The following is a 112,265-nucleotide window of genomic DNA, read 5'->3' on the forward strand; positions in this document are numbered from 1 at the left end:
CTGGTGCACGCCCACCCCGACGACGAGTCGATCTGCAATGGCGTGACCATGGCCGCCTGCGTCGCCGCCGGTGCCGCGGTCACGCTCGTGACCTGCACGCTGGGCGAGGAGGGCGAGGTCATCCCCGCCCCGCTCGCCCACCTCACGGCGGACCGTGACGACGCGCTCGGCCCCCACCGGGCGGACGAACTGGCCGCCGCCATGCGCGCCCTCGGCGTCACCGACCACCGTTTCCTCGGCGGCCGGGGGCGCTGGCGCGACTCCGGCATGATGGGCCTGGCCACCAACGACCACCCGGCCGCCTTCTGGCGGGCCGGCCTCGACGAGGCCGGTGCGGCGCTCGCCGACGTCATCGCCGAGGTGCGCCCGCAGGTGCTCATCACCTATGACCCCGACGGCGGTTACGGTCACCCCGACCACATTCAGGCGCACCGCGTCGCGATGCGCGGCGCCGAACTCGCCGCCGGGCGGCACCGGATCGCCCGCGTCCTGTGGTCCTGCGTGCCGCGCTCCGCGGCCGAGGACCGGTTCGCCGCGCTGCGCGCCGCGGGCCCCGGCCGGTTCCCCGGCGTGGCGGGCCCGGCCGACGTGCCCGGCGTGACCGAGGACGGGAACGTGGCGCTCGCGGTCACCGGCACCGCGGCGCAGGTGGCCGCCAAGGCCGCCGCCATGGCGGCGCACGCCACGCAGATCGAGGTGGCGGGCGGGGTGTTCGCGCTGTCCAACGGTCTTGCGCAGCCGCTGTGGGAGACGGAGTACTACCGGCTGGCCGCCGGGGAGCCGGTGCCCGCGGGCGCGCGGGACGTCTTCGCCGGCCTGGGGCACGTGGAGGGTTCCTCATGAAGTGGGCCGCATACGCGGGACTCGGACTGCTCGGCGCGCTCGCCGGTCTGGCCGGGTCGCTGGTGCAGGGCGCGTGGTTCCCGCTGGGGCTGCTGCTCGCGCTCGGCGGCGCGGCGGCCCTGTTCTGGGGCGGCGCGCTGGTGACCCGTTCGCGGATCGGCGCGGGCGTTCCGGCGGGCGGCTGGTCCGTCGCCGTGCTGCTGCTGACCATCACGCGTCCGCAGGGCGATTTCATCTTCGCGGCGGGGGCGGGCAGTTACCTGTTCCTGCTGGGCGGCATGGCGCTCGCCGTGGTGTCCGCCACTCTCGCCCCCGCGGAACGCCCGCTGTTCGCCGTACCGGAAGCGCACTCACGTTCGTAGCGGTGTATGTGCCAATCCTGTGGTGGCGCCGTACCACACCGCCGTCCCCAGTATCGTGGGGCCAGCCGTCCGGTTCCGACCCAGTCCCGGGCCGGACGCCAACCGGGAGACCCAGCCTTGAGTCGTGAAACTGACAATCCGCCCCCCGGCCCGCTGGGGTGGGGTGAACCCCAGCGGGGCAACGGAGAGGGCGAAGCCCGCCCGGGAGCCCCGCGGCCGGATGAGAAGAAGACAGAAACCACGCTGACCACCCGCGCCCGCATCAACATCCCGGGCTCGCGGCCCATCCCGCCCATCGTGGTGCGGGAGACCGTGGACGAGCCGGCGGGGCGCGACGCATCCGCGCCCGCACCCGCACCCGCGCCCGCGCCGCCCGCCGCGGCGGCCGGGGACACGGCCGGCGGCGGCCCAGGCAAGAAGACCAGCTCCTGGTTCGAGCCGAAGAAGCCACCGGCGTCCCAGGGCGGCCCGGCTCCGCAAGCGCCCGCCGACACCCCGCCCGGGGGCCACCCGGCGGTGACCGAGACCCCGGCCGACGGCATCCCCGCGTCCTGGTTCAGACAGCACTCCGACACCCCGCCCGCCGGCACGCCCCTCGGCCTGCCGCCGCGGCCGGTCGGCCCCACCGCGGGCCCGGCCACCGGGGACATGCCGCTGCCGCCCGCCCCGCCCGCCGACCAGGCGCCGCCGCGCGCGCAGGCGCCCGCGCTGCCGGAGGAGGAGGACCCGGTCGGCACCACCATGGACCTCGGCGGTCCCTTCCCGCCGCCGCCCCCGGCCGACCTCACCGGCACCGGGCCCCTCCCCGTGGTGGACGGCCCCGGCGCCGGGCGGCCGGCCGCGCCGGAGCCGGGCCCCGCGGTGCCGCCGCCGGGCCCGCGTTCCCCGGCCGCCGTCCCCGAGCCCGCGGGCTCGGGCGACGAGGGCGGCGAGGCCGCCCCGCCGCCGAAGGCCGCGAAGCCCAAGCCGAAGGGCCGCTCCAAGCTGAAGCTGCTCGCCGTCGCCGCGATCGGCGCGGCCGTCGTCGCCTACGGGGCCGGCCTGTACCTGAGCCCCGAGGACGTGCCGAAGGGCACCACCGTCCTGGGCATCGACATCGGCGGCCTCAGCGCGCAGGAGGCCACCAGCCGTCTCGACTCCCAGCTGGAGGCCGCCAACAACGAGCCGGTGACGGTGCTGATCGGCGAGCAGGAGGCCGAGCTGAAGCCGAGCGTCGCCGGGCTCTCCGTGGACACGGAGGCCACCGTGCGCGCCTCGTCGGGCCAGGACTACGGCCCGGTCGCCGTCTACGGCTCGCTGCTGGGCGCCGAGCGCACCGCGGAGGCCGTCTTCTCCGTCGACCGCGAGAAGCTGACGGTCGCCCTCGACGACCTCGCCGAGGGGCAGGGCAGCGGGCCCGTGGAGGGCGGCATCGATTTCGAGAACGGCGAGGCGATCGGCAGGCTCGGCGAGCCGGGCACCGCCGTGGACCTCCAGGCCGCGGCCGACGCCGTCGAGTCCGCGTTCCGCGACCGGGCCGCCACCGGCAGGAATCCCGCCGTCGAGCTGCCGATGACCACCCAGGAGCCCGAGGTGGACGAGGCGGAAGTACAGCGCGCGATGGAGGAGTTCGCCGAGCCGGCGATGTCGGGTCTGGTGACCGTGCGGGCCGGGACCCAGGAGATCTCCTTCAGCCCGCAGGGCACCCTGCCGCAGTTCCTCTCCATGGAGGCGGTGGACGGGCGGCTCGTGGACACCTACGACCTGGAGGTGCTCGAGGGCCTGTACGGCGCCACGTTCGACGGCGTCCTGGTCACCCGCGGCGACGGGAGCCAGACTCCGGTCAGCCCGGAGGACGTCGTGGGCGCGCTGCGCGAGGCGCTGCTGCAGACCGACCCCGCGGAGCGGGTGGGCGTCATCGAGCTCGACCCGAGCTGAGGCGTCCGGCCGCGGGTCCTTCAGCGGCCGTCCGCCCCGGCCGGTGAACGGTAGTGATAGTGGTGGTGGTCGGCGAAGCCGAGGCTCCGGTAGAGGGTGCGGGCCGCCGCGTTGTCCGTCTCCACCTGAAGGTGGGCGGCGCTCGCGCCCGCGTCCAGCGCCGCGCGGGCCAGGGCGGCCATGACCTCCCTGGCCAGGCCCGTGCCACGGTGGGCCGGGTCCACGCGCACCGCGGTGAAGCCCGCCCACCGGCCGTCCACGACGCAGCGGCCGACCGCGGCGGGCCGCGCGCCCGCACCGGGTGCCAGCGCGAACAGGGTGGTCCGGCCGCCCGCGAGCACACGTTCCGCCGTGCCCGGCGCATCCGCGGCCCGGGGCCAGCCGCTCAGCCACGCGGCCGTCAACTCCCCCTCGACCCTCACCCGTTCGACGGGCTCCCGGTCCGCGAGCGGGGCGAGCGCCGCGATCTGCACTACCGCGTGTCCCGACGCGGCCCAGCCCCGCCGTTCGAGATCGGCCGCCAGCAGCTCCTGACCCGTGGCGAGCTGGAACGCGGGCGGCAGCCCGCGGGCGGCGTACCAGGCGGATACGCGGGCAAGGTCGGGGGGCGTGTCGCCCAGTGCGCACGCCGAGTTCGCGCGCCGTGTCCACCCACCGGCCGCCCGCACCAGCCAGTCGCCGATGCGTTCGGTCGCGGCGGCCGGCCAGGCCCTGGCCGCGACCGCGGTCAGCTCGGGCACGTCCGCGGCCGGCAGGCCCCGCCGCCTGGCCGGGGTATCCGGCACGACCTTGCCCGCCACCAGCGCGGACTCCCGCAGCCGCACGGCGCTCCCGTCACGCCGGGTGACCTCCAGCGCACCCTCCGTCCAGGCGGTGAGCACGCCGACGGTGTCGGTGAACCGTCCCGCGGGGTCGCCCGGCTCCGTCAGCGTGCGGAGCGAAACGCGTTTGCCCACGTCAGAAGGCCCTACCCGAACGGTAAGACCGCCCCTCATGGCGAACTCCACCGGCTTCCCAGCCCCCTCTTGTTCTTCCTACAGCCTCAACCGGCGATACTAGGGCTGAGCATCGACGACGCCGCGCTCCCGCGCGCATCACGGCGGACCCGCCGCCCCTACAAGGAGGACTGACAGCGTGACCTACGTCATCGCGGAGCCTTGTGTCGACCTGAAGGACAAGGCATGCATCGAGGAGTGCCCTGTCGACTGCATCTACGAGGGGCAGCGCGCCCTCTACATCCACCCCGACGAGTGCGTGGACTGCGGTGCTTGCGAGCCGGTGTGCCCGGTGGAGGCCATCTTCTACGAGGACGACACCCCGGAGGAGTGGAAGGACTACTACAAGGCCAATGTGGAGTTCTTCGACGACCTGGGCTCACCCGGCGGTGCGAGCAAGCTGGGCCTGATCGAGCGGGACCACCCGCTGATCGCCGCGCTGCCCCCGCAGAGCCACGACGAGTGACCTGCCGCCTTCAGCGTTCTGATCAGGCGTCTCACCCGGTCCCGCGCGGCACCCGCCGCGCGGGACCGACACGTTCCGAGCCGTGTGCCGTCCACGGAGGTCAGAACCGGTCGGGACAGGTCAGGATCTGGCGTGCGTAGTGCCGAGGAAGGGAGCCGTTCCGTGTCATCCGTGTCCGCCCGCCTGCCCGTCTTCCCCTGGGACCGGCTCGAACCGTACAAGGCGACCGCCGCGGCCCACGCGGACGGGATCGTGGACCTCTCGGTCGGCACCCCCGTCGATCCGGTGCCCGAGTCGGTCCGGCGCGCCCTGGCGGCGGCGGCCGACAGCCCTGGCTACCCGACGGTCTGGGGGACCCCGGCGCTGCGGGACGCCCTCGTCGGCTGGTGCGAGCGGCGCACGGGGGCCGCGGGCCTCGGGCACGGCAACGTGCTGCCCGTGATCGGCTCCAAGGAGCTGGTCGCCTCCCTCCCGGCGCAGCTGGGCCTGGGCGCGGGCGACCGGGTCGCGTTCCCCGAGCCGGCCTACCCGACGTACGAGGTCGGCGCGCGCCTGGCGGGCGCCGAGCCGGTGCCCTACCACGGCGCGCCGACCGCTCTCGACCCGGCGGGTCTGCGGCTGCTGTGGCTCAACTCCCCCTCCAACCCGACCGGTCGCGTGCTCGGCGCCGCCGAGCTGCGGGAGGTGGTGGTGTGGGCGAGGGCGCACGGGGTGCTCGTCGTCAGCGACGAGTGCTACCTGGAGCTGGGCTGGGAGGCCGAGCCGGTCTCCGTGCTGCACCCCGATGTGTGCGGCGGCAGTACCGAGGGCCTGGTCGCCGTGCACTCGCTGTCCAAGCGGTCCAACCTGGCCGGGTACCGGGCCGCCTTCCTCGCGGGGGACCCGGCGGTGCTGGGCGAGCTGCTCGCCGTCCGCAAGCACGCCGGGATGATGATGCCCGCGCCGGTGCAGGCGGCCATGGCCGCGGCGCTCGGCGACGACGCCCACGTGGCGGAGCAGCGCGAACGGTACGCCGCGCGGCGCGCGGGTCTGCGGGACGCGCTGGTGAGCCGCGGGTTCCGCATCGAGCACAGCGAGGCGTCGCTCTACCTGTGGGCGACGCGCGACGAGCCGTGCTGGGACACGGTGGCCGACCTCGGCAAGCAGGGCGTCCTCGTGGCGCCAGGGGACTTCTACGGCCCGGCGGGCGAGCGGTTCGTGCGGGTGGCGTTCACCGCCACCGACGAGCGGGTCGCCGCGGCGGTGCGGCGGCTGACGGTCTGAGCGGCGCTGAGCGGCGCTGAGCGGCGCGCACGAACGGCCCCGGGCGTCCGGGGCCGTTCGCGGGCGTGGGTGCGGGGCTGGTCAGAGGTAGAGAAGGTGCATGCTCGGGTTCTCCATCGAGGGCAGCATCCGCTGGAGCTCGTTCGGGGTGGGGCCGATCTGCGCGGCCTTGTACGCGAGGCTCTGCCCGAGCCCGGCCGTGGTCTGCGCGGTCCGCCGCCCGGCGTCGTGGACCACGGGGACGACGACCGGCACGACCTCACGGACGGTGGGGCCCGCGATCCGTTCGACGGCGCCGCTTACTTCGCCGGTGGTGGCGTCCAGCGTCTCGTTCACCAGGGCGCCGTCCGGCGCGACCAGCCCCGTCAGGTCCGGCGTCCCGGGCAGCGGCGCGGCGGCGGCCTGCCCGGCGGCCCCGACGACGGGCGCGGTGCCGGCGGCGAGCAGGAGGGCGGCCTTCGTCAGGCGGCGCGTGAGGGGGTGGGACATGATGCTCCTTTTGCCTTCAGGAAGCGATGCGGACGCCGTGCCTATCGCTCGGGGGCGGTGGGAGGTTGCGGGAGCCCTGGGTAAAGGATTCGCAATGCATCGCATTATTGCGTCCGATTAAATCGGGCAATCGGCTTGGAGGTTGATGTCTGAGGGAACGTCAGCGGTACGCTTCCCCCGGCCATTTAAGGAATCGGCTCGGCCGGCGCGAATACGGACAGCCGAAGTTCCGGGGCGCCGGCCATGCTTTCCGCCGCGGCCTCCTGCCAGCCGTCCCCGGAACGACGCGCCTCCCAGACGCGGTTTCCATAGGAGATCCGCTCGATTCCCAGCTCGGCCGAGTGGGCCACCGCCCAGTGCGCGAGTTCCCAGCCCCGCCTGGTCTCCTCCCCGCCCCGCAGCGGAACGGTCAGCCGCGCGCCCTCGCCGATCGGCTGCACCCCCTCACCGAACTCCCGCATCATCCGCTCGTGAACCTCCCGCGGCTGCCCCGCGGGCTGCTCCGCCACCGTCCACGAGCAGCTCAGCGCCGCCTCGGCCCGCCCGGTCAGCGCCCCCGCGAGCAGGGCCGCCTCCTCCTCGTGCCGGGCGTACGCGTCGGGGAACGCGCTGCGCTGCACCTCCTGCGCCGCCACGGTCAGCGGCAGCGTCAGGTAGCCGGGCACGTCGACCAGCCGGTCGTAGAACGCCCCCGCCGCGTACACCGGGTCCATCACCTCCGCCTCGCTGCCCCAGCCCATCGAGGGCCGCTGCTGGAAGAGGCCGAGCGAATCCCGGTCGCCGTAGTCGATGTTGCGCAGGCTCGACTCCTGCATGGCGGTGGCGATCGCTATGGTGACCGCCCGTTCGGGCAGCCCGCGGGCCGAGGCGACGGCCCCGATCGTGGCGGCACTCGCGGCCTGCTCCGGCCGGAGCGTGAAGGCGCGTTCACCGTCGGGTCCTGCCACTGAGCAGCGCGGCGGCCCGCGCCGGTCCCGGTCCTCGCCGGACTGCGTGACGGCGTACGCCGTCACGCCCAGCAGAACGAGCGCGGCGCACGCACCGCCGATCACGCGGTGGCTGCGTTTTCCGGTCGTCCGTTCGGGCACGTGGACGAGGGTAGCGGTTCCGCACGGGGGCCACCGGCCGCCCGGGTACGGTGGCCCCATGGAACGATCCGCGCCGCCCGCCCTCGACCTCGGCCGGGACGCGGCCGCCCTGACCGCCGAGCTGGTGGACATCCCGTCCGTGAGCGGCACGGAGCAGCCGCTGGCCGACGCCGTCGAGGCGGCCCTGCGCACCCTCCCGTGGCTGCGGGTCGACCGCCACGGCAACAACGTGGTGGCGCGCACGGACGCGGGCCACGGCGAACGGGTCGTGCTGGCCGGGCACATCGACACCGTGCCGATCGCGGACAACGTGCCCGCCCGCCTCGACGCCGACGGCGTGCTGTGGGGCTGCGGCACCTCGGACATGAAGTCGGGCGTCGCCGTCCAGCTGCGCATCGCGGCCACCGTGCCCGAGCCGAACCGCGACCTGACGTTCGTCTTCTACGACAACGAGGAGGTCGCGGCCGAGCTGAACGGTCTCGGGCACCTGGCCACCGACCGGCCCGACTGGCTGGCCGGGGACTTCGCCGTCCTGCTCGAACCGTCCGACGGCCAGGTCGAGGGCGGCTGCCAGGGCACGTTGCGGATGCTGCTGCGGCTGCCTGGGCAGCGCGCCCACTCGGCGCGCTCCTGGACCGGTGAGAACGCCATCCACGCCGCCGCGCCCGTGCTGGCCCGCCTGGCCGCCTACCGGCCGCGCCGCCCGGTCATCGACGGCCTCGAATACCGCGAGGGGCTGAACGCGGTCGGGATCGAGGGCGGGGTGGCGGGGAACGTCATCCCCGACGCGTGCGTTGTCACGGTGAACTACCGGTACGCGCCCGACCGTGACGAGGCGGCGGCCGTCGCCCACGTCCTGGAGGTCTTCGAGGGCTGCGGCGTCGCCGAGTTCACCGTCGAGGACCACTCGCCCGGGGCCCTGCCCGGCCTGTCGCACCCGGCCGCCCGCGCCTTCATCGAGGCGGTCGGCGGCGAGCCGCGGCCCAAGTACGGCTGGACGGACGTCTCCCGGTTCAGCGCGCTCGGCGTCCCCGCGGTCAACTACGGCCCCGGCGATCCGAACGTGGCGCACAAGCGTGACGAGCGCGTGGCGGTGGCGGCGATTCTCCACTGCGAGGAGCGCCTGCGGGCGTGGCTGACCGCGCCCGCGCGGTGAACGGCCGCGTGCGCGCGGCGATCGGCCGCGTTCGGCAAGGGCGTGGACGCGGACAGGACGGCGGATGAGGAGCACGGCATGAGCGGCAGCCAGGGACCGGACGAGCGGGGCGGACGGCGCGAGCAGCGCCTCGGCCCGGTGGTGCGCCGGCGGGGGCAGATGACGGCGGGCACCGCCGACCAGCGGCTGCTGGACACCAGGGGCCCTTCCGACTGGGTCCACGGCGACCCGTGGCGGGTGCTGCGCATCCAGTCGGAGTTCGTCGAGGGCTTCGGCGCCCTGGCCGAACTCGGCCCGGCCGTCAGCGTCTTCGGCTCCGCCCGCACCGCGCCCGGCTCTCCCGAGTACGAGCTGGGCCGGCGCATCGGGAGCGGCCTCGCCGAGGCGGGCATCGCCGTGATCACCGGCGGCGGCCCCGGCGCGATGGAGGCGGCGAACCGCGGCGCGAGCGAGGCGGGCGGCGTCTCGGTCGGCCTGGGCATCGAGCTGCCCTTCGAGCAGGGGCTGAACGAGTACGTCGACATCGGGGTCAACTTCCGGTACTTCTTCGTCCGCAAGACGATGTTCGTGAAGTACGCCCAGGGCTTCCTGGTGCTGCCGGGCGGGCTCGGCACGCTGGACGAGCTGTTCGAGGCGCTGACGCTGGTCCAGACGCAGAAGGTGACGCGTTTCCCCATCGTGCTGGTCGGCACCGAGTACTGGAGCGGCCTGGCCGCCTGGCTGCGCGACACGGTCGTGGCGCAGGGCAAGGCCTCGCCGAAGGACATGTCCCTCTTCCACCTCACCGACGACGTCGACGAGGCGATCGCCCTGGTCACCAAGCCCTGATCCGGGCGCCCATCAGGCCAGGCCGCGGCGCGCCACGGCGGGCGGCCGCCGCCCGGCGATGGCGGCGACCATGTCCAGCACCTGCCGGGTCTCGGCGACCTCGTGCACCCGGTAGACCCGGGCGCCGAGCCACGCCGAGACCGCGGTGGTGGCCAGCGTCCCCAGCAGCCGTTCCCGCACCGGCAGATCGAGCGTCTCGCCGACGAAGTCCTTGTTGGACAGCGACACGAGCACCGGCCACCCGGTGGCCGTCATCTCGTCGAGCCGCCGCGTCGCCTCCAGGGAGTGCCGGGTGGACTTCCCGAAGTCGTGCCCCGGGTCGATGAGCACCGCGTCGCGGCGCACGCCGAGCGCGACCGCCCGCTCGGCCAGGCCAGAGGTCACCTTCAGGATGTCCGCCATCACGTCCTCGTAGGCCACCCGGTGCGGGCGCGTCCGCGGCCGTGCGCCGCCCGCGTGGGTGCACACCAGACCCACGCCGTGCTCCGCCGCGACCTCGGCCAGGCGCGGGTCGACGCCGCCCCAGGCGTCGTTCAGCAGGTCGGCGCCCGCGGCGCAGACCGCCTCAGCGACCTCGTGCCGCCAGGTGTCCACGCTGATCACCACGTCCGGGTGGCGCCGCCGCACCTCGGCGACGAACCCCGCCGTGCGGCGGATCTCCTCGGCCGCGTCCACCTCGGCGCCGGGGCCCGCCTTGACCCCGCCGATGTCGATGATCGCCGCGCCCTCGGCCACCGCCCGCTCGACGCGCTCCAGCGCGGCGTCGTCGCGGAAGGTCGCGCCCTGGTCGTAGAAGGAGTCGGGTGTCCGGTTGACGATGGCCATGAGCACCTGCTCGTCCGGCCCGAACTCCCGTGTCCCGAGGCGCAGCATCAGCTCAGCTCTTTCGTTCTCGCCCGACCCGCGGCGGCGGCGTACGCTTCGAACCTACCCGCCCGCCGCTGTCGGCGGGGCGTGCGACGATCGGCACAGCGGCCGGACGCGCCGCGGACGCGGCGCCCACGACGAGGCGCCGACGACGAGGCACCAACGACGAGGCAAGGGGGAGCAGTTTTCGTGTTCTGGTTTCTGATGGCGGCGATGGTCGTGGTGATCGCCGCGGTCACGCTCGCGGTGCTGGGCAGCGGCGACGGGTCCGGCGGTCCTGCGGCCGGCGGGCTGGCCGACGCGGAGCCGGACCGGCTGGACGACCCGCTGCCGATGGACCGGCCGGTGGGCCCGGCGGACGTGGTGCGGGTGCGGCTGCCGGTGGCGCCGCGCGGCTACCGGATGGCCGAGGTGGACGACGTGCTCGACCGGCTCGCGGCCGAGCTGGCCGAGCGTGACGCGCGGATCACCGAGCTGGAGACGGCGCTGGCCGGCGCCGCGGCCCCGGCCGGGCCCGAGGACACCTCGCCGCCGAAGGACCCGGCCTGACGCGGCGATCAGGCACCGCGGAAGCGCGGCCGTTCCTTCTCGGCGAACGCGGCCACGGCCGCCCGGTGGTCGGCCGTGGCCCCCGCCTCGGACTGGAGCCCGGCCTCCACTTCCAGGGTCTCGGTCAGCGGATGTCCGGCCGCGAAGGCGAGCGACTCCTTGATCGCGGCGTAGGCGCGCGTGGGGCCCGCCGCCAGGGTTCGGGCGATCTCCCGTGCGGTTTCCGGCAGTTCGTCGTCCGGCACCACCCGCTGGGCGATGCCAAGACGTTCGGCCTCCGCGGCGTCGATCTTCCGCGGGAAGAGCAGCAGATCCGCCGCACGACCGGGACCCACGAACCGCTGGAGCGTCCAGGACAGTCCCGAGTCGGCCGTGAGCGCAATTCCCGCGAACGCGGTGCTGAATGAGGCGCTGCTGGCCACGACGCGGTAGTCCGCCGCCAGCGCGAAGCCGAATCCGGCCCCCGCCGCCACTCCGTTCACCGCGGCCACCACGGGTTTCCGCATTCCCGTGATGGCGCTGACGACCGGGTTGTAGTGCAGGGCGACGGTGCGCATCGCGTCGTCTTCTTCCGCCAATGCCGCGGTGTGTTCCTTGAGGTCCTGCCCGACGCAGAAGGCCCGTCCGCGGCCGGTGAGGAGAACGGCGCGCACCTGGGAATCCCCCGCCGCCCGCCGCAACGAGTCGCGCAGCGCTTCCTTCGCCGTCACATTCAGGGCATTCATCGCCTCGGGGCGATTCAGCGTGACAGTCGCGAGACCGTCGGTTACGTCGTAGAGCACGGTGTCGGTGTCGGCCATGCCGCACAGCATGGCGCAGTCATCCGCGCTATCGCGGGACAATCGGCGAATTGAGTGGTTTTGCGCGTGTGCGTTGCCGAAGGGATACCGCCCAATGTTGGTCATCGGCACGTTCCATGCGGGATAATGGCGGCAAGCAATGTGTTCGACGCCGGTGACCCTCGTGTTGTCGGCTTCGACGAGCTGGTTCAGGAAGGGGAACGAGCATGGCGGCCATGAAGCCGCGGACGGGCGATGGTCCGCTTGAGGTGACCAAGGAGGGGCGGGGCATCATCATGCGCGTTCCGCTCGAAGGCGGTGGCCGACTCGTCGTCGAGCTGACTCCTGACGAAGCAGTCGCGCTCGATGAGGAGCTGAAGAAGGTGACCGGCTGAGCCGCCGCGCTCCGAGCTGACTCGTCGGCGCTGCCCCGGAAGGTCGTCCGGGGCAGCGCCGTCTTGTCCGCCGCGCCGCCCGCGGCCGTCAGGCCCGCGCGGCGCACAGCAGCCCATCGCCGACCGGGAGCAGCGCGGGCACCAGCTCCTTGCTCTCGCGGACGGCGCGCAGCAGCTCGCGCAGCTTGCGCACCTCGGTGGGCTGCGCGGCCGAGTCCACCGTGCGGCCGCCGGCGAAGACCCCGGCGAAGCAGACGAGCCCGCCCGGCCGCAGCAGCCGCAACGATTCTGCGAGGTACTCCAGGCATTCGAGCCGGTCGCCGTCGCAGAACACCAGGTCATAGCCGCCGTCGGTCAGCCGCGGCAGCACGTCGAGGGCGTGGCCTGGGATGACCCGCGTGCGGTTGGCCGCGTGCCCCGCCATGCGGAACGCCTGCCGGGCGAACTGCTGCCGCTCCGGCTCGACGTCCACCGTCGTCAGCACCGCGTCCGGCCGCATGCCCGCCAGCAGGTGGATGCCGGACACCCCGGCGCCCGTGCCGATCTCGACCACCGCCCTGGCCGCCGTCGCGGCGGCGAGCAGCCGGAGGGCGTCCCCGGTACCGGGCGACACCGGGCGCACCCCGGCCTCCCCGGCCCGGGTGCGGGCCCATCGGAGCGCCGCACCCTCGGCGGTCTCGGCGTCCGGTGCGCCATACGCCTCGGCGAACGCCCAGCTCGTCAGCCGGTTGCCGGTAATGGCCCTCTCCTGTCCCCGTCTCTCACGCGCTTTGACTGTATCGACTCCGCGGGGGAACAGGGCGCCCGGACCGGACGTTGGATGGATCGGGGCCGCCCGCAGCGGCGCCGGCGGAAAGCCGTCAAGAAATGCTTATCCGGAGCTAACGGGCGAGGTGGCTATGGTAGGGACTCCACTGGACACCACCAGAGCCGACAGGGGAGGTGCGGCCACGTCCACCGGCCGGGGGGCGCTCAAACGCTTCCTGCGGTCTTCCGGCGGGCCGAATTCCGTGACAGAGAACGCTGACGCCGACCGGGCGCAGGCCACCGCCGACGCGGCCGACGGCACCACCACGACCGTCGCCACGTTCAACGAGGGCTCCGACAGCGCCACGTGGGCGCCGCCGAGCTGGGAAGAGATCGTCAGCACCCACAGCGCGCGCGTCTACCGGCTGGCGTACCGTCTCACGGGCAACCAGCACGATGCCGAGGACCTCACGCAGGAGGTCTTCGTCCGCGTCTTCCGTTCGCTGTCCACGTACACCCCCGGCACGTTCGAGGGCTGGCTGCACCGCATCACGACCAACCTGTTCCTGGACTCCGTGCGCCGCAAGCAGCGCATCCGGTTCGACGCCCTCGGCGAGGACGCCGCCGACCGGCTGCCCAGCCGCGAGCCCACGCCCCAGCAGCACTTCAACGACACCCACTTCGACGCCGACGTGCAGCAGGCGCTGGACACCCTCGCGCCCGACTTCCGCGCCGCCGTGGTGCTCTGCGACATCGAGGGCCTGAGCTACGAGGAGATCGCCACCACGCTCGGCGTGAAGCTCGGCACGGTGCGCAGCCGGATTCACCGCGGACGTTCGCACCTGCGCAAGGCGCTGCGCCACCGTTCGCCCCGCGTCCGCGCCGAGCGGGTGGAGCGGGAGGACTCCGTCCTCGCCGCCGTCCCGGCGGGGACGCGTGCGGAGGAAGGCGGGGCGGAGTGAGCGGTCCCGAGGGCACCGGCCGGTCCGACCACCACCTCGGGGAGAGCCTGGCGGCCCTTGTCGACGGTGAGCTGTCCCACGACAGCAGGGACCGCGTGCTGGCCCACCTCGCCACCTGCGCGCACTGCAAGGCGGAGGCGGACGCGCAGCGCGAGGTCAAGAGCGTGTTCGCGAGCAGCCCGCTGCCCGGCCCGTCCGACGGGCTGCTGGCCAGGCTCCAGGGACTGCCCGCGGCCGACACGGGTCCGGCCGCGCCCGCCGACGACGACGCGCCGGACGACCGCGACGAGCCGCCGGCCAAGCGATCATCGGCCCTGCGCCTCGACCTGCTGCCGGGCGGGCGCCAGCGCGACTCGCTGCTCGGCCCGCCCACCCTGGGCGGCGAGCGTGGCTTCCGGATACATGAGCCGGGGGCCGCGCGGGTGCCCCGCGGCCACCGGCTCGCCTTCGCCGCCGCGGGCGCGGTCTCGCTGGCGGCGTTCGCCATCGGCGGGGCGGTCAGCAGTGTCGGCACCGCGACGACCACGGCCGGTTCCGCCCCGCCCAGCGCGGTGTCCGCCGGCAGCGGCGCCAGCACGGTGAACGTGGCCCGCCCACCGGCCGCGCGTTCGGAGGATGAAAACCGGCTGCCCGCGGTGCTGACCGCCCAGGCCGCAGGACTTGCGCTGCTCAGCGCCCCGGCCGGGCCGATCGGGACCAGCGGGCAGCTGTTCCCGCTGCTCGGCACGGGCCTGGGCCTCGGCGCGGACGCCGATCCCTCGGCCGCACCGAGCATTCTGAATGCGCTGAGTCCTCGCTGATTTCGGGCGACTGACCTGGTTCAATTCTCAGCCGGGATTAGGGACGCCGCGGAGACGATGGGGAAAGCCGCCATGGACAAGGGCAACAGCCTTCCCGGCCACCAGGCCGCCTCGCAGCCCGCCTGGGGATCGGGCGCGGGCGATGACGCGGAGTCGGCGGGCCAGGACCCGTACGGCACACCGCCGTACGGCCAGCCGGGCCCCTGGGCGCCCGCGCCCCCCGTGCAGCGGCCCGACCCGACCCCGCCCGCGGGCACCCAACTGCCCCCGCCCGCGCAGGGCCCCGCCCCGCGGGCGCGCTCCGAGGGGCCGCGTTACGACCCGTGGGCCACGCCGCACGGGGGCACGCCGGTGCCGCAGGCCCACCCCGCCCCGCAGCAGCCGCCGCCGGGCGGCCGCGGGCGGGCCGGGCGGCTGGTCGCGGGGGCGGCGGTGATCGCCCTGGTGGCCGGCGTCCTCGGCGGCGGGATCGGGGTGTACCTGGAGCGGGAGGGCCTGTTCAGCGAGGTGAGGCTGCCGCAGGCCACGGCCGGAGAGTCGCCACCCCCCGAGGGCAGCATCGCCGGTATCGCCGCGGAGGTGCTGCCCGGCGTGGTCACCCTGGGCGGCGGCACCGGCTTCGTGCTGGACGACGAGGGGCACATCCTCACGAACGCGCACGTGGTGCGCCCGGCCGCGGAAAGCGGCGTGATAGACGTCACGTTCAGCAGCGGGGACAGGGCGCAGGCCGAGGTCATCGGCCAGGACAGCGGCTACGACCTGGCCGTGGTCAAGGTGACCGGGGTCTCGGGGCTGAGCCCGCTGCCGCTCGGCGACTCCGACGCGGTGCGCGTCGGCGACCCGGTGGTGGCGATCGGCGCCCCGTTCGACCTGGCGGGCACCGTCACCTCCGGCATCATCAGCGCCACCGAGCGGCCGATCACGGCGGGCGGTGCGGAGGCGGACGGCTCGGACATCAGCTACGTCAACGCGCTCCAGACCGACGCCCCGATCAACCCGGGGAACTCCGGCGGCCCCCTGGTCGACGGCAGCGGCCGGGTCATCGGCGTCAACAGCGCGATCCGCACCGCGGACAGCGGCGGATTGGACCCGGGGCAGTCGGGCAGCGTGGGCCTCGGCTTCGCCATCCCGGTCAACCAGGCCAAGGACGTGGCCGAGCAGCTGATCAACACCGGGCGGGCCAGCCATCCGGTCATCGGCGTCACGCTGGACACCGGCTACCCGGGCGACGGCGCCCGCATCGGCAGTGCCTCGGGCGGCCGGGCGGTGGAGCCCGGCAGTCCGGCCGACGAGGCGGGCGTGGCGGAGGGCGACGTCATCACCGCGGTCGACGGGGAGCCGGTGCGCGGCAGCGACGAGCTGATCGTCAAGATCCGCAGCCACCGGCCCGGTGACGAGCTGGAGCTGACCATCGAACGGGACGGTGACGAGATCTCACTGCCCGTCACCCTGGGGGAGGCCTACAGTGACTGAGGCGGGGCGCTCGGCGTGCTCTTGGCCCGTCGTTCACCGCATCGTTGAGGTACGCCGTCTCCCGTCCGCGGCCGTTGCCGGGTACCGTGGCCATCTACCGTATGCGTGAGGGAGCTGTCAGGTGTTCTTCGATATAGGGTCACTGGAGTTCATCACGCTGATCATCCTCGCCATCCTGGTTTTCGGCCCGGAGAAGCTGCCGAAGATGATCCAGGACGCGGCCAATTTCATCAGGAAGATCCGCGAGTTCTCCGACAGCGCCAAGCAGGACATCCGCAGCGAGCTGGGGCCCGAGTTCAAGGACTTCGAGTTCGAGGACCTCAATCCCCGCCGCTTCGCGAAGAAGCACCTGCTGGACAACGACGATCTCGGTCTCAAGGAGCTCACCAGCAGCCTCGACATGCGCAAAGAGCTGACCGAGGTGACCGACGCGGTCAACGGCCGCACCCCGGGGAGCCGCCTGGCGAAGAAGTCCCCCGGTGGCACCGGTGCCACGACCGCCGCGGCGGGCGCCGCCGCGGGCACGGCGGCAGCGGCCGGTTCCGTGTCGCTGAGCAAGAAGGACGATGCCGCCCCGCAGGCCGCGGCCCCCAAGGACCCCCCGCCGTTCGACGCCGACGCCACCTGAGTGGATGCGCCGCCCTTCGGGGCATATGACACCACTTGATCTCCAGGCATGCCCGACACCCCGGACCTGTATGGCTATCCTCCCTATGTCCGGGGTGAGCCCAGGACGAGGGCAACGAGGAGGCGTCGCGTTACATGGAGACGACGAGTCGGGCAGAGCCGCAGGACTCCGCAGGCGGCCCAGGCGCGTCCGGGGGCGGGGGCGCGCCGCAGGGGGTCCCGGGGGCGCGCCGCGCGGTGGAAGGCTATCTAATGGCCGGCTTCCCCTGGTACGGACTGGACGAGGCGTTCACGGGCCCCCGCTGGCTGATGCAGGTCGGGGTCTCCGCGGACGGGGCCGTGGAGCACGGCTCCACGGGCCACGGCGACGAGCCGTCGCTGCGGGGGGAGCTCGAGGACGAGGAGCAGCGGTTCGCGGTCGTGGTGACCGTTGCCAGCCGCCCGGTGCGGCGCAGCCCGGACGGCACGGGACTCCTGGAGGCCACGACGGTGTCCTCCGCCGCGTGGCTGGCCGGCTCCGGCCTGCTGTCGTGCACCTGGCCCTCGCAGCTGGAACGGGCGCTGCGGCAGGACTGGCTCGAACAGCAGACCGCCATCGCCTGGGAGCTGGCCGACGACCTGCACGGCGGCACCTGGACGGTGCTGTCCCTGCCGGTGGACGGCATCCCCACCGACTTCCACTACCGGGAGTCGGAGTACGGCTGGGTGCTGGCGGGGGCCGCGCAGCACGACGTGCACATCGGCGCCTACGGGCGCGGAATGAGCGCGTACGGCCTCGGCTTCGCCGTGGTCAAGGACATCGAGAGCTACGCCTAGGTCCTGTCCTGTCTGGGGGAGTCGTGGGCCCGGCAAGATAGGCAGGACAGGGCCCCGTAGCGTCCGCGGTCCCGGCGGGCGGCCAGGCCGCCCGCCGCGGCCCTTCAGAACTTGTTGCGCGGGGTGATGCCGAGCGACATCCCGGCGAGTCCCCGCTGCCGCACGCCGAGCGCGGCGGCCACCTCGCGGAGCGCGGCGCCGGCCGGCGAGTCCGGGTCGGACAGCACGACGGGCTTGCCCTCGTCGCCGCCCTCCCGCAGCCGCACGTCGATCGGAATGGAGCCGAGCACCGGCACCTCCGCCCCCGTCGTCCGCGTCAGGCCCTCCGCGACCCGCCGACCGCCGCCCGTGCCGAACACGTCGACCATCTCGCCGCAGTGCGGGCAGGGCAGGCCCGCCATGTTCTCCACGACGCCGACGATCTTCTGGTGCGTCTGCACGGCGATCGAGCCGGCCCGCTCCGCGACCTCGGCGGCAGCCTGCTGCGGCGTGGTCACCACCAGGATCTCCGCGCCGGGAACGAGCTGCGCGACGGAGATCGCGATGTCGCCCGTGCCGGGCGGCAGGTCGAGGAGCAGCACGTCGAGGTCGCCCCAGTAGACGTCCGCGAGGAACTGCTGGAGCGCACGGTGCAGCATCGGGCCCCGCCACACCACGGGCGCGTTGCCCGGCGTGAACATCCCGATGGAGATCACCTTCACGCCGTGCGCCGACGGCGGCATGATCATGTCCTCCACCTGGGTCGGCCTGGCGTCCGTGCCCAGCATGCGGGGCACCGAGTGGCCGTAGATGTCGGCGTCCACCACGCCGACCTTCAGCCCGTCCGCCGCCAGGGCCGCGGCCAGGTTGACGGTGACGGAGGACTTGCCGACGCCGCCCTTGCCCGAGGCGACCGCGTAGACGCGGGTCAGCGAGCCGGGCTGGGCGAACGGGATCTCCCGCTCGGCCTTGCCGCCGCGCAGCGAGGCCGCGAGGTCCTTGCGCTGCTCGTCGCTCATCACGTCGAGATCGACGCGCACCCCGGAGACGCCGTCGACCGCGCGGACCGCCGCCGTCACGTCGGCCGTGATCGAGTCGCGCATCGGGCAGCCCGCGATCGTCAGATACACCCCGACGGTGACCGTACCGTCGGCGCCGATGTCCACAGACTTGACCATGCCGAGGTCGGTGATGGGCCGGTGGATCTCCGGATCGTTCACCCGCGTCAGGGCGGCCCGCACCGCGTCTTCCGTGGGGAGCGTGCCCGTCGCGCCCCGGGCCTGGGGGGTATCGGTAGCCATGACCCCGATGGTACGGCGCCGGGACGCGGGGGCAGGACACGACCTACAGGCCGCGGCGGGCTTGCCGGTACGCTGCGCCCCGTGACCCCAACTGCCCCCACAGAACAGCTCAGGTGGCGCAGGGCCGTGGCGGGCGCGGTGTGCGCCGGCGCGCTGGCCGTGACGTTGTCGGCGTGCGGCGGCTCCGAGGAGCCCGAGGTGGAGACCAACGGCGTCGACGAGCTCGCGCCGGAGGAGATGGAGCGGCGCGCCAGAGAGGCCGCGGCCGAGGCGGCCACCGTCCGGCTGTCCGGCACGGTCATCACCGGCGACAGCTCCTACCGGCTCGACGTGCGGCTCGGCAACGACGGCGGGGTGGGCGAGGTCTCGGCCGGAGGCGCCACGTTCGAGGTGCTGCGCGTCGGCGAGGACCTGTACATCAAGGCGGACGCGGCGTTCTGGGAGAGCGGGGGCATCCCGGAGGAGCTGGAGTCCGATCCGGCGGAGAAGCTGGACGGCCGGTACGTCAGGGTCGCGCCCGAGGACCCCGCGTACGCGGAGCTGAGCGGCTTCACCGACAAGAACACGCTGCTCGACGGGCTGCTGACGCTGGAAGGCGACCGGGCCGTCGACGAGGAGCACGGCGAGATCGACGGGGTGGAGACGGTCCGCGTCGAGGGCGACGGCGGCGCGGGCGGCGCGATGGAGGTCTCCCTGGTCGGCACCCCCTACCCGCTGCGGATCGAGCGCGGCGGCGAGGCAGGGGAGCTGACGATGGACGACTGGGGCGAGGAGTTCTCGCTGAACGCGCCGCCGGAGGACGACGTCGTCGACTACGGCGACGAGATGATCACCGAGGAGGAGTAGCGGCGCCGCCCCGCCGGCCGCCGCCACGGCGGGCCGGCAGACCGCTCGGCACGGGCACGCGGGTGCTCGCGGGCGTCGGCAGGGGCGCGGCGGCCTGGGAGGCGTCGGGCAGCCGGCCGGGGCGCTGGATGGGCTCCCCGGCCGGTGCCAGGCACAGCACCCGGCAGGTCGCGGCCCAGCGGCCGGGCAGCGTCTCGGCGTCCGGCGCGTTCAGCCGCTTGCCCTTCAGCTCGGCGACCGCGGCGGCCCATTCGGGCCCGTCCGGCGGCGGCTCCGCGACGCGCGCGGGCCACACCACGAGCCGGCCGCCCTTGTCCTTGCTGCGGCAGCTGACCGTGGCCGTGCCCCCGTCGGCCAGGCCGAGCCCGTCGAGCGGCTGCTCGCCGGGGCCGCCGACGAGCCACACCGCGCCGTCGTGCCAGACGTGCCACAGGGCGCGGGCCGGACCTTCCTGGCCCCGCACCCACACCAGGGCGGACTTCTTGGCGGCTTCCTCGATCAGGGCCCGGTCGAACGCGGCGGCGGTCGTCATGCCCGGAGCGTAGCCCCGCGAGGCCTCAGGCGGACAGGCCGAGGGCGGCCATCCGCTTGGTGTGCGCCTCGGTGATACGGGAGAACATCCGGCCGATCTCGGCCAGGTCGAAGCCGTCCGCGACGCCGCCCACGAGCATGGTGGACAGCGCGTCCCGGTCGGCGACCACGCGCTGGGCCTGCGACAGGGCCTCGCCCATCAGGCGGCGGGCCCACAGCGCGAGCCGGCCGCCGACGCGCGGATCGGCCTCGATGGCGGAGCGGACCTTCTCCACGGCGAACGAGGCGTGCCCCGTGTCGTCCAGCACGGCCAGCACCAGGGACCTGGTGTCGGTGTCGAGGCGGACGGCGACCTCGCGGTAGAAGTCGGCGGCGATGGCGTCCCCGACATACGCCTTGACCAGGCCCTCGATCCAGTCGGACGGCGCCGTGAGCCGGTGGAACTCGTCCAGCGCGGACGCGAACGGCTCCATCGCCCGCGCCGGGTCCTCGTCGATGTGCCGCAGGCGGCCCGTGAGCTGCTCGAAGTGGTGGAACTCGGCCGCCGCCATCCGGGCCAGGGCCGCCTTGTCGGGCAGGGTGGGCGCCAGCTTCGCGTCCTCGGCGAGGCGCTCGAACGCCGCCAGCTCGCCGTAGGCCAGCGCGCCCAGGAGATCGACCACGGCCGCCCGGTACCGCGGGTCGGCGGACGCCTCCGGCCAGTCCGCCGCGGCGACGCCGGTGACCTCCGTGGTCCCGGCCGGGTCGGCCGCATCGGGAGTCGGGGTCTTCGGCGTCTCCATCAGGTCTCCTCCGCAGGCGGATCGGCGTCGCGCCCGGCAACGTTCACGCGAGTGCACAATAGTCGCTGGAACCGGGTGGGCGGGCCCGGCCGCGTTCCCCGGGAACGCGGCCTGACACATGTGCGCCGTTCCGAGGTACAGTGGTATAGCGGCTCACGCGTATGCGGTGGGCCCATCCCCATGCTGGCGACCTGGGCCCGGAAAGCGCGGATTGTCCAGGAAACCCGAGGATGCCCGGTCGGTGGCCCGATCGGCTCCGACCTGACCAGCCCTCCGCGCGGTGCGGTGAGGGTCCCCCCGGACGGTTCCGGGGAGCCCCGCACCATCCGCGGCATGAGGGACCCCGCTCGCGCGGTGCGTGCGCTTGAGCGAGACGACCGGGTCCCGCGCCGGACGACCGGCCCCCCACCGGGGCCGCCACTCGACGGCACGGTGCAATCGACCCGCCTCGCCGCCGGGTGCCGCGTCACACAGAAGAGGCAACGACCCTGTCCGCTACCACCACCACATTCCGAGATCTCGGAATTCTGGCCGAGACAGCCGAGGCCCTGGAGGCCGTCGGCATCACCACCCCGTTCCCCATCCAGGAAATGACCCTCCCCGTCGCCCTCGCCGGCACCGACGTGATCGGGCAGGCGAAGACCGGCACCGGCAAGACGCTCGGCTTCGGGCTGCCGCTGCTGGAGAGCGTCACCGTCCAGGCGGACGTCGAGTCCGGCCGTGCCGCGCCCGCCCAGCTCACCGACGGGCCGCAGGCCCTCGTCGTCGTCCCCACGCGCGAGCTGTGCCAGCAGGTGACCAACGACCTGCTCACCGCGGGCAAGGTGCGGAACGTCCGGGTCGTGTCGATCTATGGCGGCCGGGCCTACGAGCCGCAGGTCGAGGCCCTCGCCAAGGGCGTCGACGTCGTCGTCGGCACCCCGGGCCGCCTGCTCGACCTCGCCGCCCAGCGCAAGCTGAACCTGTCGCGGGTCCGCTGCCTCGTCCTGGACGAGGCGGACGAGATGCTCGACCTCGGCTTCCTCCCGGACGTGGAGAAGATCATCCAGCTGCTGCCCGCCAAGCGGCAGACGATGCTGTTCTCCGCGACGATGCCGGGCCAGGTCATCGGCCTCGCCCGCCGCTACATGAGCCAGCCCACGCACATCCGCGCCACCGAGCCCGATGACGAGGGCGCGACTGTGGCCAACATCACGCAGCACGTCTTCCGGGCGCACTCGCTGGACAAGCCGGAGATGGTCGCGCGCATGCTCCAGGCCGAGGGCCGCGGACTGGTGATGGTCTTCTGCCGCACCAAGCGGACCGCGGCCGATGTCGCCGAGCAGCTCGGCAGGCGCGGCTTCGCCGCCGCCGCCGTGCACGGCGACCTCGGGCAGGGCGCCCGCGAGCAGGCGCTGCGCGCGTTCCGCAACGGCAAGGTCGACGTGCTCGTCTGCACCGATGTCGCCGCCCGCGGCATCGACGTGGACGGCGTCACCCACGTGATCAACTACCAGACGCCGGAGGACGAGAAGACCTACCTGCACCGCGTCGGCCGCACCGGCCGCGCGGGCGCGACCGGCATCGCCGTCACCCTGGTCGACTGGGACGACATCCCGCGCTGGCAGCTGATCAACAAGGCGCTGGGGCTGGCGTTCCCCGACCCGCCGGAGACCTACTCGACCTCCCCGCACCTCTTCCAGTCGCTGCGCATTCCCGACGGCACCAAGGGCACGCTGCCGCGCGCGGAGCGGACCAGGGCCGGGCTCGACGCGGAAGAGGTCGAGGACCTCGGCGGCACGGGCGCGAAGCGCCGCGGGCGCGAGAGCCGCCCGGCGGCCGTCCGCACGCGGGCACCGCGGCAGCGGCGCCGCACACGCGGCGGAGCCCCGGTGGCTCCCGGGGAGACGGGGGAGACCGGGGAGAGCGTGGGCGTCGTCGCGGAGACGGCGCCGCGGCAGGCCGAGCCGCAGGCCGCGCCCGCCGAGGGGCACGACGAGGCGGCGTCCGCCGCACCGCGCACCCCGCGCCGCCGGCGTCGCAGGACCCGCGCGGGCCGGACGGACCGGCCCACCGAGGAGTCCTGAGGGGACAAGACGCGCACCGCGTCCGGGCCGGAGCACCAACGGCGGCCCGGGGCGCTGCGCGGGCCGTGCGCGGCCGGTCACCGGCTTGCCCGTCCGGGTTACTGTCGAAGCTGTGAGCAGACCGCCGTTCTGTGTGCCCCCGACCGGAGTGCGGGCCCACCGCCTCGCCACCCGGCGCGGCGAGTTCGCCGTGCTCGACGCCGTCCCCGCCGGGGAGCCGGCCGGAACGGTTCTGCTGGTGCCCGGGTACACCGGCAGCAAGGAAGACTTCATCGCGCTGCTGGAGCCGCTGGCCGCCGCCGGGTACCGCGCGGTCGCCGTGGACGGGCGCGGGCAGTACGAGACGGCGGGCACGCCGGGGCGCACGGCCTACGGGCTCGGGGCGCTCGCGGAGGACGTGCTCGCGCAGGCCGACGCGCTGGGCGCCGGTCCCGTGCACCTGGTCGGGCACTCGCTGGGCGGGCTGATCTCGCGCGGCGCGGTACTGCGCGCCCTGGCCGCGGGGCGGCCCTCGCCGTTCGCCTCCCTGACCCTCATCGCCTCGGGCCCCGGCCGCGTCGCCCGCCGCCAGCGGTGGCGGGCGCGGGCGCTGCGCCTGGGCCTGCCCGTGCTGGGCGCGGGCCGCGTGTGGCAGGTGTGCTACCGCGGGGTGGAGCCGGGCGACGTCGGCGCGTTCCTGCACCGCCGCTGGCTGGCCAACGTGCCCGACCAGCTGCTCGCCACCGGCCGCACGCTGCGGTACGAGCCGGACCGCGTGGCGCGGCTCGCCGCGGCCGGGCTGCCCGTTCACGTGCTCTCGGGCGAGCGGGACGGCGCGTGGCCGGTGCCGCTGCTCGACCGGATGGCGCACCGGCTGAGCGCGCGCCGCACGGTGATCCGCGGCGCGGAGCACTCGCCGAACGCGGAACGTCCCGTCGAGACCGCCACGGCCCTGCTCGACTTCTGGACGCACACCTCCCCGCCCGCGACCGACCGGCCCGCCGCCGCCCCGCGGCCGCCGGCGGACGGGTGTGCTTCGCCCGCCCGGTGAGGTCCGCGGCGCGGCACCGGTGGGGCGTGATCAGCGCGCGGCCGTCAGGGGGCGGGCGCCCTTTGCCCGTTCGGTGATCTCCGCGTAGGCCTCGGGCGACGTCGTGTGCTCGCCGAGGCGGCAGCTTTTGCGGGTGCCGTGGTAGTCGCTGGACCCGGTGGTCAGCAGGCCCAGGTCGGCGGCCATGCCGCGCAGCCGGTCGCGGGTGGCGGCGTCGTGGTCGATGTGGTCGACCTCCACACCGTCGAGGCCCGCCGCGGCGAGCTGCGCGATGGCGGCGTCCGGGACGACGCGTCCGCGCCGCCAGGCCAGCGGGTGCGCGAAGACGGCGACGCCGCCCGCGTCGTGGATGAGGCCGATCGCGGCGGTGGCGTCCAGCTCGTGCTTGGCGACGTGGGCCCGGCCGCCGTCGCCGATCCACTCGGCGGTGAACGCGGCGGACACGTCCTCGATGATCCCGGCCTCGACCATGGCCGCGGCGATGTGCGGCCGGCCGATCGAGCCCTGGGCGAGCTCGCGGACGCGCTCCCAGGCCACGGGCGCCCCCAGCTCGTTCAGCCGGGCGACGATCGCGCGGGCCCGCGGGACGCGGTCGTCGCGCAACAGGTCGCGTTCCCTGGCCAGTTCGGGCTCGGTGGGGTCGAACAGGTAGGCCAGCATGTGCAGGCTCACCCCGTCGAGGCGGCAGGAGATCTCCGCGCCGGTGACCAGGGTCAGCCCGGGCGGCAGCGCCTCCGCCGCCGCGGCGTGGCCAGCGACCGTGTCGTGGTCGGTGAGGGCGACGACATCGAGTCCCGCGGCGCGCGCCGCGGTGACCAGCTCGGCGGGGGAGTCGGTGCCGTCGGAGGCCGTGGAATGGGTGTGCAGGTCGATGAGCACCCCGCCAGGATAGCCACGAACGGCGGAAGGCCCTCAAGGGCGCCTCAGCCGAGCAGCCGGGGGGAGAGCGCGCCACAGGGGACGAGGTCCACCTCGGAGCCCGCGTCGCGCAGATCGGTGAGCACCAGCTCGTCGTACAGCAGCAGTCCCGACTCCTGGGGCCAGGTGACGGCCCACAGCCACCGCCCCATCGCCTCCCCCGCGAAGACGGCGCGGTCCTCGGGGGCGCCGTCGACGAGCCACAGCGGCGTCGGCCGCCCGGCCGCGAGGACCTTGGCCTGCGGCGGCCCCGCCACGCGCAGCCGCGGCCCCGGATCGGGGCCCGGTATCCCGGCGTACCTGGCGCCGAGCCCGACGCCCAGCTCCTCGGCGATCAGCAGCAGTTCGCCCGGGCCGCCCAGCGGTCCCGGGCCCGAGCAGGCGACGGCGGTGGCCCGCCCCCCTCCGCTGTCGTCACCGGCGGAGGCCACGCCGGTGAACAGCCAGCCGACCGGAAGCGGCCAGGGCATCCACACCGGGACCTCGGCCTGGCCGACGACGACGGTGAGGGCGTTCACGCTGGGGGGGATGATGGGCTGCAACGGGTGCACCGGGCCGTGTGCGGCGCACCGCCACGAGTCGGCGAAGAGGCCGGGCGCTCGCACCCGCCCACCGCATTTCGGGCAACTGGGTTCGCCCCTCATGGGGAACAACAGTCCCTCCGCGCCGCCCGTCCGTCAAGCGCCGTCACTCGCCCAAGGGCACCGCCGCGCGGGCCGGATCGCGTAGGTCCGTGCCGTGGTGCAGCCACCGTTCCTCCAGGGCAGCGGCGCCGTGGACGCGTTTCCAGGCGGCCTCGTTCGGAGTCATCGGCAGGAGTGGGAAAAAACGGACCGGATCGCGCGGCGGGGGCAGCGGCAGCTCGGGCACCACCGCGCCCGGCTCGCCCGCCAGGACGGAGGTGAACGGGGCGCCGGGCCACAGCGGTTCGCCGAGGTCGAGCGAGCCGCCCGCGGCCAGCACCACGCCCTCCACCTGCGGCGAGGCGGCGAACACGGCGAGCGCCCGGTGCACGGCGTCGGTCCGCGCGTGCCCCGCGCGCAGGGTCAGCAGCAGCTCCGCGCGCGGGCCGCGGTCGGGATCGGCGACGGCGGCGGTGGGATCGGTCATCGGCAGCGCCGACATGCCGGAGGTGGCGTACCGCACCAGCCCCTGCCCGGCGTCGGGGATGCGCAGCACCTCGATGCGCCCGGTGCCGATGAACGTGACCGCGGCGCGCGCGTCCGGTGGGCCGACCGCTTCGCGCAGCCGCCGTTCGACGCGCTCCCGCACCTCGTCCGCACTCATGTGCGCTCCGCGCGGATCACCAGGGCGAGGCCGAGCACGATCAGGCCGAGGGCCGGATACGCGGCGGCCGGCGGCAGCTGGCCGAGCCACACGGCCGCGATGAGGGCGGCGCCCGGCGTCTCCAGCAGCAGCGCGATGGAGGTGACCGACGGGCCCAGGCCGCGCACCACGCGGTTGATCAGGGAATGGCCGAGCAACTGGGAGGCGAGGGTGAGGGCGAGCAGCTTCAGCCACGTCTCCCCGGAGTAGCCGCCGAGCGGGCTGCCCGCGAGGAGACAGACCAGGAGCAGCAGCAGGGCGGTGGTGGAGTAGCACAGGAACGTGTAGCCGGTGGTGCTGGTGGTGCGCTGCACCTCGGCGCCGATCAGCACGTACACGGCGGCGGCCATGCCGCCGCCGAGCGCGAGCGCGTCCCCGGCCAGGGCCTCGGGCGACACGGCCAGGTCGACGCCGGTGAGGACGACGACGCCGGCGACGGCCACGGCGGAGCCGGCCCAGACCGCGGCCGGCGGCCGCCGGCCGGTGAGGCGCAGCAGCAGGGTGGTCCAGATGGGGGTGGTGGTGACCAGGGCGACGGACGAGGCCACGGAGGTGAGGTGGAGGCTGGGCAGCCAGAGCCCGAAGTGCGCGGCGAGCGCGGCGCCCGCGGCCAGCGACAGCAGCAGCGTGCGGCGGTCGAGGCGGGACAGCTCGGCGCGCAGCCGCCCGCGCAGCAGCACGACGGGCGTGAGCGCGGCTGCGGCCATGGCGTTGCGCCAGAAGGCGATGGCGAGGGCGGGGGCGGCGGTCGCCGCGATGAGCGGCCCGGAGAGCGAGACGCCGGTGACGGCGATGGTCAGCAGCAGGGCGTCGAGCCGCTGCTGGGGGAGGCCGGCGAGCGGGGGCAGCCGGGGCAGCGGGGGAACGGCGCGGCGCGCGCGGCCCCGGCCGCTGCGCGGTATGCCGGTGACGGGCACGGCGGCTGCCCTCCTCCCTCCTCGGCGGCCTTCCACACTAGGTCCTGTCCTGTCGATCTTGTCGGATCAGCCCGCGGCGTCAGATGCGGTGGATCGCCAGGCGCCGGATCGCAGCTCATACCTGTCCGTATTCGCGCGATTCGGTAACGCAGCGAGGTGCCGTAGCTGGCGTCGCGGGCCCGGCAAGATCGGCAGGACAGGGCCTAGTGCGCCGCGCCGGCCGCGGGACAGCGCGTGAGCGGCGGCCGGTGTACCCGGCCGCCGCTCACACACGCTGCGGGCACTGCGCCGTCGGAGCGCCGTCAGAGCGTTCCGAAGCCCACCCGGCGCGGCGTGGGCTGGCCGATCTCCACGTAGGCCACCCGGTCGGCCGGGACCAGAACCTTGCGGCCGTGCTCGTCGACCAGGCTGAGCAGTTGGCCGGAACCGGACAGCGCCGTGCTGACCGCGCTCTCGACCTCTTCGGCGGACTGCCCGCTCTCGAGAATGATCTCCCGCGGTGTGTGCTGAACGCCGATCTTGATTTCCACGGCTTGTCCCTCCGCTGGTCCCAAACGTGCGCGACGGTCCGCGCCGTACTGACCACAGGTTATCCGCGCCGTTCGCCGGGCCTGTCCCGGGCGGCCACGCCCAGAGCGAACAGGCCGGGTCAGTGCCCGTCTCAGTGCTGGATGGGGAAGCCTGCGATCCCGCGCCAGGCGAGGCCGGCGGTCAGCGTCCGCGCGACGTCGCCGGGGATCTGCTGGCCGGAGCTGAGCCAGTGCCGGGCGGTGATCTGGGCCATGCCGCACAGGCTGACGGCCAGCAGCATCGCCTGCTCCTCGGACAGGTCGGTGTCCTCGACGATGAGCGGGCAGACGAGCTTGGCGCAGTCGAGCGCCACCTGGTCGACGCGCTCGCGCACCGACGGCTCGTTCGTCAGGTCGGACTCGAAGACCAGCCGGAACGCGCCGCCCTCGTGCTCCACGTAGGAGAAGTAGGCGTCCATCGTGGCGGCGATCCGCTGCTTGTTGTCGCTGGTGGCGGCCAGTGCCTTGCGGATGGACTGCACCAGCGCCTCGCAGTGCTGGTCGAGCAGCGCGAGGTACAGCTCCAGCTTGCCGGGGAAGTGCTGGTAGAGCACCGGCTTGCTGACACCCGCGCGGTCCGCGATGTCGTCCATGGCCGCCGCGTGGTAACCCTGCGCGACGAACACCTCCTGGGCCGCGCCCAGCAGCTGGTTGCGCCGGGCCCGGCGCGGCAGGCGGGTACCTCGCGGACGCGCCTCGGTCTGCTCAGTGGCGCTCACGCCGCCTCCCGGTGATCGTTCCCTGCGATGCGCATTCCTGGCCGCGCGCCGTGTCGTCATCGTACGTTCGAGTAGTCGCGGAGCGTGCATCGTGAGGGCAGGATTTCACTCTGCGGACATTCCTGCTCGCCGGACATTTCCGCTCAGCGGTACTCGTCGTCGCCCGGGTCGACGGCCCTGGCCTGCTCCGCGGCGTCCGCCGGGTCCACTCCCTCCGCGGCGCGCCCGGTCAGCGGGGTGTCGCGGAGCCGCAGCAGCTCAAGACGCTGCTCGGCGGCGTCGGCCTCGGGCACCTCGTCCTCCAGGTCCTCCTCGAAGAGGCCCTCCTCCTGCTCCTCGTCGAGGAATTCGTCGAACGTCTCCGGGTCCCTCGGGTCCTGGGACATGTCGCCACCTCCTCGTGGTCGGCAAGGTGGTCCTGCGGGTCATTCCAGCCTAGGGGCGACTTCGCGGGAGGGCGAACCCACGAATCGCGCGGGCCCCCGGAGGGGCGTGTGCCACGCGGCGCGGCGGGCTCCTACTATGGCGCCCATGCCAACCACCGAGGAGCTGCGCGCCCAGGCGGCACTTGCCGCGACGGAGGGCTGGCCAGGGGTCAGGGACGGGGAGACGCTGCGAACGGTGTCGCTGCCCGGGATGACGCTCGCGGTCCGCCGCCGGGCCGCCACGCGCGACGGCCTTGAGTCCGCGCTGCTGGTGCACGGTCTCGGCGGCTCGTCCCGCAACTGGTCCTCGCTGATGGAGCTGCTGGCCGGCGAGGTCGAGTGCGAAGCCGTCGACCTGCCGGGCTTCGGCGCCTCCCCGCCGCCCGACAGCGGCGACTACTCCGTGTACGGGCACGCCAGGGCCGTGATCCGGCTGCTCGACTCGGCCGATCGCGGGGGCCGGGGGCCGGTGCACCTCTTCGGCAATTCGCTCGGCGGTGCCGTGGCCACGCGCGTCGCGGCGCTGCGCCCCGACCTGGTCCGCACGCTCACCCTCGTCTCGCCCGCGCTGCCCGAGCTGACGCCGCAGCGCACCGCGTGGCCGACGGGGCTGCTCGGACTGCCGGGGATGCCGCGGCTGATGCCCCGCATGACCCGGGAGATGACGGCGGGCCAGCGCGCCCGCCAGGTGCTGCGGCTGTGCTACGGGAACCCGGCGCGGATCACGCCGGAGGACTTCGCCGCCGCGGAGGCCGAGCTGGAACGGCGGCAGTCGCTGCCGTACTTCTGGGACTCGCTGACCCGTTCGGCGCGCGGCCTGGTCAACGCCTACACGCTGGGCGGCCAGCATTCGCTGTGGCGGCAGGCCGAGCGCGTGCTGGCGCCGACGCTGCTGGTCTACGGTGTGCGGGACCGGCTGGTGTCCTTCCGGATGGCCCGGCGGGCGGGACGGGCGTTCGGCTTTTCCCGGCTGGTGGTGCTCCCGGAGGCCGGGCACATGGCCATGATGGAGTACCCGGATGAAGTGGCCGTGGCCTTCCGGGACTTCTTCGCCGAGACCGCCGGGCCCCCCGTCGGCTAGGGAGCTGCATGGACCACCGCGACCCCGCCGCAGTACCTCACAACGCCGGACCGCGCCAGGAGTATCTCGATGCCTTCGACGAGGGTTCCTTCAAACACCGCGTCCCCGAACAGCGGAGCGCGGAGCCGGAGGGCGCGCCGCCGCACCGGCGCCACGGCAGGCCGGCGAGGCGCGGGTCCGTGCGCGGGGATAGCCCGGGGCACCGGCGCGCGAAGGGCGGCTGGGGGCGCACGCTGGCGGGCATCGGCGCCGCCGCGGTGGTGACGGCGCTCGGCGTGGTGGTGGCCGTGCGCATGGTCGACCCCGACGCGGGCGTGAGCGACGTGTCCGACGCGGCGCAGCCCGCGCCCGGCGGGAACGAGGAGCTGCGCGACGGCGGGGCTCCGACGCCGCCCGAGGCGGCGGAGCAGACGCCCGCGGAGCCGAGCACGCCGCCGGAGCCGACGTACGACGAGCTGCTGAGCACCATGTTCGAGCTGGACCCGGAGATGACCGGCTCGGGCGAGCTGGTGCCCGTCGAGGGCACGGCCGAGGCGGTGGAGCCGGAGGCGGCGACGCAGCTGCGGTACCGCGTCGACGTCGAGGACCGGCTCGGCCTCGACCCCGAGCTGTTCGCCGAGGCGGTCCACCGCACACTGAACGACGACCGCGGCTGGACCAACGACGGCGAGCGTTCCTTCTCGCGGGTCTCCGCGGGCGATTACGACTTCATCGTGACCCTGGCCAGCCCGGGCACGACGGCGGACTGGTGTGCCCGCTCAGGTCTGGACGTCACCGAGGACAACGTCTCCTGCAACTCCTCGAACACCGAGCGCGTGATGATCAACGCCTGGCGCTGGGCGCAGGGTTCCGAGACCTACGGCGACGACATCGCCGGGTACCGCCAGATGCTGATCAACCACGAGGTGGGGCACCGGCTCGGTTACGGGCACCTGACGTGCCCGGCCGAGGGGGCGCTCGCGCCGGTGATGATGCAGCAGACCAAGTTCCTGGAGATGAACGGCGTGACCTGTCGGCCCAATCCGTGGCCGCACCCGGACAACTGACCGGCCCGGCACGCCGTAACGACGCCGCTCGGCACAAAGTCACGAATATTCACCCCTTCTGATGGTGTGGCGGACAACCGTCCGCCGCATCAGGCACATGTAGACATACCGTCTTTCCGACACGGAGATGTCAGACAGGGGGTGCGCCGGTGCGCGTCGCTTTGCTCACAGAGGGTGGGTACCCGTATGCACAGGGCGAGTCGGTCGCCTGGTGCGACCGGCTGCTGCACGGCCTGCCGGAGCACGACTTCGAGGTTCTGGCGCTGAGTCGCGGCAGGCAGCAGGAGCTCGGCCCGCGGCGCCCGCTCCCGGCCAACGTGCGCGGCGTGCACACCGCCCCGCTGTGGGGGCCGCCGCAGGGCATCGCCGCCCGGCCCGGCGCCCCGCGCGCGTGGGCGCGCGTGGCCCGGGCGCCGGCCCGCCGGTTCGCCGAGTGCTTCGCCGAGCTGGTCGCGGCGCTCTGCCCCGGGTACCAGCCGCTCGGCGAGGCCCAGCCCGCGCGGCAGGCGGACCGCTTCGCCGACGGGCTTTACGGGCTCGCCGACCTCGCCGCCCACCACGGCGGGCTCAGCACGTGGCTCTACTCGGAGCACGCCGTCCGCGCGCTGGAGGCGGCCTGCCGCGCCCCCGGCGCGCCGCGGGCCGTGCACGGCGCGCGGGTGGCCGATCTGCTCGCCGTCGCCGAGCGGCTGGAGCGGGCCCTGCGCCCGCTGTCGCTCGGCTGGTACGAGGCGGAAGGGCCCGGCGCGGGCGAGCTGTGCCACGCGGTCGGCGCCGGGCCCGCCGCGCTGGCCGGCCTGATCGCCCGGCACAGGTACGGCACTCCGCTGCTGATCACCGAGTACGGCGTGCGGCTGCGCGAGCACTACCTGGCGAGTGCGGCCGCGCACACGGTGCCGCGTTCCGCCGCGGGCGCCCCCGTTCGCGCCCTGCTGGCCGCCTTCCAGGTGCGGCTCGCCCGCGAGGCGTACCGCAGGGCCGCGCTGATCACGCCGGGCGACACCACCGCGCGCCGGTGGCAGGAGCGGTGCGGGGCCGAGCCGGCGCGGCTGCGCACGGTGTACCCCGGGCTGGACGCGCGCCCGTTCCGCGCCGCGGCCGAGGCCGGGTCCGGGCGTGGGGCCGCGTTCCCCGCTCTGGTGTGGGTCGGCAGGGCGGAGCCCGGCAAGGGCCTCGCCGGTCTGCTGCACGCGTTCCACGCGGTGCGCGCCGCGGAGCCTGCCGCGCGGCTGCGCATCGTCGGCACCCCGGCCCGCGGCCGGCCGGACGCCGGCTACCTCGCCCGCTGCCGCGCGCTCGCCGCGCGCCTCTTCCCCGGCCCCGCCGGGCCCGTCACGTTCACGGAGGTGGGCGGCGCCGATGTGCCCACGCTCGCCGATGCCTACGCCGCGGGCGGCGTGGTGGTGTTCCCCGGCGCGGACAGCGGGTTCCCGCTACCGCTGATCGAGGCCATGTTCTGCGCCCGCGCCACCGTCGCCACGGACGCGGGGGCGGTGGCCGAGGTCGTCGGTGGTGCCGGCCTCGTGGTGCCGCCCGGCGACCGGCGGGCGCTGGCGGACGCCTGTCTCGCGCTGCTGCGTGACCCCGCGCGGCGTGCGCGCCTCGGCGCGGCGGCGCGGGCCCGCGCCCTCGACCTGTTCACCGTCGAGCGGAATGTCGCCGCGTTCGACGCCATCTACCGCGAGCTGGGCCGCACCGCGCGGAGCGCGGCGGGCCTGGCGACGGAGCCGATACCCGCCGCCGGCCGGCCGGGGGAGCGGGTGTGATGGCCTCCGCCGATCCTCTCCCCGCCCTCCTGCGCGATCACCGCACGCTGTGCGAACGGGCCGTGGACCCGCTGGAGATCGCGGCCGGACTCGAAGCCAGGGGCGTCACCGACAGGACCGCCGCGCGCTTCCGCCACCGCGACGTCTTCTCGCTGGCCGAGGAGCTGTACGCGCGCGCGACGCCCCGCCCCGGCCGCCCGCTCGCCCAGGCGCCCGGACCCTGCACCGGCCGCCTGCGCCGCGTCGCCGACCTGCTGCTCGCGCTGCTGCCCGCCGCGCTGTGCGCGACGGGGCTGCGGGCCGGCGCGGGCCGGACGGCCCTCGCCGCCGCGACGCTGGCCGCCCTGTGGCTCGTGCTGTTCCGGCGGTCACCGCTCGGCATCGCGGGCCCGTTCGCGCTGCCGCCGCTCGCGCACGCCCTGGCCGGGGACGGCCTGCTGGCCGAGCTGCTGCCCGGCGGGCAGCAGCCGCAGGAGAACGCGGCGGCAGCGGCCACCCTCACCCTCGCGCTCGCCGCGGCGCCCGCGCTGTGGTGCCGCGTCTGGTTCGCCGCGCGCTGCCGGCGGCGGCTCGCCGTCAGCCGCGGCGTCCGCGGCTTCGCGGCCGGGGCCAGGGCGCTCCTCGCCGCCGCGCTCGGCCTCTACCTGGTCGGCCTGCTGGCCGCGCTCGGCCTGGTGCGGCTGCTGCTCGGCCCCTTCCCCTTCGGCGCCGCCGCGGCGCTCGGGCTGCTGCTCGGAGCCGTCGTGCTGCTGGTCGGGCACGGCTTCCGGCGCGCCGCCGCGGTGGGCCTCGCCGCCGCGGGGGCGGTGGAGGGGCTGGCACTCGCCCTGGTCAGCGCGTCGTGGCTGCCCGGCTGCGACGCGCTCGCCCGTCCCGTCGCGGCGCTGGCCGACGCGCACGGGGTGGCCGCCGTTCCCGCGCTGGCCTGCGGCGCGGCGGCCACCGGGCTGCTCGTTCATGCGGCGCACGCGCTGACCGGCCCGGCCGCGCACCGCTGAGGCGGCCCCGGCCGCCCCACCGCCCTTCCCTCCCCCGAGAAACCGATCACACGCAGAACACGCAAGAACAAGGAGCAACAACCGATGACCCGACAGTTGCACGGCAACGCCGCCGCATCCACCGGGGAGGCCGTCCGATGAGGGTGCTGCTGCTCGGCGCCGGCGGGTACCTGGGCCGGTTCGTGGCGGACCGGCTGCTCGCCGACCCCGCGGTCCAGCTCACCGCGCTGGGCCGCGGCGACGACGCGGACGTCCGTTTCGATCTCTCCACCGGCAGCCCGGGGGCGCTGACGCGTTTCCTCGATGCCGTGCACCCGGGCGTCGTGGTCAACTGCGCCGGGGCGATCCGCGGCACGGCCAGCGAGCTGACCAGGCACAACACTGTCGCCACGGCGACCCTGTGCGAGTCGCTGCGGCGCAGCGGCTGCCGCGCGAGGCTGGTGCACCTCGGCTGCGCCGCCGAGTACGGCCCCTCGCAGAACGGCTCCTCGATCGCCGAGGACGCCATCGCCCGGCCGGGCGGCCCGTACGGCGTGAGCAAGCTGGCGGCGACCGAGCTGGTGCTCGGCTCCGGCCTGGACGCCATCGTGCTGCGCGTCTTCTCGCCGACGGGGCCGGGCACCCCGGCCGGTTCGCCGCTCGGCCGGCTGGCCGATTCGCTGCGGCGGGCGATGCAGCACGGCGACAGCGAGCTGAAGCTCGGCGGCCTCGCCGTGCAACGCGACTTCGTCGACGTGCGCGACGTGGCCAGGGCGGTGCACGCGGCGACGCTCTCGGCGGCGCAGGGCGTGGTCAACATCGGCACCGGGCACGCGGTGCGGCTGCGCGAGGCGGCGTCCGCGCTGGCGCGGATCTCCGGATACAGCGGCACGCTGCACGAGCTGGAGGGCCCGCCCATTCCGCGGCAGCACGCCGAGGGCCCGCCGGTCCTGCCCTATCCGGACGGCTGCGGCGCCTGGCAGCAGGCCGATGTGCGCACGGCGCGGGACCGGCTCGGCTGGCGGGCCAGGATCGGTCTTGAGGAGTCGCTCGCCGATATCTGGATGGAGGCCGCCTGCCGGATGTGACCTCGCGGAAGGCGCGTCGGCCGGGGATGCTCGGAGTGTGGAACAGGTGTCTCGGAATGGGACCGTTCGTGGCAGTGTTGAAGCGAGAACGACTGTCCCTATGACCCTACGGAGTCACCGTGTCGCTGCCACCCCTGGTAGAGCCGGCCGCCGAGCTCACCGTCGACGAGGTCCGCAGGTATTCGCGTCACCTGATCATCCCGGACGTCGGGATGGCCGGGCAGAAGCGGCTGAAGAACGCCAAGGTGCTGTGCGTGGGCGCGGGCGGCCTGGGGTCGCCCGCGCTCATGTACCTCGCCGCGGCCGGGGTGGGCACCCTGGGCATCGTGGAGTTCGACGAGGTCGACGAGTCCAACCTCCAGCGGCAGATCATCCACAGCCAGGCCGACATCGGGAAGTCCAAGGCGCTCTCCGCCAAGGAGACGGTCCAGGGCATCAACCCGTACGTCGAGGTGATCCTGCACGAGGAGCGGCTCGACTCCGGCAACGTGATGGAGATGTTCGCGCGGTACGACCTGATCGTCGACGGCACGGACAACTTCGCGACGCGCTACCTGGTCAACGACGCGTGCGTGCTGCTCGGCAAGCCGTACGTGTGGGGTTCCATCTACCGTTTCGACGGCCAGGCTTCGGTCTTCTGGTCAGAGCACGGACCGTGCTACCGCTGCCTGTACCCGGAGCCGCCGCCGCCCGGCATGGTGCCGTCCTGCGCCGAGGGCGGCGTGCTCGGCGTGCTGTGCGCGTCCATCGGGTCCATCCAGGTCACCGAGGCGATCAAGGTGCTGACCGGCACCGGCGACCCGCTGGTCGGCCGGCTGATGATCTATGACGCCCTGGAGATGACCTACCGGCAGGTCAAGGTCCGCAAGGACCCGGACTGCGCGATCTGCGGGGACAACCCGACCGTCACCGAGCTGATCGACTACGAGGCGTTCTGCGGCGTCGTCTCGGACGAGGCGCAGGCGGCGGCGAAGGAGGCGACGATCACTCCGGCGCAGCTGAAGGAGTGGATCGACGGCGAGGAGAAGATCGACATCATCGACGTCAGGGAGCCGAACGAGTACGAGATCGTCTCGATCCCCGGCGCGCGGCTGATCCCGAAGAACGAGTTCCTGATGGGCAGCGCGCTGAGCGAGCTGCCGCAGGACCGGCGGATCGTCCTGCATTGCAAGACGGGTGTCCGCTCCGCGGAAGTGCTGGCCGTGCTGAAGAACGCCGGGTTCGCCGACGCCGTGCACGTCGGCGGCGGGGTCATCGGCTGGGTCAACCAGATCGAGCCGGACAAGCCCGTGTACTGACGCACGGAGAACCGGCCTTCACGGCGGCGGCAGGTCGTGCCGTCCCCGGGCACGGTGCCCGCGAGCAGGTAGCGTTCGACGGCTTCGGTGACGCAGGTGTTGCCGCTGGAGTGGGCGCCGTGGCCCTCGCCGTCGTAGGTGAGCAGCACCGCGGTGTCCTCGCCGAGGGCCTGCCGCATGCGTTCGGCGCCGACGTAGGGCGTGGCGGGGTCGCCGGTCGTGCCGAGCAGCAGGATGGGGCCCGCGCCGGGGGCCGAGACCTCGGGCCGGTCCTGGGCACCCGTCACCGGCCAGTCGGCGCAGGCCATCAGCGACCAGACCAGCGTCTCGCCGAAGACGGGCGAGGCGGCGGCGAACTCCGCTTGGTGCGCGTGCACGTCCTCAAGGGTGGGGCGGGAGGCGAAGTCCGCGCAGTTGATGGCGTTGTTCGCGGCGTGGATGTTGCGGTAACGGCCTTGGGAGTCGCGGCCGTTGTACTGTTCGGCCGCGGCGAGGAGCAGATCCCCGCGGTCCTCGTCGAGCGCCTGGCGCAGGGCGTCGGTGAGGTAGGGCCAGGAGCCCTGCGAGTAGAGCGCGGACAACAGGGCGGTCGTCGCGAGACCGACGGTGAGGTCGCGTCCCGTGGCGGTCGGCAGCGGGCGTTCGCGCAGGCCGTCGAGGAGGCCGGTCAGGATGTCGTGGCCGAAGGACCCGCCGACGCCGGTCGGGCAGCGCGGCTTCTCGGCGCAGTCGGCGAGGTAGTTGTCCAGGGCCAGTTGGAAGCCCTCGGCCTGGAGCAGGGCCCGTTCGGTGAGGTCCCGCGTCGGGTCGACGACGGCGTCGAGGACGGTGCGGCCGACGCGGTCGGGGAAGAGGTGGGCGTGCACGGCGCCGAGCTTGGTGCCGTAGGAGATGCCGACGTAGTGCAGGCGGCTGTCGCCGAGGGTGTGCCGCAGGAGGTCGAGGTCGCGGGCGGCGTCCACCGTGGTGACGTGCGGCAGCAGCGCGCCCGCGTTGGCCTCGCAGTCCTGCGCGTACTCCCGGCTGTCCGCGAGGAACCGCTGCTCCTCGGCCGCCGTCCGCGGCGGCCCGTGATCCGTTTGCGCGGCGGCGTCCAGCTCCGCGCCGGACCGGCACACCACGCCGTCGCTCTCGCCGGTGCCGCGCGGGTCGAAGCTGACGAGGTCGTAGCCGGCGCGCAGCGCCTCGTAGCGGTCGGCGGCGTGGGGGAGTGCGGCGACCCCGGAGCCGCCGGGCCCGCCGAAGTTGAACACGAGTGATCCGATCCGGTCCGCCGACGCCAGGGAACGGGCACGCACCAGGGCGATCTCGATCGTTTCGCCGTTGTCCGGGGCGGTGTAGTCGAGGGGGACGAGGAGGTCGGCGCACTCCCAGGCGTCGCCCGGCGGGTCGCCCCCGCCCTGGAGCGCGCTCGGCGCGGGGCATGCGGACCAGTCGAGCGTCTGCTCGGTGAACGTGGCGGGCAGCTCCGGCAGTTCGTCCGGGGAGGCGTCGGCGGGCGAGGGAACGTTCGGCTCCGGCGCGCTGGTTTCCGCGTCCGCGCCGCCGCTCGCGCCGTCCGCACCGGCCGTGTCCTCCGCGCCGCCGCTGCACGCCGCGACGGCCGTCGCCAGGACCACGGCGGCGGACACGGACACGGCAACGGCCCGTATGCCCCCTGCCTTACGCATCGAAGTGCCCCTCCACGCCGCGCCCGCTTTCCCCTGGCAGGCTACCCTCGCCTTCGCGCCCGGCCCACACGGTGCCCACACGGTGCCTGCCGCGCCATGGCGGCGGGGCCGGGCGGACGGCCGGGGCGGACGGGGAGGGCAAGGAACATGCCGGACGTGAACGTGAACGTGAGCGCGAACGCGGACGTGGACGCGGGCGAGCGGATCGTCGCGGTGGACGGAGCGGAGCTGTGCGTCCAGGCGTTCGGCGCCCCCGGCGATCCGCCGCTGCTGCTGATCGCCGGGGCGAGCGAGTCCATGGACTGGTGGGACGACGAGCTGTGCGCGCTGCTCGCGGCCGGGGGCCGCCGGGTGATCCGTTACGACAACAGGGACACGGGCCGTTCGGTGTTCTCGCCGATGGGCGCGCCGGGCTACGACCTCGACGACCTGGTCGCCGACGCGGTCGGCGTGCTCGACGCGTTCGGGGTGCCGCGGGCGCACGTGATGGGTTTCTCGCTGGGCGGGCTGCTGGCGCAGCGGCTGGCCGTCCACCACGCGGCGCGGGTGGGGTCGGTGACGCTGGTCGGCACCACTCCCGACGGCCCCGGTCTGTCCGGCCCGCCGTCCATGGACGGGCGGCAGGCCGCCGCGGGGCAGCCGCGCCCGCTGCCGGACTGGTCGGACCCGGTGGCGGTCACGGAGTATCTGGTGACCGGCAGGCAGCCGTTCGCGGGGACGCGCGGGTACGACGAGGAGCGGTTGCGGGCGGTCGTCGGGCGGGCCGTCGCCAGGACGCGGAGCATGCCGACCTCTCTGGTCAACCACTGGCTGGTGGACAACGGCACGCCGGTCCGCCCGCGGCTCGGCGGGGTGGCGGCGCCGGCGCTGGTGGTGCACGGGACGGAGGACCCGCTGTTCCCGTTCGGGGATGCCGAGGCGCTGGCGGCCGCGATCCCGGGCGCCGCGCTGCTGCCGGTGGAGGGCGCGGGCCACCAGGTGCCGCCGCGGTGGGCGTGGGACTGGTTCGTGCCCGCGGTGCTGCGGCACACCGCCTCCGGGACGGGAACGAACGTGACGGTTGGCGGATAATCCGCCACGGTCTGATTGTTACGCTGGCGGCATGACCGCGATGGCGCCCCGACGCGAAGAAGCCGACCTCTCGTTCCTGCTCGACCACACCGGTCACGTGCTGCGGACCCGCATGGCCGCCGCGCTCGCCGCTATCGGGCTGACCGCGCGGATGCACTGCGTGCTGGTGCACGCGCTCCAGGAGGAGCGGACGCAGATCCAGCTCGCCGAGATCGGCGATATGGACAAGACCACGATGGTCGCCACGGTGGACGCACTGGAGGAGGCGGGCCTGGCCGAGCGGCGCCCGTCGAGCCGGGACCGGCGGGCGCGGGTCGTCTCCGTGACCGAGGAGGGGGCGCGGGTCGCCGAGCGGAGTCAGCGGATCGTCGACGGGGTGCACGCCGAGGTGCTGTCCGTGCTGCCGGCCGGCGAGCGGGAGGTTTTCCTCAGCGTCATGAACCGGCTGGTCAGCGGCCCGTTGGCGACGCAGGCCGAGTCCGGGGCGCCGGTGCGGAGGGCGCGGCAGCGGACGAAGTAGCGCGCGGGGCAGCAGGTGGGTCCGAAAGGTATCGTCTGTAACGAAACCATCTGCTACGGTCTCTCTCGTGGTTCCCCGTGACCAGGAGAGCCCCGTGCCCGCCGCGGGCGACGGCCCCGCCACCCCGCCGCCTGAGCACCTCCAGCACAGCAAGGAAAGGCACGCCCATGAACGCCACCCCCCGCACCGCCGCGACCGGAACGCCGTCCGCCGGAACGCCGTCCGCCGGAAAGCCCGCGGCCGGGCCGCCGCCCCGCCCGCTCGCCGACGCGGCCCTGTCGGGGCTGCTGGCCGGGCAGCGGTTCGGCGTGCTGGCGAGCGTCTCGCGCGACGGCCACCCGCACCTCACCACCGTCGCCTACGCCTGGGACCCCGCCACGCGCACGCTCCGCATCTCCAGCACGGCGGACCGCGTCAAGGCCAGGCAGCTGCGCCACGACCCGCGCGCCGCGCTCCACGTGCGCGGCCCCGACGTCTGGTCCTTCGCCGTCGCCGAGGGCGAGGCGGAGGTCTCCGAGGCCACCGCCGCACCGGGCGACGCGGTCGGCCGCGAACTGCTCGGCGTCCTCCCCGCACCGGAGGGCCAGGCCGCGGAGGCCGCGTTCCTCGCACAGCTCGTGGCCGAACGGCGCGTGGTCATCAGGCTCCGCGTCACGCGCCTGTACGGCGCGGCCCTCGACGTGCCGGGCGCCGTCCCGCCCGCCGCGGAGGACCCGGCTCAGGGATCGACCAGCGCGAGGGTGAACCCGTCGTAGCCCTTGCTGCCGACGGTCTGGATCGCGGTGGCGGTCAGCCGGGGGTCAGCGGCGAGCAGCTCGGTGAAGCGCCGGGTGCCGCGGACGCTCGGGTCGGCGCTGTCCGCGTGCACGACGTTCCCGGCGCGCACCACATTGTCGAAGACGAGCACGCTGCCGGGACGGGAAAGCTCCACCGCCCAGGCCAGATAGTCCGGGTTGCTCGGCTTGTCGGCGTCCACGAAGATCAGGTCGAACGGGCCCTCCGTGGTCAGCGCGGGCAGCGTGTCGAGGGCGCGGCCGACCCGGATGTCCACGACGTCGGAGAGCCCGGCGCGTGCGACGTTCACCCGGGCGACCTCCGCGTGCAGCTGCTCGGCCTCCAGCGTGATCAGCCGCCCGCCGGGCGGCAGCGCGCGGGCCAGCCAGATGGCGCTGTAGCCGCCGAGGGTGCCGATCTCCAGAATGGTGCGGGCGCCGTGGATGCGGGCCAGCAGGTGCAGCAGCTTGCCCTGGCCCGGCGTCACGTTGATGGCCGGCAGGCCGGCGGAGTCACTCGCCGCGAGGGCGGCCTCCAGGACGGGGTCTGCCGGAATGAGCAGGCCCGAGAAATAGTCGTCGACCTCGGTCCACAGGTGGCTTTCGGACATGCGGTGTACCTACCCCGAACGATCTCAGCCGCACGTCGTCCCATCATCGGGCACATCGCCCCGCAGCAGATAGCCGTCGACGGCCGAACGGACGCACTCGTTCCCGCTGTTGTAGGCGCCGTGCCCCTCGCCCTCGTAGGTCAGCTCCACCCCCACGCCGTCGCCGAGCGCCTCCTTCATGTTGCGCGTTCCCTCGTACGGCGTGGCCGGGTCGCCGGTGGTGCCGACGAGGAGGATCGGCCCCGCGCCCTCGGCTGCCACGTCCGGGTGCTTCCGCCGGCCGTCGACGGGCCAGTGCGCGCAGGTCAGCAGGCCCCAGGCCATCGGCGGGCCGAAGATCTCCGAGGTGTCCTCGAACTCGCCGAGCACCTCCCGCACGTCCCGCACGGAATACCGTTCGCTGGAGTCGGCGCAGCTGATCGCGGTGAGTGAGGACTGGAGCGTGCTGTACGTGCCGTCCGGGTTGCGGCCGTTCATCGAGTCGCCGAGGGCGAGCAGCACGGTGCCGTCCGGGTGCTCCCGGTCCAGGGCGTCGTCGAGGCCCTGGCTGAGGTACGGCCAGAAGTCTTCCGAGTAAAGCGCCTGGGCGACCCCGCCCCAGGCCAGCGACTGGGTCAGCCGGCGCCCGTCGGGGTCCTGGGTGCGCAGCGGGCGTTCCGCCAGCCGGTCGAGGAGGCGGGCCAGGCGGTCCTCCGCCTCGTCGCGGTCCTCGCCCAGCGGGCAGTCCTCGCCCTCGGTGCAGTGGTCCAGGTAGTTGCCGAGGGCCAGTTGGAAGCCCTCGGTCTGGCCGGTGGCGCCGTCCCTCGTGGTGCCAGAGGGGTCGACGACGGCGTCGAAGACGGCGCGGCCCACGCGCCGCGGGAAGAGGTGCGCGTAGACGCCGCCCAGTTCGGTGCCGTAGGAGATGCCGAAGTAGTACAGCTTGTCGTCGCCGAGCACGTGCCGCATCAGGTCGAGGTCGCGCGCGGTCGCCGTGGTGGTGAGGTGCGGGAGGAGATCGCCCGCCGCCTCCTCGCAGCCGTCGGCGAATTCCTTGAGCCGCTCGTTGAACTGCCGCCGCTCGCCCGCGTCGTCGGGCACCGGGTCGGCCGCGAAGTAGGCGTCGAGCCCGGCGGAGTCGAGGCAGGACACGCCCTCGGACTCGCCGACTCCGCGCGGGTCGAAGCTGACGAGGTCGAACCGCTTGTGCAGGTCCGCGTAGTCCTGCCCGAACGCGGGGAGCGTGACGACGCCGGAGCCGCCGGGACCGCCGAAGTTGAAGATCAGCGAGCCGACGCGGTCGTCGCCGCGGGCCCGCGTCCTGGCCCGGATGAGGGAGATGCCGAGGGTCTCCCCTTCCGGATCGGCGTAGTCGAGCGGCGCGGTCATCGTGGCGCACTCCCACTCGGCGCCGTCCGGCAGCGGACTGGGGGACATCTGGTCGTCGCCCTGGGCCGGTTCCGGCTCGGCGCAGGCCGCCCAGTCGAGGGACTGCCCGGTGAGCGCGTCCGGCAGGTCGTCCGTGTCCCGGGCGTCGCTCACCGCCGCGGCGGCCGTGCGCCGCGCGGTCTCCGCGGCGCTTCCCGGCGTGGCCGCGCAGCCGGTGGCGGCCAGGGCCGCGGCGAGCAGCGCGGCGGCCAGGGCGCGGGAACGGGACGCGGTGCGGGACGCGGTGGGGGACGCGGTGGGGGACGCGGTGCGGGCGGACCGCCGCCTGGCTCGGGTCATGTGCGGGGGCCTCCATCGGTCGCTCCGACAGGCTCATCGTGGACCCGTCCGGCGGAGCGCCGCACCCCCGGCGGGGTCATCCGGGTGACGTGTGCCCCGGCCTGAGCCACCGGCCGCGCAGCGCGATCAGCACCGCGGCGGCGATGGCGAGCAGCAGCAGAGACACGGCGGTGGCGCCCGCCGGGTCCTCCTGGAGCAGCAGGTAGACCTTCAGCGGCAGCGTCTGGGTGACCCCGGGCAGGTTGCCCGCGAACGTGATGGTCGCGCCGAACTCGCCGAGCGCCCGCGCCCAGGTCAGCGCGGCGCCCGCGGCCAGGGCCGGCCCCACCATCGGCAGCGTGACCAGGTGCAGGGTGCGCAGCGGCCCGGCGCCCATCGTGGCGGCGGCCTCCTCGAAGTGCGGGTCGAGGCCGGTCAGCGCGCCCTCCAGGCTGACGACGAGGAAGGGCATCGACACGAAGACGGCCGCGACGACCGCGCCCGCGGTCGTGAACGGCCAGGTGACGCCCACCGATTCGAGGGGCCCGCCGAGCAGGCCGCGGCGGCCGAACCCCTGGAAGAGGGCCACGCCTGCGACGGTGGGCGGCAGCACCATGGGCAGGATCACCAGGCTGCGCACGAGCGTCCGGCCGCGGAAGTCGGTGCGCGCCAGCAGCCAGGCCAGCGGCACGCCGAGGACGAGCGAGACCAGCAGGGCCCACCCCGAGACCGTCAGCGACAGCCGCAGCGCCTCGGTGACCGCGGGTGAGGTGAGCCGCGCGCCCAGGTCCGACCAGGGCGCGTCGGCGACGATCCCGAGCAGCGGAACGGCGAGGAACGCGACGCCTCCCGCGGCCGGCAGGACCAGGACGAGCGGTGGGCGGCCCGACCGGGCGCCGCGGCCGGTCATGCCAGGTCGACGTGGACGCTGGTGGCCTTCACCCGCGCCACGGCCTCCATGCCGACGGCGAGGCCGAGTTCCTCCACGGCTTCCCGGGTCAGCAGCGACACCAGCCGGTGCGGGCCGGCCTGGATCTCCACCTGCGCGGCGACGTCGCCGAGCCGAACGGCCGTGATGATGCCGGGGAAGGCGTTGCGGGCGCTGGTGTACGGCTCGCCCTGCTCGCCCGTGCCCGGCGCCGCCCCGGCGGCGAGCGCCACCGCGAACGCCGCGAGGTCGGCGCCGCCGATCTGCCGCTTGCCGGCCTCGTCCCGCCGCGTCGGCAGCCGCCCGGCGTCCGCCCACCGGCGTACGGTGTCGGCGCTGACGCCGAGCAGCCGGGCCGCCCGGCCGATGCTGTACTCCTGCATGTGCGGGACACTACGGCCGCCGGACCCGCAGCAGCAAGGTGGATCGCCTCTTCCGGCTCGTAGGCGCGAGCACGTCCGGCGTTCACGTCAGGCGTCGTGCTCGCAGAACGGTGTCGTGGGTGTGGTGCGTGCCGGCGGGGGCCTGGGCGGTGCGGGGGCGGCTCTCGTTGATCAGGACCTGCCAGGCGGGGCCGAGGAGTGGGGCGATGTCGTCGGGCTGGTAGTAGTCGGCGGGGTCGAAGCCCTCCTCCTGGTGCTGGGCCAGGTCCGCGGGGGAGTGGGTGGCGAAGAGCAGCGTGCCGCCGGGGGCGACCGCGGCCAGCAGGCCGCGCAGCGCCGCGTGGTCCGGCCGGCGGCGGAGCGGGAAGTACTGGCTGGACACCAGGTCGAAGGCGCCCGCCGGGGGCGGCGTGGCGGTGAGGTCGGCCCGCGTCCAGGTCACACGTTCCCCGATGCCGGCGGTGGCCGTGGCGGCGGCGCGTCGCAGGGCGACCTCGGAGACGTCGACCGCGGTGACCTGCCAGCCACGCCGGGCCAGCCAGCGCGCGTCGGCGCCTTCGCCGCATCCGACGTCGAGCGCTCGCCCCGGCGGCAGGCCGTCGGCCTCGGCGACGAGCACTCCGTTGGGGTTGCCGCTGAATACCTGGTCGCGGCTGCGGTACATGTCGTCCCAGCGCTGGACATCCATGGCGCTCAGTCCTCTCGTCCCGTCGGTTCCCGGTTCCCGGTTCCCGGTTCCCGGTCACCGGCGATCACCGGCGATCACCGGCGATCACCGGCATCACGCCAAGGTGCGCCCATATCGGCAGGCGGGCAAAGTCTGTTGCGGAAAGCGCAAAGCGCGGCACGCGCCGCGGACGCGACAGGGCCCCAGCTAGATCGCTTCCTTGCGGGTCAGTTGCGTGAACGCCAGCCAGCCCGGCAGTACCGGGAGCCAGAAGGTCATCAGCCGGAACAGCAGCACAGCGCCGAGCGCCGCGTCCGAGGGCACGTTGAACGCGCTCACCAGCAGGCCCGTCAGCGTGAACTCGATCGCGCCGACGCCGCCCGGTGTCGGGGCCGCGGAGCCCAGCGCGTTCCCCGCGAGATAGACCACGGCGATGACGGGCAGGCTCAGCTCCTCGCCGAACGCCCGCAGCGACGCGTCCAGGCACAGCACGAACGCCAGCGACATCAGCATCATCCCGCCGATGCCGCTGAGCAGCTTCTTCGGTCGCTGCACCACGTCCAGCATCCGCGGCAGCACCCCGGCGAACAGGCTGCGGACCCGCTCCGAGATGGTCTTGCGCAGCCGCGGCACGGCCGTGACGACCAGGATGGCGACCGCGACCGTCAGCAGCCCGGCGATCACCGTGCGGGAGGGCGAGAGCGGTGGCGCGTGCTCGGTGCCGGTCAGGTAGCCGAACGCCAGCAGCAGCACGACGTGGCTGGCGAGCCCGAACAGCTGCGCGGCGCCGACGCTCGCGACCGCGTGCCCCGGCCGCAGGCCCTGCCGTTGCAGGAAGCGGGCGTTCAGCGCGGCCCCGCCGATCGCGGCCGGCGCGACCAGCTTCACGAACGAGCCCGCGACCTGCGCCAGCACGGTTCTGCGGTAGGCGACCTTCTCCGGCACGAAGCCGAGCAGGCTCAGCGCCGCGGCGAAGTACGTCAGTGCGGAGAAGCCCGCCGCGACCAGCACCCAGCCCCAGTTGGCGTTCTCCCAGACCCGCTGGAACTCCGGGTTGATCAGCTGCGAGATCAGGAAGTAGGCCGCGAACACCGCCGCGATGATGCTGATGAGGGTGCGCGGCCTGATCCGTTCGATGCGGGCCGGCTCTATCGGCGCCTGCGGCCGGATCAGCAGCACCTGCTGGCGGATCAGCGACAGCAGGTCCTCCTCCCGCGCGTTCTCCAGCGCCGCGTCCATCACCTGCTTCTCGGCCTGCTTGGCCGCCTTCACCGCCTTGCGGTCGGCGTCGTCCGGCAGGCCGCCGCGCGCCTCGCGGTAGGTGCGGGTGGCGTCGAGCACCGCCTGCCGCTCCCGCTGCGCCCGCTCCCTCGCCAGCTGGCGCAGCGCGGCGCGCGTCGTGCGGCTGAGCGCGATCGGCTGGAGCAGCGGCAGGCTGTCCGCCACCGCGTCCGGGCCGAGCACGGCCACCGCGGCGGCCACCGCCCGTTCCGCGCCGACCCGCAGGCCGAACGTGATCAGCAGCTGGGCCACGTCCATGCGCAGCAGCAGGTCGCCCGCCGCGATCTCGCCGCCGCGCAGGTGCGTCAGGTAGACCGTGCCCTCCCGGTCCACCAGCAGTGAACGGCCGTCCAGTCTGCGGTGCGCGATCCGGCGCGACTGGAGCGCGGTCACCTGCCCCCAGGCGCGCTCCATCAGCTCGTCGGTGATCTCGTCGTCCGGCAGCGAGTCCAGGTCCCGGCCGCCGATGTGCTCGTAGACGAGCATCACCGCGTCGGGCCCCAGCTCCGAGGTCGCGATCAGCTTCGGCGCGTTCGCCCCGGCGGCGATGGCCGCGTAGGCCAGCAGCGCCTCCTGCTCCAGCGCCTGCCGCAGCGAGGGCAGGCTGTGGCGCTGGGTGATGCCGCGCAGCGCGAGCCGCCGCCACATGCGGTAGAAGAAGCCCTGCGCCTGCTGGGCCCGGTCCACCACCGTCACGTCCAGCGGGGGCCCGGACTCCAGCGTGACGAGGTAGCGGCGCGTGGCCTCGGCCTGCTCGCCGCGCTCCTGCCCGTCCCGTTCGCCAGGGGCCTCCGCGCGCAGCGCGCTGATCGGCCGGAAGCCGACGTTCCGCAGGCCGGCGAGGAGTTGCTGCCCGGTGGGCCGCACATTGGGCGAACCCACCGCGTACAGCGTGCCGTAGGCGATGGTCCAGCCGATGAGGACGGTCACGATGATGGAGAACGGTGTGGTGTAGCCGGCCACCAGCACGGCGGTGGCGTCCAGCACCAGCACCGACCACATGGCCAGCCGCCACTTGGGCCGGTGCGTCATCCCGACGGCCGTGGCGTAGGCGATGACCGGCGCGAGGTAGTCGTGCACCGGCTCCGTCAGCCCGCCGCCGGGCGCGTCCCTGGTCAGCGCGTTCTGCACGGATTCGGGGGAGACCCGCACGACCCAGAGGCTGAACGTGAGGGTGACGCCGTGCGCGAGCACCGCGGCGAGCACGCCGTCGGCGATGCGCAGGCCGTCCCGTTTCATCAGGCGTTCGATCGCGAACGCGACGGGCACGATGAGCACGGCGACGCTCGACGCGAAACCGGCGAAGTTGATCAGCAGCGAGGGCGCCTGCTCCGCGCCCTTGTCGACGTCCTGCTCGATGCCCTCGGTGGTGCCGATGGCGAACGTGGCGAGCGCGAGGACGAGGCCGATGCCCAGCAGCCCCAGCAGGACCCGCAGCAGGTCACCCGGCCGGTGGACGCGTGCCGCGAGGATCGGCTCGTCGACCTCCAGCTGGCCGGAACGGGTCGGGTCGGCGCGCAGCAGCGCGTCGAGCGGCGGCTCGGGCGCCGGCTCCTCGTGCCGCTCACCCGGCCGTTCGCCCGGCCGCTGTGCCCGTTCTTCTTCGCCCCGTATCACTGGTCGCTTCCCCGGGATTCTCCTCGTGCTGGAACTGCGAACCAGCTCACCCCCGTGCTGGGACGATAGTGGCACGAGTGACGGCCGCGGGAGTGCGGTCCGTGAGATACGGCACGATGGTCACCATGGCCGGCTCCCCTTCCACCCCTGCTCACCGGATTCCGGAATACGCCGACCGCGTCCTCGCCGCCACCGAACGCATTCCCGCCGGGCGTGTCATGACCTACGGGGACATCGCGGCGCAGCTCGGCGAGGGCGGCCCCCGCCAAGTGGGCCGCGTCATGGCCCTGTGGGGCGGAGCGGTGCCGTGGTGGCGCGTGATCCGCGCCGACGGCCGGCTGCTGCCGGGCCACGAGCACCGCGCGCTCGCGCACTACCGGGCCGAGGGCACCCCGCTGCGCGACGCCGCCGCGCAGGGCGATCCGCCGCGCGTCGACCTGCGGCGCGCCAGGTGGGAAGGCCCCGTCACGGACTGACCGCCCACCGCGGCGGCTCACGGGCGCCGGCTTCCGCCGGCCTGCCGCCTGGGCGGCGGCGCGCCGCCCGTTCGGGTGACGGGCGCGAAACGGTGCGCCCCGGGAGCCGACTGGCGTACCGTCTCCTCCAACGTCCCCGAGAATGCGCGATGCACGTGAGTCTCTCCGTCCCGTCCACTGACCGGCCGCCACCCGCCCCGGGAGCGTACCGACTGGTGCGCGCCCCGGTCGCCGACGCGCGCGCCGTTGCTGTGGACGCAAGCCAGCGCGCCGTGGTTGACCACCCGGGCGGACCGCTGCTCGTGCTCGCCGGCCCGGGCACCGGCAAGACGACCACGCTCGTGGCGGCCGTGGCCCGCCGGGTGGCGCGCGGCACGGACCCGGAGCGCATCCTCGTCCTCACCTTCAGCCGCAAGGCGGCGGCCGAGCTCCGGGACCGCCTGACGGCCCGTCTGGGAACAGCATCCCCGCAGGCGACCACGTTCCACTCCTTCGCCTACGCGTTCGTGCGCGCGCACCAGGACCGCGCGCTGTTCGCCGAGCCGGTGCGCCTGCTGTCCGGGCCCGAGCAGGATCTGTACCTGCGGGAGCTGCTGGCCGGGCACCGCGATCTGGAACGGTCGGGACGCGGCCTGGACTGGCCCGAGGAGCTGCGCGCCTGCCTGACGACGCGCGGTTTCGCCGACGAGCTGCGGGCCGTGCTGGCCCGCAGCAGGGAGATCGGCCTCGACCCCGGCACGCTGGCCGGCTTCGCCCGCCGCACCGGGCGCCGGGACTGGGAGGCCGCCGCGCACTTCCTCGCCGAATACCTGGACGTGACCCAGGCGCAGGGCGTGCTCGACTACACGGAACTGGTGCGCGGCGCGGTGGAGCTGGCCCATGAGCCGGGACCCGCGGCGGCGGTGCGGGACCGCTACGACGCCGTGTTCGTCGACGAGTACCAGGACACCGACCCGGCGCAGGCCGCCCTGCTGCGTGCCCTGGCGGGCGACGGCCGCGACCTGACCGTGTTCGGCGACCCCGACCAGTCGATCTACGCGTTCCGCGGTGCCGACGTGGGCGGCATCCTCGGCTTCCCCGACGCCTTCCGCACCGCCGGGGGCGCCCCCGCGCCGGTGGCGGTGCTCGCCACCGGGCGCCGCAGCGGCGCCGCGCTGCTCGCGGCCACCCGGCTCGTCGCGCAGCGCATGCCGCTGACGCGGCTGCCCGCCGAGGCGGTGCGCCGCCACCGCGCGCTGACCGCCGTCCGGGAGGGCGGCCGGGTGGAGGCGTTCGTCTACCCGACCCCTGGCGCGGAACTGGACAACATCGCCGACCTGCTGCGCCGCGCCCATCTGGAGGACGGCCTGCCCTGGGGCGAGATGGCCGTGCTGGTGCGCGCGGGCACGCGGTCCCTCCCCGGCGTGCGCCGGGCGCTGACCGCCGCGGGCGTGCCGCTGGAAGTCGACGGCGCGGATCTGCCGCTGCGCCAGGAGCCCGCCGTCGCCCCGCTGCTCACGGCGCTGCGCGCCGTCGCGGAGCCCGAGGGCCCGCGGGACCCGGAGACCGCGGCCCGGCTGCTGACCTCGCCCCTGGGCGGCCTCGACGCGGCCGACCTGCGCCGCCTCGGCCGGGCGCTGCGCAACGAGGAGCGCGACGCGGGCATCGCCGCGCCCGCCTCCTCCGAGCGGCTGGTGGCGCGCGCGCTGGCCGAGCCGGAGCGGCTCCTCACCCACGACCCGGCGTACGCCGGCGGCGCGCAGCGGCTCGGCCTGCTGCTGCGCAAGACCCGCGAACTGCTGTCCGGCGGCGGCAGCGCGGAGGAGGCGCTGTGGCAGCTGTGGGACGGCACGCCCTGGCCGCAGCGCCTGGAGCGCGCCGCCCGGCGCGGCGGCGCCGCGGGGCGGAACGCGGACCGTGATCTCGACGCCGTCTGCGCGCTGTTCGACGCGGCGGCGCGCGCCGAGGAGCGCACCGGCGGCCGGGGGGCGCTCAACTTCCTGGCCGAGCTGGAGGCGCACGACATCGCCGCGGACACGCTCGCCGCACGCCCCGTGCGCCGGGAGGCGGTGCGGCTGATGACGGCGCATCGCGCCAAGGGTCTTGAGTGGTCACTCGTCGTCGTGGCGGGCGTTCAGGAGGGCCTGTGGCCGGACCTGCGGCGCCGCGGTTCGCTGCTGGAGGCCGACCGCATCGGGCGCGACGGGCTCGCCGAGCCGCTCGGCCCCGGCGCGCTGCTCGCCGAGGAGCGCCGCCTGTTCTACGTGGCCGCCACCCGGGCCAGAGACCGCCTGGTGGTGACCGCGGTCGGCGGCGCCGACGACGGCGACCAGCCCTCCCGTTTCCTGCGCGAGCTCGGCGTCGAGCCCGAGGACGTCGGCGGCCGGCCGCGCAGGCCGCTCTCCCTCGCCGCCCTCGTCGCCGAACTGCGCGCCACCACCGTCGACCCGGACGCCTCGCCCGCCCTGCGCCGCGCCGCGGCCGACCGGCTCGCGGGCCTCGCCGCGCTCCGCGACGACGAGGGGCACGCCCTGGCGCCCGCCGCGCATCCCGAACGCTGGTGGGGCCTGCGCGAGCAGACGCACTCCGCCGCGCCGCTGCGCGACCGGGACGCGCCGGTCGCGCTCTCCGGCAGCGCGCTCGACCAGCTGGTCAACACCTGTTCCCTCCAGTGGTTCCTGGGCCGCGAGGTGCACGCCGAAGCCCCCGCGACCACCGCACAGGGCTTCGGGAACGTCCTGCACGTCCTGGCCGACGAAGTCGCCTCCGGCAGCACGCCGGCCGACCTGTCCGTGCTGATGGCCCGGCTCGAAACCGTCTGGGACTCGCTCGCCTTCGAGGCGCCCTGGCAGTCCCGCACGGAGCAGGCCGAGGCCCGCGCCGCGCTGGAACGCTTCCTGCGCTGGCACGTACTGCAACGGGACGCGGGCCGCGAGCCCCTCGCCACCGAGCAGGACTTCGACGTCACACTGGCCGCGGGGGAGCACCGGGTCCGCATCCGCGGGGTGCTCGACCGCGTCGAGCACGACGCGCAGGGCCGTGCCTACGTCGTCGACTTCAAGACCGGGCGCACCCGGCCCACCCGCGCCGAGGTCGAACGCCACCCGCAACTCGCCGTCTACCAGCTCGCGCTGCGCGAGGGCGAGGCCGCCGCCGACGTGGCCGGAGCCGAGCTGGTGCACCTGCGGCAGGGCGCCGCGGCCCGCGACGGCGGTGACGCCCTGCCGGCCGTGCAGCGCCAGGAACCGCTGACACGCACGTCCGATACCGCGGGCGGCGACTGGGTCGGCGACCTGCTGGCCGCCGCGGCGGGCCGCGTCCTCGACGAGCGCTTCACCCCCAACACCGGCCGCCAGTGCGGCGCGTGCACCTTCCGCGGCGCGTGCAGCGCGCGCCCCGAGGGGCGCCACGTCGTCGACTGAGCCCGGCCGCGGCGCCCGGCGCTGTCGCAGGCGGCGGTTAGGCTCGGCTCCGTGCCCGCCCCACTCAGCCGTCCCGATCAGCTCAGGGAGCTGCTGGGGATTCCGTTCACCGCCGAGCAGCTGGCGTGCATCACCGCGCCGCCCGCGCCGCAGGCGATCGTGGCGGGCGCCGGCTCCGGCAAGACCACCGTGATGGCCGCCCGCGTCGTCTGGCTCACCGCCACGGGACAGGTCGAGCCGGGCCGGGTCCTCGGCCTCACGTTCACCAACAAGGCGGCAGGCGAGCTGGCGGAGCGCGTCCGCACCGCCCTGGTCCGCGCGGGCGTGACCGGCCGGGACGCCGAGGCGGGCGGCACGGGCGACGGCGGGGCGGGCGACGGCGGGGCGGGCGAGCCGCAGATCTCCACCTACCACGCCTTCGCCGGGCGGCTGCTGAGCGAGCACGGGCTGCGCCTCGGCGTCGAGCCCGCCTCCCGGCTCCTCGCGGACGCCGGCCGTTTCCAGCTCGCCGCCGAGGTGCTGCGCGCCGCGCCCGCCGACTTCGAGCCGCCGAGCCCGAGCTTCACCACCCTCGTCACCGATCTCGTCGCGCTGGACGGCGAGCTGTCCGAGCACCTGGTGACGCCCGCGGCGCTCCGCGCGTTCGACCAGGGGCTGCTGGCCGAGCTGGCCGGTGCCCGGCTGAGCAACGCCGACCTGCGGCAGATCCCGCGCGCCGCCGAGGGCCGCGGCCGGCTGCTCGGCCTGGTCGAGGAGTACCGCGCCCGCAAACGCGCCCGCGACCTGCTGGACTTCGGCGACCAGATCTCCCTGGCGGCCACCCTCGCGCGGGACGTCCCCGAGGTGGGGCGGATCGTGCGCGAGGAGTTCGCCGTCGTGCTCCTCGACGAGTACCAGGACACCTCCGTCGCGCAACGCGTCCTGCTGGCGGGCCTGTTCGGCGGCGGCACGGGGCACGCCGTCACCGCGGTCGGCGACCCCTGCCAGGCCATCTACGGCTGGCGCGGCGCGTCGGTCGCCAACCTCGACGACTTCCCCGAGCACTTCCCCCACCGCGACGGCCGCCCCGCGCGCCACGACAGCCTCGGCGAGAACCGGCGGAGCGGCGGGCGGCTGCTCGCCCTGGCCAACCGGCTGGCCCGGCCGCTGCGCGCCCGCCACCCCGCCGTCGTTCCGCTGCGGCCCCCGGACGGCGCGGCGGCGGCCGGGCTGGTGCGCTGCGCCCTGCTGCCAGGCCACGCCGAGGAGCTGGCGTGGCTGGCCGACTCCGTCGCCCACCAGGTGCGCACCGGCACGCCGCCGGGCGAGATCGCCGTGCTGTGCCGCACCGCGGCCGACTTCGGCGAGATCCAGCGCGCGCTGGTGGCCCGCGAGGTGCCGGTCGAGGTGGTCGGGCTCTCCGGGCTGCTGCACCTGCCCGAGGTCGCCGACCTCGTCGCCGTGCTGCACGTACTGGCCGACCCCACGGCGAACGCCGCCCTGGTGCGGCTGCTCACCGGCCCCCGGTGGCGGATCGGGCCGCGCGACCTGGCGCTGCTCGGCCGCCGTGCCCGGCTGCTGGTGCGGCGCGGGGGGGACCAGGACCCGGACGGGCGGCTCGCCGCGGCCGTGGAGGGCACCGACCCGGCCGAACGGACCTCGCTCGCCGACGCCCTGGACACGTTCGTGGACCAGGGCGGCGGTGCGGCCGAGCCACAGGACGGGCTGCCGTTCTCCGCCGCCGCCCGGGTCCGGTTCGCGCACCTGGCCGCCGAGATCCGCGAGCTGCGCCGTTCCCTGGCCGACCCGCTCATGGACGTGCTGCACCGGGTGCTGGCCGCCACCGGCCTCGAAGTGGAGCTGTCCGCCTCGCCGCAGGCCCTGGCCGCCAGGCGCCGCGAGACGCTGGGCGCGTTCCTCGACCTGGCCGCCGGTTTCGCGGCGGGCCGTGCGGGCACCGCCGTGGACGGCGAGGCCACGCTCCCGGCGTTCCTCGCGTTCCTGCGCGCCGCCGACCAGTACGACCGCGGCCTCGACGGCTCGCTCCCCGGCAGCGGCGACACGGTGAAGGTGCTGACCGCGCACAAGGCCAAGGGCCTGGAGTGGGACGTGGTCGCCGTGCCAGGGCTGTGCGCCGACGCCTTCCCCGCCAAGTCCTCGCGCGACTCATGGCTCCGGCAGGCCAGGGCGCTGCCGCACCCGCTGCGCGGCGACGCGGGAACGCTGCCCGGGATCGAGGAGTGGACGGCGGCGGCCTACAAGGAGTACGGGGCGGCGGTCGCCGAGCACCTCGGCCTTGAGGAGCTGCGCCTCGGCTACGTCGCCTTCACCCGTCCGCGGTCCCTGCTGCTCGGCTCAGGACACTGGTGGGGCCCGAGCCAGAAGCGGCGGCGGGGGCCGTCCCCGTTCCTCGACGCCCTGCGGGAGCACTGCGAGGCCGACCCGGCGCACGGCGAGGTCGAGGCGTGGGCCGACCCGCCGGGCGAGGACGAGGAGAATCCGGCGCTCGCCGCCGACGCGGCCGAGCGGGCGTGGCCGCTGCCGCTGGACCCGGCCGCGTTCGCCCGGCGCAGGGCCGCGGCGGACGCCGTGCTGGCGCGGCTGCGCGAGGGGGAACGCGAGGGGCCAGGGGTGCCCGCGCCGCGTGCGGAAGACGAGGCGGTGGAGGACGGGCTCACCCCGGAGGAGCAGCGCGCCGTGGCGTCCTGGGACCGGGACCTGACGGTGCTCGCGCGGGAGCTGCGGCAGGCCAGGGCCGCGGTGCGGGACGTGCCCCTGCCCGCGTCGCTGTCCGCGTCGCAGGTGCAGCGCCTGGCCTCCGACCCGGAGGGGTTCGCCCGCGACCTCGCGCGTCCGATGCCGCGCCCGCCGCAGCCCGCGGCCCGGCGCGGGACGCGGTTCCACGCCTGGGTCGAGGCCCGGTTCGAGGAGCTGGCCCTGCCGATGCTCGGGCCGGACGAGCTGCCGGGCGGCGACCCGGACGAGGTGGCGGAGATCCGGGACGAACGGGACCTGGCCGCGCTGAAGGAGGCGTTCGCCCGTACCCCGTACGCCGCCCGCCGGCCCTACCGGATCGAGGCGCCGTTCCAGCTGGAGCTGGCCGGGCGCGTGATCCGCGGCCGGATCGACGCCGTGTACCGCACGGACAGCGGTGGCTTCGACATCATCGACTGGAAGACGGCCAGGCGGCAGGACGCGGACCCGCTCCAGCTGGCGATCTACCGGGTCGCGTGGGCCGAGCGCCACGGGCTGCCGCTGTCCGCGGTGTCCGCCGCGTTCCTGTACGTGCGCAGCGGCGAGCTGGTGCGGCCGACCGTGCTGCCCGGCCGCCGCGGTCTTGAGCGGCTGCTGACGGGAGAGGACTCCTGGGAGCCGAACGACCCCGGGTAGGGGCCGGCGCCCACCCGGGACCGCCGGGGCGGTCGGCGACGGATTAGGCTTTTGGGCATGAGCACCACCCCGGACAACGCTGTCCAGCCGATCACCCTCACCGGTACCGGCGGCATCGACCGCGGTGCCCACCACCGACTCGACGAGGCGTGGCTGGGGGCGGCGTGGAGCCATCCGTCGACGCGGGTGTTCGTCGTATCCGGCGGCCAGGCGCTGGTCGAGGAGCGCGCTGACGGTCGGACCGAGCTGGTGCTGATGCCGTCGTTCGACGCGCCGCTGACCGAGGCCCACCGCTACTTCCTCGGCTCCGATGCCGAAGGGGTGCGCTACTTCGCGCTCCAGAAGGACGCGCTGCCCGGCCGCATGGACGACGCGGCCAGGCCCGCGGGACTGCGGGAAGCGGCCGCGCTGCTCTCCGAGCGCGACAACGAGCTGCTGGTCCACGCGGTCGCCCTGGAGAACTGGCAGCGGCTCCACCGTTTCTGCTCGCGCTGCGGCGCGCGGACGGTGATCGCGGCGGCGGGGCACGTGCGGCGCTGCCAGGCCTGCGGCGCCGAGCACTACCCCAGGACGGACCCCGCGGTCATCATGCTGGTGCTCGACGAGGACGACCGGGCGCTGCTCGGGCGGCAGGTGCACTGGCCGAAGGGCCGCTTCTCGACGCTCGCCGGCTTCGTCGAGCCGGGGGAGTCGATAGAGCAGGCCGTGGTGCGGGAGGTGGCGGAGGAGGCCGGTATCGCGGTCGGGCAGGTGGAGTACGTGGCGAGCCAGCCGTGGCCGTTCCCCTCCAGCCTGATGCTGGGCTTCGTGGCGCGTGCCACGTCCTTCGAGGTGCGGGCCGACGGCGAGGAGATCGAGGAGGCCCGCTGGTTCTCCAGGGATGACCTGCGGGCGGCGATGGAGTCCGGCGAGGTGCTGCCCCCTTCGAGTGTCTCCATCGCCTCCCGGCTGATCGAGCAGTGGTACGGAAAGCCGCTGGTGACGGCGCCCTGGTAGCCGGGCGTACGGCCGGCCGGGCGCGTCACCCGGCGGGTCGCCGGGCCCGGTGCGTCAGGCGGCCAGGGCCTTTTTGACGTCCGCGAGCGAGGGGTTGGTCATGGTGACCTGGCCGGCGCCGCTGTCCGGCTCCACCACGACCGTGGGCACCGTTTGGTTGCCGTCGTTCGCCTTCTCGACGATGGCGACGGCGGACGGCTCCTCCTCGATATTGATCTCGGTATACGCGATGCCCTCGCGCTCCAGCTGGCTCTTGAGCCGGCGGCAGTAGCCGCACCAGGAGGTGCTGTACATCGTCACGGTCCCCGGCATCGTCTCGCGCTCCTTCGTCTCGTCGGTCCCCGCCCGCTCCGGCGGGGCCTCACGCAAGCACAACACACGGCGCGGTATGAGTAATCCCCCCGCCCTGTGGACAACTCGCCCCACGCTTCCCGCGGGACCTGGCAGCATGGCGGGGTGACATCAGCAACGCAGGCCACCTCGTTCCCTCACGTGCCCTCGTCGGCCGATGCCGTGCTCGAGGGCCTCGATCCCGAGCAGCGTGCCGTGGCGACGACGCTCCAAGGCCCGGTCTGTGTGCTGGCCGGGGCGGGGACGGGCAAGACGCGGGCGATCACCCACCGCATCGCGTACGGGGTGCGCGCCGGGATCTTCCAGCCGGCCACGGTGCTCGCCGTCACGTTCACGCAGCGGGCGGCGGGGGAGATGCGCGGGCGGCTGCGGCAGCTCGGCGCGGGCGGCGTGCAGACGCGCACGTTCCACTCGGCGGCGCTGCGGCAGTTGCAGTACTTCTGGCCCAAGGCGGTGGGCGGGGAGCCGCCGCGTCTGCTGGAGCGCAAATTCTCGCTGGTCGCGGAGGCCGCGTCGCGCGGCAGGCTGCGTCTTGAGCGTCTTGAGCTGCGGGACGTCACCGGCGAGATCGAGTGGGCGAAGGTGACGCAGACCACCCCGGAGGACTATCCCGCCGCGATGGCCAAGAGCGGGCGCGAGGCGCCGCGAGACCCGGCGGAGATCGCGCGGGTGTACGCGACGTACGAGCAGCTGAAGCGGGACCGCGGCACGATCGACTTCGAGGACGTGCTGCTGCTGACGGTCGGCATCCTCAGCGACCGGCCGGACATCGCCGAGGTGGTGCGCGGCCAGTACCACCACTTCACGGTCGACGAGTACCAGGACGTCAGCCCGCTCCAGCAGCGGCTGCTGACCCTGTGGCTGGGGGAGCGGGACAGCCTGTGCGTCGTCGGCGACGCGAGCCAGACGATCTACTCGTTCACCGGCGCCACTCCCGACCACCTGCTGGACTTCCGCACCAGGCATCCCCGCGCCACGCTGGTGAAGCTGGTGCGGGACTACCGGTCCACGCCGCAGGTGGTGCACCTGGCCAACGGGCTGCTGAGCCAGGCGAAGGGCCGGGCCGCCGAGCACCGCCTGGAGCTGATCTCGCAGCGGCCCACGGGTCCTGAGCCGGAGTTCTCCGAGCACGCGGACGAGCCGGCGGAGGCGGAGGCGGCGGCCCGGCGGATCAGGGAGCTGCTGACGCCCGTCGCGGAGGGCGGGGCCGGTCTCACCGCGAGCGAGATCGCCGTGCTCTACCGGGCCAACTCGCAGTCGGAGATCTACGAGCAGGCCCTGGCCGACGCCGGGGTGCCCTACCAGCTCCGGGGCGCCGAGCGGTTCTTCGAGCGGCCCGAGGTCAGGCAGGCGGGCCTGGCCCTGCGCGGTGCCGCGCGGGCCGGTGGCAACGACAGCGCGGTCGCCGACGCCGACGGCCTGGCCGGGCAGGTCGGCGCGGTCCTCGCCGGGGCGGGGTGGACGCCGGAGCCGCCGGCCGGCTCCGGCGCGGTGCGCGACCGGTGGGAGTCGCTGCGTTCGCTGGTGCGGCTCGCGGAGGACTTCGCGCGGGCGCGGGAGGACGCGACGCTGGCCGACTTCGTCGCGGAGGTGGAGGAGCGGGCCGCGGCGCAGCACGCCCCGACCGTGGAGGGGGTGACGCTGGCCTCGCTGCACACGGCCAAGGGCCTGGAGTGGGACGCGGTGTTCCTGGTCGGCCTCACGGACGGGATGCTGCCCATCACCTACGCCAAGACGCCCGAGCAGGTCGAGGAGGAGCGGCGGCTGCTGTATGTCGGGGTGACGCGGGCGCGGCTGCACCTGTCGCTGTCGTGGGCGCTGGCGCGTTCGCCCGGGGGCCGCGCGGGGCGGCGGCCCAGCCGGTTCCTGGACGGGCTGCGGCCCGGCTCGGCCGCGGACCAGGGGCGCGGCGGCGGGCGCGGTGGCGGGGAGCGGGGCGGTGGGGTCCGGGCCCGCAAGCCGCGGGGACCGGTCAAGTGCCGGGTGTGCGAGCGGACGCTGACGGAGGCGGCCGAGGTGAAGCTGCGGCGCTGCGAGGACTGCCCCTCCACGATGGACGAGCAGCTGTACGAGCGGCTGCGGGAGTGGCGGCTGGAGCGGGCGCGGGACCTGGGGCGGCCGGCGTATGCCGTCTTCACCGACGTGACCCTCATGGCCATCGCGGAGGACGTGCCGGGCAGCGAGGCCGAGCTGTCCAGGATCTCCGGGGTGGGGGCCCACAAGCTGCGGCAATTCGGCGCCGATGTGCTGGCGCTGTGCGCCGGTGAGCCGGTGCAGGCGCCCCCCGAGGAAACTTCTCAGGAAACCCCCGAAAAATAGTTTGCGCCCGCGCGAGGCATCCGCATAGCGTGCTCCACGTGGCACCGGAGGAGGGTTCCGATTCCCCCGAAGCCATGCTGTACTGAAGTGACCGTATGGGACAGGAGCTCCTTTCCCACCGAGACGCCGTAGAGGAGGCGATCCCCGTGGTTAGCAAGACCTTCACCAAAGTGACCGGCCGCGAGGTCGTCCGTCTCTGCGTGCCCGGCGGTTCTCGCCTGTCCGGCACCGGTATGTCCGGTGCCGTGGTCGCACACTCGGCAGCCGTCGCCCTGCGGGCGGCAGCAGGCGAGCGACCGATCCTGGCGCCTGCGGCTACCGATGCCTACGCCACGACTGTGAATGTCGCGGGCGCCGGACACCAGATCTTTGGACACCAGAAGACTCAGCTTCACACGATGTGGGCCCTCCGCGGGCTCAATCCCTGGAGTGATCCAGCCTGATCGGCGAGATCAGGTCGGCACCTTCCAGGGCCGCGGAACCCACACCGGGATCCGCGGCCCTTTTGTTTTCCGCGCTCCCGGCCACCAGCCGGTGCAGACCGATAACCGAACGACACGAGGACAAGACAGTGCCACTCGCGCCGTACGCCCGACCCGACCTGAACTCACCACCCGACCCGGAGACTTCTGTGACCCCGCTGTACACGCTGAACGAGCTCGACGAGGCGATCGAGCGACTCGACGACGGCGTGCCCTGTCGCTCCTACGACCCCGAGGTCTTCTTCGCCGAGACCCCCGAGGACGTGGAGTACGCCAAGTCCCTCTGCGGTGCCTGCCCGCTCCGCGATGCGTGCCTCGCCGGCGCCAAGGACCGCCGTGAGCCCTGGGGCGTCTGGGGCGGCGAGCTGTTCGTCTCGGGCGTCGTGGTGCCCCGGAAGCGGCCGCGCGGCCGTCCCCGCAAGAACCCGGTCACGGCATGAGCATCCCCGGCACCATCGGACGGCCGGCGCAGCACGGCCCGGAGAGAAACCCCGGCTTGACAGTGACGACGAACGATCTGGCGGCGGCCCGACGGCCCCGCCAGGAACAGAACAGGACCAGGCAGTTGCACCTCATCCCAGAAGCCATGGCGCGCTCCCATATGGCGGAACGCATCTACGAGGCCGAATCTCAACGCGCGGCCGGGCGCTTCTTCAGGGCGCAGCGGATGGAGCGCAAGTCCCGCCGGCTGCACCGCCGCGCGGAGCGTGCCTCGCAGCGCGCCCGCCGCGCGCTGGCACAGGCGGTCATGCAGTAGTACGGCGCCGGAGAGCTTCCGGACAGTCGTGCGCACCTCACCTCAGGTGCCCCGGGCCCCGGCCCGGGGCACCTGCCCGCTTCAGACGGGCTCGCGGGTGTCCTCCTCCCACGCCTCCTCGAATCCCGGCAGCCCCGCGGCCAGCTCCTCCCGCATCCGCACGCGCGCCCCGAGCTGGCACAGCACCCCGATCGTGCTGAGCGTGACGCGGTGGATCAGCAGGTAGGAGGGCGGCAGGTTGAGCTGCCGGCCCAACTGGTGGGCGGCGGACCGCGGATCGGCTATGCGCCCCGCCTGCTCGCGCAGCCACTCCCGGCTGAACGTGAACTCCTCGACCCGCGCCGGCTCGATGATCGGCAGGAGATAGTCGAGTACGTCCTGCGGGTCCAGCTCGATGTCGGGCTTGACGAACCCCTCGGTGACCAGCTGGGCGTACACCTCGTCCGCCCGGCCGTCGAGCGTCATGCGCAGCGCGGGACCGATGGCGGGCGGCAGGCCCTCGGGCAGCCGGTTGACCGCGCCGAAGTCCATCACGCCCAGGCGCCAGGCGGAGACCGGCTGGTCCTCCTCGGGCACCAGCCGGAAGTTCCCCGGGTGGGCGTCGGCGTGCAGCAGTCCGGTCCTGGCGGTGCCGGAGAACAGGAACCTGGCGAGCAGCTGTCCCGCCCGGTCCCGCTCCTCCTGAGCGCCCTCGCCGATCACCCGCGACAGCGGTATCCCCGCCAGCCACTCGGTGATCAGCACTTCGTCCCGCTGGCACACCACGTCCGGCACCAGCACGTCCGGATCGTCGCGGAACTCCGCTGCGTAGGCGCGCTGGGCCTCCGCTTCCAGGGCGTAGTCCAGCTCCTCCACGACCCGGTCCCGCAGCTCCTCTATGAGCGGCTTGACGTCCATGCCGGGTATGAAGGGGCCCAGGATTCTGGCGAATCTGCCGAGCTGCGTCAGGTCGGACAGCAGCGCCTCCCCCGCCCCCGGGTACTGGATCTTCACGGCGACCTCCCGGCCGTCGTGCCACACCGCGCGGTGCACCTGCCCGATCGAGGCCGCCGCCGCCGGCTTCTCGTCGAACTCCTCGAACAGCTCCTGCCAGTCCTCGCCGAGCCGCTCCGCCAGCGCGGCCCGCACCGACCCGGCAGGCAGCGGCGGCGCCGCGTCCTGGAGCTTGGTCAGGGCGGCGCGGTAGGGGCCGGCGACGCTCTCCGGCAGCGCCGACTCGAAGACCGACAGGGCCTGGCCGAACTTCATCGCCCCGCCCTTCAACTCGCCCAGGACGGAGAACAGCTGCTGCGCGGTGCGCTGTTGCAGCTCGCTGCCCACCAGCTCGGCGGAGCGCCCGCCGATGCGCTTGCCCAGGCTCCAGGTCGCCCGGCCGGCGAATCCGAGCGGTAGTGTGGCGAGCTTCGCGGTCCTGGTCACCGCCTTGCGGGGTAGATCAGACATGTCGTCCCCTCCAACTCCCAGAAATGCGCCCCCGAGTCACCTGGTGCACCGAGGCGTGACGAGATGCACGGCTCCAGCTGTCCCTACCCGTTCATTGTGGACCCGTCCTACGGCGCTCGGGGGGCGCGGGCGGCACCGCAGGGACATTCCTCGTGGGGCTCGACGGTACGGCTCGTCACCGACAGGTGGGGCAGCACCACCTCCGTGACCGTGCCGGGCGCCTGCGGCGCCGTCCCGTCGAGGAAGCCAAGGGCCGTGCACGCGGCCAGACCGGCGACGGCGGTGGCGAGCGCGCCGTCGCAGGCGGGCACGCCGGTCCGCCGTGCGTTCCGCCACTGGGCGACCAGCAGCGGCCAGCAGGGCTCGCGGACGGCCCGGGCGCGCAGCAGGCAGCCGGCGCACCCCGTCGCCCCCGGCAGCACCAGCGGGCCGACGAACCCGGTCGCCTCCACCACCCCGGCGTACAGGTGCGGGGTGCCCGCGGCGAGCACCTCCTCGGCCGCCGCCGGGTCGGGGGCGTAGGCGGCGACCCCGTCGCGCGGCGTGAAGATCACCAGCAGGCTGCCGTCCGGCTCCGCCTCCGCCCCGCGACCGCCGCCGCCGCGCCAGGGCGTGGCGGCCCCGACCACGCCGGCCGCGGCCTCGGCCCTGCGCCGCCCGGTGTGCTCGGCGCGCAGCCCGCCGGGTGCCGTGTCCGCGGGCTCGACCCGGCCGCCGTCCACCACCGCGACCTCGCCGACACCGGCCTGCGCGAGGGAGGCCGCGAGCGTCGCCCCGACCCGCCCCGCGCCCCGCACCTGGACCCGGGCCTTCCGGCGGCCGACGAGCCGCCGCAGTCCGCCACCCGGCTCGGGGTGCAGCAGGGAGAGCGAGGCCAGGTCGGGGCGGAGCTGGTCGGTGACCTGCGCCGCCGCCTCGCGGTCCGCCGAGGCGTCGTCCAGCACGCCGGCGGCGGCGAGCTGCGCGGCCAGCCGGTCGGCCGCACCCCGGCGCAGGCCGAGGGCGGCCGCGGCGTCGCGGAGGGCGGCGAGCGAGCGGGTGCCGTCGAGCAGGGTCAGGAAGCTCTCCGTAGCCGTGTCCAGCGGGCCGAAGAGAACGGAGTGGGCGGGGGTGACGCCGTAACGGACGGTGTGTTTGTCCCGCCATCCGCGGCGGAGCGAGGGCTTGATCATGGGATGCATGCCCCCATGATGCGCGGGACAGAGCAGACGCGTGTGATGTTTTCCACAGGAAGCAGAGATAATCCTATAAATAGGGCGGAAGGGTGGGGTGTTGGCGGCCGGGCCAGGGCATCCGGTGGCAGGCGGGCGGGACATATCAGGCTCACAACGGGTAACGTCGAGGTGTGCCCGCCGACCCGCTGAACAGCGCCGGCCCGCCGCAGCGCAGTCACCCGGCGGGCCGGGCGGTGCTGGACGGAAGCCACCGTGAGCACGTCGAGGTGCGGCGCAGCGCCCGCCGCAGGCGCACCGTCTCCGCCTACCGCGAGGGCGACCGCACGATCGTGCTGATCCCGGCGCGGATGACCGCGGACGAGGAGCGGCGCTGGGTCTCCGTGATGCTCGACAAGCTCGCCGCCCAGGAGGAGCGGCGTCTCATCGGCGACGACGCACTCGCGCACCGGGCCGCCGAGCTGTCCGAGCGCTACCTCCAGGGGCGCGCGCGACCGGACAGCGTGCGCTGGGTGACGAATCAGAACGCCCGCTGGGGCTCCTGCACGCCGGCCCTGGGCAGCATTCGCCTCTCCCACCGCCTCCAGGGCATGCCGGAGTACGTCATCGACTACGTGCTGCTCCACGAGCTGGCCCACCTGCTCGTTCCCGGTCACGGCCCGCGCTTCTGGGCACTGCTCGACGGCTATCCGCGCACCGAGCGCGCCCGCGGTTTCCTGGAGGGCGTCGTGGCGGCCGAGCGGCTGCCGTACGTGCCCTGGCTCCGCAGGGACTGACCGGCCCGCGGTGACTGTCCGCAGTAGGAGCTAGTCTGGCCCCGCCGAATGTTTGTCTTATCGGACGGGGGACGGTCGTTACGTATGGTGACCCACTTCCAGCGCGGCCGGAAGGCCAGGCTCAGCGACCTCACACTGGGCACCGACCTGTACGTGGGCGTGCAGATCACGGGGCCCGGAATGGTCTTCGACATCAGCTGTTTCGGCCTTGACGCGGACGAACGGCTGTCGGACGACCGTTACTTCATCTTCTTCAACCAGCCGAAGTCTCCCGAGGAGGCTCTGCAGCAGCTCGGCGCCCAGGCCGGGGACACGGACTCGTTCCGCGTCACCCTCGACCGGGTGCCTGCGTCGATCGATCGGCTCGCCTTCACCGCGACTGTCGACGGCGAGGGCACGATGTCCGGGATCACCTCCGGCTACCTGCGCATCGTCGCCGGTGGCGAGGAAGTCGCGCGCTACTCCTTCGACCACTCCGAGTTCAGCACCGAACGTGCCGTCATGCTCGGCGACTTCTACCGCAAGGACGGCTGGCGCTTCGCCGCGGTCGGTCAGGGTTTCGACGGCGGTCTGGACGCCCTGCTGAGGCACTTCGGCGGCGAGGTCGCCGAGGAGGAGCCGCCGCCCTCGGCGCCCGCCGCGGCGCCCGGATTCGCGCCGCCGGGCGGCGGGCCCGCGCCGGTCCCCGGGTTCGCACCGCCGCCAGGCGGGGCCTCGCCCCCGCCCCAGGCCGCCGCCCCGCCGCCCGCGCCCGCACCTGCCCCCGCACCGGCGGCTCCCGCGCCTGCCCCGGTGCCCCCGGCCCCCGCGCCCACGCAACCCATCCCGGTGCCCGGCGCCTTCGCGCCGCCGCCCGGCGGCGGGTACGCGCCCCCGCCGGGCCCGGGCTCGGCCCCGCCCCCGCCGCCCGGCGGCTTCGGGGCCCCGCCCGTGCCGCCGCCCGGCGGCTACGCCGCGCCGCCCGGCGCGCCGCCGGCCGCCCCTTACGGCGCGCCGCCGCAGCCGTACCAGCAGATGCCCCCGCAGCCGGTGCCCGGCGCCCAGCACGTACCCGGTGCGCCGCAGCCGGTGCCCGGCGCGCCGCTGCCCGTGCCCGGGGTCCAGCCCGTGCCCGGGGCCGCGCAAGTGCCCGGCGGCATGCTCGCGGTGCTCGAGCAGTACCGCGGGGCGACCGAGCGGCGCCGCTGGAGCCAGCGGAATCCGCAGCTCATGCGCGCCGACCTCGGCATCGACGGCCAGCCGCTCATGGCGCTCCAGGGCAGCATGGTGCTGTACCAGGGGGACGTCGACTTCGGCTTCAAGGGCGGCGGGCTCAAGCGCCGCGCGACCACCTGGGCCACCGGGCAGGGCTTCCCCTCGATGATGCGGTGCACCGGCAGCGGGCAGGTCTACCTCGCCGAGGGGGCCACCCGCCTGCACCCGGTGGAGCTCCAGGGCGACGCGATATGCGTCGCCTCGCAGCACGTTCTCGCCTTCGACGAGTCGCTGGAGTACGAGGTACGCCGTATCGACGGCCACGGGCTGCCCGGCGGTTCGCTGTTCGCCCTCCAGTTCCAGGGCCACGGCACCCTGGTGGTCAAGACCCACGGCGAGCCGCTGGTGCTGCCGGTCACGCCGATGACGTTCGCCGACGCCAATGCGGTGATCGCCTGGTCGGCCGGGGCGCAGGTGCTCGTCGCCAATCAGGTGCGGCTGCGCAGGCAGGCGTACCCGGGGCACTCCGGTGAGACGACGCAGCTCCAGTTCCGCGGCGCACCGGGAAACTTCGCCATCGTCCAGCCCTACGAGATCTGACGGGAGCCCGTGATGGATCAACGGATGGTTGCGGGCTTCGCCCCCGCCCCGCCCGCCGCGCGTATGGAGAACCACGGCCCCACCATGGCCAGGGTCGCCATGCAGTCCGGCAACGACCTGTTCGCCAGGATCGGTTCGATGGTCGCCTACGAGGGCTTCATCCAGTACGAGTCCAATCCGACGGCCATGCGCCAGGCCGTTGCCGGGCGGCTCTCCGGCGAGAGCGTGCCGCTGATGAAGTGCCAGGGCGACGGTTTGCTCTACCTCGCCGACTACGGCGCCGACATCGTCTGCCTCCCCCTGCAGAACGACAGCCTCTCGGTGAACGCCACGAATGTGCTCGCCTTCGACGCGCAGCTCGAATGGGGCGTCCAACGGGTCAAGGGTGTCGCCAAGTTCGCCGGTCAGGGCCTGTTCAACCTGGGGATCTCCGGCACCGGCTGGGTCGCCGTCACCAGCCGCGGCATACCGGTCGTCGTGGACTGCGGCCAGTCCGGCGAGACGTGCGTCGACCCCGACGCGCTGGTGGCCTGGTCCACCGGCCTTGAGGTGAAGGGCAAGCGCAGCTTCAAGGCCAGTTCCCTCGTCGGCCGCGGCAGCGGAGAGGCGTTCCAGCTGGCCTTCTCCGGCCAGGGGTTCGTCATCGTGCAGCCCAACGAGGACAGTACCGACCGGCTCAACGCGCAGCCGCAGAACTGACGGGGGAGTGCCGCGATGCAGAGCCCGATTTTTCATCACACCGTGACCCAGTCGGAGGACAAGTTCGCCCTCCAGGGGTCGCACATGCTCCGCGTCGGCCTCGGACAGGGCGACGACGTGGTGGCCAGGGCCGGGAGCATGGTCGCCTTCGAGGGCATGGTCGAGTTCGACGGCGAGTACCAGCCGCCCGGCCAGCACAGCCGCCAGCAGTACGCGGGCGAATCACTGCCGCTGATGCGCTGCTACGGCCAGGGCTCCGTCTGGCTCGCCAACCTGGCGCAGCATGTCCACATCCTGGAGGTCGACCACGAGGGCCTGACCGTGGACAGCTCCTACGTTCTGGCGCTCGACGCGCATCTGCACTGGGACGTCGTATCCGTGGAGAGCCAGTACGGCATTCCCGGCGTCGGCGCGTACAACCTGGTCATCAGCGGGCAGGGGAAGGTGGCCATCACCACCTCGGGACGGCCGCTGGCCATGCGGGTCACGCCCGAGCGCTACTGCAGTGCCGATGCCGACGCCGTGGTGGCCTGGTCCACCTCGCTCCGCGTGCAGATGCAGGCGCAGACCAGCAGCCGGCCGATCTGGCGGCGGCGGGGCAGCACCGGGGAGGGCTGGGAGCTGAGCTTCATGGGCGACGGCCACGTCGTGGTCCAGCCCAGCGAGATGCTGCCGCCCCAGCAGACGTCCCATGGCGAGCCGCTCCCGTTCCGCCAGGGGGCGGGGCCTGGGCTCAACCAGGGAGGCGCCTGGGGCACCCGATGACGTGAACGTGACGGGGCCGTCCCCGCCGCGGCGCGGACGGTCCAGGCGTCACAGCAGCGCGCGCGTGCGGTCGAGCAGCCGCACGACCGACATGTCCGCGACGTCGGCCACCTCGTCGAACGGGAACCAGCGCAGGTCGCGCGACTCCTCGCTCATCACCGCTCGGGCACCGGGCGGCGCCACCGCCGCGTACTGCACGTCCAGGTGCACCGCGCAGGGCGTGTGGTGCCGGTCGAGCCCGGCCGGGGCGGGCAGCAGGCGCAGCCCTTCGATGCCGGACTCCTCGGTCGCCTCGCGCAGCGCCGCACCGGCCAGCGTCGCGTCCGCGGGCTCGCAGTGCCCGCCGGTCTGGAGCCACAGGCCCAGCTTCCCGTGCAGCGTCAGGAGCGCCCGCTCCCGCACCGGGTCCACGACCAGCGCCGACGCCGTGACGTGCCCGGCCCGGCACGCCTTCCACATGCCGTCGGGATGGGCCGCGAGGTGCGCCGCGTACGCCTCCCGCAGTCCGTCCTGCGCCGCGTCGGGCGCGGCCCACTCGCGCAGCACGCGGACCGCGTCGCCGTGCAGACTCAACGGTCGCCTTCGCCCTTCTCGTCCGGCCCGCCCGCCGCGTCGTCCCCGCCGGGCGCGTCGTCCTGTCCTCGCGTCCCGTCCTTGTCCAGGCGCGGTCCTGAGCCGCCCGCACCGGGGGCACCCGAGCCGCCCGCCGCGTCCCCGAGCATGCGGTCGAGCTCGGAGAAGTCCGGCTGGTCGCGGTGCACGAAGCCGTCCGGGTCGTCCAGGTCCTCGGCCGTCGGCAGCATGTCGGGGTGCGACCACAGCCCGTCCCGCGCCTGCGCACCGCGGGCGTCGGTCAGCGAGGCCCACAGCCGCGCCGCGTCCCGCAGCCGCCGTGGGCGCAGCTCCAGGCCGATCAGCGTGGCGAACGTCTGCTCCGCGGGCCCGCCGGAGGCCCGCCGCCGCCGCAGCGTCTCCCGCAGTGCGCCGGCCGACGGCAGGTGCGGCTGCGCCGCGGCGTGCACAACCGCGTCCACCCAGCCCTCCACGAGGGCCAGCGCCGTCTCCAGGCGGGCGAGCGCCGCCTTCTGCTGCGGCGTGTCCTCCGGCTGGAACAGGCCCTGCTGAAGCTTCTCCTGCAACTCCTCGGGGCGCGTCGGGTCCAGCTGGCCGACCATGTCCTCCAGCTTCGCGGTGTCCACCTGGATGCCCCGCGCATAGCCGTCTACCGCGCCGAACAGGTGCGAACGCAGCCACGGCACGTGCGCGAACAGCCGCTGGTGGGCGGCCTCGCGCAGCGCCAGGTACAGCCTGACCTCCTCCTGCGGCACGCCGAGGCCCTCGCCGAACGCCGTGACGTTCTGCGGGAGGAGAGCCGCCTTGCCCGCCGGGCCGAGCGGCAGCCCGACGTCGGTCGAGCCCACGACCTCTCCGGCCAGCACGCCCACGGCCTGCCCGATCTGGGTGCCGAACATGGCACCGCCCATCGAGCGCATCATGCCGAGCAGCGGGCCGGCCATGGCCTGCATCTCCTGCGGCAGCACATTGCCCATCGCGGCACCCACGCGCTCGGCCACCGGGTCGACCAGCTCACGCCACACCGGCAGCGTCGCCTCGACCCATTCGGCACGGCTCCATGCCACCGCCGAGCCCGAGCCCGAGGGCAGCGAGGTCACGCCGTCCAGCCACAGATCGGCCAGCCGCACGGCCTCCTCGACCTGCGCACGGTCGCGCGCGCCCACGCTCGCGTCGCGCGAGCCGTCCGGCGCGCCCTGTGCGACCGACTGTCTCGCCATGCTGCGGGCCAGCTCCCAGTTCACCGGGCCGCCCTCGTACGACAGCATCTGCCCCAGCTGCTGGAACGCGGCGCCCAGATCCTGCGGATTCATCCCGCCGGGGCCACCCGCGCCGAAGCCGAACATGGCAGCCAGCGGATTGTCGGCCGGTCCCGGCCCGCCGCCGCCCTTCTTCTCGCCGGATTCGCCGTCCTCCGGCTCCTCGGGGAGGCCGAATCCGAATGGATTGTTACTCACGGGAATCCTCGGGTCTGTGTCGTCGAACGGAACCAACGTGCCTGTGATTCGCTGGTCTGTGCCCCCAGCCTAGACACCTCTCAGGCAGGATGGGCCTGCGCACGTCGTACCGAAACAACCGCTGGAGAGGTCCTGTGAGTTCCCCGGAGTCAGCCGTTCGCGCAGCGCGAAACGGCCCCGCCGCCCCGTTGACCATCGCGGTCACGGGCGCTGCCACAGGGGTCGGCGCACTGCTCACCGAGCGGTTGCTGGCCGCAGATGACGTCAAGCGGGTCCTCGCCCTCGACGAGCGCGTCGGCGAGGCCAAGGGCGCGGAGTGGCACACCCTCGACATCAGGGACCCGGCCATCGCCGACCTGCTGCGCACCTCGGGCGCCGCCCGCGACGCGGACGCCGGTGACGCGCGGGAGCGGGCGAACGAGGACGCCGCCCCCGTCGACGTCGTCGTGCACCTCGCGCTCGACCTCGACCTGGAGGCCGACCCGGCGGCCCGCACGGCGTTCAATGTGCGCGGTGCCCAGACCGTCCTCACCGCCGCCGCGGCGGCCGGGGTGCGCCGGGTGGTGCTGTGCACCTCCGCCATGGTGTATGGCGCGCTCCCGGACAACGACGTGCCCCTGGCCGAGGACGCGGAACTGCGCGCCACCGCGGACGCGACGTGCGTCGGCGACCTGCTTGAGATCGAGCGGCTGGCCCAGCGCGCCCCGCGCGCCCACCCCGGGCTGAACGTCACGGTGCTGCGCCCGGCCATCCTCGTCGGCGGCACGGACACCGCGCTCACCCGCTACTTCGAGTCCCCGCGGCTCCTTGTCGTCGCGGGCTCGCGGCCCCGCTGGCAGTTCTGCCATGTCGAGGACCTGGTCAGCGCCCTGGAGTTCGCGGCCCGCGAGCAGGTGGAGGGCGAGCTGGCGGTCGGCTGCGACGGCTGGCTGGAGCAGGAGGAGGTCGAGGAGCTGACCGGCATCAGGCGCATGGAGCTGCCGCCCCCGGTGGCCCTGGGCGCCGCGGCCCGGCTGCACCGCCTCGGCCTCACGCCGTCCCCCGCCGGCGACCTCGCCTACACGATGCACCCGTGGGTGGTCAGCGGCAGCAAGCTGTACGAGGCGGGCTGGCGGCCGGGCTGGAGCAACGAGGAGGTGCTGGCCGAGCTGCTGGACGAGGTGGCGGGCCGGCATACCGTGGCCGGTCGCAGGCTCGGCCGCAAGGACGCGGCGACGACGCTCGGCGCGGCCGGTGCGACCGTGGCGCTGGTCGGCACCGCGGCGCTGGTCCGACGCGCGCGCCGGGCCAGGCGCCGCTGATGTGAGGATGAGCGTATGAGTGCGATGACGGAGAAGGACCCCATCCGGCTGCTTGACATCAGGGACGCACCGCTGTCGGTGGACGAGGTGTACGGCGCGGTGGGGGACCGTTCCGCGGGCGGGACCGCGCTGTTCGTCGGCACGGTGCGCGACCACGACGGGCACGCGGAGGGAGTGGCCGTCACCTCATTGGGCTATTCGGCCCATCCTTCCGCCGCGGACGAGCTGCGCCGGGTCGCGGAGGGCGTGACCGCGGACTTCCCCGTGCGGGCACTCGCGGCCGTGCACCGCGTCGGCGAACTGGCCATCGGCGAGCCCGCGGTGGTCGTCGCGGTCGCCTGCGACCACCGCGGCGAGGCGTTCGCGGCGGCCCGCCGGCTGATCGACGACCTGAAGCGTCAGGTCCCCATCTGGAAGCATCAGACCTTCGCCGACGGCACCCAGGAGTGGGTGGGCGTCCGCGCGTGAACGCCCCCTCGGGGGCCCGCCGAACGAGTCCGGTTCGTTACCGTTCGGCGGGCACTACTCCGGTTGCGTAACCCGTTCCCACATCGGAGCGTTGGTGATACGTCGCCGAGGTGGGAGGTAGGTCATGGCGGTCCTCGTATGGCTGCTGATTCCCGTCGCCGGGGCCGTGGTGGCGGGGCTGTGGAGCGCGTGGGCCACGCGCCGCAGCACGGGTGCGGGCGGCGTGTGCGACGCCGCAGGCGTGCGCGGGTACGAGGCGTTCCGGGCCGCCATGGAGCGGGCCCCGGCAGACGGCTGACAGTGCCGTCACGTAGTGTCAAGACATGCCACGCCGCACCGCGACGCTGCTGACGTCGACCCTGCTGCTCATAGGGCTCCTCTGCGCCGGAGTGCTCATCAAGGTGCCCTACGCGGAGATGTCCCCCGGGCCGACGGTCAACACGCTGGGCGAGCACGACGGTGAGCCCGTTCTCCACATCGAGGGCGAGGAGACCTTCGAGGCGGCCGGCCATCTGAACATGACGACGGTGCGCGTCACCGGCGTGGACTACCGGATGAATCTGCTGGAGGCCGTGGGCAGCTGGCTCTCCGACGATGCCGCGGTCGTGCCCTACGAGACGCTGTATCCGGAGGACGTGTCGGCCGATCAGGTCGAGGAGCAGAACGCGGAGGAGTTCACGGCCTCGCAGGAGACCGCCAAGGTCGCCGCCCTTGAGGAGCTGGGTTTCGAGGTCGGCTCGCAGACGATCGTCGGCGCGGTCGTCGAGGACAGCCCGGCCCAGGGGGAGCTGCACGCGGGCGACGCGATCGTGGCGGTGGACGGCACGGAGGTGACCGAGCCGGAGCAGGTGGCGGAGCTGGTGACGGAGCACCGTGCGGGCGAGGACGTCGTCTTCACCATCGTGCCCGCCGACGCGGTGGAGGCCGCGCGGGAGTCCGGTGGCGAACTGCCGGACGAGACCACGGACGTCACCATCACCACCGGTGAGGCGCCGGACGACGGGCGTGCCATCGTGGGCATCCAGGCGGGCACGAGCCACACCTTCCCGTTCGAGATAGACATCGAGCTGGCGGATGTCGGCGGGCCGAGCGCGGGCCTGATGTTCGCGCTCGGGCTGATCGACCGGCTGAGCCCAGGCGACCTGACCGGCGGCGCCTTCGTGGCCGGGACGGGCACCATCGACGAGGACGGCCGGGTCGGGCCGATCGGCGGAGTCTCGATGAAGACGATCGCCGCGAGGGGCGCGGGCGCCGAGTTCTTCCTGACGCCCGAGGACAACTGCGAGGTGGCCGCCGAGGACGTGCCGGACGGGCTGACCCTCGTCGAGGTCGGCACGCTGGAGGACGCCCTCGCCGCCCTGACCGACATACGCGAGGGGACCACTGAGAACCTGAGCCGGTGTCCGGCCGGCTGACGGGGCTCGGGCCGCCGGGCCGGCGCGGGACCGCGGCGGCAGCCGGGCCCCGCGCCGTCGGCCGCCCGCCTCACTCCTCGAACGTCGCGGCCAGCGCGTCGGCGAGGCCGGGCACGAGGTCGGGCCCGGTGAGCACCTCCGTCGCCGTGTCCTTCTCGCGCAGCCGCACCGCCGACTCGCGCCGCCCGTCCCGCAGTACGGCCACCGTCATCCGCACCTCCTGGCGTTCCGGGTGCTCCGCGACCCACCGCGTCAGCTCGGGACCTGGCACCCCGTCCGGCAGCGTCGCCTCGGCGGCGGGCGGGAGCATCAGCCGTTCGACGGTCATCGCGCAGCCGGCGACCGCGTCCGGCCAGGCGATCGTCGCGAGGAATTCGTCGAGCGGCGCTCCCGCGGGCAACTCGTCCTGCTCGACCGGCGTCAGGCTGCTGCTGCCGCTGCCGCCGAGCTCCAGCTGCTCGGCGAGTCCGGGCTCCTCGGTCCGCAGCCGGTCCGTGTCCACCAGCGCGAACAGCTGGGCGGGCCGGTCCCAGCCCAGTCCAGCGGCGTATTCGTCGATTTCGAGCACGGCCCTTGTCAGTGCGGTCGCGGCGGACGGAGTCTCAGGTACGTCGGGAGGAGTGTTGTCCATGGGCATATCGTGCCGTCTCGCACCCCGAAAACGGGAACCGAGTAAAGCTTGAGTAAGTTAGTGCAGTGGGCCGCTCTCTAGGTCGGCCTGGCCGAAGACCCTGCGAATCGTTGAGGTGCGCGCGTTGGCTTTCCAGATGCCGGACCGGGGCTCGGGACGTGGCCCCAATGGTCCGAACGGGCCGAGAGGCCCCAGAGGTCCCGGCGGACCGCGGTTCAACGTAGGCCGCCCGTCGAGAGGTGCCAAGTCGCTGCTGATCACGGCGGCGATCCTGGCCGGACTGGCCATCCTCTTCGCCATGTTCGCCGGGTTCTGGACCGACTGGCTGTGGTACCGCTCGGTGGACTACACGAGCGTGTACCGCACCGAGTTGCTCACCCGGGTGACCATGTTCGCGGTCTTCGGCGTGTTGATGGCGCTCGCCGTCGGGTTCAACATCTGGCTGGCCCACCGGCTGCGCCCGCCGCTGAGCGCGATGTCGATGGAGCAGCAGAACCTGGACCGCTACCGCATGAGCATCGCGCCGTACAAGCGCTGGGTGCTCCTTGCGGTCGCGGTGGTGATCGGTCTGATCGCGGGCGGTTCGGCCTCCAGCCAGTGGCGCACCTGGCTCCAGTGGGTCAACGGCACGTCGTTCGGGACGACCGACCCGCAGTTCGGCATGGACGTGTCGTTCTTCGCGTTCGACTATCCGTTCTACCGTTTCCTGCTGGGCTTCGGCTTCGCGGTCGTGGTGCTCTCCACGCTGGCTGCCGCGCTGACGCACTATCTGTACGGCGGGGTGCGGCTGACCACGCCCGGCAGCCGGATCACCCCGGCGGCCACCGGCCACCTGTCGGTGCTGCTCGGCATCTTCGTGGCGCTGAAGGCGGTGGCGTACTGGCTGGACCGGTACGGACTCGCGCTCAAGAGCGGCGACCTCAGGAACGCGGAGGGCTGGACGGGCCTGCGCTACGTCGACGCGAACGCGTATCTGCCCGCGAAGACGATCCTGACGATCATCGCCGCCATCTGTGCGCTGCTGTTCTTCGCCACCCTGTGGCGGCGCGGCTGGCAGCTGCCGGTGATCGGACTCGGCCTCATGGTGCTGTCCGCGGTGCTGATCGGCGGGGTCTACCCGGCGCTGGTGCAGCAGTTCCAGGTCCGGCCGAACGAGCAGGCCAAGGAGACCGAGTACATCGACAAGCATATGGAGTCCACCAAGGACGCGTATGACATTGCCGATGCCCAGATCGAGGATTATTCGGGCACGAGCGAGGCCGAGCCGGAGACGCTGCGCAACGCGGTGAACACCACGGCCAGCATCCGGCTGCTCGACCCGAGCGTCGTCTCCCCGGCGTTCCAGCAGATCCAGCAGGTCCGCGGCTACTACCAGTTCCCCGCCACGCTGGACGTCGACCGCTACCCGACGGAGAACGGCGACCAGGACACCGTGGTCGGCCTCCGCGAGATGAATGTGAACCAGCTTCCCGAGCGGAACTGGATCAATGAGCACTTCCGCTACACGCACGGCTTCGGCATGGTCGCCGCGAGCGGCACCGAGGTCCAGGACAACGGCCAGCCGTCGTTCACCGAGCAGGACCTGCCGCCGCGGGGCGAGCTGCCCGACTACGAGCCGCGGATCTACTTCGGTGAGTACACCACCCAGTACTCGATCGTCGGCGGCCCGCAGCGGGAGATCGACTACGCCGGCGAGGACGGCGAGGTCGAGTACAGCTACTCGGGCGACGCGGGTGTCTCGCTGGGCAACTGGTTCAACCGCGCCGCGTACGCGCTGACGATGGGCGAGCCGCAGATCCTGTACTCCGGTGCGATCGGGCAGGGTTCGCAGATCCTGTACAACCGCACGCCCAAGGAGCGCGTCGAGGCGGTGGCCCCGTGGCTGACGATCGACGGCGACCCGTATCCGGCGGTCGTGGACGGCAGGATTCAGTGGATCGTGGACGCCTACACCACGACCAGCGGCTATCCGTATTCGGCGCGGACGACGCTGGGCGACGCCACGGAGACCTCCCTCACGGAGAACCAGGGCGAGGTCATCGCCCAGGAGAACCAGGTCAACTACATCCGCAACTCGGTGAAGGCCACGGTCGACGCCTACAGCGGCGAGGTGTCCCTCTACGAGTGGGACGAGCAGGACCCGGTGCTCCAGACCTGGCGCAAGGCGTTCCCCGGCGTGGTGCAGGACCGGGACGCCATCAGTGACGAGCTGATGGACCACCTGCGCTACCCGCAGGACCTGTTCAACGTGCAGCGCGACCTGCTCCAGCGGTACCACGTGGACAACCCGGCGCAGTTCTACAGTGGTTCCGAGCGCTGGGAGGTGCCGGACGACCCGACCCACCAGGGCCAGTCCGTGCCGCCGTACTACCTCAGCATGAAGATGCCGGACCAGGACGAGCAGGTCTTCTCGCTGACCACGTCGTTCACTCCGCTCAACAGAGATACGCTCGCCGCCTATATGGCGGTCGAGGCGGATGCCAGATCCGAGGACTACGGCACCATGAGAGTGCTGACCCTGCCATCGACGACGACGGTCTGGGGTCCACAACAGGTCCAGAGCAGATTCAACTCCGATCCGGAGATCGCCGAGAGCATCAACCTGCTGAGACGTGGTGACTCCGAGGTCGAGTACGGCAACCTGCTGACCGTGCCACTCGAAGGCGGCCTGCTGTACGTGGAGCCGGTGTACGTCCGCGGCGCCGGGCAGAATTACCCGCTGCTGCAACGGGTGCTGGTCGCGTACGGCGAGGAGATCGTCTTCGAGGAATCCCTCGACAGAGCCCTGGACGTCGTGTTCGGTGTCACCGAGGAGGGTGAAGACCCCGGCGAGGAGGAGCCACCGCCACCGGACGAGGGCGAGGAGCCACCGACGGAGGAGGCCACCCTCCAGGAGGCGATCGCCGAGGCCGAGGACGCGTGGCAGGAGGGCCAGGACGCGCTCGCCGAGGGCGACTGGGAGGCGTACGGCGCGGCCCAGGGCCGCCTGGAGGAGGCACTCGCCCGGCTGTCCGAGCTGGAGAGCGCGCGCAACGAGCAGGAGGAGACGCCTCCTGCGGAAGAGGGCAACAACGAGGGTGACGGGGGCGGTGAAGGCGCCTAGCGCCGTCGAGCCGCCGCAGGCCGCCTGAGGCGAAGGGTCCGCGTGTCCTCGTGACCGCGGGCCCTTTCGTCTGTTCCCGTCTCCCGCCGCCGTCCTGACGGCGTCTCCGCGCCGGAGCCGGCGTCAACCTTGAGCAGACGTTCGGCGTTTGCTGCCGCCGGGCGCTGACCTGCCATGACTGTTTTCGCGTCATACTGCGTGTCGAATCCTGGACAACTCCCTGCGGCTCAACGTGTTTGGGTGTATCCATATCGGGAAGTCGACAAACCGCTGAAGTGACTTCACTGGCCGCGGTATACCAGGTGTACGCAGGTTTCAGGTGGTGCGACTATGGACCTTATGGGGGACAGTGCGAGGTTCGAGGGGAGCCGTGCGGCCGCGCACGAGGGCGCGCGGCTGCTGCGCCTTGGCGACCTGGACCGCGCCGAGGCGCCGCTGCGCGCGGCGGCGTCGGACGGGGAGCGGTCCGCGGCCAACAATCTGGGGGTGCTGCTGCACCAGTCGGGCCGCGGCCACGAGGCCGCCGAGTGGTGGCGCATCGCCGCCGTCGCGGGCTCGGCGCCGGCGGCGCACGCCCTGGGCCGCCATCACCGCGAGCGCGGCGACGAGACGGCCGCCGAGTACTGGCTGAGGCAGGCCGCGGAGTGCGGGCACGCCTCCGGCGCCTACGCGTTGGGGGACCTGCTCGACCACCGTGGCGCGCCGGAGGCCGGGCAGTGGTTCCGCACGGCGGCCGAGAGCGGCCACCGCGAGGCGGCATACCGGTACGCGTGCCTGCTGGCGGAGCGCGGGGACGAGACGGCAGAGCCCTGGTTCCGGCAGTCGGCGGCCCGCGGCCACCGGCGTGCCGCGCTGCGCCTCGGCGCGCTGCTCGAGGCGCGGGGCGAGGCGGAGGAGGCGGGCCGCTGGTACCTGGCGGCGGCCGAGGACGGCGAGGCACGGGCCGCGAGCGCGCTCGGCTTCCTGCTGCGGGACGCGGGTGACGCGGCGGGCGCCGAGGGCTGGTGGCGGCGCGCGGCGCGCGAGGGCGACGGCCCGGCGGCCAACGCGCTGGGCGCGCTGCACGCGGAGCGCGGCGAGCGGCAGGAGGCGCAGCGGTGGTACGCCGCGGCGCTTGAGGCGGGCGACATCAACGGCGCGTTCAACCTCGCGCTGCTGTGCTCCGCGCAGGGCCGCACGGCGCAGGCCGAGCAGTGGTACCGCCGCGCGGCGTACGCCGGGCACCGGGAGGCGTCCAACGCGCTCGCCGTGCTGCTGCTGCAGCGGGGCGACGCGGCGGGGGCCGAGCCGTGGTTCTCCAAGGCGGCCGAGGCGGGCAGCGTCGACGCCGCGTTCAATCTCGGCATCCTGCACGCGGGCCGGGAGGAGACGGCGCAGGCCAGGCGCTGGTACGAGCAGGCCGCGGCGGCCGGGCACGCCGAGGCCGCGCTCCAGCTCGCCGTCGAGCTGCTGCGCGAGGGCGAGCAGCGGAAGGCGGAGCCGCGGCTGCGGCAGGCCGCGGAGGGCGGCAGCGTCGAGGGCGCGTTCCGGCTCGCGGTGCTGCTGGAGCGCGGCGGCCGGGCCGAGGCGGCGGAGCCGTGGCTGGCCAGGGCGGCCGAGCAGGGTCACCGGCGCGCGCAGGTGCGGCTCGGGATGGTGGCGGCGGCGGCCGGCGACATCGTGACCGCGGCGCGCTGGTACCGCGCGGCGGCGGAGGCGGGCAGCCCGAACGGCGCGTTCAATCTCGGGCTGCTGCTGGCCCGCGAGGGCAGCGAGCCGGAGGCGGCGCTGTGGTGGACGCGTGCCGCGGAGGCGGGGCACGGCCGCGCGGCGCTGCGGCTCGCGCTGCTCGCCTCGCGGCGCGGGGACCTCACGGGCGGCGGGACGTGGTGCACGCGGGCGATGGAGCTGGGCCCGCCGGAGGTCGCGGAGCGGGCCGCCCGGCTGCGTGACGCGCTCCGGCAGGAGCTGACGGCCTGATCTTCGGCCGGCCCGCGGGCCGGCCGAAGATCAGGCCGGTGCGTGGGGCGTCCCGGCCCCGGCCCCCGCCACCGCCGCCGCGAAGGCGCCGCGGGCCAGCCGGTGGAGGAGGGCGGCCGTTTCCTCGCGGTCGGGGAGCGCACTGGGGCGGGAGAGGTGGGGCGTGGAGTTGAGCAGGCCGAAGACGGCGTGGACACAGGCGCGGGCCGGCGGCTCGGCCAGCCGCGGGTGCACGCGGCGGACCACGTCCACCCACAGCTCGACGTACTGCCGTTGCAGCTGCCTGACGCGCTTGCGGTCGGCGTCGGGCAGGCGGTCGAGCTCGCGGTCGTGGAGCGTGATCAGCGCCCGGTCGTCCAGGGCGAAGTCGATATGCCCCGCGATGAGCGAGTCGAGCGCGGCGGTCGGCGGCAGCCCGGCCGCCTCGGCCTCGGTGACCCTGCGGTAGCCGCCGTCCCGCAGGCGGCTGCTGATGCCGACGAGCAGCTCGGTCAGCATCGCGTCCTTGCCGGCGAAGTGGCGGTAGAGGGCCGGGCCGCTGATGCCGACGGCGGCGCCTATCTCGTCGACGCCCACGCCGTGGAAGCCGCGTTCCGCGAAGAGCCGTGAGGCTTCGCGCAGGATCTGCTCCCGGCGGGGCGTGGCGTGCGTGGTCATGAGACCCCATTGTAGACACGGCTGTTAGCGACCGTTAACCTGTCTGGCATGCGGCAGGCACCGACGCTGAGCAGCACGGCCGATCCGGCATCCGACACCTACCGGGCCAACGAGGCGGGGCACCGCGAGCTGGCGGCCCGGCTGCGGGAGAAGCTGGCCGCCGCCCGCCTGGGCGGGGGCGAGCGCGCCCGCGCCCGGCACACGGCCCGCGGCAAGCTGCTGCCCCGCGACCGCGTCGACACCCTGCTCGACCCCGGTTCGCCCTTCCTGGAGCTGGCGCCGCTCGCCGCCGACGGCATGTACGGCGGAGAGGCGCCGGCCGCCGGAGTGATCGCGGGCATCGGGCGGGTGAGCGGCCGCGAGGCGATGGTCGTGGCGAACGACGCGACGGTCAAGGGCGGCACCTACTACCCGATGACCGTCAAGAAGCATCTGCGCGCGCAGGAGGTGGCCCTGGAGAACCGCCTGCCGTGCCTGTACCTGGTCGACTCGGGCGGCGCGTTCCTGCCGATGCAGGACGAGGTCTTCCCCGACCGCGAGCACTTCGGGCGCATCTTCTACAACCAGGCGCGCATGTCGGCGGCCGGCATCCCGCAGATCGCCGCCGTGCTCGGCTCCTGCACGGCCGGCGGCGCGTACGTGCCCGCGATGAGCGACGAGGCCGTCATCGTGCGCGGCCAGGGCACGATCTTCCTCGGCGGCCCGCCGCTGGTGAAGGCCGCCACCGGCGAGGTCGTGACGGCGGAGGAGCTGGGCGGCGGCGAGGTGCACGCCCGGGTATCGGGCGTCACCGACCACCTCGCCGAGGACGACGCGCACGCGCTGCGCATCGTCAGGTCGGTCGTGGCGACGCTCCCGGCCCGCGGCCCGCTGCCCTGGAGCGTGGCGCCGGCCGAGGAGCCGGCGGCGGACCCGGCCGGGCTGTACGGCGTGGTGCCGGTGGACTCGCGGACGGCGTACGACGTGCGCGAGGTGATCGCGCGGATCGTGGACGGATCGCGCTTCCAGGAGTTCAAGGCGGAGTTCGGCACCACACTCGTCACCGGCTTCGCCCGGGTGCACGGCCACCCGGTGGGCATCGTCGCCAACAACGGCATCCTCTTCTCCGAGTCGGCCCAGAAGGGCGCCCACTTCGTCGAGCTGTGCGACCAGCGCGGCATCCCGCTGCTGTTCCTTCAGAACATCTCGGGATTCATGGTCGGCCGTGCCTACGAGGCGGGCGGCATCGCCAAACACGGCGCGAAGATGGTGACGGCCGTCGCCTGCGCCCGCGTGCCGAAGCTGACGGTGGTCATCGGCGGCTCCTACGGCGCGGGGAACTACTCGATGTGCGGGCGGGCCTACTCGCCGCGTTTCCTGTGGATGTGGCCGAACGCGAAGATCTCCGTGATGGGCGGCGAGCAGGCCGCCGCCGTGCTCGCGACCGTCAGGCGGGAGCGGCTGCACGAGGGCGAGGAGTGGGGCGCGGACGCGGAGGAGGCGTTCAAGGCGCCGATCCGCGAGCAGTACGAGACGCAGGGGAACGCCTACTACGCGACCGCCCGGCTGTGGGACGACGGCGTGATCGACCCGCTCCAGACCCGCACGGTCCTCGGCCTGGCCCTGACCGCCTGCGCCAACGCGCCGCTGGCCGAGACGTCCTACGGCGTCTTCCGGATGTGAGATGTGACCAAGTGAGGGGGTTCGCCGCCGATGTTCGACTCCGTGCTCGTCGCCAACCGCGGTGAGATCGCCGTCCGCGTGATCCGCACCCTGCGGCGCCTCGGCATCACCTCCGTCGCCGTCTACAGCGACGCCGACGCCGGGGCCAGGCACGTCGCCGAGGCCGACCGCGCGGTGCGGATCGGGCCCGCGCAGGCGGCGCGGAGCTACCTGTCGGCCCCGGCGCTGCTCGATGCCGCCGAACGGGCGGGCGCCGAGGCGGTGCACCCCGGATACGGGTTCCTCGCCGAGAACGCGGCGTTCGCGCGCGCGGTCACCGGCGCGGGGCTGACGTTCATCGGGCCGCCCGCCGAGGCCATCGAGACGATGGGCGACAAGATCCGCGCCAAGGAGACGGTGGGCGCCGCCGGCGTGCCCGTCGTACCGGGGGCGCACGGGGACGGGCTGGCCGCCGCGGCGCGCGCCATGGGCGGGCCCGTGCTGCTCAAGCCCTCGGCGGGTGGTGGCGGCAAGGGCATGCGCCTGGTGCGCGACCTCGCACGCCTGGACGAGGAGATCGCCGCGGCCCGCCGGGAGGCGCGGGCGGCGTTCGGCGACGACACGCTGCTCGCCGAGCGGTGGATCGACCGGCCGCGGCATATCGAGATCCAGGTGCTCGCCGACGGCCACGGAACGGTCGTGCACCTCGGCGAGCGCGAATGCTCGCTCCAGCGCCGCCACCAGAAGATCGTCGAGGAGGCGCCGAGCCCGCTGCTCGACCCGGCGACCCGCGCGGCGATGGGCGAGGCCGCGGTGCGCGCGGCGCGGGCCTGCGGCTACCGCGGGGCGGGCACCGTGGAGTTCATCGTGCCGGGCGGGGACCGTTCCTCGTTCTGGTTCATGGAGATGAACACCAGGCTTCAGGTCGAGCATCCGGTCACCGAGCTGATCACCGGGCTCGACCTCGTGGAGTGGCAGCTGCGGGTGGCCGCGGGCGAGCCGCTGCCGTTCGGCCAGGGCAGCGTCCCGGCCGCGGCCGGACATGCCGTCGAGGCCAGGATCTGCGCCGAGACGGCCCAGGAGACGGCGGACGGCGGAGTCGCGTTCCTGCCCTCCGCGGGCGAGGTGCTGCTGCTGCGCGAGCCCGTCGGCGAGGGCGTGCGCGTGGACTCGGGTCTTGCCGAGGGCACCGAGGTGGGCACCGCCTACGACCCGATGCTCGCCAAGGTCGTCGCGCACGGCCCCGACCGCGCCACGGCGCTGCGCCGGCTGCGCGCGGCGCTGGCGCGCACCACGGTGCTGGGGGTCGACACCAACACCGGCTTCCTGCGCCGCCTGCTGGCCCATCCCGCCGTCGAGTCGGGGGACTTCGACACCGGTCTGGTGGACGCGGCGGCGGCCGGGCTGCTCCCGCGCTCCGTGCCCGCCGAGGTGTACGTGGCGGCGGCGCTGCTGCGGCAGGCGGGTTCGCGTCCCGTGCCGGACGCGGACGGCTGGGTCGACCCGTTCGACGTGCCCTCGGGCTGGCGTCTGGGCGGCGAGCCGGCCTGGACGGTGCACCGGCTGCGGGCCGCCGGGCGCGAGCCGGTGACGGTGCGGGTGCGGCCCGGCGAGGTCGCGTGCGGTGACGAGGAGCCGCGGCCGGCCCGCCTGCTGGCCGGTGAGGAACGGGGGCGCGGGGAGGCGTTCGTGCGCCTCGAACACGCCGGCGCCACCCATACGTTCGCGCACGCCGCCGTGCCCGGCGGGCACTGGCTCGGCCGCGACGGCGACGCCTGGCACATCGCCGGGTACGACCCCGTCGCCGCCGCGGGCGCGGGCGCCGCGGCCGGCGCCGACACGCTCACCGCCCCCATGCCCGGCACGGTCACGGTCGTGAAGGCGGCCGTCGGCGACGTGGTGCGGGCCGGGCAGGGCCTGCTGGTCGTGGAGGCGATGAAGATGGAGCACGTCATCTCCGCCCCGCACGACGGCACGGTCACCGAGCTGAAGGTGACGGCAGGCAGCACGGTCGCCATCGACCAGGTCCTGGCCCAGGTCAGCCCGAAGGAGCCGCGATGACCGCAGACACCGGCCTGCCCGCCCGCGTCACCATCCACGAGGTGGGGCCGCGGGACGGCCTTCAGAACGAGAAGACGGTCGTGCCCGCCGCGGTGAAGGCCGAGTTCGTGCACCGGCTGGCCGCCGCCGGGCTGACCACCATCGAGGCCACCAGCTTCGTGCGGCCCGACCTCGTTCCGCAGCTCGCCGACGCCGAGGAGTTGTTCCCGCTGCTGCGCGACCTCGACGTGCGGCTGCCCGTGCTGGTGCCGAACGAGCGCGGCCTGGACCGGGCCCTGGCCCTCGGCGTGCGCGAGGTCGCCGTCTTCGCCAGCGTCACCGAGTCGTTCGCACGCGCCAACCTGGGCCGCACGGTCGACGAGTCGCTGGCCATGTTCACCCCCGTCGTGGCGCGCGCCACCGACGCCGAGGTGCCGGTCCGCGGCTACCTGTCGATGTGCTTCGGCGACCCCTGGGAGGGCGCGGTGCCGCCCGAGCGGACCGTGCGCGTCGCCCGCCGCCTCATCGACCTGGGCTGCGCCCGGCTGAGCCTCGGCGACACGATCGGCGTCGCCACGCCGAACCAGGTGACCGAGCTGCTGACCGCGCTGAACGAGGCGGGCATCCCCACCGACCGGCTCGCCGTCCACTTCCACGACACCTACGGGCAGGCCCTGGCGAACACCCTCACCGCCCTGCGGCACGGCGTCACCACCGTCGACGCCTCGGCCGGCGGGCTCGGCGGCTGCCCGTTCGCCCGCAGCGCGACGGGCAACCTGGCGACCGAGGACCTGCTGTGGATGCTGAACGGGCTGGGCATCGAGACCGGCGTCGACCTCGACGGGCTCGTCGCCACCAGCCGGTGGCTGGCCGGCCACCTCGGCCGCCCGAGCCCGTCCCGCACCGTGCGCGCACTGTCCCACGAGGACCCCGTCGACACGCAGCCGAGGAGGCCGAGCCCATGACCCTGGACCACCGCCTGAGCCCCGAGCACGAGGAACTGCGCCGTACCGTCGAGGCGTTCGCGCACGACGTGGTGGCCCCCAAGATCGGGGACTTCTACGAGCGCCACGCGTTCCCCTACGACATCGTCCGCGAGATGGGCCGGATGGGGCTTTTCGGGCTGCCGTTCCCCGAAGAGCACGGCGGCATGGGCGGCGACTACCTGGCGTTGTGCCTGGCCCTGGAGGAGCTGGCCCGGGTGGACTCCTCCGTGGCCATCACGCTGGAGGCCGGCGTGTCGCTGGGCGCCATGCCGATCCACCGCTTCGGCACCGAGGAGCAGAAGCGCCGCTGGCTGCCGCGCCTGTGCCGCGGCGAGATCCTGGGCGCGTTCGGCCTCACCGAGCCCGACTTCGGCTCGGACGCGGGCGGCACCCGCACCACCGCGGTGCGGGACGGCGGGGAGTGGGTGATCAACGGCACCAAGAGCTTCATCACCAACTCCGGCACCGACATCACCGGCCTCGTCACCGTCACCGCCGTCACCGGCCGCAAGCCGGACGGCGCCCCGCTGATCTCCACCTTCATCGTCCCCGCCGGCACGCCGGGGCTGACGGTCGCGCCCGCGTACTCCAAGGTCGGCTGGAACGCGTCGGACACCCGCGAGCTGCACTTCGCCGGCGTCCGTGTCCCCGCGGACAGCCTGCTGGGCGAGGAGGGCCGCGGCTACGCCCAGTTCCTGCGCATCCTCGACGAGGGCCGCATCGCGATCTCGGCCCTGGCCACCGGCCTCGCGCAGGGCTGCGTGGACGAGTCCGTCGCCTACGCGCGCACACGCACCGCCTTCGGCCGCCCGATCGGGGCGAACCAGGCCATCCAGTTCAAGCTGGCCGACATGGCGGCCCGCGCCCACACCGCCCGCGTCGCGTGGCGCGACGCGGCCTCGCGGCTGCTGGCGGGCGAGCCGTTCAAGAAGGAGGCGGCCATCGCCAAGCTGCACTCCTCCGACGTGGCCGTGACGAACGCCCGCGAGGCCACGCAGATCCACGGCGGGTACGGATTCATGAACGAGTACCCGGTGGCCCGCATGTGGCGTGACGCGAAGATCCTGGAGATCGGGGAGGGCACCAGCGAGGTCCAGCGCATGCTGATCAGCAGGGAGCTGGGCCTGTCCGACCTGGCGGCGGCCGGGTGACACGGGCGTGCGGGTGCCGCGGAACGGATGGGCGCCGCACGAGCGTTGGGGTGCCGAAATGCCGCGCGAGCCGTTTGCGACAATCGGGGCCATGGCCCCGATGGCAGAGATCACCCAGCCCACCGGCACATGGACCTTCGACGGCGACACGCTGCGCATCGTTCCCGGTCACGGCCGTGGCGTCCACGCGCTGCGCACCGCGCTCGGCGAGGTCGCGGTGCCCCTCGAAGCCGTGGCCGGCGTGTCCCACGAGACCGGGAAGAAGTCGGGCAAGCTCCGGCTCCGGCTGCGCAGCGGCGCCGACCCGCTGACGCAGGCCACCGGCGGGTGGCTGCCCGACGCGGCGGACCCCTACCGGCTTGAGGTCGACCGGGACCGGGCCGGGATCGCCGACTACCTGGCGGACGCGGTGCGGGACGCGCTGACCATCGAGCAGGTGCCCGACACGGCCACGGACCGCTATCTGCTGCCAGGCCCCTCCGTTCCGCTGACGCTGCACGGTTCGGACGGCGAGATGGTGTTCGACGGCGAGGAGATCCGGATCTCCTGGAACTGGGCGGCCGAGGAGAGCAAGAAGACCACCGGCTTCCGTTCCGTCCGGCTGGGCGAGGTGGCCGCCGTGAAGTGGTCGCCCCCGCGGCTGGAGAGCGGCTATCTGCGGCTGCTGCCCCGGCAGGGGCCAGGACCGGGCAAGGCGTCGCACGACCCGAACTGCGTGGTCCTGTGGGGCTGGCGCCCGGCCCGCGAGATCGCCGAGTCGGCGCTGCTCGCCGCCGCCGTGACGGCGCGGCTGCCGCACCCGTCGGCCGCCGCGGAGCCGCCGGCGGTCGCGGACGTGCTGGACAAGCCCGCGGAGGGCGGGGCGGCCGACGGCGCGGCCGATCCGGACACCGTGCTGCGGCGGCTGCGGGAGCTGGGCGAGCTGCACCGGAGCGGCGTGCTGACGGACGAGGAGTTCGCCACGGCGAAGAAGGCCATGATCGACCGTTTGTAGCGGCTCTGCCGGGGGCTGCCGGGGGCGCCGGGGCCCTGCCGGGCGACACGCCCGTGCCCGATATCGGGCAGGATTGTTGCGAAAAGCATCCCGGCTACGCAGTATCGAGGGGTGCTCGGACGCCGTACGCCCCACGACGACCTCGTGGACCACCTGGTGCGCAGCACCCCTCTCGCGCGTGGCGAGGCGGCCCGGGTGGTCCTCGATGTGCTGGCGTATTTCGACGAGACCGCCGAGGAGTTCGTCCGCCGCCGCCACCGGGAGCTGCAATCCCGGGGCCTGACCAATACCGCCATCTTCCAGCGGATCGCGGACGAGCTGCCGCACCGCGCGGTGGCGCCCCCCGAGCTGTCCCAGCGGCAGCTGCGGCGGATCGTGTACGGCTGAGCGCCGGCGCGGACGGGCGGACAGCAAGCGAACGACCAGCAGGAGGAACGTCTATGTGTGGGATCGTCGGATATATCGGCAAACGGGATGTTGCGCCCCTCCTGCTGGAGGGCCTCCAGCGGCTGGAGTACCGCGGGTACGACTCCGCGGGCATCGCCATCCAGAACGGCGGGCGCGGCGGCGGCCTGAAGACGGTCAAGAACGCGGGCCGCGTTCGCGATCTGGAGGGCAAGGTCCCCGCCCGGTTCTCGGGCACCAGCGGCATCGCCCACACCCGGTGGGCGACCCACGGCGCCCCCAACGACGCCAACGCCCACCCCCACCTCGACGCCGCGGGCCGCATCGCCGTCGTGCACAACGGCATCATCGACAACTCCGCCGATCTGCGCGCCAAGCTGGCCGCCGAGGGCATCGAGCTGGCCTCGGAGACCGACACCGAAGTGCTGGCCCACCTCATCGCCCGCGCCGGGGCCGAGAAGCTGGAGGACAAGGTCCGCGAGGCCCTGCGGTACATCGAGGGCACCTACGGGATCGCCGTGCTGCACGCCGACTTCCCCGACCGCATCGTCGTGGCCCGCAACGGCTCCCCCGTGGTGCTCGGCATCGGCGAGAAGGAGATGTTCGTCGCCTCCGACGTGGCCGCGCTGATCAGCCACACCCGGCAGGTGATCACGCTGGACGACGGCGAACTGGCGACGATCAAGGCCGACGACTACCGCACCTACACCACCGACGGCAGCCGCACCGCCGCCGCGCCGACCACCGTGGAGTGGGAGGCCGAGAGCTACGACATGGGCGGCCACGACACCTACATGCACAAGGAGATCGCCGAGCAGCCGGAGGCCGTGGACCGTGTGCTGCGCGGGCGGATCGACGACCGGTTCGCCACGGTGCGGCTCGGCGGTCTCAACCTGGACGCCAGGGCGGCGCGCGGGGTGCGGCGGGTCAAGATCCTGGGCTGTGGCTCGGCCTACCACGCGGGCCTGATCGGCGCCCAGATGATCGAGGAGCTGGCCCGCATCCCCGCGGACGCCGAGCCGGCCAGCGAGTTCCGCTACCGCAACGCCGTCGTGGACCCGGACACCCTGTACATCGCGACGAGCCAGTCCGGCGAGACGTACGACACCCTGGCCGCGGTGCAGGAGCTGAAGCGCAAGGGCGCCATGGTGCTCGGCGTGGTCAACGTGGTCGGCTCCGCCATCGCGCGGGAGACGGACGGCGGGGTCTACGTGCACGCCGGGCCCGAGGTGTGCGTCGTGTCCACCAAGTGCTTCACCAACACGGCCGTGGCGTTCGCGCTGCTCGCGCTGCACCTGGGCCGCATCAGGGACCTGTCGGTGGCCGACGGCAAGCGAATCATCGAAGGGCTGCGCAGGCTGCCGGAGCAGATCGGCGAGATCCTGCGCGAGGAGGACAGGATCGCGAAGCTCGCGGCCGAGCTGGCGGAGTCCAGGAGCATGATGTTCGTCGGCCGGGTGCGCGGCTTCCCGGTGGCGAAGGAAGCCTCGCTGAAGCTGAAGGAGGTCTCCTACATCCACGCGGAGGCGTACCCCGCCTCGGAGCTGAAGCACGGCCCGCTGGCTTTGGTCGAGCCCGCCGTGCCGACCGTGGCGATCATGCCGACGGACGAGCTGCTGGAGAAGAACCGGGCGACCCTGGAGGAGATCAAGGCGCGCAGCGGGCGCATCCTGGCGGTCGCGCACGAGGAGCAGCCGAAGGCGGACAGCACGATCGTGGTGCCGCGGAACGAGCCGGAGCTGGACCCGGTGCTGATGGGCATTCCGCTCCAGCTGCTGGCGTACCACACGGCCCTGGCGCTGGGCCGGGACATCGACAAGCCGCGGAATCTCGCCAAGTCCGTCACCGTGGAATAGGCGCGGAAACGCCGGTTTCGGCGCGGAACGGCGCGGAACGGCACGGCGCGGAACGGCGGACTCGGGGTGCCTCGGCGCGCATCGGGGTGGGGCCGGCCCGCCGGGGGGGGGCCCGGCGCCGGCTCCCCGCCGGGGGGGCGCGACGGGGCGCACGGCGGCCCCCGGGGGTGCGTGCCACCAAACGCGCCCCGGGGGCCGCCATATGCGCCGGCGTCGCCCATTACGCCGGCGGGGAGAAGCCGCCGTCGGGTCCGTCACCTCCCGTCGGCGGCCCAAGCAACGGTCGGTGTCCCCTTTATGCCCATCACAAGCGCACAATCCACCACTCCCGGGCGACGAATTTGGTGAATGGTCGGTGAGCACCCGCCCCGCCGCACGCGAGGACGCCACACATGGCCGTCTGCGGGCCCAGGGGCGAGCGGGAGCGACCGGGGGGCCCTGGAGCGCCACGGGGCGGCCCCGGGCGCGTCGAGCGCGCCCGGGAGCCGGTCGGCGGCACCGGTGCCGTCCCCGGGTCAGGGGATGACGACCACCGGACGCTGGGCGCGGCGGGCGAGGCGCCCGGACACCGAGCCGAAGAGGCGGCCCAGCAGTCCGTGCGTGGTGCCGACGACGATGGCGTCGGCCTCGTACTCCCGGCCGACCTCCTCCAGCTCGTGGCAGATGTCGCCGCCACGTTCGAGAAGGACCCAGGGCACGTCCGTCAGGTGCTCGGCGCAGGCCAGCTCCAGACCGAGCACCTCGGTGCGGTGATCGGGAACGTCGACCAGGGCCGGCGGCTCGCAGCCGGCCCACACGGTGGTCGGCAGGCGGTTGGCCACGTGCACGATGATCAGTCCGGAACCGGACCGCCGGGACATGCCGGAAGCGTACGCCAGGGCGCGCTCACTCGATGTCGAGCCGTCGAAACCCACTACCACGCCGTGCTGGAAGGCCGGGTCGTGCGACGCCCCGGTGTCCTCCATCAGGTCGGGCGTGGGCGGGGGATCGGCGACTTGCCTGCGATCCGCTGGTTCGGGGAACTCGTATCCAGCCATCGGAGCCTCAGCGGTGGGTCAGTGAGGAAACCTCGTGAGTGTGTCGGTGATGGGGGTGGCACGCGAAGAAGCGGGGGAGATTCTCTGTGCTTCCACTGGTTCCACCTCCAGGGTACGGCGTCAGGTAGCTAGTTCCCAGGGCCGGTGTGTACAACCCATGAAACCGGCCCCTGGCGCCGTGACCGTGCAGCATGCCCTACCCCGGAGCGGGGGCGCAATGCTTTCGGACACCCGCTGACACGGCCGCTTCCGCTGGGTGACCGGCCAGGGTGACCTCGCGCGTTCCGTTCTTGACGACTGGACCCGTGGCCGAGAGCAGCGGCTGATCGCGTTCCGTACCGAGACAATTACAGCACGGCCATGCGGTGAACGCCCCCGGCGTACGCCCGGCGTGCGCTGGAGGGGTCCCGCCGGCGGGTCTCATTTTCGGCCAACTTCGCCACTCCAGAACCACGTTGCTCACACGCCCCGCCAACATCTCCTGTATACCGGGAGGGAGAGGCGCCTCCCGGCGCTCCAGACCCCCCGTGCCGAGCGGCGAGGTGAGGCGCACTTCCCCCAACTGCTCCTACGTGTAACGCTTCCTGATCGAATGCTTCGCGCCACGTTGTCATGTCGATATAGCGCCGAGTGATGAACTTGTCCCGCCGACCTCACCCGACACAGTAGATTCGATCTTGGCATCACGTCGGGGGAAACGTGCAGGACCGAGAGGACGCGACGACCGAGGGAACTGAGGAGCATGAGCCAGGACCCAACGCACGGCCCCGAGCCCGCTGTAAAGCTCGCTGCCCGACGCCGCCGCGAAGTCGTCGCGGTGCTGCTGTTCAGCGGCAGTCCCATGTTCGAAAGCTCCATTCCGCTGTCCGTCTTCGGCGTCGACCGCCAGGATGCGGGGGTCCCGCGCTACCGGCTCCTCGCCTGCGCGGGCGAGGAAGGGCCGCTGCGGACCACGGGCGGCCTGGAGCTGAGAGCCCCCTACGGGCTCGGCGCCGTGGCCAGGGCGGGCACCGTCATCGTTCCCGCCTGGCGGTCCATCACCGGCCCGCCGCCGAGCGCGGCGCTGGCCGCGCTGCGCCGCGCGCACGGCGAGGGCGCACGCATCGTCGGCCTGTGCACCGGGGCGTTCGCCCTGGGTGCGGCCGGGCTGCTGGACGGGCGGCCGGCGACCACCCACTGGATGTACGCGCCGACGCTCGCCAAGCGGTACCCCTCGGTCCACGTGGACCCCAGGGAGCTGTTCGTCGACGACGGCGACATCCTCACCTCCGCGGGCACCGCCGCCGGCATCGACCTGTGCCTGCACATCGTCCGGCAGGACCACGGCCCCGAGGCCGCCGCCGCGCTGGCCCGCCGTCTGGTGCTGCCCCCGCGCCGGGGGAACGGGGCGGAGGTGGGGGCCCACCGGCACCTCGACCGTTCTTTACCCGAGGACATCGGCGCCGACCCGCTCGCCGAGGTCGTCGCGTGGGCGCTGGAGCACTTGCACGAGCAGTTCGACGTGGAGACGCTGGCCGCGCGTGCCTACATGAGCAGGCGCACGTTCGACCGCCGCTTCCGCGCGCTGACCGGCAGCGCCCCGCTCCAGTGGCTGATCACCCAGCGTGTCCTCCAGGCGCAACGGCTGCTCGAAGTGTCCGACTACTCGGTGGACGAGGTGGCGGGCCGCTGCGGATTCCGTTCCCCCGTGGCGCTGCGCGGCCACTTCCGGCGCCAGCTGGGCGCCTCGCCCGCCGCCTACCGGGCCGCCTACCGTGCGCGGCAGCAGGACGCGCCGGAGCGCGGCAAGCCGGTCGGCGACGGCTTCTCGCCCAGGCTGCCCGGCCAGCGGGGGCGTCCCGCTCCGTGAGCACCGGTGCGGGACAGTCGCGCTGAGCGACGTAAGGTTGTTCGCATGAACGATCGCATGGTGTGGATCGACTGCGAGATGACCGGCCTTTCGCTGGCCGACGACGCGCTCGTCGAGGTGGCCGCGCTGGTGACCGACTCCGAGCTGAATGTGCTCGGGGACGGGGTGGACGTGGTGATCCGGCCGCCGGCCGCGGCCCTGGAGTCGATGCCGGAAGTGGTGCGTGCCATGCACACCGCTTCCGGCCTGCTGGACGAGCTGGCCGCGGGCACCACGCTGGCGGAGGCGGAGGAGCGCGTTCTCGACTACATCAGGGCGCACGCCCCCGAGGCCGGGAAGACCCCGCTGTGCGGCAATTCGATCGGCACCGACCGCGGCTTCCTGGCCCGGGACATGCCGCGCCTGGAGTCGCACCTGCACTACCGCGTGATCGACGTCTCCTCCGTCAAGGAGCTGGCCCGCCGCTGGTATCCGCGGGCCTATTTCAACAGCCCGGAGAAGAGCGGCAACCACCGCGCGCTCGCGGACATCAGGGAGTCCATCGCCGAGCTGCGCTACTACCGGCAGGCGGTCTTCGTACCGCAGCCGGGCCCCGACAGCGACGAGGCCAAGCGCATCGCGGCGCAGCACGTGGTGCAGTGAGAACCATGGCGCGGCCACTGCCGACGACCCTGTACACTCATATTCCGGCTGGTACGGGAAGCTCTGGTGGCGCCCCGGGCAGCCGATCATGGTGGGTGTAGCTCAGTTGGTAGAGCACCTGGTTGTGGTCCAGGTGGCCGCGGGTTCAAGTCCCGTCACTCACCCCAGATGATCAAGGCCCGGTCCGCGGAAACGCGGGCCGGGCCTTTGAGCGTGCCCGAAGTCCCGCGCCGGCGGTGCGGGGGTGTGCGTTCTGTGCCTGAAACGGGTGGAGTTGGGGCGGCAGGGGCCATGAGCCGCCGGAACCGGGGAAGGGAACAGGTATGGCTTCTCCACTTTCCGCCGCCAAGCTGGTGAGCGCTCTCAAGGGGGAGGGCGTCAGGATCGAGGAACACCGGTCCTGGCGCACGCACAACCGGAATCACGTCGGGTCCTGGGGGCCCGTGCACGGAGTGATGATCCACCACACCGTCACCACCGGCACCAACTCCAGCGTGGACCTGTGCTACGACGGCCACTCCACGCTGCCTGGGCCGCTGTGCCACGGCGTCATCGCCAAGGACGGCGTGGTCCACCTCGTCGGGCACGGCCGGGCCAACCACGCGGGCAGCGGCGACGGGGACGTGCTGGACGCCGTGATCGCGGAGCGGACCCTTCCCCCCGACAACCAGGCGAACACCGACGGCAATCGGTACTTCTACGGCTTCGAATGCATCAACCTGGGCGACAACAAGGACCCGTGGCCGGGTGCGCAGGTCGATGCCATCGTGCGCGCCTCGGCGGCCATCTGCCGGGCGCACGGCTGGGGCAAGCAGGGCACGACCTCGGTGATCGGCCATCTGGAATGGCAGCCGGGCAAGATCGACCCACGCGGGCCCGGCATCTCCATGAGCGACGTGCGCAAGCGCGTCGCCGAACGACTGCGGCACCCCGCCGACTGGGACCCCGAGGAGGACGACATGCCGCTGAGCGACGCCGACATCGAGAAGGTGGCGAAGGCCGCGGCCCGCCAGGTGGCGCTCTACAAGGACGACCGGATGGACTCGCGCGACGCGCGGCAGATGTGGGACGACGCGGCAAGTCCGCATCACACCTGGCAGTTCAGGGCGGAGGGCGCCGACCGGGATGCCTGGGCGCTGCTCAGCAGGACGCACGGCGAGGTGGTCGCGCTGCGCGCCGCCGTGGCCGAGCTGGCCGGGGCGCTCGCGGCGCGGGACGGGTCGGTGGACGCGGAGGAGCTGGTCGCCCGCATCGAGCAGGCCGTCGAGGCCGCGGGGCGGGGCTGACCGCGCGGTTCAGCCGCGGCGGCGTCCGGGGCGCCGTCGCGGGAGCGCGTGCCGGGGCGGGTTGATCAGCGTCACCTGGCGCACGATCTGGTGGAACGCCAGCAGTGCGGAGAGCGGCGGAAGACCGGCCACGGCCAGGTTCGTCGGGGTCCTGGGCACCTGCGACATGCACAGGGCGATGGCCAGACCGGAGAAGAAGACGACGACCGCCCACGAGTGCAGCGCGTGCCGCTGGTGCAGCGCCGCGCGCAGGATCGACAGGGAGGCCACCAGCCAGGGCCCGAAGATCAGCAGGGGCCACCAGTCGATCAGTTGCTGCGGGACGCCGGGGGAAGCGGCGTCCCGCAGCGGCTCGTAGGAGACGAGGCCGCCGAGGACGCTGAGCATCGCGACGAGGACGGCGGCCGCGGCGGCGAGCATCAGGCTCGCGCACCTCATCCACCACGAACGGACCGAGCCGTGTCGCCAGGTGACGCGCCGGCGTTCCCTGCGGTGGCTCCGTGCCGCGTGCTGCCGCGGGCCCTGGCCGTCGGAGGGGGGCGCGTCGGCGGTGGGGCCGACGAGCAGATCCGGCGGCAGAAACAGGTGCGTGGTCGCCGTCGGGTCGTACATCATCTGCTGGTTGAGTGGCATCACAAACCGCCAACGAGGGGTGACTTGGGGGGATGTGTGGCATTGGAGTGAATGGTGCTCCAGGAGTGGCGGGCGGAGCGGCGCCTTGACCGAACCGTTTCTTCGGCCGCCGGGCGTCGTTGGCGGTTTTGATCAACACACGAGCAACGGGAGGGTGCATGGCGATGGATGACGGCGCGCCGGCCGAGTCCGACAGCGCCCTGCTGGTGCGCGTCCGGGCCGGTGACGACGCGGGATTCGCGGAGCTGTACCGGCGGCACGAGCCGGCGGTACGGCGCTACGCGCGGCTCTGCTGCCGCGACGCGCACACGGCGGAGGACCTGACGGCGGAAGTGTTCGCGCGGACGCTGCGCGCGGTGCGCGCCGGGGGCGGGCCGCGTACGGCGGTGCGCGCCTACCTGCTGACCATGGTGCGGCGCGCGGCGGCGCAGTGGGGCGCGGACGGCGCGCTGGAACTGCCCGTGCCGGAGCCGGGCGCGGTCGCGGCCGGTCCGCCGGGCGAATCGCAGGCTGAGGCGGGCACGATCGCGCGGGCCGACCGGTCGATGGTGGTGCGGGCGTTCCTGACCCTGCCGGAGCGCTGGCAGGAGGTGCTGTGGCGAACGACGGTGGACGGGGAGCCGGTCCGCCGTGTCGCGCGGCGCCTCGGCCTGTCGGCCAACGCCACGGCGGTGCTCGCGCACCGCGCCCGGGAGGGGCTGCGGGCGGCCTACCTCCAGGCGCACGTGAGCGAGTCCCTCACCGGGCAGGAGGAGTGCCGGCGGTACGCGAGCCGGCTGGGCACCTATGCCCGCCGCCCGTACCTGCGCCGCGGGTACCTCGGGCTGCGGCGGCATCTCGATGACTGCGAGCGCTGCCGCTCCGCCTACCGGGAGCTGGCCGACCTCAACGAGACGCTGCGCGGGGTGCTTCCGCTCGTTCTCGCGGGCTGGTTCGCCGTGCCCGGCGTCGCGGGAACGGCCGAGCTGGCCGGGAAGGCCGCCGGGGTGGCGGGCGCGGGCGGCCTCGCGGGCGCGGGCGGGCTGACCGGTGCGGGCGGCCTGCTGAGCAAGGTGACGGTCACCGCCACCGTGGCGCTCGCCGCGGTCACCGCCACCGGATCGGCGCCGCTGACCGGGCAGTTGTCCGGCGGCCACGACCACGGTCACAGCCAGGCCCGGGACGAGGAGGCGCGGGACGGACAGGGGGCGGCCGGGGACCGCGTGGAGGCGCCCGACCGTGACCGGGAGCCGGCGCAGGAGGAACGGGAGCGGCGTGCGGACCCGACGGACGCGCCGTCTCATGCGCCGGAACGGACCCGCGCGCGCGTTCCGGACCCGGCGCCCGAGGAGCAGCCGGTGCCCGTGCCGGAGCCGGCGCTCGATGCAATCCCCGGCGCGGACGTGGCCTTGTGCGCCCCCGGAGTGGCCGAGGTCCTGCCGGAGGCGGGCGACTGCGCCCCGGGGCCGGGCACCTTGACGCCGCCCCGGCCGTTCGACGAGGAGGGCTCTCCAGCCCTGCCCTCGCTGCCCCCGCTCCTGGAGGCCCCCGGGGGCGCCCGGTAGTCAGGTCCTAGGATCGGCCCCGCTATGGATACCGCTGACATCGACGAACTGTGGGGCCGCGTGACCGGCACGCAGCCCGGGCCCGAGCTGTGGCTGATACTCGCGACGGCCGCCGTCGCCCTGGCGGCGGTCGCGCCGTTCGGCGTGTGGCGGCTGTCCCGCAACACCATCACCATCGCGCACGAGGGCGGCCACGGCCTGATGGCCCTGGTGACCGGCCGCCGCCTGGAGGGCATACGCCTGCACTCCGACACCTCGGGCCTTACGGTCTCCCGGGGCAAGCCGACCGGCTTCGGCATGATCCTCACCGCGGCCGCCGGGTACACCGCCCCCTCGCTGCTGGGGCTCGGCGGGGCCGCGCTGCTCTCCGAGGGCCGCATCACCGCCCTGCTGTGGGGGGCCACCGCCCTGCTGCTCGCGCTTCTGGTCATGGTGCGCAACGCGTACGGCATGCTGACCGTCGTGCTGACCGGGGCCGCGTTCCTGCTGGTCTCCTGGCTCACGGAGCCCGATGTGCAGGCGGCGTTCGCCTACGTGGTCGTGTGGTTCCTGCTGCTCGGCGGCGTCCGGCCGGTGTTCGAGCTCCAGGCCAAGCGCCGGCGCGGGGCGGCGCGCGACTCGGACGCGGACCAGCTCGCACGGCTCACGCGCGTCCCCGCGCTGATGTGGCTGCTCCTCTTCCACGCCGTGGCGCTCACGTCGCTGATCGGCGGCGGACGCTGGCTGCTCGACGTCTGAAACACCTGTCCGGGCCATGCCGCGCACTAGAGTGAGAGCATGACCGACCACAGCGAAAGTCTCGATCTCTGGCCCGCGCCGTCCGCTTCGCGCGCGGTCGACGCAACGGTCACGGTGCCCGGGTCCAAGTCGGTCACCAACCGGGCCCTGATCCTCGCCGCGCTGGCCGCCGACCCGGGGTGGCTGCGCCGCCCGCTCCGGTCCCGCGACACCCTGCTGATGGCGGACGCGCTGCGTTCCCTCGGCATCGGCATCGAGGAGACCGTCTCCTCCAACTCCGCCGTCTCCGGCCTCCCGCAGGGCCGCGGCGAGTCCTGGCGCGTCATCCCCGCCCTGCCGCAGGCGCCGGCCACCGTCGACGTCGGCAACGCCGGAACGGTCATGCGCTTCCTGCCGCCGCTGGCCGCGCTGGCCGAGGGCGAGGTCCGCTTCGACGGCGACCCGCGTTCGCACGAGCGCCCGCTGCGCAGCCTGATCGACGCGCTGCGTTCCCTCGGCGCCCGCGTCGAGGACGGCGGGCGCGGCAGCATGCCGCTCACCGTGCACGGCGTCGGCTCGCTCGACGGCGGCCCCGTCGAGGTGGACGCCTCGACCTCCTCGCAGTTCATCAGCGCGCTGCTGCTCTCCGCGCCCCGCTTCAACCAGGGCGTCGAGGTGCGGCACACCGGCAGGACGCTGCCGTCCCTGCCGCATATCCGCATGACCGTGGACATGCTGCGCCGCGCCGGGGTGCAGGTCGACGCGCCCGACTCGGGCGGCGAGCCGAACGTGTGGCGCGTGACCCCCGGCGCCCTGCTCGGCCGGGACCTGGTGGTGGAGCCCGACCTGTCCAACGCGCAGCCGTTCCTGGCCGCCGCGCTCGTCACCGGCGGCACGGTCACCATCCCCGACTGGCCCGTCCGCACCACCCAGCCGGGCGACGCGCTGCGGCACATCTTCACCGAGATGGGCGGCACCTGCACGCTGGACGACCGCGGACTGACGTTCTCCGGCAGCGGGCGGGTACGCGGCATCGACGCGGATCTGGGCGAGGTGGGCGAGCTGACGCCCGGCATCGCCGCCGTCGCCGCGCTGGCCGAGGGCGAGTCGGTGCTGCGCGGCGTCGCGCACCTGCGGCTGCACGAGACCGACCGCCTGGCGGCCCTCACCAAGGAGATCAACGCGCTGGGCGGCGACGTCACGGAGACCGAGGACGGCCTGCGCATCCGGCCGCGCGCGCTGCGCGGCGGTGTCTTCCACACGTACGAGGACCACCGGCTCGCGACCGCGGGCGCCGTACTCGGCCTGGTCGTCAAGGATGTCGAGATCGAGAACATCGCTACCACGGGCAAGACCATGCCCGACTTCCCCGACCTGTGGCACCGCATGCTGGCCGGAGAGGGCGCCTGAGGACCGCGGCCCGCGATGCGCCGGTACGGCAAGCACACCGACGAGGACGACGTCCGGGTCCGGCCGAGCCGCCGGGGGAGCAGGCCGCGCACCCATCGGCGGCCCGCCCACGAGGACGCGGAGGACGGCTTCGTCCTCACCGTCGACCGGGGCCGGATCACCTGTCTCGTCGCGGACCGCACGGTCACCGCGATGAAGGCGCGTGAGCTGGGGCGCAAGAGCGTGGTCGTCGGCGACCGGGTCGCGGTGGTCGGCGATCTGTCGGGCCACAAGGACACGCTGGCCCGGGTGGTGCGGGTGGCGGAGCGCACGTCGGTGCTGCGGCGGACCGCGGACGACGACGACCCGTTCGAACGGGTGGTGGTGGCGAACGCCGACCAGCTCGCCATCGTCACCGCGCTCGCCGATCCGGAGCCGCGGCCGCGGCTGATCGACCGCTGTCTGGTCGCCGCGTTCGACGCGGGGCTCGACCCGCTGCTGATCCTCACCAAGTCCGACCTGGCGCCGGCCGGCCCACTGCTCGACACGTACGCGCCGCTGGGCACCCGGCATGTGGTGACCAGCCGTGAGGAGTTCGACGAGGAGTCGGTGGCCCGGGTGCGGGAGTTGCTGGCCGGCCGGACCACGGCGTTCGTCGGGCACAGCGGCGTCGGCAAGACGACGCTGGTGAACGCGCTGGTGCCGCCGGAGCGGCAGCGGGCGACGGGCGAGGTGAACGCGGTGACCGGCCGCGGCCGGCACACCACCGTCTCGGCGCTGGCCCTGCCGCTGCCGGGCACGGCCGGCTGGGTCATCGACACGCCGGGCGTCCGGTCGTTCGGGCTGCATCACATCGAGCCCTCGCGCGTCATCCACGCCTTTCCCGACCTGGAGCCGGGCACCGCGGGCTGCCCGCGGGCGTGCAGCCACGACGAGCGGGACTGTGCCCTCGACGCCTGGGTGGCCGAGGGGCACGCGGAGCCGGCGCGGCTGTATTCGCTCCGGCGCCTGCTGGCCACGCGCGAGCGGCGCGAGGGCGACTGATCAGGCGCCGGCCGCGGCGGGCGCGGCGGCCGGCGGGGCGACCAGGTGGGAGATCGCGAGGCGGACCGCCGTCTCGCAGGTGCGGGCGGCATCCAGGTCCGCGCCCTCGCCGAGGGTGCGCACGGCACACGCGCACAACTCGCCGACCAGCTGTCCCGGGGCGCGGGCGTGCGGCGGCAGGCCGGCACAGCGGCAGCCCGTGAGGGCGGCGTGCACGACGCGGTCCGCCCGGGCGGTGCGGACGATCCAGCCGGTGGCGGCGGACAGGGCGGCGGGGTCGTGGCGGCGGGCGCGCAGGAACGCCTGGAACCCGTCGAGGAACACGGCCGTCCTGTGCTCCGCCAGGGCGGAGCCGAGCCCCGCCTTGTCGCCGAACTCGTTGTAGAGCGTCTGCCGGGACACCCCGGCCGCCGCTGCGACCTCGATCATCCTGACCACGGGCCAGGGGCGTCGTTCGACGGCCTGCGCGGCAGCGTTCAGGAGGGATTCTCGCGCGGTGGGCACCGTTGCCTCCTCGCTTCCAGGAGCGGCTCTGTCCTGGTGCCGGACAGGATTGACGCGCCCGGGTGCGGTGTCAAGATGCCCCGCACCGGTGCCGGGCGCCCGGCCGGATACTGTGAGGCATGCCCGATTACCACGACGACCTGCGCCTGGCGCACGTGCTCGCCGACTCCGCCGATGCCGCGACGATGGACCGCTTCCGGGCGCTCGACCTGAAAGTGGAGACCAAGCCGGACCTGACACCGGTGACGGAGGCGGATCGGGCCGCGGAGGAGCTGATCCGGTCGGTGCTCGGGCGGGCGAGGCCGCGGGACGCGGTGCTGGGCGAGGAGTTCGGCGGCGAGGGGCAGGGGCCGCGGCGCTGGGTCGTCGACCCGATCGACGGCACCAAGAACTATGTGCGCGGCGTTCCGGTGTGGGCGACACTCATCGCGCTGATGGAGCGCGGGGAGGGCGGCGACCGGCCGGTGGTCGGGGTGGTGTCCGCGCCCGCGCTGAACCGGCGCTGGTGGGCGGCGCTGGGCGGCGGGGCGTACGCGGGGCGCAGCCTGACGTCGGCGACGCGGATCTCGGTGTCGCGGGTGGCGCGGATCGAGGACGCCTCGTTCTCGTACTCCTCGCTCGGCGGCTGGGAGGAGCGGGGGCGGCTCGGCGGGCTGCTCGACCTGTCGCGGGACTGCTGGCGCACGCGCGCGTACGGCGACTTCTGGTCCTACATGATGGTGGCCGAGGGCGCGGTCGACGTGTGCGCCGAGCCGGAGCTGTCGCTGTGGGACATGGCGGCGCCGGCGATCATCGTGCAGGAGGCGGGGGGCAGGTTCACCGGTCTCGACGGGGCGGAAGGGCCGCACGGCGGGAACGCGGCGGCGAGCAACGGCCTGCTGCACGAGCGGCTGCTCGGCTACCTGGGCACGTAGCCTTCACGCCTGATCGTGGTCTTCACGGAATCGGCGGCTTTCGCCCCGTCCTGACCCTTGTTGAGCGGAAGAGGGCATGTGAGCATGAGAATTTCTCCGCTTGTGACTTTGTGAAAGCTGTCTCAAGCGGCCCCTCCCCTTCCCTCGACCCTGGCAGGAGGTGGCTCATCCCATGCTGGTCCGTGACGCGATGAGCACCATCGTCCTCACCATCGGCCCCGATCACACGCTCAGGCAGGCGGCCCGGCTGATGTCCGCCCGGCGGGTGGGCGCGGCCGTGGTCCTCGACCCCGATACCGCAGGCATCGGCATTCTCACCGAACGGGACGTCCTCACGTCCGTCGGACGCGGCCAGGACCCGGACCGGGAGCGCGTCGGTGCGCACACCACGACGGACGTCGTCTACGCGGCGCCGCAGTGGACCCTCGCCGACGCCGCCTCCGCGATGGCGCAGGGCGGCTTCCGGCACCTGGTCGTGCTCGACGAGCACGAGCCGGTCGGCATCGTCTCGGTGCGCGACATCATCAACTGCTGGACGCCGGTCGTCAGCGCGGTCGGCGTCGGATGAAGTCCGGGGCGGCCGGAGCCTGTCGACAGGCTCCGGCCGCCCCGGGGTGTACGGCAAGCGGCGTTGCGGGAAATCAGCCGCGGAGGGCCTGGACCGCGGCCTGGAGCCGCTTGCCGTAGTCCTCGTCCGCCTTGCGGAAGTTTTCGATCGCCCGCTCGGCGATGTCGTCACGGGAGACCTGGGAGATGAAGCCCGCCAGGTTTTCGATCAGGCGGTCCTTCTCGTCGTCCGACATGAGCCGGTACAGGGCGCCGGCCTGCACGAAGTCGTTGTCCTCGGCGTGCGAGGGCGCCTCGTGGTCGCCGGTGTAGCCGGTGACCGCGGTCGGCTCCCACAGCGGGCGGTCGGTCTGGACCGGGCCGCCGAAGCTGTTGGGCTCGTAGTTCTTCGCGCCGCCGTGCCTGCCGTCGTACGCGAAGCCGTCGCGGCCGTGGGAGCGCGCCTCGGTGGCGTGCGGCCGGTTGACCGGCAGGTGGTCGGCATTGATGCCGACGCGGTAGCGGTGGGCGTCGCCGTAGGCGAACAGGCGGCCCTGGAGCATCTTGTCGGGCGAGGGGCCGATGCCCGGCACGAAGTGGTGCGGGGAGAAGATCGACTGCTCGACCTCGGCAAAGATGTTCTGCGGGTTGCGGTTGAGCTCCAGCTTGCCGATCTCGATCGGCGGGTAGTCCGCGTGCGGCCAGACCTTGGTCAGGTCGAACGGGTTGAACCGGTAGGTGGCCGCTTCGGCGACGGGCATGATCTGCACCTGAACGGTCCAGGTCGGGAAGTCGCCGTTTTCGATCGAGGTGCGCAGGTCACGCTGGTGGCTGTCCGGGTCCTGGCCGGTGAGGTCCGCGGCCTCCTGGGCGGTCAGGGTCTTGATGCCCTGGTCCGTCTTGAAGTGGTACTTGACCCAGAACGCCTCGCCCGCCTCGTTGTTCCACTGGAACGTGTGCGAGCCGTACCCGTTCATGTGGCGGTAGGACGCCGGAATGCCGCGGTCGCCGAACAGCCAGGTGACCTGGTGCGTCGACTCGGGCGACAGGCCCCAGAAGTCCCAGACGTTGTCCGCCTCCTGCGAACCCGTGTACGGGTCACGCTTCTGGGTGTGGATGAAGTCCGGGAACTTGATCGCGTCCTTGATGAAGAAGACCGGGGTGTTGTTGCCGACCAGGTCGTAATTGCCCTCTTCGGTGTAGAACTTGAGCGCGAAGCCACGCGGGTCCCGCACCGCGTCCGGCGCGCCCAGGTTCCCCGCGACGGTGGAGAAGCGGAGGAAGACCTCGGTCTCCTTGCCGATCTCGGAGAGGAACTTGGCCCGCGTGTACTTCGTCAGGTCCGCGGTCACGGTGAACGTGCCGTAGGCGCCCGCGCCGCGCGCGTGCACGATGCGCTCGGGAATCCGCTCACGGTTGAAGTGGGCCAGCTTCTCGATCAGCAGCTGGTCCTGGATCAGTCCGGGACCGCCGGGGCCGGCGGACTGGCTGTTCTGATTGTCCGCGACCGGGGCACCGGCCTCCGTGGTGAGCGGTCCCGTGGTGATCTGGTCGGTCATTTACCTGTCACGCCCTTCAGCTGTCTTCAGGTCTCTGGTGCTGCTCGGGCCCTTGGCCGTTGCCTGTGAACGATCCTATATTGGACTATGTCCAAGTCAAGACGACTCCTGAATCCATACACAGTCGGCTCATATGAGGGCCGCGCGCTAGGGTGGCAGACATGAGTGACCTGCTTCAGCGACTCCGGGACCGCGGCTGGCGGCTCACCGCGCAGCGGCGAGTCATCGCCGAGGTGCTGGACGGTGAGCACGTTCACTACACGGCCGACGAGGTGCACGCCAAGGCGGCCCGGCGGCTGCCGGAGATCTCCCGCGCCTCTGTCTACAACACCCTGGGTGAGCTCGTCGCCCTCGGCGAGATCGTCGAGGTGACCACGGACGGCCGGGCGAAGCGGTACGACCCCAATGCCCACCACCCGCACCAGCACCTGGTCTGCGCCGGCTGCGGCATGATGCGCGACGTCCAGCTGACGCAGGACCCGATGGCGGCGCTGCCCGAGGGTGAGCGCTTCGGCTTCGCGGTCTCCGAGGTCGCCGTCACGTACTACGGGCGCTGCCCCGACTGTGCCGCCGGGGCTTGATTTGCACGCCCCGTACTCAGGGGGTTAGAGTAAAGACACACAACGACGCGGGGTGGAGCAGCTCGGTAGCTCGCTGGGCTCATAACCCAGAGGTCGCAGGTTCAAATCCTGTCCCCGCTACTGGTGACGAGGGCCCGTATCCTGATTCAGGATGCGGGCCCTCGTGGCATGTGCGACGCCCCTTCCGGCCGGTGCAGGTATCCGGCGCGTCCGACGGGCGTGGAGAATCAGCACATGCACGCTACTCTCCAGTACCTGCTCGATCTGCTCGATCTGGAGCCGATCGAGCAGGACATCTTCCGCGGCCGGAGTCACGCCTCCGTCATCCCCCGGGTCTTCGGCGGCCAGGTCGCCGCGCAGGCGCTGGTCGCGGCCTGCCGGACCGTGCCGGAGGACCGGCTGCCGCACTCGCTGCACTCCTACTTCCTGCGGCCGGGCGACCCCGGTTCGCGCATCGTGTACACGGTGGACCGCACCCGCGACGGCCGGTCCTTCGCCACCCGCCGGGTGGTGGCCGTTCAGCACGGGCAGCCGATCTTCACCCTTTCGGCGTCGTTCGCCAAGCCGGAGGAGGGGCTTGAGCACCAGGAGCCGATGCCGCCCGCGCCCGATCCGGAGACCCTGCCGACGGCGGAGGAGCTGCTGCCGCGCTACGCCGACCTGTTCTGGGACCCGAGCGTGGTCGAACTGCTACTCCAGGCCAGGCAGGCCATCGACCTGCGGTACGTGAACGAGCCGCCGTTCGGCACCGCGGGCACCCCGCGCGAGCCGCGGGCGCAGGTGTGGTTCCGGCTCAACGGCGAGCTGACGGGCAAGCAGGACAACCCGGTGGTCCACCTGTGTCTCGGCACCTACGTCTCGGACATGACCCTGCTGGACTCCGTGCTGCTCGCGCACGGGCGGGGCGGCTGGATGACGGGTGACACGGTCGGGGCGAGCCTGGACCACGCGATGTGGTTCCACCGGCCGTTCCGCTCGGACGAGTGGCTGCTGTACGACACGGACTCCCCGACCTCCCAGGCCGGGCGGGGCCTCGCGCGCGGGCGCATGTTCACCAGGGACGGGCGGCTGGCGGTGTCCGTCATCCAGGAGGGACTGATGCGCGTGCCCCGTTGACGCGGCCGCGGTGGGCGGGACCGGTCCAGGTGGTCCACAGCGGGCGGTAGCCGCAGCGGTGCCAGAACGGCGCGGACAGCGGGTTGAGCGCGGCGTAGTGCAGCATCGTCACGGTGCACCCGGCCTCTTCGAGCGCCGCGTGGGCGGTGCGGACCAGCGCGGTGCCGATGCCGGAGCCGCGGTACGCGGGAGAGACCATCAGCGACGTGAGGTAGCCCGGGTGCCTGGCCCTCGCCAGGCGGGCCGCCCAAGCGGTGCGGCGCGGGTCCTCGACCGCGAGGAGGCCGACCAGCCGGCCACCGGCCTCGGCCACCCAGCCGAGGGCCCCGGCCAGCTGCCGTCCGACATTGCGTGCCGTGGAGGGGCGGATCACACAGGAGCCGAACTGCGCCTCCCAGTGCAGCTCCGCCAGCCACAGCGCGGCGGCGGCTTCGAGATCGGCCGGGCCCAGCGGGCGGACACACGCCTCCGGCGCCCGCCGCGGCCAGGGAACGGTCCGCCCGGCCGGGCGGACCGCGGCGACGCGCTGCGGCGTCAGGCCGTGCCCGCGGAGCACCGGGACCAGCGCGGCATCGCGGCTCGGCCAGGTGAACACCGCCTCCGCGTCGGCCCCAGGCGGCCAGGGCACGAGGTGCTCCTCCCAGGCGGTGAGCAGCGCGTCGAGGGCGGCGGCGCGGTCGGGCCCGGTGAGATCCGCGTGCAGCTCGTGCCGGTCGGCGGCGCACCAACTGGCGTCGAACGACTCGGGATCGGGCCGCTTCCGGCGGTAGACGCCCGCCGCGCCCGGCACGCACAGCAGGACGTCGCCCGCCGCGGGCCGCGGGAGCGGGATGGCCCGGGGAAGGAGCGGGTCCAGCGCCCTGGGGCGCCAGGCCGCCCTCATCCGGGTGCCAGCCCGGCGACGTCCAGCAGGTAGGCGGTCATGGGCTCGTAGTAGCGGGCGTTGGTGACGTGGTCGTCCAGCGGCACGCAGACCGAGAGCGTGCCCTCGGCCTCGCCGAGGAAGAGCGCCGGGTCGTTGCAGTCGGCGTAGCCGATGGTGTCGATGCCGTACTGGGCGGCGCAGCCGGCCCAGCCGTGGTCGGCGATGACGAGGTCAGGCAGGGCCTGGCCCTCCTGGGGGAGGGCGTCGAGTATCTCGGCCATGGGCTGCGGCGAGTGGGTGTGCCACAGGGTGGCGCCGCGCTCCCACACGGCGACGTCGGCGAGCTGGGTGACGACGCCCTCGTCGGCGGTCAGGCCGATGGGCACGCGGACCAGCTCGCAGCCCGCGGCGGTCAGCGCGGCGGCCGTCCGGGAGTGCACGTCGAGCAGTCCACCGGGGTGGCCGGTGGCCACCAGGACCCGCCGGGAGCCGACCGCGGCCTTCCGCAGCAGGGTGGCGGCGCGGTCGAGGCCGTCGACCGTCAGCTCGGGATCGATGGTGTCCTGCCCCTGCCGGTGCTCTGGGTCCCCGTCGACGCCGCAGCGCTCCGCCATCACGGCCAGCACATCCTGCTCGTCCGCCCACCGGTCGCCGAACTCCAGGCCGAGCCAGAAGTACCGATTCCCGTTCGCCAGCTCGCGGTAGTGCGCCAGATTGTTCTCGCGGGGGGTGGCGACCTCGCCGGCGATCCGGGTGTTGACGAGGTGGCTGATCAGTTCGGATCGGGACGGGGCGGCGGTCGTCGGCATACGGCCAGTATCGCCCGGATGGGGGGATTCCGGGGCGGGAGTCGCCGAGCTGTGATCTGCGGGCGCTCCCTGCGAACGACGCGTGCGGACCGTGGCGCCAGCGACCAGGACGGTCGGAATCGCCCCGCTGGTCAAGATGGGTGCGGACGGGTGCGGACGGGTGCGGACGGCTGTCAACCGGCCGTGATGCCCAGGGGCGCGAGTACCTCGTGCAGGGCGGCTCGGGTCGGGGCGTCGAGCGGGCGAGCGGGGGTGCGGACGGTGGCGTCGGCGATGAGCTTCCTGGCGAGGAGCACCTCCTTGTGTACCGCCCAGGCCCAGCCCTGCTGGAGTCCGTGCAGTACCAGGGGCAGCAGCCGGGCGAAGCCCTCCCGGGCCTTCTCGCGGCGTCCGGCGGCCCAGTCGTCGAGCACCGGGCGCAGCAGATCGGGGAACTCGCAGGCGGGCATGGTGCCGATGGCGCCGCGGGCGTATTCGTCGAGGCAGAACTGGGCGTTCAGGCCGCCCAGTATCGCGAAGTCCTCCCCGGTGGACGCGTCGGCCACCGCGGTCACCTTGGCCGGTGTCGGCGGCGCCTCGACCTTGACCGAGGTGACGCCCGGCAGCTTGCCCAGCTCGGCCAGCGTCGTGGGAGCCATGGTCACGCCGGTGACTCCGGGGGCGTCCTGGACCATCACCTCGCAGTCCGTGGCGGCCGCGACGTCCGCGTAGAAGTCGAGGACCTGTGCGGGGGTGGGCTTGACCATGTACGGCGGCAGCACCATGAGCGCGGCAGCGCCGTCCGCGGCCGCGGCCCGGGCCTGTTCCACGGCGGTGACCGTGGAGGTCGCGTTGACCCCGGCCACCACCGGGACCGCACCCGCCGTGACGGAGACGACTTCCCGCAGCACGCGGGCACGTTCCTCGGCGGTGAGCGCGAAGGTCTCGCTCGCCATACCGGAGACGGCCAGCCCGTCGACGCCGCTCATGAGGTTGAACTCCACCACGCGGCGCAGCGAGGGGAGGTCGAGGGAGCCGTCCGACGCGAAGGGGGTAGCCAGGATCGGGGCGAGCCCGTGGACCAGGGGCATGAGGAGATCAGTCCTTTCCGGCGAGGTCGCGGACGACCTGCTCGTCGATGTCGATGCCGAGTCCGGGCCCGGCGGGGAGGGGGAAGTGGTCGGGGCGGACCTCAAGCGGGGTGCGCAGAATGCGCTGGCCGACCTCGGTCGAGGTCGGCTGGTACTCGAATACCAACAGGTCCTCGACGGCCGCCCCCACGTGCAGGCCCGCGGCGAGGGAGACCCCGAGCCCGACGGAGTGGTGCGGCGCCACCGGAACGTGTGACGCCGCGCACAGCTCGGCGATCGCCATTGCCTCGGTGATGCCGGTACGGGCCACGTCCGGCTGGGCGATCTCCAGCGCGTGACCACGCAGCCAGCGGGCGAACTCGTACCGGTTGCGCAGGGTCTCGCCCACCGCGACGGGCAGCTCCGTCCGCTCGCCGAGCCTGCGGTGGCCCTCCTCGTCCTCGGGGGCCAGCGGCGCTTCGAGGAACCAGCCGCCGCGGTCGGCCAGGCCGGCGGCGAGCCGTCGGGCATCGGCCTGGCCGTAGGCCCAGTGCGCGTCCACGGCGACCCGCAGCGCGGGCGCGGCGGTCCGGACGGCGTCCACCGTGGCCAGATCGGCCGCCACGCCGTGCCCCAGATGCAGTTTGACGGCGCCGGCGCCCCGGCCCGCCCAGTCGGCGGCGAGCTGGGCTCGCTGGTCGTCGGTGGCACGGGGCAGCCCGGACACGTACGTCGGCAGCCGGTCCCGGAAGGCTCCGCCGAGCAGGGCGGCGACGGGTGCACCGCGCAGCCGGCCGGCCAGGTCCCACAGCGCGATGTCCACGGCCGCCAGCGCGTCGGCCTGGTGGCCGACGAGATGCCCGCGTTCACGCATCAGGTCCCGCAGCATCGCCCAGGCGGGCCGCGGCGCGAGCGCGTCCTGCCCCAGCAGGACGGGAGCGAGCAGCAGGTCGACGATGTCGGCGGGCACCTCGGGGGCGACGGGCGCCAGCGCCTCGCCCCAGCCCGCGGTGCCGTCTTCGGCGGTCACCTTGACCAGCAGGGTCTCGAACCGGCGCGAATACAGGCTGCGCCAGGGCGCGCGCACTTGATAGCCCGGCGGCACCTCGCTGCCGTCCGGCAGGGCGCCGAGGTAGGGCTCGTGATGGAAGACCTTGAGTACGAACGTCTCGACCGAGGCGATCTGCATGCACGCATCCATTCTTCGGCTGATCTCTTGCGCTGAGCGGATAGCCTAATGCAGTATCCATCGCGTAAGGCAAGCGTTTCGGATGTTGGAGAGCTGGCAATGGGTGCTGAGCAGGGCACGAGCACGAACCAGAGCGTCGAACGCGCGGCCGCCGTCCTCGCGGCGTTCCACGACGGGCGGCCGCTCCGGGTCGCCGACGTCTCCTCCCGCGCGGGGCTCGGCCAGTCCACGACCTCCCGCATGCTGGCGACGCTCGAAGCCCTCGAATACGTGGAGCGCGACACCGAGTCCGGCCTCTACCGGCTCGGCACCGGACTGATCACCCTGGCCGGGTCTGCGCTCAACCAGCATCCGGTCTACCGCGCCTCCCGGCGGCATGCCCAGGAGGCCGCCGCGCTGCTCGGCCTCGGCGTCAACGTGTCCGTCCTGCACCGTGGCACCGTCTTCTACCTCGCCAATTACGAGGGAGCGCTCGCGCCGAAGTCGATGACCCTGGCCGGACAGCGCAACGCCCTGCACGCCACCGGCATGGGCAAGTGCCTGCTGGTCGGCACCACCGCCGGCCAGCGGCGCGCGATGCTTCCCCAGCTGCCGAAGTTCACCGGCAGGACCACCGGCACCCACGAGGAGCTGGATGCGCAGGTCGAACTGGTCGTCGGACGCGGGTACGCCACGGAGGTCGAGGAGCTTGCTCTGGGCCGCGCCTGCGTGGCCGCGCCGATCCGTGACGCCGCAGGGGAGGTCGTGGCGGCCATCTCGATCTCCGGCTCGCTGTCGGCCATCGACCTCGACAACCGCGAGGGGGAGCTGGCCGGACGCGTGATCGAGACGGCCGACGAGGTCAGCACGGCACTGGGCTACACCGGCCCCGCCGTGTACCCACACCATGCCGGTCCGGCCACCGACTCACCCCGCACGTCAGGCGGTGCCGGCCGATGACGGCGCTGCGCGGGGGCCAGGTGCCGGCCCGGCCCTCGGGCCCTTCCCGGCGGAGAATGCTTTCGCTGGGGCTGGCGGCCGCCACGGGTGCGGCCCTCTCCGGCTGCCACTCGGGCGGAGGAACGGCCGGCGGGAAGACCGTGCTGGAGTTCCCCTCCTGGCAGGCTGCCGAGGGAACCTTCGCGCTGTGGTGGCGGGAGCTGATCACCGAGTTCGAACGGACCCACCCCGATGTGCGGGTGGACTTCTACTCGCTGCCGTTCGACTCTTACGTCGACCAGCTCACGATCAGGTTCGCCGCCAACGACCGCCCCGAGATCGTGCACCTGCCGGCGCGCAACGCCGCCGAGTTCGCCGGCCGCGGCTGGCTCGAGTCGCTGGAGGACCGCCTGCGGTCCACCGACATCCCGCGCACCTGGACGCCGTTGCAGGAAGTGATGGCGCTGGACGGTGAGAACTACGGCGTCCTGCTGCTCGGCTACGGCTACAACCTTTACTACAACCAGCAGTTGCTCGAATCCGTCGGAGCCGGGGTGCCGGCCACCGCGGAGGAGATGATCGCGGCAGCCGAAGCGATCACCGGCGACGGGATCTACGGCTTCGGCGCCACGACGGCCCCCAACCCCGACAACTTCACCGAGCTTGCTGCCTTCGTCGTCGGCAGCGGGGCCGCGCTGTCCACCGACGACGGTGCGTTCACCGCCGACAGCGACGCGGCGATCGCGGGCCTCGACCTCTACCGCCGTGCCCTCGCCCAAGCGCCGCAAGGCATCCAGTCCCAGCAGCGCAACGAGCTGTTCCTCACCGGAAAGATCGCCATGCTCCTGGACGGCCCGTTCTTCCTGAACGAGCTGGGCAGCGCGACCGACGCGGTCCGCCCCGGCCTCAAGGCCGCGCGGGCACCGTTCCCGCAGGTCCCCGGCGGCGTCTCGAACAGCATCCACATGCCGGCCGGCATCGACCCGCGCAAGGCAGAGGCGGTGTGGGACTTCATCGCGCTGGCCGGCACCCCCCAGTGGCAGCGCCGCTACACCGAGCTGACCACCAACCCCGCACCACGGGCGGGCTCGATCACCGCCCGGGCCGTCGCCGAGACCCCGCAACTCGAACTCTTCCAGCAGCTTGCCGACGAAGCCGTGTCGATCTTCCCGGGCAATCAGGCCCACCGGGAGCGGTTCGGCCGCATCAGCGACATCGTGTCGGCCGCCGCCACGTCCCTGATCACCACCGACGAGTCGACCGCCTCGATCGCCGCCCATCTGCAGGACGAGCTCCAGCAGGCCATGGAGTCCTGATGACCACCGAACCGCAGCACACCCCGCGCAGAGGTGTCGCCAAGCCCGCCACCCCCAGGCCGCCGAACGCGCCCGAACGCTCGCCCGCGCTGCGGCGCGAGCACCGGCGCCGCAGCGTCTTCGCGTACCTGACGCTCTCGCCCACCCTCGCCATCGTCGGTCTGCTGATGGCCTACCCGCTCTACGTGGCGATCGACCTCAGCCTCCGCGGCGGCCAGATCTCCGACCTGCTCAACCTGGAGCAGAACCCGCTCACGCTCGACAACTACGGCGACGTCCTCACCGACCCCGGCCTGGTCAGCGACATCGTGCGGTCGATCGTCTACACCCTCGGCGTCGTGATCCCCGCCTTCGCGCTCGGCCTGGGCCTCGCCGTCCTGCTCAACAAGGCCTTCCCCGGCCGGCGGATCATCCGTCCCCTGGTCCTGCTGCCGTGGGCGGTGCCCGGCGTGGTGGTGAGCGCGGCGTTCGCCTGGATGTTCGATGCCTCCTATGGTGTCGTGAACTACCTGCTGCGTACGGTCGGCGTGATCGACGGCAACGTCGCCTGGCTCGTCGACTCTGATACCGCCATGTTCGCCGTGATCCTGCCGACGATCTGGAAGTACTACCCGTTCTTCGTCCTGGTCCTGCTGGCCCAGCTCCAGTCGGTGCCCAAGGAGCTGTACGAAGCCGCGCGGGTGGACGGTGCGTCGCCACTGCGGCAGTTCACCCACGTCACCTGGCCCGCGGTCCGTACGGCCGCCTCACTCGCCATCGTGATCACCGGCATCGGCGTGTTCCGCGAATTCGACTTCATCTTCCCGCTCACCGGCGGGGGCCCCAACGACGCCACCCAGACTCTCGCCATCCGGATCTACAACGAGGCCTTCCAGTTCTTCGAGATGGGCACCGCCGCCGCGCTCGGCATCGTGACCATGGCGATCTGCGGGGCCCTGCTCAAGGCCGCGGGCCGGTCCGTGCGCCGCGAGTTCGGCTGAACCGGCCCGTCACCACAGGAGCACCCATGTCCACCACACTCTCCCGCACACGCCGGTGGTCCCTGCTCGCCCTGGCGATCGCGGTCACGTCCGTGCTGATGTTCCCCATCTACTGGATGATCATGACTTCGGTCGTCCCTTCAGAGCGGCTGCTGGTCTCCGATCCGCCACTGGTCCCGCCCGCCGACGCCACCTCGTTCAGCGCCTACACCTCCGTGCTCCGCGACGTGCCCGTCCTCGAGTGGATGCGGAACTCCGCGCTCACCACCGTGGGCGCTGCTGTCATCTCCACGGTGGTCAGTACGCTGGGCGGCTACAGCCTTTCCCGCTTCCGCTCCAAGGGCCAGCAGGCAATGGGCTTCACCCTGCTGTTCAGCCGGATGCTGCCGGGCACACTGCTGATCATTCCGACCTTCGTGCTCTTCGCCAACTTCGGCATGGTCAACAATCTGTGGTCGGTCACCTTGGTCAACACCGCGGCCACCGTTCCGTTCACCACCTGGCTGATGAAGGGCTTCGTCGATGCCGTCCCGGTCGAGATCGAACAGGCCGCGATGATCGACGGATGCGGAAGGGCGGGCGCGCTGTGGCGCGTGATCGTGCCCCTGCTCAAGCCCGGGATCGCCGCGACTTTCACCTATGCGTCGATTCTCACCTGGGGTGACTTCCTCTTCGCCCGCACGCTCATGGGCAACCCCGACGGCTGGACCGTCACCGTCGGCATCGCCTCCTTCATCGGCGAGTTCAGCGTCGACTGGTCCGGCCTGATGGCCGTCGGCCTGATCTCGATGGTGCCGATGATCGTTCTCTTCCTGTTCCTCGAACCGTTCCTGACCAAGGGGATGGCGACGGGATCGGTGAAGGGGTGAGCCGCCGCGGGCGGCGTCACCAGTAGCTGGCGTCCGTCCAGGGCTCGAAGGTGGCGTACTCCAGCGGGTCGTCGTCCCGGTCGAGGCCCGGCAGCCCCTCCGCGGAGAGGGTGCCGCGCAGCCACGCGAGCAGCACCTCGGTCAGCGTGCCGGGGAGCGGGGGCCCCTGGTCGGCGTGGCGGGGCCACACGGTGAGCGGCCAGCCGTCCGGATCGCCCTCGGTCAGCCAGCCGAACTGGTCGCCGTCGATGGAGTTGGCGAACGGCAGGAAGCCGCCCGCCGCCGGCCACAGCGGCAGCCGGTGCCCCTGGGGGGCGTGCTCGCGCAGGGTGCGGTACCCGTTGAGCGTCTGCGCCACGTGCCGGACGAAGCCGTCCTCGCCCGTCCGCAGCGGGGTGAGGAAGCGCAGCCAGCCCATCCAGCAGCCGGCGCCGTACCGGGACATCAGCGCCAGGTAGTCGGCCGGCAGCCGCGTGCCGAGGCGGTCGAACAGCGCGGGCCAGTCCCCGGGGCCGAGGCGGGGGACGCGGGGCGGTGGGATCAGCAGCCGCAGCGCGTCCAGCCCGCTGCCCTCGCGGAGCGCGGCCCGCCTGTGCGCGGCCGGGACCGGCTCGGCGCCCGGCGCCGGGGGCGCCCAGGGCACGGCCCCCGGCAGGAACGCGGTGCGCCGCGCGGTCGGGGGCAGCGGCCCGAGCGTGCCGCCGCCGGGCAGTGGTATGCCGGTGGCCAGGGCGGCATCCAGGAAGTCGAGCAGCGGGGTGCCGTAGCTCCGCCACGGGTTGATCCCCCGGTAGACGGCGTCCTGGTGGAAGAGGACCACGGGCCAGCGGTCCGGATCGGCGCAGGCGGCGGTGTCCCAGAACAGGTGGCTGCTCGACCTGGTCATCCCGAACGCGAGCAGGCCGCCGGGTGCGGGGTGGAACGGCGGCGGCTCGTTCGGCGGGGCGTCGCGGGAGGAGATCCGGCAGTGCCGGTGGGTGGTGCGCAGCCACGTGCCCCAGTCGAAATGCCCGGCCTGCACGCACGGGGTGTGCAGCCACAGGCAGTCGCCGATGTCGAGCGGGCCGTAGGCGGCGGCAAGTGCCTTGTAGTCGGCGGGCAGGCGCAGCCGGAGCCAGGACTCCACGGCCGGCCAGTCGACGGGGACGGGCGCGGCGGCGGGCGGGCCGAGGAGGGCGCTCAGGCGATCGGGGCCGTGGCTGCGGGAGGCGTCCATGTCGTCGCATGGTGGCACGCCGCACTGACAGCGGCGGCCCGGTGGCGGTCAGTGGCGGCCGACGGGCATCCGCTCTCCCGCCGCGGGCCGGCGGGAGAGCGCGGCCAGCACGGCCGCGGCGGCGAACTGGAGCGCGGCGATGGCGGCGAGCAGCGCGGCCGGCGGGAGGCCGGCGGCCGTTCCCGCCAGGGCGGCGCCCGCCGCAGCCGCGGTGATCTTCAGCCCGGCGCCGATGGTGAACACCTGGGTGCGGGTGCCGGGCGGCGCGTGGTCGGCGCGGATGCGCAGCGTGGCGCTCAGCAGCGGCCCGTCGCACACGCCCGCCAGGGCGAACAGCGCGAGCAGCACGGCGAACGAGGGCGCGAGCGCGGCGCCGCCGAGCGCCGCACCGGTGGCGAGCAGGCTGAACGTGGCCAGCCGCCGTGCGGACGTCCGGGGCGGTCGGCGGGCCAGGACCAGCGACCCGGCCAGCGCGCCGAGCGCGAACGCCGTCATCAGCACGCCGCCGCCCGCCGGCCGCCCGAGGTCCGCGGCCCGCAGCACGGCGGTGGTGGTGAGGCCGCCGATGCCGAGGAACGCCACGCAGGTGGCGGCCGTGATGGCGCGCAGCCGCGGCGTACGCGCGACGGCCGTGAGGCCGGCCGCCCACGCGAAGCGGCCCGCGTCCGCGGCGGCGGGGCGCAGCGGCAGCAGCGCGGCGAGCGCCGCGGCCACGCAGGCCGCGACGGCGAGCAGCGCGGTGGCCGCGGCGGCGGAGGCGGCGGTGGCGACCGCGCCGACGGCGGCGGGGCCGGCGACGGAGGCCGCGTTGTAGGTGGCGGCGTCCAGCGCGTAGGCACGGGCGCGGGCCGGGCCTTGTGGCGCCAGTGCGCCGAGCAGGCCGGACAGGCCGCCGGTGACGACCGGCCCGCAGGCGCCGCCGGCCAGGGCGATGGCGAGCGTGACCGGGGTGGGTGCCCGGC

Annotated in this window: 105 protein-coding genes, 2 tRNA genes and 1 pseudogene (2 of these 108 cut by a window edge); 68 read left to right on the top strand and 40 right to left on the bottom strand. The window is 73.8% G+C overall.

Annotated elements, in window-relative coordinates:
- The 3 genes from mshB to RM779_RS11195 all read left to right on the top strand — a co-directional run.
- Positions 1 to 843, top strand: partial view of an N-acetyl-1-D-myo-inositol-2-amino-2-deoxy-alpha-D-glucopyranoside deacetylase gene (mshB, locus tag RM779_RS11185; protein ID WP_311617531.1) — the 3' portion only. It extends 27 nt beyond the left edge of the window; 843 of the gene's 870 nt are visible here — the last part of the coding sequence; its start codon lies beyond the left edge, outside the window; it ends in the stop codon at positions 841 to 843.
- Positions 840 to 1,205 (top strand): DUF6113 family protein, encoded by a 366-nt coding sequence (locus RM779_RS11190; RefSeq protein WP_311617532.1) that lies wholly within the window; start codon positions 840 to 842, stop codon positions 1,203 to 1,205. Before mshB ends, RM779_RS11190 begins: the two co-directional genes overlap by 4 nt.
- Before the next feature lie 117 nt (positions 1,206 to 1,322).
- Positions 1,323 to 3,122, top strand: coding sequence for a hypothetical protein (locus tag RM779_RS11195; protein WP_311617533.1), 1,800 nt, complete (start codon positions 1,323 to 1,325; stop codon positions 3,120 to 3,122).
- 20 nt (positions 3,123 to 3,142) lie between these two features.
- Here the strand turns inward: RM779_RS11195 and RM779_RS11200 are convergent, their stop codons facing one another.
- A complete protein-coding gene (locus RM779_RS11200) occupies positions 3,143 to 4,129 on the bottom strand; it encodes a GNAT family N-acetyltransferase (RefSeq protein ID WP_449657296.1) in 987 nt (328 codons plus the stop codon).
- Between the two features lie 127 nt (positions 4,130 to 4,256).
- On the opposite strand from RM779_RS11200, the gene fdxA reads away from it, so the two are divergent.
- Entirely contained in the window at positions 4,257 to 4,583 is a 327-nt protein-coding gene (fdxA, locus tag RM779_RS11205) for a ferredoxin (RefSeq protein ID WP_077059169.1), read from the top strand.
- 162 nt (positions 4,584 to 4,745) lie between these two features.
- Positions 4,746 to 5,846, top strand: a complete 1,101-nt coding sequence (gene dapC / locus RM779_RS11210) for a succinyldiaminopimelate transaminase (RefSeq protein ID WP_311617535.1) — start codon at positions 4,746 to 4,748, stop codon at positions 5,844 to 5,846.
- A gap of 81 nt (positions 5,847 to 5,927) precedes the next feature.
- Here the strand turns inward: dapC and RM779_RS11215 are convergent, their stop codons facing one another.
- Both RM779_RS11215 and RM779_RS11220 read right to left on the bottom strand, forming a co-directional pair.
- Positions 5,928 to 6,335, bottom strand: coding sequence for an ATP-binding protein (locus tag RM779_RS11215; protein ID WP_311617536.1), 408 nt, complete (start codon positions 6,333 to 6,335; stop codon positions 5,928 to 5,930).
- Between the two features lie 185 nt (positions 6,336 to 6,520).
- Entirely contained in the window at positions 6,521 to 7,483 is a 963-nt protein-coding gene (locus tag RM779_RS11220; protein ID WP_449657297.1) for a hypothetical protein, read from the bottom strand.
- On the opposite strand from RM779_RS11220, the gene dapE reads away from it, so the two are divergent.
- A complete protein-coding gene (dapE, locus tag RM779_RS11225) occupies positions 7,482 to 8,579 on the top strand; it encodes a succinyl-diaminopimelate desuccinylase (protein WP_311617538.1) in 1,098 nt (365 codons plus the stop codon). The two genes, RM779_RS11220 and dapE, sit on opposite strands and share 2 nt — an antisense overlap.
- A gap of 78 nt (positions 8,580 to 8,657) precedes the next feature.
- Positions 8,658 to 9,407, top strand: coding sequence for an LOG family protein (locus RM779_RS11230; protein WP_311617539.1), 750 nt, complete (start codon positions 8,658 to 8,660; stop codon positions 9,405 to 9,407).
- Between the two features lie 12 nt (positions 9,408 to 9,419).
- Here RM779_RS11230 and folP read toward each other — a convergent pair whose 3' ends face one another.
- Positions 9,420 to 10,280, bottom strand: coding sequence for a dihydropteroate synthase (folP, locus tag RM779_RS11235; RefSeq protein WP_311617540.1), 861 nt, complete (start codon positions 10,278 to 10,280; stop codon positions 9,420 to 9,422).
- Between the two features lie 183 nt (positions 10,281 to 10,463).
- Here folP and RM779_RS11240 point away from each other — a divergent pair, with 183 nt between their 5' ends.
- Entirely contained in the window at positions 10,464 to 10,823 is a 360-nt protein-coding gene (locus RM779_RS11240) for a DivIVA domain-containing protein (protein ID WP_311617541.1), read from the top strand.
- A gap of 8 nt (positions 10,824 to 10,831) precedes the next feature.
- Here RM779_RS11240 and RM779_RS11245 read toward each other — a convergent pair whose 3' ends face one another.
- The gene (locus RM779_RS11245) at positions 10,832 to 11,623 is read right to left on the bottom strand and encodes an enoyl-CoA hydratase/isomerase family protein (RefSeq protein ID WP_311617542.1); all 792 of its coding nucleotides are present in this window, start codon (positions 11,621 to 11,623) and stop codon (positions 10,832 to 10,834) included.
- A 206-nt stretch (positions 11,624 to 11,829) separates the two neighbouring features.
- Here RM779_RS11245 and RM779_RS11250 point away from each other — a divergent pair, with 206 nt between their 5' ends.
- Complete coding sequence (locus RM779_RS11250) at positions 11,830 to 11,997, top strand: DUF3117 domain-containing protein (RefSeq protein WP_019434894.1); 168 nt, start codon at positions 11,830 to 11,832, stop codon at positions 11,995 to 11,997.
- A gap of 88 nt (positions 11,998 to 12,085) precedes the next feature.
- Here the strand turns inward: RM779_RS11250 and RM779_RS11255 are convergent, their stop codons facing one another.
- Complete coding sequence (locus RM779_RS11255; RefSeq protein WP_311617687.1) at positions 12,086 to 12,796, bottom strand: O-methyltransferase; 711 nt, start codon at positions 12,794 to 12,796, stop codon at positions 12,086 to 12,088.
- A 100-nt stretch (positions 12,797 to 12,896) separates the two neighbouring features.
- Here RM779_RS11255 and sigE point away from each other — a divergent pair, with 100 nt between their 5' ends.
- From sigE to RM779_RS11280, 5 genes are all read left to right on the top strand, one after another.
- Positions 12,897 to 13,706 (top strand): RNA polymerase sigma factor SigE, encoded by an 810-nt coding sequence (gene sigE, locus RM779_RS11260; protein WP_311617543.1) that lies wholly within the window; start codon positions 12,897 to 12,899, stop codon positions 13,704 to 13,706.
- Positions 13,703 to 14,506 (top strand): zf-HC2 domain-containing protein, encoded by an 804-nt coding sequence (locus RM779_RS11265; protein ID WP_311617544.1) that lies wholly within the window; start codon positions 13,703 to 13,705, stop codon positions 14,504 to 14,506. The genes sigE and RM779_RS11265 overlap by 4 nt, the downstream gene beginning before the upstream one ends.
- A gap of 57 nt (positions 14,507 to 14,563) precedes the next feature.
- On the top strand, positions 14,564 to 15,979 hold the full coding sequence (locus tag RM779_RS11270; RefSeq protein WP_394813270.1) for a S1C family serine protease: 1,416 nt from the start codon (positions 14,564 to 14,566) through the stop codon (positions 15,977 to 15,979).
- 121 nt (positions 15,980 to 16,100) lie between these two features.
- Positions 16,101 to 16,607: a sec-independent translocase gene (locus RM779_RS11275; protein ID WP_311617546.1), complete on the top strand. Its 507-nt coding sequence runs from the start codon at positions 16,101 to 16,103 to the stop codon at positions 16,605 to 16,607.
- Between the two features lie 134 nt (positions 16,608 to 16,741).
- Positions 16,742 to 17,422, top strand: coding sequence for a hypothetical protein (locus tag RM779_RS11280; protein ID WP_311617547.1), 681 nt, complete (start codon positions 16,742 to 16,744; stop codon positions 17,420 to 17,422).
- A gap of 104 nt (positions 17,423 to 17,526) precedes the next feature.
- Here the strand turns inward: RM779_RS11280 and RM779_RS11285 are convergent, their stop codons facing one another.
- Positions 17,527 to 18,702 (bottom strand): Mrp/NBP35 family ATP-binding protein, encoded by a 1,176-nt coding sequence (locus RM779_RS11285; protein WP_311617548.1) that lies wholly within the window; start codon positions 18,700 to 18,702, stop codon positions 17,527 to 17,529.
- Between the two features lie 81 nt (positions 18,703 to 18,783).
- On the opposite strand from RM779_RS11285, the gene RM779_RS11290 reads away from it, so the two are divergent.
- Positions 18,784 to 19,548, top strand: a complete 765-nt coding sequence (locus RM779_RS11290; RefSeq protein WP_311617549.1) for a hypothetical protein — start codon at positions 18,784 to 18,786, stop codon at positions 19,546 to 19,548.
- Here RM779_RS11290 and RM779_RS11295 read toward each other — a convergent pair.
- On the bottom strand, positions 19,532 to 20,080 hold the full coding sequence (locus RM779_RS11295; RefSeq protein WP_311617550.1) for a hypothetical protein: 549 nt from the start codon (positions 20,078 to 20,080) through the stop codon (positions 19,532 to 19,534). The two genes, RM779_RS11290 and RM779_RS11295, sit on opposite strands and share 17 nt — an antisense overlap.
- A gap of 25 nt (positions 20,081 to 20,105) precedes the next feature.
- Entirely contained in the window at positions 20,106 to 20,861 is a 756-nt protein-coding gene (locus RM779_RS11300; protein ID WP_077059155.1) for a ferritin-like fold-containing protein, read from the bottom strand.
- A 590-nt stretch (positions 20,862 to 21,451) separates the two neighbouring features.
- On the opposite strand from RM779_RS11300, the gene RM779_RS11305 reads away from it, so the two are divergent.
- Complete coding sequence (locus tag RM779_RS11305) at positions 21,452 to 22,927, top strand: DEAD/DEAH box helicase (protein WP_449657298.1); 1,476 nt, start codon at positions 21,452 to 21,454, stop codon at positions 22,925 to 22,927.
- Positions 22,928 to 23,039: 112 nt separating this feature from the next.
- Positions 23,040 to 23,957 (top strand): alpha/beta fold hydrolase, encoded by a 918-nt coding sequence (locus RM779_RS11310; protein WP_311617551.1) that lies wholly within the window; start codon positions 23,040 to 23,042, stop codon positions 23,955 to 23,957.
- A 30-nt stretch (positions 23,958 to 23,987) separates the two neighbouring features.
- Here the strand turns inward: RM779_RS11310 and RM779_RS11315 are convergent, their stop codons facing one another.
- The 7 genes from RM779_RS11315 to RM779_RS11345 all read right to left on the bottom strand — a co-directional run bounded on the left by RM779_RS11315 (position 23,988) and on the right by RM779_RS11345 (position 28,792).
- Positions 23,988 to 24,836, bottom strand: coding sequence for a PHP domain-containing protein (locus tag RM779_RS11315; RefSeq protein ID WP_311617552.1), 849 nt, complete (start codon positions 24,834 to 24,836; stop codon positions 23,988 to 23,990).
- Between the two features lie 44 nt (positions 24,837 to 24,880).
- Positions 24,881 to 25,519: a DUF6758 family protein gene (locus RM779_RS11320; protein ID WP_311617553.1), complete on the bottom strand. Its 639-nt coding sequence runs from the start codon at positions 25,517 to 25,519 to the stop codon at positions 24,881 to 24,883.
- A 43-nt stretch (positions 25,520 to 25,562) separates the two neighbouring features.
- Positions 25,563 to 26,162 carry a suppressor of fused domain protein gene (locus RM779_RS11325; RefSeq protein WP_311617554.1) on the bottom strand — a complete coding sequence of 200 codons (600 nt, stop codon included), beginning with the start codon at positions 26,160 to 26,162 and terminating at the stop codon, positions 25,563 to 25,565.
- Positions 26,159 to 27,118, bottom strand: coding sequence for a DMT family transporter (locus tag RM779_RS11330; protein ID WP_394813272.1), 960 nt, complete (start codon positions 27,116 to 27,118; stop codon positions 26,159 to 26,161). Before RM779_RS11330 ends, RM779_RS11325 begins: the two co-directional genes overlap by 4 nt.
- A gap of 302 nt (positions 27,119 to 27,420) precedes the next feature.
- The gene (locus RM779_RS11335; RefSeq protein WP_077059150.1) at positions 27,421 to 27,648 is read right to left on the bottom strand and encodes a DUF3107 domain-containing protein; all 228 of its coding nucleotides are present in this window, start codon (positions 27,646 to 27,648) and stop codon (positions 27,421 to 27,423) included.
- A 131-nt stretch (positions 27,649 to 27,779) separates the two neighbouring features.
- Positions 27,780 to 28,406, bottom strand: a complete 627-nt coding sequence (locus RM779_RS11340; protein WP_077059149.1) for a TetR/AcrR family transcriptional regulator — start codon at positions 28,404 to 28,406, stop codon at positions 27,780 to 27,782.
- 143 nt (positions 28,407 to 28,549) lie between these two features.
- Positions 28,550 to 28,792 carry a hypothetical protein gene (locus RM779_RS11345; RefSeq protein WP_311617555.1) on the bottom strand — a complete coding sequence of 81 codons (243 nt, stop codon included), beginning with the start codon at positions 28,790 to 28,792 and terminating at the stop codon, positions 28,550 to 28,552.
- 145 nt (positions 28,793 to 28,937) lie between these two features.
- On the opposite strand from RM779_RS11345, the gene RM779_RS11350 reads away from it, so the two are divergent.
- The 6 genes from RM779_RS11350 (at position 28,938) to moeZ (ending at position 36,087) form a co-directional block, all read left to right on the top strand.
- The gene (locus RM779_RS11350; RefSeq protein WP_394813273.1) at positions 28,938 to 29,912 is read left to right on the top strand and encodes an alpha/beta fold hydrolase; all 975 of its coding nucleotides are present in this window, start codon (positions 28,938 to 28,940) and stop codon (positions 29,910 to 29,912) included.
- A gap of 8 nt (positions 29,913 to 29,920) precedes the next feature.
- Complete coding sequence (locus tag RM779_RS11355) at positions 29,921 to 30,958, top strand: DUF3152 domain-containing protein (RefSeq protein WP_311617556.1); 1,038 nt, start codon at positions 29,921 to 29,923, stop codon at positions 30,956 to 30,958.
- Between the two features lie 149 nt (positions 30,959 to 31,107).
- Positions 31,108 to 32,724: a DUF3492 domain-containing protein gene (locus RM779_RS11360; RefSeq protein ID WP_311617557.1), complete on the top strand. Its 1,617-nt coding sequence runs from the start codon at positions 31,108 to 31,110 to the stop codon at positions 32,722 to 32,724.
- Positions 32,724 to 33,722 carry a hypothetical protein gene (locus RM779_RS11365; RefSeq protein ID WP_311617558.1) on the top strand — a complete coding sequence of 333 codons (999 nt, stop codon included), beginning with the start codon at positions 32,724 to 32,726 and terminating at the stop codon, positions 33,720 to 33,722. The genes RM779_RS11360 and RM779_RS11365 overlap by 1 nt, the downstream gene beginning before the upstream one ends.
- A gap of 137 nt (positions 33,723 to 33,859) precedes the next feature.
- Complete coding sequence (locus RM779_RS11370; RefSeq protein WP_077059144.1) at positions 33,860 to 34,789, top strand: NAD-dependent epimerase/dehydratase family protein; 930 nt, start codon at positions 33,860 to 33,862, stop codon at positions 34,787 to 34,789.
- Between the two features lie 119 nt (positions 34,790 to 34,908).
- The gene (gene moeZ, locus RM779_RS11375) at positions 34,909 to 36,087 is read left to right on the top strand and encodes an adenylyltransferase/sulfurtransferase MoeZ (RefSeq protein WP_311617559.1); all 1,179 of its coding nucleotides are present in this window, start codon (positions 34,909 to 34,911) and stop codon (positions 36,085 to 36,087) included.
- Between the two features lie 26 nt (positions 36,088 to 36,113).
- On the opposite strand, the pseudogene RM779_RS11380 reads toward moeZ, so the two are convergent.
- Positions 36,114 to 37,757 (bottom strand): annotated as a pseudogene (locus RM779_RS11380) (alpha/beta hydrolase); the annotation flags it as partial.
- 156 nt (positions 37,758 to 37,913) lie between these two features.
- Here RM779_RS11380 and RM779_RS11385 point away from each other — a divergent pair.
- The 3 genes from RM779_RS11385 to RM779_RS11395 all read left to right on the top strand — a co-directional run bounded on the left by RM779_RS11385 (position 37,914) and on the right by RM779_RS11395 (position 40,103).
- Positions 37,914 to 38,828, top strand: a complete 915-nt coding sequence (locus RM779_RS11385) for an alpha/beta fold hydrolase (RefSeq protein ID WP_311617560.1) — start codon at positions 37,914 to 37,916, stop codon at positions 38,826 to 38,828.
- A 31-nt stretch (positions 38,829 to 38,859) separates the two neighbouring features.
- Entirely contained in the window at positions 38,860 to 39,348 is a 489-nt protein-coding gene (locus RM779_RS11390) for a MarR family winged helix-turn-helix transcriptional regulator (protein WP_311617561.1), read from the top strand.
- 167 nt (positions 39,349 to 39,515) lie between these two features.
- Entirely contained in the window at positions 39,516 to 40,103 is a 588-nt protein-coding gene (locus RM779_RS11395; RefSeq protein WP_311617562.1) for a TIGR03618 family F420-dependent PPOX class oxidoreductase, read from the top strand.
- Here RM779_RS11395 and RM779_RS11400 read toward each other — a convergent pair.
- From RM779_RS11400 to RM779_RS11425, 6 genes are all read right to left on the bottom strand, one after another.
- Positions 40,067 to 40,732, bottom strand: coding sequence for an O-methyltransferase (locus RM779_RS11400; protein WP_311617563.1), 666 nt, complete (start codon positions 40,730 to 40,732; stop codon positions 40,067 to 40,069). The two genes, RM779_RS11395 and RM779_RS11400, sit on opposite strands and share 37 nt — an antisense overlap.
- Before the next feature lie 24 nt (positions 40,733 to 40,756).
- On the bottom strand, positions 40,757 to 42,439 hold the full coding sequence (locus RM779_RS11405; RefSeq protein WP_311617564.1) for an alpha/beta hydrolase: 1,683 nt from the start codon (positions 42,437 to 42,439) through the stop codon (positions 40,757 to 40,759).
- A gap of 76 nt (positions 42,440 to 42,515) precedes the next feature.
- On the bottom strand, positions 42,516 to 43,328 hold the full coding sequence (locus RM779_RS11410) for an ABC transporter permease (protein ID WP_311617565.1): 813 nt from the start codon (positions 43,326 to 43,328) through the stop codon (positions 42,516 to 42,518).
- Positions 43,325 to 43,729, bottom strand: a complete 405-nt coding sequence (locus RM779_RS11415; protein WP_077059136.1) for a TOBE domain-containing protein — start codon at positions 43,727 to 43,729, stop codon at positions 43,325 to 43,327. The genes RM779_RS11410 and RM779_RS11415 overlap by 4 nt, the downstream gene beginning before the upstream one ends.
- An 82-nt stretch (positions 43,730 to 43,811) precedes the next feature.
- On the bottom strand, positions 43,812 to 44,417 hold the full coding sequence (locus RM779_RS11420; RefSeq protein ID WP_311617566.1) for a class I SAM-dependent methyltransferase: 606 nt from the start codon (positions 44,415 to 44,417) through the stop codon (positions 43,812 to 43,814).
- Between the two features lie 186 nt (positions 44,418 to 44,603).
- The gene (locus RM779_RS11425) at positions 44,604 to 47,294 is read right to left on the bottom strand and encodes a lysylphosphatidylglycerol synthase transmembrane domain-containing protein (protein ID WP_311617567.1); all 2,691 of its coding nucleotides are present in this window, start codon (positions 47,292 to 47,294) and stop codon (positions 44,604 to 44,606) included.
- Positions 47,295 to 47,410: 116 nt separating this feature from the next.
- Here RM779_RS11425 and RM779_RS11430 point away from each other — a divergent pair, with 116 nt between their 5' ends.
- The 4 genes from RM779_RS11430 (at position 47,411) to nudC (ending at position 55,536) form a co-directional block, all read left to right on the top strand.
- Positions 47,411 to 47,770: an MGMT family protein gene (locus tag RM779_RS11430; RefSeq protein ID WP_311617690.1), complete on the top strand. Its 360-nt coding sequence runs from the start codon at positions 47,411 to 47,413 to the stop codon at positions 47,768 to 47,770.
- A 149-nt stretch (positions 47,771 to 47,919) separates the two neighbouring features.
- Positions 47,920 to 51,171, top strand: a complete 3,252-nt coding sequence (locus tag RM779_RS11435) for an ATP-dependent helicase (protein WP_311617568.1) — start codon at positions 47,920 to 47,922, stop codon at positions 51,169 to 51,171.
- 51 nt (positions 51,172 to 51,222) lie between these two features.
- A complete protein-coding gene (locus tag RM779_RS11440; RefSeq protein ID WP_311617569.1) occupies positions 51,223 to 54,540 on the top strand; it encodes an ATP-dependent DNA helicase in 3,318 nt (1,105 codons plus the stop codon).
- Between the two features lie 57 nt (positions 54,541 to 54,597).
- On the top strand, positions 54,598 to 55,536 hold the full coding sequence (nudC, locus tag RM779_RS11445) for an NAD(+) diphosphatase (RefSeq protein ID WP_311617570.1): 939 nt from the start codon (positions 54,598 to 54,600) through the stop codon (positions 55,534 to 55,536).
- 54 nt (positions 55,537 to 55,590) lie between these two features.
- On the opposite strand, the gene RM779_RS11450 is transcribed toward nudC, so the two are convergent.
- The gene (locus tag RM779_RS11450) at positions 55,591 to 55,848 is read right to left on the bottom strand and encodes a glutaredoxin family protein (protein ID WP_311617571.1); all 258 of its coding nucleotides are present in this window, start codon (positions 55,846 to 55,848) and stop codon (positions 55,591 to 55,593) included.
- A 144-nt stretch (positions 55,849 to 55,992) separates the two neighbouring features.
- Between RM779_RS11450 and RM779_RS11455 the strand changes: the two genes are divergently transcribed.
- The 4 genes from RM779_RS11455 to RM779_RS11470 all read left to right on the top strand — a co-directional run bounded on the left by RM779_RS11455 (position 55,993) and on the right by RM779_RS11470 (position 59,445).
- On the top strand, positions 55,993 to 58,206 hold the full coding sequence (locus RM779_RS11455) for an ATP-dependent DNA helicase UvrD2 (RefSeq protein WP_311617572.1): 2,214 nt from the start codon (positions 55,993 to 55,995) through the stop codon (positions 58,204 to 58,206).
- Positions 58,207 to 58,352: 146 nt separating this feature from the next.
- Complete coding sequence (locus tag RM779_RS11460; RefSeq protein WP_311617573.1) at positions 58,353 to 58,649, top strand: hypothetical protein; 297 nt, start codon at positions 58,353 to 58,355, stop codon at positions 58,647 to 58,649.
- A 128-nt stretch (positions 58,650 to 58,777) separates the two neighbouring features.
- Positions 58,778 to 59,128: a WhiB family transcriptional regulator gene (locus RM779_RS11465; protein ID WP_077059127.1), complete on the top strand. Its 351-nt coding sequence runs from the start codon at positions 58,778 to 58,780 to the stop codon at positions 59,126 to 59,128.
- Entirely contained in the window at positions 59,125 to 59,445 is a 321-nt protein-coding gene (locus RM779_RS11470) for a hypothetical protein (RefSeq protein ID WP_311617574.1), read from the top strand. The genes RM779_RS11465 and RM779_RS11470 overlap by 4 nt, the downstream gene beginning before the upstream one ends.
- 81 nt (positions 59,446 to 59,526) lie before the next feature.
- On the opposite strand, the gene RM779_RS11475 is transcribed toward RM779_RS11470, so the two are convergent.
- The gene (locus RM779_RS11475) at positions 59,527 to 60,888 is read right to left on the bottom strand and encodes an ABC1 kinase family protein (RefSeq protein WP_311617575.1); all 1,362 of its coding nucleotides are present in this window, start codon (positions 60,886 to 60,888) and stop codon (positions 59,527 to 59,529) included.
- A 107-nt stretch (positions 60,889 to 60,995) separates the two neighbouring features.
- The gene (locus RM779_RS11480) at positions 60,996 to 62,069 is read right to left on the bottom strand and encodes a ThiF family adenylyltransferase (protein ID WP_311617576.1); all 1,074 of its coding nucleotides are present in this window, start codon (positions 62,067 to 62,069) and stop codon (positions 60,996 to 60,998) included.
- A gap of 164 nt (positions 62,070 to 62,233) precedes the next feature.
- Between RM779_RS11480 and RM779_RS11485 the strand changes: the two genes are divergently transcribed.
- The 4 genes from RM779_RS11485 (at position 62,234) to RM779_RS11500 (ending at position 66,094) form a co-directional block, all read left to right on the top strand.
- Positions 62,234 to 62,836 carry a M48 metallopeptidase family protein gene (locus RM779_RS11485; RefSeq protein WP_077059123.1) on the top strand — a complete coding sequence of 201 codons (603 nt, stop codon included), beginning with the start codon at positions 62,234 to 62,236 and terminating at the stop codon, positions 62,834 to 62,836.
- 84 nt (positions 62,837 to 62,920) lie between these two features.
- Positions 62,921 to 64,630 (top strand): TerD family protein, encoded by a 1,710-nt coding sequence (locus tag RM779_RS11490; protein WP_311617577.1) that lies wholly within the window; start codon positions 62,921 to 62,923, stop codon positions 64,628 to 64,630.
- Between the two features lie 12 nt (positions 64,631 to 64,642).
- Positions 64,643 to 65,329, top strand: a complete 687-nt coding sequence (locus tag RM779_RS11495; RefSeq protein ID WP_077059121.1) for an AIM24 family protein — start codon at positions 64,643 to 64,645, stop codon at positions 65,327 to 65,329.
- Between the two features lie 15 nt (positions 65,330 to 65,344).
- Complete coding sequence (locus RM779_RS11500) at positions 65,345 to 66,094, top strand: AIM24 family protein (protein WP_311617578.1); 750 nt, start codon at positions 65,345 to 65,347, stop codon at positions 66,092 to 66,094.
- A gap of 48 nt (positions 66,095 to 66,142) precedes the next feature.
- Here RM779_RS11500 and RM779_RS11505 read toward each other — a convergent pair whose 3' ends face one another.
- Both RM779_RS11505 and RM779_RS11510 read right to left on the bottom strand, forming a co-directional pair.
- The gene (locus tag RM779_RS11505; protein ID WP_311617579.1) at positions 66,143 to 66,667 is read right to left on the bottom strand and encodes an NUDIX hydrolase; all 525 of its coding nucleotides are present in this window, start codon (positions 66,665 to 66,667) and stop codon (positions 66,143 to 66,145) included.
- Positions 66,664 to 68,124, bottom strand: coding sequence for a zinc-dependent metalloprotease (locus RM779_RS11510; RefSeq protein WP_311617580.1), 1,461 nt, complete (start codon positions 68,122 to 68,124; stop codon positions 66,664 to 66,666). The genes RM779_RS11505 and RM779_RS11510 overlap by 4 nt, the downstream gene beginning before the upstream one ends.
- A 134-nt stretch (positions 68,125 to 68,258) precedes the next feature.
- Between RM779_RS11510 and RM779_RS11515 the strand changes: the two genes are divergently transcribed.
- From RM779_RS11515 to RM779_RS11530, 4 genes are all read left to right on the top strand, one after another.
- The gene (locus RM779_RS11515; protein WP_311617581.1) at positions 68,259 to 69,425 is read left to right on the top strand and encodes an NAD-dependent epimerase/dehydratase family protein; all 1,167 of its coding nucleotides are present in this window, start codon (positions 68,259 to 68,261) and stop codon (positions 69,423 to 69,425) included.
- A gap of 15 nt (positions 69,426 to 69,440) precedes the next feature.
- The gene (locus RM779_RS11520) at positions 69,441 to 69,893 is read left to right on the top strand and encodes a molybdenum cofactor biosynthesis protein MoaE (protein WP_077059116.1); all 453 of its coding nucleotides are present in this window, start codon (positions 69,441 to 69,443) and stop codon (positions 69,891 to 69,893) included.
- A 124-nt stretch (positions 69,894 to 70,017) separates the two neighbouring features.
- Positions 70,018 to 70,191, top strand: a complete 174-nt coding sequence (locus RM779_RS11525) for a hypothetical protein (protein ID WP_171987683.1) — start codon at positions 70,018 to 70,020, stop codon at positions 70,189 to 70,191.
- Positions 70,192 to 70,216: 25 nt separating this feature from the next.
- Positions 70,217 to 71,308 carry a YlbL family protein gene (locus RM779_RS11530; protein ID WP_311617582.1) on the top strand — a complete coding sequence of 364 codons (1,092 nt, stop codon included), beginning with the start codon at positions 70,217 to 70,219 and terminating at the stop codon, positions 71,306 to 71,308.
- A 70-nt stretch (positions 71,309 to 71,378) separates the two neighbouring features.
- On the opposite strand, the gene RM779_RS11535 is transcribed toward RM779_RS11530, so the two are convergent.
- The gene (locus RM779_RS11535; RefSeq protein ID WP_311617583.1) at positions 71,379 to 71,939 is read right to left on the bottom strand and encodes a PPA1309 family protein; all 561 of its coding nucleotides are present in this window, start codon (positions 71,937 to 71,939) and stop codon (positions 71,379 to 71,381) included.
- A gap of 298 nt (positions 71,940 to 72,237) precedes the next feature.
- Between RM779_RS11535 and RM779_RS11540 the strand changes: the two genes are divergently transcribed.
- Both RM779_RS11540 and RM779_RS11545 read left to right on the top strand, forming a co-directional pair.
- Positions 72,238 to 75,042: a UPF0182 family protein gene (locus RM779_RS11540; RefSeq protein WP_311617584.1), complete on the top strand. Its 2,805-nt coding sequence runs from the start codon at positions 72,238 to 72,240 to the stop codon at positions 75,040 to 75,042.
- 339 nt (positions 75,043 to 75,381) lie between these two features.
- On the top strand, positions 75,382 to 77,001 hold the full coding sequence (locus RM779_RS11545) for a tetratricopeptide repeat protein (protein ID WP_311617585.1): 1,620 nt from the start codon (positions 75,382 to 75,384) through the stop codon (positions 76,999 to 77,001).
- 30 nt (positions 77,002 to 77,031) lie between these two features.
- Here the strand turns inward: RM779_RS11545 and RM779_RS11550 are convergent, their stop codons facing one another.
- Positions 77,032 to 77,658 (bottom strand): SACE_7040 family transcriptional regulator, encoded by a 627-nt coding sequence (locus RM779_RS11550; RefSeq protein WP_311617586.1) that lies wholly within the window; start codon positions 77,656 to 77,658, stop codon positions 77,032 to 77,034.
- A 48-nt stretch (positions 77,659 to 77,706) separates the two neighbouring features.
- Here RM779_RS11550 and RM779_RS11555 point away from each other — a divergent pair, with 48 nt between their 5' ends.
- The 7 genes from RM779_RS11555 (at position 77,707) to glmS (ending at position 86,731) form a co-directional block, all read left to right on the top strand.
- Positions 77,707 to 79,320, top strand: a complete 1,614-nt coding sequence (locus tag RM779_RS11555) for a carboxyl transferase domain-containing protein (RefSeq protein WP_311617587.1) — start codon at positions 77,707 to 77,709, stop codon at positions 79,318 to 79,320.
- A gap of 30 nt (positions 79,321 to 79,350) precedes the next feature.
- Positions 79,351 to 81,360, top strand: coding sequence for an acetyl/propionyl/methylcrotonyl-CoA carboxylase subunit alpha (locus RM779_RS11560; RefSeq protein WP_311617588.1), 2,010 nt, complete (start codon positions 79,351 to 79,353; stop codon positions 81,358 to 81,360).
- Positions 81,357 to 82,304: a hydroxymethylglutaryl-CoA lyase gene (locus RM779_RS11565; protein WP_311617589.1), complete on the top strand. Its 948-nt coding sequence runs from the start codon at positions 81,357 to 81,359 to the stop codon at positions 82,302 to 82,304. The genes RM779_RS11560 and RM779_RS11565 overlap by 4 nt, the downstream gene beginning before the upstream one ends.
- The gene (locus RM779_RS11570) at positions 82,301 to 83,476 is read left to right on the top strand and encodes an acyl-CoA dehydrogenase family protein (RefSeq protein WP_311617590.1); all 1,176 of its coding nucleotides are present in this window, start codon (positions 82,301 to 82,303) and stop codon (positions 83,474 to 83,476) included. The genes RM779_RS11565 and RM779_RS11570 overlap by 4 nt, the downstream gene beginning before the upstream one ends.
- A gap of 100 nt (positions 83,477 to 83,576) precedes the next feature.
- Positions 83,577 to 84,470 carry a DUF4429 domain-containing protein gene (locus RM779_RS11575; RefSeq protein WP_311617691.1) on the top strand — a complete coding sequence of 298 codons (894 nt, stop codon included), beginning with the start codon at positions 83,577 to 83,579 and terminating at the stop codon, positions 84,468 to 84,470.
- A 111-nt stretch (positions 84,471 to 84,581) separates the two neighbouring features.
- A complete protein-coding gene (locus RM779_RS11580; RefSeq protein ID WP_077059107.1) occupies positions 84,582 to 84,857 on the top strand; it encodes a hypothetical protein in 276 nt (91 codons plus the stop codon).
- A 53-nt stretch (positions 84,858 to 84,910) separates the two neighbouring features.
- A complete protein-coding gene (gene glmS / locus RM779_RS11585; RefSeq protein WP_311617591.1) occupies positions 84,911 to 86,731 on the top strand; it encodes a glutamine--fructose-6-phosphate transaminase (isomerizing) in 1,821 nt (606 codons plus the stop codon).
- A 515-nt stretch (positions 86,732 to 87,246) separates the two neighbouring features.
- On the opposite strand, the gene RM779_RS11590 is transcribed toward glmS, so the two are convergent.
- Positions 87,247 to 87,768, bottom strand: coding sequence for a universal stress protein (locus tag RM779_RS11590; RefSeq protein WP_311617592.1), 522 nt, complete (start codon positions 87,766 to 87,768; stop codon positions 87,247 to 87,249).
- Positions 87,769 to 88,510: 742 nt separating this feature from the next.
- On the opposite strand from RM779_RS11590, the gene RM779_RS11595 reads away from it, so the two are divergent.
- From RM779_RS11595 to RM779_RS11610, 4 genes are all read left to right on the top strand, one after another.
- The gene (locus tag RM779_RS11595) at positions 88,511 to 89,617 is read left to right on the top strand and encodes a GlxA family transcriptional regulator (protein ID WP_311617593.1); all 1,107 of its coding nucleotides are present in this window, start codon (positions 88,511 to 88,513) and stop codon (positions 89,615 to 89,617) included.
- Positions 89,618 to 89,662: 45 nt separating this feature from the next.
- Positions 89,663 to 90,259: an oligoribonuclease gene (gene orn, locus RM779_RS11600; protein ID WP_077059103.1), complete on the top strand. Its 597-nt coding sequence runs from the start codon at positions 89,663 to 89,665 to the stop codon at positions 90,257 to 90,259.
- 91 nt (positions 90,260 to 90,350) lie between these two features.
- Positions 90,351 to 90,426 (top strand) — tRNA-His (locus RM779_RS11605).
- Positions 90,427 to 90,582: 156 nt separating this feature from the next.
- Entirely contained in the window at positions 90,583 to 91,545 is a 963-nt protein-coding gene (locus RM779_RS11610) for a peptidoglycan recognition protein family protein (protein ID WP_311617594.1), read from the top strand.
- A gap of 9 nt (positions 91,546 to 91,554) precedes the next feature.
- Here RM779_RS11610 and RM779_RS11615 read toward each other — a convergent pair whose 3' ends face one another.
- Positions 91,555 to 92,178 (bottom strand): DUF2637 domain-containing protein, encoded by a 624-nt coding sequence (locus RM779_RS11615; RefSeq protein ID WP_311617595.1) that lies wholly within the window; start codon positions 92,176 to 92,178, stop codon positions 91,555 to 91,557.
- A gap of 158 nt (positions 92,179 to 92,336) precedes the next feature.
- Between RM779_RS11615 and RM779_RS11620 the strand changes: the two genes are divergently transcribed.
- Genes RM779_RS11620 through rsgA form a run of 4 tightly spaced genes read left to right on the top strand, consistent with a single transcriptional unit; the run spans position 92,337 to position 96,872 of the window.
- Positions 92,337 to 93,722: a sigma-70 family RNA polymerase sigma factor gene (locus RM779_RS11620; protein WP_311617596.1), complete on the top strand. Its 1,386-nt coding sequence runs from the start codon at positions 92,337 to 92,339 to the stop codon at positions 93,720 to 93,722.
- Between the two features lie 24 nt (positions 93,723 to 93,746).
- A complete protein-coding gene (locus RM779_RS11625) occupies positions 93,747 to 94,460 on the top strand; it encodes a M50 family metallopeptidase (protein ID WP_311617597.1) in 714 nt (237 codons plus the stop codon).
- A 39-nt stretch (positions 94,461 to 94,499) separates the two neighbouring features.
- Positions 94,500 to 95,849 carry a 3-phosphoshikimate 1-carboxyvinyltransferase gene (gene aroA, locus RM779_RS11630; protein ID WP_311617598.1) on the top strand — a complete coding sequence of 450 codons (1,350 nt, stop codon included), beginning with the start codon at positions 94,500 to 94,502 and terminating at the stop codon, positions 95,847 to 95,849.
- Between the two features lie 15 nt (positions 95,850 to 95,864).
- Positions 95,865 to 96,872, top strand: coding sequence for a ribosome small subunit-dependent GTPase A (gene rsgA / locus RM779_RS11635; RefSeq protein WP_311617599.1), 1,008 nt, complete (start codon positions 95,865 to 95,867; stop codon positions 96,870 to 96,872).
- Here the strand turns inward: rsgA and RM779_RS11640 are convergent, their stop codons facing one another.
- Positions 96,873 to 97,376, bottom strand: coding sequence for a TetR/AcrR family transcriptional regulator (locus tag RM779_RS11640; protein ID WP_311617600.1), 504 nt, complete (start codon positions 97,374 to 97,376; stop codon positions 96,873 to 96,875).
- 119 nt (positions 97,377 to 97,495) lie between these two features.
- On the opposite strand from RM779_RS11640, the gene hisN reads away from it, so the two are divergent.
- Positions 97,496 to 98,290: a histidinol-phosphatase gene (hisN, locus tag RM779_RS11645; RefSeq protein ID WP_311617601.1), complete on the top strand. Its 795-nt coding sequence runs from the start codon at positions 97,496 to 97,498 to the stop codon at positions 98,288 to 98,290.
- 172 nt (positions 98,291 to 98,462) lie between these two features.
- Positions 98,463 to 98,858: a CBS domain-containing protein gene (locus RM779_RS11650; protein ID WP_311617602.1), complete on the top strand. Its 396-nt coding sequence runs from the start codon at positions 98,463 to 98,465 to the stop codon at positions 98,856 to 98,858.
- Positions 98,859 to 98,931: 73 nt separating this feature from the next.
- On the opposite strand, the gene RM779_RS11655 is transcribed toward RM779_RS11650, so the two are convergent.
- Entirely contained in the window at positions 98,932 to 100,395 is a 1,464-nt protein-coding gene (locus RM779_RS11655; protein ID WP_311617603.1) for a catalase, read from the bottom strand.
- 161 nt (positions 100,396 to 100,556) lie between these two features.
- Between RM779_RS11655 and RM779_RS11660 the strand changes: the two genes are divergently transcribed.
- The 3 genes from RM779_RS11660 to RM779_RS11670 all read left to right on the top strand — a co-directional run bounded on the left by RM779_RS11660 (position 100,557) and on the right by RM779_RS11670 (position 102,092).
- Positions 100,557 to 100,976, top strand: a complete 420-nt coding sequence (locus tag RM779_RS11660; protein WP_311617604.1) for a Fur family transcriptional regulator — start codon at positions 100,557 to 100,559, stop codon at positions 100,974 to 100,976.
- Between the two features lie 46 nt (positions 100,977 to 101,022).
- Positions 101,023 to 101,096: transfer RNA gene (locus tag RM779_RS11665), tRNA-Met, on the top strand.
- Between the two features lie 114 nt (positions 101,097 to 101,210).
- A complete protein-coding gene (locus RM779_RS11670; RefSeq protein ID WP_311617605.1) occupies positions 101,211 to 102,092 on the top strand; it encodes an acyl-CoA thioesterase in 882 nt (293 codons plus the stop codon).
- Here the strand turns inward: RM779_RS11670 and RM779_RS11675 are convergent.
- The 4 genes from RM779_RS11675 to RM779_RS11690 form a co-directional block, all read right to left on the bottom strand.
- On the bottom strand, positions 102,058 to 102,975 hold the full coding sequence (locus RM779_RS11675) for a GNAT family N-acetyltransferase (RefSeq protein WP_311617606.1): 918 nt from the start codon (positions 102,973 to 102,975) through the stop codon (positions 102,058 to 102,060). The two genes, RM779_RS11670 and RM779_RS11675, sit on opposite strands and share 35 nt — an antisense overlap.
- The gene (locus tag RM779_RS11680) at positions 102,972 to 103,766 is read right to left on the bottom strand and encodes a phosphatase (protein ID WP_311617607.1); all 795 of its coding nucleotides are present in this window, start codon (positions 103,764 to 103,766) and stop codon (positions 102,972 to 102,974) included. Before RM779_RS11680 ends, RM779_RS11675 begins: the two co-directional genes overlap by 4 nt.
- 173 nt (positions 103,767 to 103,939) lie before the next feature.
- Positions 103,940 to 104,836, bottom strand: a complete 897-nt coding sequence (locus RM779_RS11685) for a dihydrodipicolinate synthase family protein (protein ID WP_311617608.1) — start codon at positions 104,834 to 104,836, stop codon at positions 103,940 to 103,942.
- Between the two features lie 7 nt (positions 104,837 to 104,843).
- A complete protein-coding gene (locus RM779_RS11690; RefSeq protein WP_311617609.1) occupies positions 104,844 to 106,004 on the bottom strand; it encodes a mandelate racemase/muconate lactonizing enzyme family protein in 1,161 nt (386 codons plus the stop codon).
- Between the two features lie 99 nt (positions 106,005 to 106,103).
- On the opposite strand from RM779_RS11690, the gene RM779_RS11695 reads away from it, so the two are divergent.
- Genes RM779_RS11695 through RM779_RS11710 form a run of 4 tightly spaced genes read left to right on the top strand, consistent with a single transcriptional unit; the run spans position 106,104 to position 110,087 of the window.
- The gene (locus RM779_RS11695; RefSeq protein ID WP_311617610.1) at positions 106,104 to 106,943 is read left to right on the top strand and encodes an IclR family transcriptional regulator; all 840 of its coding nucleotides are present in this window, start codon (positions 106,104 to 106,106) and stop codon (positions 106,941 to 106,943) included.
- Between the two features lie 56 nt (positions 106,944 to 106,999).
- Positions 107,000 to 108,238, top strand: a complete 1,239-nt coding sequence (locus RM779_RS11700; RefSeq protein ID WP_311617611.1) for an ABC transporter substrate-binding protein — start codon at positions 107,000 to 107,002, stop codon at positions 108,236 to 108,238.
- A complete protein-coding gene (locus RM779_RS11705; RefSeq protein WP_311617612.1) occupies positions 108,238 to 109,218 on the top strand; it encodes a carbohydrate ABC transporter permease in 981 nt (326 codons plus the stop codon). Before RM779_RS11700 ends, RM779_RS11705 begins: the two co-directional genes overlap by 1 nt.
- Positions 109,219 to 109,244: 26 nt before the next feature.
- Positions 109,245 to 110,087 (top strand): carbohydrate ABC transporter permease, encoded by an 843-nt coding sequence (locus tag RM779_RS11710; protein WP_311617613.1) that lies wholly within the window; start codon positions 109,245 to 109,247, stop codon positions 110,085 to 110,087.
- Positions 110,088 to 110,103: 16 nt separating this feature from the next.
- Here the strand turns inward: RM779_RS11710 and RM779_RS11715 are convergent, their stop codons facing one another.
- Positions 110,104 to 111,303, bottom strand: a complete 1,200-nt coding sequence (locus RM779_RS11715) for an SMI1/KNR4 family protein (RefSeq protein ID WP_311617614.1) — start codon at positions 111,301 to 111,303, stop codon at positions 110,104 to 110,106.
- Positions 111,304 to 111,351: 48 nt separating this feature from the next.
- A protein-coding gene (locus tag RM779_RS11720; protein WP_311617615.1) for an MFS transporter crosses the window boundary here: on the bottom strand, positions 111,352 to 112,265 show its 3' portion. The gene runs 259 nt beyond the window's last position; 914 of the gene's 1,173 nt are visible here — the last part of the coding sequence; its start codon lies off the right edge, out of view; the stop codon is at positions 111,352 to 111,354.

The sequence above is a fragment of the Streptomyces johnsoniae genome, assembly GCF_031845565.1.
Classification (GTDB): Bacteria; Actinomycetota; Actinomycetes; order Streptomycetales; family Streptomycetaceae; genus Streptomyces; species Streptomyces johnsoniae.

Bases quoted from the DNA above. Each gene is read 5' to 3' on its own strand.
- RM779_RS11190 (WP_311617532.1), top strand. From the start codon at position 840: ATGAAGTGGGCCGCATACGCGGGACTCGGACTGCTCGGCGCGCTCGCC.
- RM779_RS11215 (WP_311617536.1), bottom strand. From the start codon at position 6,335: ATGTCCCACCCCCTCACGCGCCGCCTGACGAAGGCCGCCCTCCTGCTC.
- dapE (WP_311617538.1), top strand. From the start codon at position 7,482: ATGGAACGATCCGCGCCGCCCGCCCTCGACCTCGGCCGGGACGCGGCC.
- RM779_RS11220 (WP_449657297.1), bottom strand. From the start codon at position 7,483: ATGGGGCCACCGTACCCGGGCGGCCGGTGGCCCCCGTGCGGAACCGCT.
- RM779_RS11230 (WP_311617539.1), top strand. From the start codon at position 8,658: ATGAGCGGCAGCCAGGGACCGGACGAGCGGGGCGGACGGCGCGAGCAG.
- folP (WP_311617540.1), bottom strand. From the start codon at position 10,280: ATGCTGCGCCTCGGGACACGGGAGTTCGGGCCGGACGAGCAGGTGCTC.
- RM779_RS11245 (WP_311617542.1), bottom strand. From the start codon at position 11,623: ATGGCCGACACCGACACCGTGCTCTACGACGTAACCGACGGTCTCGCG.
- RM779_RS11250 (WP_019434894.1), top strand. From the start codon at position 11,830: ATGGCGGCCATGAAGCCGCGGACGGGCGATGGTCCGCTTGAGGTGACC.
- sigE (WP_311617543.1), top strand. From the start codon at position 12,897: ATGGTAGGGACTCCACTGGACACCACCAGAGCCGACAGGGGAGGTGCG.
- RM779_RS11270 (WP_394813270.1), top strand. From the start codon at position 14,564: ATGGGGAAAGCCGCCATGGACAAGGGCAACAGCCTTCCCGGCCACCAG.
- RM779_RS11280 (WP_311617547.1), top strand. From the start codon at position 16,742: ATGGAGACGACGAGTCGGGCAGAGCCGCAGGACTCCGCAGGCGGCCCA.
- RM779_RS11285 (WP_311617548.1), bottom strand. From the start codon at position 18,702: ATGGCTACCGATACCCCCCAGGCCCGGGGCGCGACGGGCACGCTCCCC.
- RM779_RS11295 (WP_311617550.1), bottom strand. From the start codon at position 20,080: ATGACGACCGCCGCCGCGTTCGACCGGGCCCTGATCGAGGAAGCCGCC.
- RM779_RS11300 (WP_077059155.1), bottom strand. From the start codon at position 20,861: ATGGAGACGCCGAAGACCCCGACTCCCGATGCGGCCGACCCGGCCGGG.
- RM779_RS11305 (WP_449657298.1), top strand. From the start codon at position 21,452: ATGACCCTCCCCGTCGCCCTCGCCGGCACCGACGTGATCGGGCAGGCG.
- RM779_RS11320 (WP_311617553.1), bottom strand. From the start codon at position 25,519: ATGAGGGGCGAACCCAGTTGCCCGAAATGCGGTGGGCGGGTGCGAGCG.
- RM779_RS11325 (WP_311617554.1), bottom strand. From the start codon at position 26,162: ATGAGTGCGGACGAGGTGCGGGAGCGCGTCGAACGGCGGCTGCGCGAA.
- RM779_RS11345 (WP_311617555.1), bottom strand. From the start codon at position 28,792: ATGTCCCAGGACCCGAGGGACCCGGAGACGTTCGACGAATTCCTCGAC.
- RM779_RS11350 (WP_394813273.1), top strand. From the start codon at position 28,938: ATGCCAACCACCGAGGAGCTGCGCGCCCAGGCGGCACTTGCCGCGACG.
- RM779_RS11355 (WP_311617556.1), top strand. From the start codon at position 29,921: ATGGACCACCGCGACCCCGCCGCAGTACCTCACAACGCCGGACCGCGC.
- RM779_RS11365 (WP_311617558.1), top strand. From the start codon at position 32,724: ATGGCCTCCGCCGATCCTCTCCCCGCCCTCCTGCGCGATCACCGCACG.
- RM779_RS11370 (WP_077059144.1), top strand. From the start codon at position 33,860: ATGAGGGTGCTGCTGCTCGGCGCCGGCGGGTACCTGGGCCGGTTCGTG.
- RM779_RS11390 (WP_311617561.1), top strand. From the start codon at position 38,860: ATGACCGCGATGGCGCCCCGACGCGAAGAAGCCGACCTCTCGTTCCTG.
- RM779_RS11395 (WP_311617562.1), top strand. From the start codon at position 39,516: ATGAACGCCACCCCCCGCACCGCCGCGACCGGAACGCCGTCCGCCGGA.
- RM779_RS11400 (WP_311617563.1), bottom strand. From the start codon at position 40,732: ATGTCCGAAAGCCACCTGTGGACCGAGGTCGACGACTATTTCTCGGGC.
- RM779_RS11405 (WP_311617564.1), bottom strand. From the start codon at position 42,439: ATGACCCGAGCCAGGCGGCGGTCCGCCCGCACCGCGTCCCCCACCGCG.
- RM779_RS11410 (WP_311617565.1), bottom strand. From the start codon at position 43,328: ATGACCGGCCGCGGCGCCCGGTCGGGCCGCCCACCGCTCGTCCTGGTC.
- RM779_RS11415 (WP_077059136.1), bottom strand. From the start codon at position 43,729: ATGCAGGAGTACAGCATCGGCCGGGCGGCCCGGCTGCTCGGCGTCAGC.
- RM779_RS11420 (WP_311617566.1), bottom strand. From the start codon at position 44,417: ATGGATGTCCAGCGCTGGGACGACATGTACCGCAGCCGCGACCAGGTA.
- RM779_RS11430 (WP_311617690.1), top strand. From the start codon at position 47,411: ATGGTCACCATGGCCGGCTCCCCTTCCACCCCTGCTCACCGGATTCCG.
- RM779_RS11435 (WP_311617568.1), top strand. From the start codon at position 47,920: ATGCACGTGAGTCTCTCCGTCCCGTCCACTGACCGGCCGCCACCCGCC.
- nudC (WP_311617570.1), top strand. From the start codon at position 54,598: ATGAGCACCACCCCGGACAACGCTGTCCAGCCGATCACCCTCACCGGT.
- RM779_RS11450 (WP_311617571.1), bottom strand. From the start codon at position 55,848: ATGCCGGGGACCGTGACGATGTACAGCACCTCCTGGTGCGGCTACTGC.
- RM779_RS11470 (WP_311617574.1), top strand. From the start codon at position 59,125: ATGAGCATCCCCGGCACCATCGGACGGCCGGCGCAGCACGGCCCGGAG.
- RM779_RS11475 (WP_311617575.1), bottom strand. From the start codon at position 60,888: ATGTCTGATCTACCCCGCAAGGCGGTGACCAGGACCGCGAAGCTCGCC.
- RM779_RS11480 (WP_311617576.1), bottom strand. From the start codon at position 62,069: ATGCATCCCATGATCAAGCCCTCGCTCCGCCGCGGATGGCGGGACAAA.
- RM779_RS11490 (WP_311617577.1), top strand. From the start codon at position 62,921: ATGGTGACCCACTTCCAGCGCGGCCGGAAGGCCAGGCTCAGCGACCTC.
- RM779_RS11495 (WP_077059121.1), top strand. From the start codon at position 64,643: ATGGATCAACGGATGGTTGCGGGCTTCGCCCCCGCCCCGCCCGCCGCG.
- RM779_RS11500 (WP_311617578.1), top strand. From the start codon at position 65,345: ATGCAGAGCCCGATTTTTCATCACACCGTGACCCAGTCGGAGGACAAG.
- RM779_RS11520 (WP_077059116.1), top strand. From the start codon at position 69,441: ATGAGTGCGATGACGGAGAAGGACCCCATCCGGCTGCTTGACATCAGG.
- RM779_RS11525 (WP_171987683.1), top strand. From the start codon at position 70,018: ATGGCGGTCCTCGTATGGCTGCTGATTCCCGTCGCCGGGGCCGTGGTG.
- RM779_RS11530 (WP_311617582.1), top strand. From the start codon at position 70,217: ATGCCACGCCGCACCGCGACGCTGCTGACGTCGACCCTGCTGCTCATA.
- RM779_RS11535 (WP_311617583.1), bottom strand. From the start codon at position 71,939: ATGGACAACACTCCTCCCGACGTACCTGAGACTCCGTCCGCCGCGACC.
- RM779_RS11540 (WP_311617584.1), top strand. From the start codon at position 72,238: ATGTTCGCCGGGTTCTGGACCGACTGGCTGTGGTACCGCTCGGTGGAC.
- RM779_RS11545 (WP_311617585.1), top strand. From the start codon at position 75,382: ATGGGGGACAGTGCGAGGTTCGAGGGGAGCCGTGCGGCCGCGCACGAG.
- RM779_RS11550 (WP_311617586.1), bottom strand. From the start codon at position 77,658: ATGACCACGCACGCCACGCCCCGCCGGGAGCAGATCCTGCGCGAAGCC.
- RM779_RS11555 (WP_311617587.1), top strand. From the start codon at position 77,707: ATGCGGCAGGCACCGACGCTGAGCAGCACGGCCGATCCGGCATCCGAC.
- RM779_RS11560 (WP_311617588.1), top strand. From the start codon at position 79,351: ATGTTCGACTCCGTGCTCGTCGCCAACCGCGGTGAGATCGCCGTCCGC.
- RM779_RS11565 (WP_311617589.1), top strand. From the start codon at position 81,357: ATGACCGCAGACACCGGCCTGCCCGCCCGCGTCACCATCCACGAGGTG.
- RM779_RS11570 (WP_311617590.1), top strand. From the start codon at position 82,301: ATGACCCTGGACCACCGCCTGAGCCCCGAGCACGAGGAACTGCGCCGT.
- RM779_RS11575 (WP_311617691.1), top strand. From the start codon at position 83,577: ATGGCAGAGATCACCCAGCCCACCGGCACATGGACCTTCGACGGCGAC.
- glmS (WP_311617591.1), top strand. From the start codon at position 84,911: ATGTGTGGGATCGTCGGATATATCGGCAAACGGGATGTTGCGCCCCTC.
- RM779_RS11590 (WP_311617592.1), bottom strand. From the start codon at position 87,768: ATGGCTGGATACGAGTTCCCCGAACCAGCGGATCGCAGGCAAGTCGCC.
- RM779_RS11595 (WP_311617593.1), top strand. From the start codon at position 88,511: ATGAGCCAGGACCCAACGCACGGCCCCGAGCCCGCTGTAAAGCTCGCT.
- orn (WP_077059103.1), top strand. From the start codon at position 89,663: ATGAACGATCGCATGGTGTGGATCGACTGCGAGATGACCGGCCTTTCG.
- RM779_RS11610 (WP_311617594.1), top strand. From the start codon at position 90,583: ATGGCTTCTCCACTTTCCGCCGCCAAGCTGGTGAGCGCTCTCAAGGGG.
- RM779_RS11615 (WP_311617595.1), bottom strand. From the start codon at position 92,178: ATGCCACTCAACCAGCAGATGATGTACGACCCGACGGCGACCACGCAC.
- RM779_RS11620 (WP_311617596.1), top strand. From the start codon at position 92,337: ATGGCGATGGATGACGGCGCGCCGGCCGAGTCCGACAGCGCCCTGCTG.
- RM779_RS11625 (WP_311617597.1), top strand. From the start codon at position 93,747: ATGGATACCGCTGACATCGACGAACTGTGGGGCCGCGTGACCGGCACG.
- aroA (WP_311617598.1), top strand. From the start codon at position 94,500: ATGACCGACCACAGCGAAAGTCTCGATCTCTGGCCCGCGCCGTCCGCT.
- rsgA (WP_311617599.1), top strand. From the start codon at position 95,865: ATGCGCCGGTACGGCAAGCACACCGACGAGGACGACGTCCGGGTCCGG.
- hisN (WP_311617601.1), top strand. From the start codon at position 97,496: ATGCCCGATTACCACGACGACCTGCGCCTGGCGCACGTGCTCGCCGAC.
- RM779_RS11650 (WP_311617602.1), top strand. From the start codon at position 98,463: ATGCTGGTCCGTGACGCGATGAGCACCATCGTCCTCACCATCGGCCCC.
- RM779_RS11655 (WP_311617603.1), bottom strand. From the start codon at position 100,395: ATGACCGACCAGATCACCACGGGACCGCTCACCACGGAGGCCGGTGCC.
- RM779_RS11660 (WP_311617604.1), top strand. From the start codon at position 100,557: ATGAGTGACCTGCTTCAGCGACTCCGGGACCGCGGCTGGCGGCTCACC.
- RM779_RS11670 (WP_311617605.1), top strand. From the start codon at position 101,211: ATGCACGCTACTCTCCAGTACCTGCTCGATCTGCTCGATCTGGAGCCG.
- RM779_RS11675 (WP_311617606.1), bottom strand. From the start codon at position 102,975: ATGAGGGCGGCCTGGCGCCCCAGGGCGCTGGACCCGCTCCTTCCCCGG.
- RM779_RS11680 (WP_311617607.1), bottom strand. From the start codon at position 103,766: ATGCCGACGACCGCCGCCCCGTCCCGATCCGAACTGATCAGCCACCTC.
- RM779_RS11685 (WP_311617608.1), bottom strand. From the start codon at position 104,836: ATGCCCCTGGTCCACGGGCTCGCCCCGATCCTGGCTACCCCCTTCGCG.
- RM779_RS11690 (WP_311617609.1), bottom strand. From the start codon at position 106,004: ATGCAGATCGCCTCGGTCGAGACGTTCGTACTCAAGGTCTTCCATCAC.
- RM779_RS11695 (WP_311617610.1), top strand. From the start codon at position 106,104: ATGGGTGCTGAGCAGGGCACGAGCACGAACCAGAGCGTCGAACGCGCG.
- RM779_RS11700 (WP_311617611.1), top strand. From the start codon at position 107,000: ATGCTTTCGCTGGGGCTGGCGGCCGCCACGGGTGCGGCCCTCTCCGGC.
- RM779_RS11705 (WP_311617612.1), top strand. From the start codon at position 108,238: ATGACCACCGAACCGCAGCACACCCCGCGCAGAGGTGTCGCCAAGCCC.
- RM779_RS11710 (WP_311617613.1), top strand. From the start codon at position 109,245: ATGTCCACCACACTCTCCCGCACACGCCGGTGGTCCCTGCTCGCCCTG.
- RM779_RS11715 (WP_311617614.1), bottom strand. From the start codon at position 111,303: ATGGACGCCTCCCGCAGCCACGGCCCCGATCGCCTGAGCGCCCTCCTC.